General features: G+C 34.0%; 105 protein-coding genes and 3 tRNA genes (2 of these 108 only partly in view). 52 read left to right on the top strand and 56 right to left on the bottom strand.

From position 1 onward, the window contains the following. Together EG348_RS06115 and EG348_RS06120 are read right to left on the bottom strand one after the other, a co-directional pair. Positions 1–1,474 carry the 5' portion of a hypothetical protein gene (locus EG348_RS06115; RefSeq protein WP_123981600.1) on the bottom strand. 1,190 nt of this gene lie to the left of the window's left edge, so only the first 1,474 of its 2,664 coding nucleotides appear in the window; it begins with the start codon at positions 1,472–1,474; its stop codon lies beyond the left edge, outside the window. 36 nt (positions 1,475–1,510) lie between these two features. Then, positions 1,511–2,308, bottom strand: a complete 798-nt coding sequence (locus EG348_RS06120; RefSeq protein ID WP_123981602.1) for a DUF2797 domain-containing protein — start codon at positions 2,306–2,308, stop codon at positions 1,511–1,513. Positions 2,309–2,397: 89 nt separating this feature from the next. On the opposite strand from EG348_RS06120, the gene EG348_RS06125 reads away from it, so the two are divergent. The 9 genes from EG348_RS06125 (at position 2,398) to msrA (ending at position 16,035) form a co-directional block, all read left to right on the top strand. Next, entirely contained in the window at positions 2,398–3,420 is a 1,023-nt protein-coding gene (locus tag EG348_RS06125; RefSeq protein WP_123981604.1) for a GDP-mannose 4,6-dehydratase, read from the top strand. A 143-nt stretch (positions 3,421–3,563) separates the two neighbouring features. Beyond that, the gene (locus EG348_RS06130) at positions 3,564–3,785 is read left to right on the top strand and encodes a DUF2795 domain-containing protein (RefSeq protein WP_034756280.1); all 222 of its coding nucleotides are present in this window, start codon (positions 3,564–3,566) and stop codon (positions 3,783–3,785) included. A gap of 126 nt (positions 3,786–3,911) precedes the next feature. Beyond that, positions 3,912–6,983 (top strand): preprotein translocase subunit SecA, encoded by a 3,072-nt coding sequence (gene secA, locus EG348_RS06135; protein ID WP_123981606.1) that lies wholly within the window; start codon positions 3,912–3,914, stop codon positions 6,981–6,983. A gap of 148 nt (positions 6,984–7,131) precedes the next feature. After that, complete coding sequence (locus tag EG348_RS06140; protein WP_123981607.1) at positions 7,132–9,333, top strand: TonB-dependent siderophore receptor; 2,202 nt, start codon at positions 7,132–7,134, stop codon at positions 9,331–9,333. Positions 9,334–9,375: 42 nt separating this feature from the next. Then, positions 9,376–10,584, top strand: coding sequence for a PepSY-associated TM helix domain-containing protein (locus EG348_RS06145; RefSeq protein WP_123981609.1), 1,209 nt, complete (start codon positions 9,376–9,378; stop codon positions 10,582–10,584). Then, positions 10,581–12,692: a TonB-dependent receptor gene (locus tag EG348_RS06150; protein ID WP_123981611.1), complete on the top strand. Its 2,112-nt coding sequence runs from the start codon at positions 10,581–10,583 to the stop codon at positions 12,690–12,692. Before EG348_RS06145 ends, EG348_RS06150 begins: the two co-directional genes overlap by 4 nt. Before the next feature lie 277 nt (positions 12,693–12,969). Continuing rightward, entirely contained in the window at positions 12,970–14,178 is a 1,209-nt protein-coding gene (locus EG348_RS06155) for a PepSY-associated TM helix domain-containing protein (protein WP_123981613.1), read from the top strand. 87 nt (positions 14,179–14,265) lie between these two features. Next, positions 14,266–15,234 (top strand): ROK family protein, encoded by a 969-nt coding sequence (locus EG348_RS06160; protein ID WP_066754188.1) that lies wholly within the window; start codon positions 14,266–14,268, stop codon positions 15,232–15,234. Between the two features lie 246 nt (positions 15,235–15,480). After that, on the top strand, positions 15,481–16,035 hold the full coding sequence (gene msrA / locus EG348_RS06165; RefSeq protein ID WP_123981616.1) for a peptide-methionine (S)-S-oxide reductase MsrA: 555 nt from the start codon (positions 15,481–15,483) through the stop codon (positions 16,033–16,035). Between the two features lie 147 nt (positions 16,036–16,182). Here the strand turns inward: msrA and EG348_RS06170 are convergent, their stop codons facing one another. Continuing rightward, complete coding sequence (locus tag EG348_RS06170; protein ID WP_123981618.1) at positions 16,183–17,946, bottom strand: RagB/SusD family nutrient uptake outer membrane protein; 1,764 nt, start codon at positions 17,944–17,946, stop codon at positions 16,183–16,185. 18 nt (positions 17,947–17,964) lie between these two features. Beyond that, positions 17,965–21,009 (bottom strand): SusC/RagA family TonB-linked outer membrane protein, encoded by a 3,045-nt coding sequence (locus EG348_RS06175; protein WP_123981620.1) that lies wholly within the window; start codon positions 21,007–21,009, stop codon positions 17,965–17,967. 333 nt (positions 21,010–21,342) lie between these two features. On the opposite strand from EG348_RS06175, the gene EG348_RS06180 reads away from it, so the two are divergent. Continuing rightward, the gene (locus tag EG348_RS06180) at positions 21,343–22,410 is read left to right on the top strand and encodes a phosphatidylinositol-specific phospholipase C1-like protein (RefSeq protein ID WP_123981622.1); all 1,068 of its coding nucleotides are present in this window, start codon (positions 21,343–21,345) and stop codon (positions 22,408–22,410) included. A 312-nt stretch (positions 22,411–22,722) separates the two neighbouring features. Here EG348_RS06180 and EG348_RS06185 read toward each other — a convergent pair whose 3' ends face one another. Both EG348_RS06185 and EG348_RS06190 read right to left on the bottom strand, forming a co-directional pair. Further along, positions 22,723–24,516 (bottom strand): metallophosphoesterase family protein, encoded by a 1,794-nt coding sequence (locus EG348_RS06185; protein WP_123981624.1) that lies wholly within the window; start codon positions 24,514–24,516, stop codon positions 22,723–22,725. 77 nt (positions 24,517–24,593) lie between these two features. Beyond that, on the bottom strand, positions 24,594–25,427 hold the full coding sequence (locus EG348_RS06190; protein ID WP_123981626.1) for a hypothetical protein: 834 nt from the start codon (positions 25,425–25,427) through the stop codon (positions 24,594–24,596). 384 nt (positions 25,428–25,811) lie between these two features. Here EG348_RS06190 and EG348_RS06195 point away from each other — a divergent pair, with 384 nt between their 5' ends. The 6 genes from EG348_RS06195 (at position 25,812) to EG348_RS06220 (ending at position 29,617) form a co-directional block, all read left to right on the top strand. Further along, a complete protein-coding gene (locus EG348_RS06195) occupies positions 25,812–26,021 on the top strand; it encodes a hypothetical protein (RefSeq protein WP_123981628.1) in 210 nt (69 codons plus the stop codon). A 61-nt stretch (positions 26,022–26,082) separates the two neighbouring features. Beyond that, entirely contained in the window at positions 26,083–27,729 is a 1,647-nt protein-coding gene (locus tag EG348_RS06200) for a tetratricopeptide repeat-containing sensor histidine kinase (protein WP_123981630.1), read from the top strand. Between the two features lie 12 nt (positions 27,730–27,741). Next, a complete protein-coding gene (locus EG348_RS06205; protein WP_123981632.1) occupies positions 27,742–28,407 on the top strand; it encodes a response regulator in 666 nt (221 codons plus the stop codon). 123 nt (positions 28,408–28,530) lie between these two features. Continuing rightward, a complete protein-coding gene (locus EG348_RS06210) occupies positions 28,531–28,866 on the top strand; it encodes a YegP family protein (protein ID WP_123981634.1) in 336 nt (111 codons plus the stop codon). A gap of 18 nt (positions 28,867–28,884) precedes the next feature. Next, complete coding sequence (locus tag EG348_RS06215) at positions 28,885–29,265, top strand: DUF6232 family protein (RefSeq protein WP_123981636.1); 381 nt, start codon at positions 28,885–28,887, stop codon at positions 29,263–29,265. Positions 29,266–29,293: 28 nt separating this feature from the next. Continuing rightward, the gene (locus EG348_RS06220) at positions 29,294–29,617 is read left to right on the top strand and encodes a hypothetical protein (protein WP_123981638.1); all 324 of its coding nucleotides are present in this window, start codon (positions 29,294–29,296) and stop codon (positions 29,615–29,617) included. 76 nt (positions 29,618–29,693) lie between these two features. Here the strand turns inward: EG348_RS06220 and EG348_RS06225 are convergent, their stop codons facing one another. From EG348_RS06225 to EG348_RS06235, 3 genes are all read right to left on the bottom strand, one after another. Next, positions 29,694–30,146 carry a GNAT family N-acetyltransferase gene (locus tag EG348_RS06225; RefSeq protein WP_123981641.1) on the bottom strand — a complete coding sequence of 151 codons (453 nt, stop codon included), beginning with the start codon at positions 30,144–30,146 and terminating at the stop codon, positions 29,694–29,696. Next, positions 30,139–30,762, bottom strand: a complete 624-nt coding sequence (yihA, locus tag EG348_RS06230; protein WP_123981643.1) for a ribosome biogenesis GTP-binding protein YihA/YsxC — start codon at positions 30,760–30,762, stop codon at positions 30,139–30,141. Before yihA ends, EG348_RS06225 begins: the two co-directional genes overlap by 8 nt. 65 nt (positions 30,763–30,827) lie before the next feature. Beyond that, the gene (locus tag EG348_RS06235) at positions 30,828–31,589 is read right to left on the bottom strand and encodes an alpha/beta fold hydrolase (RefSeq protein ID WP_123981645.1); all 762 of its coding nucleotides are present in this window, start codon (positions 31,587–31,589) and stop codon (positions 30,828–30,830) included. 272 nt (positions 31,590–31,861) lie between these two features. Between EG348_RS06235 and mraZ the strand changes: the two genes are divergently transcribed. The 16 genes from mraZ (at position 31,862) to EG348_RS06315 (ending at position 51,082) form a co-directional block, all read left to right on the top strand. Continuing rightward, on the top strand, positions 31,862–32,320 hold the full coding sequence (gene mraZ, locus EG348_RS06240; RefSeq protein ID WP_123981647.1) for a division/cell wall cluster transcriptional repressor MraZ: 459 nt from the start codon (positions 31,862–31,864) through the stop codon (positions 32,318–32,320). 38 nt (positions 32,321–32,358) lie between these two features. Further along, entirely contained in the window at positions 32,359–33,252 is an 894-nt protein-coding gene (gene rsmH, locus EG348_RS06245; RefSeq protein ID WP_123981649.1) for a 16S rRNA (cytosine(1402)-N(4))-methyltransferase RsmH, read from the top strand. Between the two features lie 63 nt (positions 33,253–33,315). Then, complete coding sequence (locus EG348_RS06250; RefSeq protein WP_066754171.1) at positions 33,316–33,684, top strand: FtsL-like putative cell division protein; 369 nt, start codon at positions 33,316–33,318, stop codon at positions 33,682–33,684. Beyond that, positions 33,668–35,659 (top strand): penicillin-binding transpeptidase domain-containing protein, encoded by a 1,992-nt coding sequence (locus EG348_RS06255; protein ID WP_123981651.1) that lies wholly within the window; start codon positions 33,668–33,670, stop codon positions 35,657–35,659. The genes EG348_RS06250 and EG348_RS06255 overlap by 17 nt, the downstream gene beginning before the upstream one ends. Positions 35,660–35,677: 18 nt before the next feature. Then, entirely contained in the window at positions 35,678–37,138 is a 1,461-nt protein-coding gene (locus tag EG348_RS06260) for a UDP-N-acetylmuramoyl-L-alanyl-D-glutamate--2,6-diaminopimelate ligase (RefSeq protein WP_123981653.1), read from the top strand. Between the two features lie 79 nt (positions 37,139–37,217). Then, positions 37,218–38,459: a phospho-N-acetylmuramoyl-pentapeptide-transferase gene (gene mraY / locus EG348_RS06265; protein WP_123981655.1), complete on the top strand. Its 1,242-nt coding sequence runs from the start codon at positions 37,218–37,220 to the stop codon at positions 38,457–38,459. Between the two features lie 63 nt (positions 38,460–38,522). Beyond that, a complete protein-coding gene (gene murD, locus EG348_RS06270; RefSeq protein ID WP_123981657.1) occupies positions 38,523–39,857 on the top strand; it encodes a UDP-N-acetylmuramoyl-L-alanine--D-glutamate ligase in 1,335 nt (444 codons plus the stop codon). Between the two features lie 25 nt (positions 39,858–39,882). Next, positions 39,883–41,124, top strand: coding sequence for an FtsW/RodA/SpoVE family cell cycle protein (locus tag EG348_RS06275; protein WP_123981659.1), 1,242 nt, complete (start codon positions 39,883–39,885; stop codon positions 41,122–41,124). Positions 41,125–41,173: 49 nt separating this feature from the next. Continuing rightward, positions 41,174–42,301, top strand: coding sequence for an undecaprenyldiphospho-muramoylpentapeptide beta-N-acetylglucosaminyltransferase (gene murG / locus EG348_RS06280; protein WP_123981661.1), 1,128 nt, complete (start codon positions 41,174–41,176; stop codon positions 42,299–42,301). Positions 42,302–42,391: 90 nt separating this feature from the next. Next, entirely contained in the window at positions 42,392–43,750 is a 1,359-nt protein-coding gene (gene murC, locus EG348_RS06285) for a UDP-N-acetylmuramate--L-alanine ligase (RefSeq protein WP_123981663.1), read from the top strand. A gap of 12 nt (positions 43,751–43,762) precedes the next feature. Beyond that, on the top strand, positions 43,763–44,755 hold the full coding sequence (locus EG348_RS06290; protein ID WP_123981665.1) for a cell division protein FtsQ/DivIB: 993 nt from the start codon (positions 43,763–43,765) through the stop codon (positions 44,753–44,755). Positions 44,756–44,779: 24 nt separating this feature from the next. Continuing rightward, a complete protein-coding gene (ftsA, locus tag EG348_RS06295) occupies positions 44,780–46,162 on the top strand; it encodes a cell division protein FtsA (RefSeq protein WP_123981667.1) in 1,383 nt (460 codons plus the stop codon). A 14-nt stretch (positions 46,163–46,176) separates the two neighbouring features. Then, positions 46,177–48,087, top strand: coding sequence for a cell division protein FtsZ (ftsZ, locus tag EG348_RS06300; RefSeq protein ID WP_123981669.1), 1,911 nt, complete (start codon positions 46,177–46,179; stop codon positions 48,085–48,087). A gap of 91 nt (positions 48,088–48,178) precedes the next feature. Continuing rightward, positions 48,179–48,625: a GatB/YqeY domain-containing protein gene (locus EG348_RS06305; protein ID WP_123981671.1), complete on the top strand. Its 447-nt coding sequence runs from the start codon at positions 48,179–48,181 to the stop codon at positions 48,623–48,625. A 427-nt stretch (positions 48,626–49,052) separates the two neighbouring features. After that, positions 49,053–49,463: a BrxA/BrxB family bacilliredoxin gene (locus EG348_RS06310; protein ID WP_072409232.1), complete on the top strand. Its 411-nt coding sequence runs from the start codon at positions 49,053–49,055 to the stop codon at positions 49,461–49,463. A gap of 104 nt (positions 49,464–49,567) precedes the next feature. After that, entirely contained in the window at positions 49,568–51,082 is a 1,515-nt protein-coding gene (locus EG348_RS06315; protein WP_123981673.1) for a GH3 auxin-responsive promoter family protein, read from the top strand. Positions 51,083–51,115: 33 nt separating this feature from the next. Here EG348_RS06315 and EG348_RS06320 read toward each other — a convergent pair whose 3' ends face one another. The 10 genes from EG348_RS06320 to EG348_RS06365 form a co-directional block, all read right to left on the bottom strand. Then, a complete protein-coding gene (locus EG348_RS06320; RefSeq protein WP_123981675.1) occupies positions 51,116–51,529 on the bottom strand; it encodes a hypothetical protein in 414 nt (137 codons plus the stop codon). Between the two features lie 39 nt (positions 51,530–51,568). Continuing rightward, the gene (locus EG348_RS06325; RefSeq protein ID WP_123981677.1) at positions 51,569–51,928 is read right to left on the bottom strand and encodes a hypothetical protein; all 360 of its coding nucleotides are present in this window, start codon (positions 51,926–51,928) and stop codon (positions 51,569–51,571) included. A 4-nt stretch (positions 51,929–51,932) separates the two neighbouring features. Continuing rightward, positions 51,933–52,907 carry an endonuclease/exonuclease/phosphatase family protein gene (locus tag EG348_RS06330; RefSeq protein ID WP_123981685.1) on the bottom strand — a complete coding sequence of 325 codons (975 nt, stop codon included), beginning with the start codon at positions 52,905–52,907 and terminating at the stop codon, positions 51,933–51,935. 81 nt (positions 52,908–52,988) lie between these two features. Continuing rightward, positions 52,989–53,975 carry an endonuclease/exonuclease/phosphatase family protein gene (locus tag EG348_RS06335; protein WP_123981687.1) on the bottom strand — a complete coding sequence of 329 codons (987 nt, stop codon included), beginning with the start codon at positions 53,973–53,975 and terminating at the stop codon, positions 52,989–52,991. A gap of 9 nt (positions 53,976–53,984) precedes the next feature. After that, complete coding sequence (locus EG348_RS06340; protein ID WP_123981689.1) at positions 53,985–54,713, bottom strand: rhomboid family intramembrane serine protease; 729 nt, start codon at positions 54,711–54,713, stop codon at positions 53,985–53,987. A 5-nt stretch (positions 54,714–54,718) separates the two neighbouring features. Next, entirely contained in the window at positions 54,719–56,500 is a 1,782-nt protein-coding gene (mutL, locus tag EG348_RS06345) for a DNA mismatch repair endonuclease MutL (RefSeq protein WP_123981691.1), read from the bottom strand. 240 nt (positions 56,501–56,740) lie between these two features. Then, positions 56,741–57,580 (bottom strand): YoaK family protein, encoded by an 840-nt coding sequence (locus EG348_RS06350; protein ID WP_123981693.1) that lies wholly within the window; start codon positions 57,578–57,580, stop codon positions 56,741–56,743. A 33-nt stretch (positions 57,581–57,613) separates the two neighbouring features. Then, a complete protein-coding gene (locus EG348_RS06355; protein ID WP_123981695.1) occupies positions 57,614–58,108 on the bottom strand; it encodes a hypothetical protein in 495 nt (164 codons plus the stop codon). A 325-nt stretch (positions 58,109–58,433) separates the two neighbouring features. Beyond that, positions 58,434–59,837 (bottom strand): sensor histidine kinase, encoded by a 1,404-nt coding sequence (locus tag EG348_RS06360; protein ID WP_123981697.1) that lies wholly within the window; start codon positions 59,835–59,837, stop codon positions 58,434–58,436. Between the two features lie 3 nt (positions 59,838–59,840). Further along, a complete protein-coding gene (locus EG348_RS06365; RefSeq protein ID WP_123981699.1) occupies positions 59,841–60,548 on the bottom strand; it encodes a response regulator transcription factor in 708 nt (235 codons plus the stop codon). Between the two features lie 238 nt (positions 60,549–60,786). On the opposite strand from EG348_RS06365, the gene EG348_RS06370 reads away from it, so the two are divergent. From EG348_RS06370 to EG348_RS06395, 6 genes are all read left to right on the top strand, one after another. Next, on the top strand, positions 60,787–61,362 hold the full coding sequence (locus EG348_RS06370; protein WP_123981701.1) for a helix-turn-helix domain-containing protein: 576 nt from the start codon (positions 60,787–60,789) through the stop codon (positions 61,360–61,362). Between the two features lie 357 nt (positions 61,363–61,719). Beyond that, the gene (locus EG348_RS06375; protein WP_123981703.1) at positions 61,720–64,545 is read left to right on the top strand and encodes a TonB-dependent receptor; all 2,826 of its coding nucleotides are present in this window, start codon (positions 61,720–61,722) and stop codon (positions 64,543–64,545) included. Between the two features lie 10 nt (positions 64,546–64,555). Beyond that, positions 64,556–65,857 carry a DUF5690 family protein gene (locus EG348_RS06380; protein WP_123981705.1) on the top strand — a complete coding sequence of 434 codons (1,302 nt, stop codon included), beginning with the start codon at positions 64,556–64,558 and terminating at the stop codon, positions 65,855–65,857. A gap of 13 nt (positions 65,858–65,870) precedes the next feature. Continuing rightward, complete coding sequence (locus EG348_RS06385) at positions 65,871–67,025, top strand: TIGR03364 family FAD-dependent oxidoreductase (RefSeq protein ID WP_123981706.1); 1,155 nt, start codon at positions 65,871–65,873, stop codon at positions 67,023–67,025. 7 nt (positions 67,026–67,032) lie between these two features. Next, positions 67,033–67,704, top strand: coding sequence for an HAD-IA family hydrolase (locus tag EG348_RS06390; RefSeq protein WP_123981708.1), 672 nt, complete (start codon positions 67,033–67,035; stop codon positions 67,702–67,704). 267 nt (positions 67,705–67,971) lie between these two features. After that, a complete protein-coding gene (locus tag EG348_RS06395) occupies positions 67,972–69,825 on the top strand; it encodes an alkaline phosphatase family protein (protein WP_123981710.1) in 1,854 nt (617 codons plus the stop codon). A gap of 86 nt (positions 69,826–69,911) precedes the next feature. Here the strand turns inward: EG348_RS06395 and EG348_RS06400 are convergent, their stop codons facing one another. The 6 genes from EG348_RS06400 to EG348_RS06425 all read right to left on the bottom strand — a co-directional run bounded on the left by EG348_RS06400 (position 69,912) and on the right by EG348_RS06425 (position 74,696). Continuing rightward, positions 69,912–70,916 carry a hypothetical protein gene (locus EG348_RS06400; protein WP_123981712.1) on the bottom strand — a complete coding sequence of 335 codons (1,005 nt, stop codon included), beginning with the start codon at positions 70,914–70,916 and terminating at the stop codon, positions 69,912–69,914. A gap of 377 nt (positions 70,917–71,293) precedes the next feature. Continuing rightward, entirely contained in the window at positions 71,294–72,034 is a 741-nt protein-coding gene (locus tag EG348_RS06405) for an ABC transporter ATP-binding protein (protein WP_123981714.1), read from the bottom strand. Further along, positions 72,015–72,902 carry a hypothetical protein gene (locus EG348_RS06410; protein WP_123981716.1) on the bottom strand — a complete coding sequence of 296 codons (888 nt, stop codon included), beginning with the start codon at positions 72,900–72,902 and terminating at the stop codon, positions 72,015–72,017. The genes EG348_RS06405 and EG348_RS06410 overlap by 20 nt, the downstream gene beginning before the upstream one ends. A 1-nt stretch (position 72,903) precedes the next feature. Next, a complete protein-coding gene (locus EG348_RS06415) occupies positions 72,904–73,455 on the bottom strand; it encodes a hypothetical protein (protein ID WP_164463260.1) in 552 nt (183 codons plus the stop codon). Positions 73,456–73,518: 63 nt separating this feature from the next. Next, positions 73,519–73,731, bottom strand: a complete 213-nt coding sequence (locus EG348_RS06420) for a hypothetical protein (RefSeq protein WP_123981720.1) — start codon at positions 73,729–73,731, stop codon at positions 73,519–73,521. Positions 73,732–73,847: 116 nt separating this feature from the next. Further along, on the bottom strand, positions 73,848–74,696 hold the full coding sequence (locus EG348_RS06425; RefSeq protein ID WP_123981722.1) for a GLPGLI family protein: 849 nt from the start codon (positions 74,694–74,696) through the stop codon (positions 73,848–73,850). Positions 74,697–75,108: 412 nt separating this feature from the next. Between EG348_RS06425 and EG348_RS06430 the strand changes: the two genes are divergently transcribed. Genes EG348_RS06430 through EG348_RS06440 form a run of 3 tightly spaced genes read left to right on the top strand, consistent with a single transcriptional unit; the run spans position 75,109 to position 76,872 of the window. Further along, the gene (locus EG348_RS06430) at positions 75,109–75,414 is read left to right on the top strand and encodes a hypothetical protein (protein WP_123981724.1); all 306 of its coding nucleotides are present in this window, start codon (positions 75,109–75,111) and stop codon (positions 75,412–75,414) included. Positions 75,415–75,454: 40 nt separating this feature from the next. Further along, on the top strand, positions 75,455–76,018 hold the full coding sequence (locus EG348_RS06435; RefSeq protein WP_123981726.1) for a hypothetical protein: 564 nt from the start codon (positions 75,455–75,457) through the stop codon (positions 76,016–76,018). Beyond that, positions 76,015–76,872, top strand: a complete 858-nt coding sequence (locus EG348_RS06440; RefSeq protein WP_123981728.1) for a hypothetical protein — start codon at positions 76,015–76,017, stop codon at positions 76,870–76,872. Before EG348_RS06435 ends, EG348_RS06440 begins: the two co-directional genes overlap by 4 nt. Before the next feature lie 56 nt (positions 76,873–76,928). On the opposite strand, the gene EG348_RS06445 is transcribed toward EG348_RS06440, so the two are convergent. From EG348_RS06445 to EG348_RS06455, 3 genes are all read right to left on the bottom strand, one after another. After that, positions 76,929–77,010 (bottom strand) — tRNA-Leu (locus EG348_RS06445). Between the two features lie 6 nt (positions 77,011–77,016). Then, positions 77,017–77,092: transfer RNA gene (locus tag EG348_RS06450), tRNA-Gly, on the bottom strand. 9 nt (positions 77,093–77,101) lie between these two features. Then, positions 77,102–77,183 (bottom strand) — tRNA-Leu (locus EG348_RS06455). A 178-nt stretch (positions 77,184–77,361) separates the two neighbouring features. Here EG348_RS06455 and EG348_RS06460 point away from each other — a divergent pair. The 3 genes from EG348_RS06460 to EG348_RS06470 all read left to right on the top strand — a co-directional run bounded on the left by EG348_RS06460 (position 77,362) and on the right by EG348_RS06470 (position 79,325). Then, positions 77,362–77,739, top strand: a complete 378-nt coding sequence (locus tag EG348_RS06460) for a DUF3127 domain-containing protein (protein WP_123981730.1) — start codon at positions 77,362–77,364, stop codon at positions 77,737–77,739. A gap of 61 nt (positions 77,740–77,800) precedes the next feature. Further along, a complete protein-coding gene (gene aat, locus EG348_RS06465; protein ID WP_123981732.1) occupies positions 77,801–78,454 on the top strand; it encodes a leucyl/phenylalanyl-tRNA--protein transferase in 654 nt (217 codons plus the stop codon). Further along, the gene (locus EG348_RS06470) at positions 78,441–79,325 is read left to right on the top strand and encodes a DMT family transporter (protein WP_123981734.1); all 885 of its coding nucleotides are present in this window, start codon (positions 78,441–78,443) and stop codon (positions 79,323–79,325) included. Before aat ends, EG348_RS06470 begins: the two co-directional genes overlap by 14 nt. Positions 79,326–79,475: 150 nt before the next feature. Here the strand turns inward: EG348_RS06470 and EG348_RS06475 are convergent, their stop codons facing one another. The 6 genes from EG348_RS06475 to EG348_RS06500 all read right to left on the bottom strand — a co-directional run bounded on the left by EG348_RS06475 (position 79,476) and on the right by EG348_RS06500 (position 87,217). Then, positions 79,476–80,855 (bottom strand): tetratricopeptide repeat protein, encoded by a 1,380-nt coding sequence (locus EG348_RS06475; protein WP_123981736.1) that lies wholly within the window; start codon positions 80,853–80,855, stop codon positions 79,476–79,478. Positions 80,856–81,181: 326 nt separating this feature from the next. Next, positions 81,182–82,564 (bottom strand): phosphoglucosamine mutase, encoded by a 1,383-nt coding sequence (gene glmM, locus EG348_RS06480; RefSeq protein WP_123981738.1) that lies wholly within the window; start codon positions 82,562–82,564, stop codon positions 81,182–81,184. Positions 82,565–82,615: 51 nt separating this feature from the next. Next, positions 82,616–83,641: a DUF4421 family protein gene (locus EG348_RS06485; protein ID WP_123981740.1), complete on the bottom strand. Its 1,026-nt coding sequence runs from the start codon at positions 83,639–83,641 to the stop codon at positions 82,616–82,618. Positions 83,642–83,854: 213 nt separating this feature from the next. Further along, complete coding sequence (gene feoB / locus EG348_RS06490; RefSeq protein ID WP_123981742.1) at positions 83,855–85,888, bottom strand: ferrous iron transport protein B; 2,034 nt, start codon at positions 85,886–85,888, stop codon at positions 83,855–83,857. Then, positions 85,888–86,094: a ferrous iron transport protein A gene (locus EG348_RS06495; protein ID WP_262696709.1), complete on the bottom strand. Its 207-nt coding sequence runs from the start codon at positions 86,092–86,094 to the stop codon at positions 85,888–85,890. The genes feoB and EG348_RS06495 overlap by 1 nt, the downstream gene beginning before the upstream one ends. A gap of 178 nt (positions 86,095–86,272) precedes the next feature. Beyond that, positions 86,273–87,217: a GLPGLI family protein gene (locus EG348_RS06500; RefSeq protein ID WP_123981746.1), complete on the bottom strand. Its 945-nt coding sequence runs from the start codon at positions 87,215–87,217 to the stop codon at positions 86,273–86,275. Positions 87,218–87,409: 192 nt separating this feature from the next. On the opposite strand from EG348_RS06500, the gene EG348_RS06505 reads away from it, so the two are divergent. Next, positions 87,410–87,907 carry a DinB family protein gene (locus EG348_RS06505; RefSeq protein ID WP_123981748.1) on the top strand — a complete coding sequence of 166 codons (498 nt, stop codon included), beginning with the start codon at positions 87,410–87,412 and terminating at the stop codon, positions 87,905–87,907. Positions 87,908–87,970: 63 nt separating this feature from the next. Here the strand turns inward: EG348_RS06505 and EG348_RS06510 are convergent, their stop codons facing one another. Continuing rightward, a complete protein-coding gene (locus EG348_RS06510) occupies positions 87,971–90,673 on the bottom strand; it encodes a carboxypeptidase regulatory-like domain-containing protein (protein WP_123981750.1) in 2,703 nt (900 codons plus the stop codon). Positions 90,674–91,179: 506 nt separating this feature from the next. Here EG348_RS06510 and EG348_RS06515 point away from each other — a divergent pair. Further along, positions 91,180–92,061, top strand: a complete 882-nt coding sequence (locus EG348_RS06515; RefSeq protein ID WP_123981752.1) for a cupin-like domain-containing protein — start codon at positions 91,180–91,182, stop codon at positions 92,059–92,061. Between the two features lie 42 nt (positions 92,062–92,103). Here EG348_RS06515 and EG348_RS06520 read toward each other — a convergent pair whose 3' ends face one another. From EG348_RS06520 to EG348_RS06590, 15 genes are all read right to left on the bottom strand, one after another. Beyond that, entirely contained in the window at positions 92,104–93,828 is a 1,725-nt protein-coding gene (locus tag EG348_RS06520; protein ID WP_123981754.1) for a hypothetical protein, read from the bottom strand. Positions 93,829–94,003: 175 nt separating this feature from the next. Next, on the bottom strand, positions 94,004–94,735 hold the full coding sequence (locus EG348_RS06525) for a metallophosphoesterase family protein (protein WP_123981756.1): 732 nt from the start codon (positions 94,733–94,735) through the stop codon (positions 94,004–94,006). Then, a complete protein-coding gene (locus tag EG348_RS06530) occupies positions 94,736–95,281 on the bottom strand; it encodes an RNA 2'-phosphotransferase (RefSeq protein WP_123981758.1) in 546 nt (181 codons plus the stop codon). A 10-nt stretch (positions 95,282–95,291) separates the two neighbouring features. Further along, complete coding sequence (locus EG348_RS06535) at positions 95,292–96,233, bottom strand: ADP-ribosylglycohydrolase family protein (protein WP_123981761.1); 942 nt, start codon at positions 96,231–96,233, stop codon at positions 95,292–95,294. After that, on the bottom strand, positions 96,233–96,919 hold the full coding sequence (locus EG348_RS06540) for an SIR2 family NAD-dependent protein deacylase (protein WP_123981763.1): 687 nt from the start codon (positions 96,917–96,919) through the stop codon (positions 96,233–96,235). The genes EG348_RS06535 and EG348_RS06540 overlap by 1 nt, the downstream gene beginning before the upstream one ends. Beyond that, a complete protein-coding gene (locus EG348_RS06545) occupies positions 96,916–97,509 on the bottom strand; it encodes a hypothetical protein (protein WP_123981765.1) in 594 nt (197 codons plus the stop codon). The genes EG348_RS06540 and EG348_RS06545 overlap by 4 nt, the downstream gene beginning before the upstream one ends. Beyond that, the gene (locus EG348_RS06550) at positions 97,509–98,015 is read right to left on the bottom strand and encodes an O-acetyl-ADP-ribose deacetylase (RefSeq protein WP_123981767.1); all 507 of its coding nucleotides are present in this window, start codon (positions 98,013–98,015) and stop codon (positions 97,509–97,511) included. The genes EG348_RS06545 and EG348_RS06550 overlap by 1 nt, the downstream gene beginning before the upstream one ends. A gap of 5 nt (positions 98,016–98,020) precedes the next feature. Continuing rightward, on the bottom strand, positions 98,021–98,662 hold the full coding sequence (locus tag EG348_RS06555; protein WP_123981769.1) for a DUF4291 domain-containing protein: 642 nt from the start codon (positions 98,660–98,662) through the stop codon (positions 98,021–98,023). Beyond that, positions 98,659–99,072, bottom strand: coding sequence for an ADP-ribosylation/crystallin J1 (locus tag EG348_RS06560; protein WP_123981771.1), 414 nt, complete (start codon positions 99,070–99,072; stop codon positions 98,659–98,661). The genes EG348_RS06555 and EG348_RS06560 overlap by 4 nt, the downstream gene beginning before the upstream one ends. 10 nt (positions 99,073–99,082) lie before the next feature. After that, the gene (locus EG348_RS06565; RefSeq protein ID WP_123981773.1) at positions 99,083–99,556 is read right to left on the bottom strand and encodes a macro domain-containing protein; all 474 of its coding nucleotides are present in this window, start codon (positions 99,554–99,556) and stop codon (positions 99,083–99,085) included. Between the two features lie 158 nt (positions 99,557–99,714). Further along, complete coding sequence (locus EG348_RS06570) at positions 99,715–100,785, bottom strand: adenylosuccinate synthetase (RefSeq protein ID WP_123981775.1); 1,071 nt, start codon at positions 100,783–100,785, stop codon at positions 99,715–99,717. A 3-nt stretch (positions 100,786–100,788) separates the two neighbouring features. Further along, positions 100,789–101,643 (bottom strand): hypothetical protein, encoded by an 855-nt coding sequence (locus EG348_RS06575; protein WP_123981777.1) that lies wholly within the window; start codon positions 101,641–101,643, stop codon positions 100,789–100,791. A 2-nt stretch (positions 101,644–101,645) separates the two neighbouring features. Next, a complete protein-coding gene (locus EG348_RS06580; RefSeq protein WP_072409321.1) occupies positions 101,646–101,981 on the bottom strand; it encodes a hypothetical protein in 336 nt (111 codons plus the stop codon). 78 nt (positions 101,982–102,059) lie between these two features. Next, positions 102,060–102,602: an NADAR family protein gene (locus EG348_RS06585; protein WP_123981779.1), complete on the bottom strand. Its 543-nt coding sequence runs from the start codon at positions 102,600–102,602 to the stop codon at positions 102,060–102,062. Positions 102,603–102,941: 339 nt separating this feature from the next. After that, the gene (locus EG348_RS06590; RefSeq protein WP_123981781.1) at positions 102,942–103,637 is read right to left on the bottom strand and encodes an NUDIX hydrolase; all 696 of its coding nucleotides are present in this window, start codon (positions 103,635–103,637) and stop codon (positions 102,942–102,944) included. Between the two features lie 423 nt (positions 103,638–104,060). Here EG348_RS06590 and EG348_RS06595 point away from each other — a divergent pair, with 423 nt between their 5' ends. Further along, on the top strand, positions 104,061–104,270 hold the full coding sequence (locus EG348_RS06595; RefSeq protein ID WP_123981783.1) for a hypothetical protein: 210 nt from the start codon (positions 104,061–104,063) through the stop codon (positions 104,268–104,270). A gap of 43 nt (positions 104,271–104,313) precedes the next feature. On the opposite strand, the gene lepA is transcribed toward EG348_RS06595, so the two are convergent. Further along, positions 104,314–106,110, bottom strand: coding sequence for a translation elongation factor 4 (gene lepA / locus EG348_RS06600; protein ID WP_123981785.1), 1,797 nt, complete (start codon positions 106,108–106,110; stop codon positions 104,314–104,316). A gap of 318 nt (positions 106,111–106,428) precedes the next feature. On the opposite strand from lepA, the gene EG348_RS06605 reads away from it, so the two are divergent. Beyond that, positions 106,429–108,717: a GH92 family glycosyl hydrolase gene (locus EG348_RS06605; protein WP_123981787.1), complete on the top strand. Its 2,289-nt coding sequence runs from the start codon at positions 106,429–106,431 to the stop codon at positions 108,715–108,717. Positions 108,718–108,760: 43 nt separating this feature from the next. Here the strand turns inward: EG348_RS06605 and EG348_RS06610 are convergent, their stop codons facing one another. From EG348_RS06610 to EG348_RS06630, 5 genes are all read right to left on the bottom strand, one after another. After that, complete coding sequence (locus tag EG348_RS06610) at positions 108,761–109,789, bottom strand: hypothetical protein (RefSeq protein ID WP_123981789.1); 1,029 nt, start codon at positions 109,787–109,789, stop codon at positions 108,761–108,763. A 73-nt stretch (positions 109,790–109,862) separates the two neighbouring features. After that, a complete protein-coding gene (locus EG348_RS06615) occupies positions 109,863–110,906 on the bottom strand; it encodes a hypothetical protein (protein ID WP_123981791.1) in 1,044 nt (347 codons plus the stop codon). 101 nt (positions 110,907–111,007) lie between these two features. Next, positions 111,008–111,517 (bottom strand): hypothetical protein, encoded by a 510-nt coding sequence (locus EG348_RS06620; RefSeq protein ID WP_123981793.1) that lies wholly within the window; start codon positions 111,515–111,517, stop codon positions 111,008–111,010. A gap of 6 nt (positions 111,518–111,523) precedes the next feature. Next, a complete protein-coding gene (locus EG348_RS06625) occupies positions 111,524–112,057 on the bottom strand; it encodes a hypothetical protein (protein WP_123981795.1) in 534 nt (177 codons plus the stop codon). 19 nt (positions 112,058–112,076) lie between these two features. Next, the gene (locus EG348_RS06630) at positions 112,077–112,628 is read right to left on the bottom strand and encodes an RNA polymerase sigma factor (protein ID WP_123981797.1); all 552 of its coding nucleotides are present in this window, start codon (positions 112,626–112,628) and stop codon (positions 112,077–112,079) included. Positions 112,629–112,828: 200 nt separating this feature from the next. Between EG348_RS06630 and EG348_RS06635 the strand changes: the two genes are divergently transcribed. The 4 genes from EG348_RS06635 to EG348_RS06650 all read left to right on the top strand — a co-directional run. After that, complete coding sequence (locus tag EG348_RS06635; protein ID WP_123981799.1) at positions 112,829–113,578, top strand: Rossmann-like and DUF2520 domain-containing protein; 750 nt, start codon at positions 112,829–112,831, stop codon at positions 113,576–113,578. Then, positions 113,568–114,086, top strand: a complete 519-nt coding sequence (locus tag EG348_RS06640) for a KdsC family phosphatase (protein WP_123981801.1) — start codon at positions 113,568–113,570, stop codon at positions 114,084–114,086. The genes EG348_RS06635 and EG348_RS06640 overlap by 11 nt, the downstream gene beginning before the upstream one ends. A gap of 10 nt (positions 114,087–114,096) precedes the next feature. Beyond that, on the top strand, positions 114,097–114,651 hold the full coding sequence (locus EG348_RS06645) for a Maf family protein (RefSeq protein ID WP_123981803.1): 555 nt from the start codon (positions 114,097–114,099) through the stop codon (positions 114,649–114,651). An 85-nt stretch (positions 114,652–114,736) separates the two neighbouring features. After that, positions 114,737–115,343, top strand: partial view of a tetratricopeptide repeat protein gene (locus EG348_RS06650; protein ID WP_164463261.1) — the 5' portion only. It continues 2,033 nt past the right edge of the window; 607 of the gene's 2,640 nt are visible here — the first part of the coding sequence; the start codon lies at positions 114,737–114,739; its stop codon lies off the right edge, out of view.

Genomic DNA, 115,343 nt, shown 5'->3' on the forward strand with positions numbered 1-115,343 from the left:
CTAAATTATTAGGTTTAGACTTAATTTCAATCTCATTAATTGTTGCATTTAAATCATTAAAAACAAGCGGCTCATTTCCTTTATCGTAAGTGATATTAGAATTTTTAAAAGAAAATTTTCGGATAAGAATTGAGTTTACTTTATTTTCTTTCGGAACTTTCTTTGTTTTATTTTCTCCTGCGACGACGATTCCGTTTACATTATCAACCAAAACATCTTTTATGTCAAGATTTAATTTTTTATCTAAAAATTCTAATTTATTAATATTAAAAGCAGCAAGATTTGCCTTTAAAGTCATTGACCGCCTTCCAGGATCTGATGTATTTGGAGTGACAGTAATATTTCTTAACTCTCCGCTTTTAGGATTCAAAGCAATGCTTCCGATAACGTAATTTTGATGATTTGAGTATAAAACATCCTTTCCGGAGAACTGGAAACTCTTGTATCCTACAGGAATCACCTCTTCTCTAGTATCTTTATTAAACTTTAATTGATTGATGTCTAAATTAAGGTTTTTTGCAGATAAAAGATTACTTCCATCAGGCTTTACGACATTAATATTCGCATTATTTAATTTTATATCTTCAAGATTAAGTTCAAAATTAAGCGGTTTTTCTACTTTAACGGGAACAGCATTTGTGGTGTAAACTAAAAGCTTAGGATATTGAAAATCAGCATTAACAAGGGAAACAGTATTTTTTTTCAAAACAACATCCTTGAAATCCATTTTTAGAATATCAAACTGAAAAAGTTTCGTTTTTTTAGGATAAAATCTTTTAAACTGGTCAAAAGTCAACAATGGAATCAATCGAAATTTTTCGACTGACACTTGTCCATTCGTTGTAGTTATTTTACTGATTTTTAAAGCATAAACATTATCCGGACGAAAGAAAAAATTCTCTCCTTTGATGTGGTATTTATCAAAAACAACGGGTAATTTATTTTCTACAGATTCTTCTGTCATCTGTAAATTTTCAACAAACAGATCAAATTTCTGAACAGATAAAAATTTTTGTTTTGTATCCCTGAAAACATTAATGGTTCCGTTATTGATCCTGATATTTTCAAATAATACAGGGTTCTTTTTTTTTCCTGTTTTTTTATCAGTTGGCTTTGCTAGAATTATATTTAAATTCGGGCTTCCCAATAATAAATCAGAAGAACTTATTTGTTTATTAAAAATGGCATCGTAAATCCCGAAACGATCAATTTTTAAGGTATCAATCGTCCCTTGAAGACCTATAACATCCGTATTCTGAGGACTTTTACTGTTCACCGTAATTCCCGTCGAAAGAATATTTCCTGTTCCAAGATCTACATCTAGTGTTTTATAAGAAACCTTGTAGTCTGTATTATTTTTAATATAATTAGGAAGTTGGGTTTTAAGCCAAAAATTTAAGCCAAAGTTTCCCAGCAGGAAAATCACTGCCAAAACTCCAAGGCTAATCAGCAACCTTTTAACCCATTTTCTCATATTTTAGATTTAGTTTAATTATATCTAAATATAAGATTAATTTTTTACATTCAACTCAATTACATAGCCTTCATGTCCTCTTACATTAATAAAATCTCCACCTTCAAAACTTAAATACTGTCCTTTAATTCCAACTAGCCTTCCTGTGAACTCAGGTTTTTTATCTAAAGTGAACGAAGTTACTTTTTCAGGTTTTTCATACGGATAGTCGAATTTCCATAGGTTTTCGCCTTCACTGTAGAACTTTTGAAAGTCTTCAGGAAAATATTCCTTTATTTTTTGTTGAAAATCGGCAAGATCTATTTTTCCTTCAAAATCATCCTGAAGCATTTTTTTCCAATTTGTTTTATCCGGTAAATGATCTTTTAAGGCAACTTCTATCATTCCTGCTTCATAACGGTTCTCTGTTCTGGCAATCGGCAACGCAAAAGTTGCTCCCTGATCAATCCATCTCGTAGGAATTTGCGTATTTCTTGTAACTCCCACTTTTACATCTCCTGTGTACGCCAAATAAACCGTGTGCGGCTGCAGCTGGATTTGCTTTTCTACTTCCAAATCACGCTCTCCAACGCCAAGATGTGCCGTGGAAAGCTCCGGACGAATGATCGTATCACTTGCATAAGGACTCTCAAAAAAGCAGCTTTTGCAAAATCCCATTCTGTAAATAGGCTTATTTTTTTCACAATTCACACATTGGAATCCCTTGTGCTTTATACTCAATTCTCTACCAAACAATTCGTTCATGTGAATAAGATCACCCGAAAGGTTAAGATAATACTGAATTGGCTGAGCATCGAAACTCGTCATCTTTAAAATTTGCCCTTGAAACTGCATATTAATTTTATATTACTTTTTTAAGTAAATTTAATGATTATATTTTTCCCAAAGGAAATTTATATTTTTGTACTCATAAAAAAACATTGATGATATATCTTGTAACAGGAGGAAGCGGATTTATTGGTTCTCATTTGGTTGAAAAATTATTGAAAGAAGGACATTCTGTCATAAACATTGACAATTTTGATAATTTCTACGATTATCAGATAAAAATTAAAAATACTTTAGAATCAATTGCTAATTTTTCTGATTTTACCTTTACTGATAAGGAAACTGATATTGAAAATTTAATTTCCCTTTCAAAATCAAATAATTACACCTTATATTACCAAGATATCCGAGATAAAAATGGTCTTGAGGAAATATTTAAAAATCATAAGATTGATTTGATTATTCATCTGGCCGCACTTGCCGGAGTTCGCCCTTCCATCGAAAGACCTTTAGAATATGAAGAAGTGAATGTCCGCGGAACGATGAATCTTTGGGAATTGTGTAAAGAATTTAATCTTAAAAAATTCGTTTGCGCCTCTTCATCAAGCGTTTACGGAAATAATGAAAAAATTCCTTTTGCAGAAACAGACAATGTAGATAATCCTATTTCACCTTACGCCGCAACAAAAAAATGTGGCGAAATTTTAGGCCATGTTTATCATCAATTACATAATATCGACATGATCCAGTTAAGATTCTTTACAGTGTACGGACCGAGACAAAGACCTGATCTTGCGATACATAAATTCACAAAATTAATCTCCGAAGACCAAGAAATCCCTTTCTACGGTGATGGAAACACTGCAAGAGATTACACTTACGTTGATGATATCATTGATGGAATTACTAAATCTATCAACTATCTGGAAACTCATTCAAAAATATACGAGATCATTAATCTTGGAGAAAGCCAGGTAATTAATCTCAATGAAATGCTTTCCACCATTGAACAAGCTCTCGGAAAAACTGCCAATAAAAAAATTCTGCCAATGCAGCCCGGAGATGTCCAAAAAACCAATGCTGATATAGGAAAAGCCAAGACATTAATCGATTATAAACCAACTACAGACTTCCAAAATGGCATAAAAAAATTTGTGGAATGGTTTTTGAGAAAATGACATCGAACAAGTTGCTGGCATAGCTATAATACAGTCTGTGACGTGCAATGAGCGAAAAATTAATAAAAAGAATTGAAAATCAAGTATAAAAAAGCTTATAATATAACCTAATTTTATACTTTTGCAAAAAAAAATAGAATATTATGTACTGGACATTAGAATTAGCCTCATATCTAAGTGACGCACCTTGGCCGATGACAAAGGCTGAGCTTATTGATTATGCAATTAGAACTGGTGCACCCATGGAAGTAACGGAAAACCTTCAGGCTATTGAAGACGAAGGTGAAATGTATGAAGCCATCGACGAGATCTGGCCGGACTATCCTACGGACGAAGATTATCTTTGGAACGAAGACGAATATTAAATAAGGCATGAGCTTTAGGCAATAGGCTTAAAGCTTATTTCCCTTTTTATAATATCAATTTTTGCGCAGTAAGCGTATTTAGTAAAACGCTTAAAGCATATCGCTTTAGGCATAAAGTAAAAATTTATGAGTTTTTTAAACAAAGTTCTTAAAGGGTTTTTGGGAGACAAGAAAGCGCAGGACCTAAAGGAAGTAAAAAAAGTTGTAACAAAAATCAAAGCTGTTGAACCAAACATTCAGCAATTGTCTGATGATGGCTTAAGAGAGAAAACTGCTGAATTTAAAAATAAAATAAAATCAGCAACGAGTACCATCACAGCGCAGATAGAACAGATTAAAGAGCAGATAAAAAATTCGACCAATGTTGATGAAAAAGAAGCTCTTTTCTCACAAATTGAGTCTCTTAAGAAAGATTCATACGAAATCGAGGAGAAAGTTCTTAGCCAAGTTCTTCCTGAAGCTTTTGCATTAGTAAAAGAAACAGCAAGAAGATGGGCACAAAACGGAGAAATCCGCGTAACTGCCACTCAAATGGACAGAGAACTTGCTGCAACTAAAGATTTTGTTGAAATCCAAGGAGACCAAGCCGTTTGGAAAAGCTCATGGGACGCAGCCGGAACTCCTGTAGTTTGGGACATGGTTCACTATGATGTTCAGTTTATCGGAGGGGTTATTCTTCACAGCGGTAAAATTGCCGAAATGGCTACCGGTGAAGGTAAAACTTTGGTAGGAACATTACCTATTTACTTAAATGCGCTTCCTGAAAGAGGGGTTCACGTTGTAACAGTGAACGACTATCTTGCAAAAAGAGACTCCGCTTGGATGGGGCCATTGTATCAGTTCCACGGAATGAGCATCGATTGTATCGATAATCACCAGCCGAACTCAGACGGAAGAAGAAAAGCATACAATTCAGATATTACTTACGGAACAAATAACGAATTCGGTTTCGATTATTTGAGAGATAACATGGTAACTTCACCTTCAGAATTAGTACAAAGAGAATTAAACTTTGCTATCGTGGATGAGGTTGACTCTGTTTTGGTAGATGATGCAAGAACGCCTTTGATCATTTCTGGCCCGGTTCCTCAGGGAGACAGACAGGAATTTGATGTTCTTAAACCTTCTATCGACAGAATTGTTGAGGTTCAAAAGAAAACCGTTTCTGCAATTTTTAATGAAGCTAAAAAATTAATTGCTGCAGGAAATACTAAAGAGGGAGGATTTAAATTACTTCAGGCTTACAGAGGTTTGCCTAAAAACAGACAGTTAATCAAATTCTTATCAGAAAGCGGAAACAGAGCATTACTTCAAAAAGTTGAAGGTCAATACATGCAGGATAACAACCGTGATATGCCGATTGTAGATAAAGATCTTTATTTCGTTATCGAGGAGAAAAACAATCAGGTTGATCTTACAGACAAAGGTGTTGAATACATGTCTCAGGGAAATGAAGATAATAATTTCTTCGTTCTTCCTGATATCGGAACTGAAATCGCTGAAGTTGAAGCTAAAAATTTAACCAAAGAAGAAGAATTCGAGGCTAAAGAAAAACTATTCTCTGATTTTGCTGAAAAATCAGAGCGTGTACACACAATGAGTCAGTTATTGAAAGCATATACATTATTTGAGAAAGATGATGAGTATGTAGTAATTGATGGTGAAGTAAAAATCGTTGATGAGCAAACTGGTCGTATCATGGAAGGTCGTCGTTATTCAGACGGTCTACACCAAGCGATTGAAGCTAAAGAAAACGTGAAAATTGAAGCTGCAACGCAAACTTTTGCAACGGTAACGCTTCAAAACTACTTCCGTATGTACAACAAACTTACGGGGATGACGGGTACTGCTGAAACTGAAGCAGGCGAACTTTGGGAAATCTACAAATTAGATGTTGTGGTAATTCCTACCAACCGTCCTATTTTAAGAGACGACAAACAAGATTTAGTTTTCAAAACTAATAGAGAAAAATATAATGCAGTAATTGAAGAAATTGAAAAATTAACAGCAGCAAGAAGACCTGTATTGGTGGGTACAACATCTGTTGAAATTTCTCAGTTGCTTTCAAAAGCGCTACAATTAAGAAAAATCCCTCACCAGGTATTGAATGCTAAACTTCACAAGAAGGAAGCAGAAATCGTTGCCGGAGCAGGACAGCCGGGAGCTGTAACCATTGCAACCAACATGGCAGGTCGTGGTACGGATATCAAATTGGCTAAAGAAGTAAAAGAAGCCGGAGGTTTAGCAATTATTGGTACCGAAAGACACGATTCAAGACGTGTTGACAGACAGTTAAGAGGTAGAGCGGGACGTCAGGGAGATCCTGGAAGTTCTCAGTTCTATGTATCTCTTGAAGATAACTTAATGCGTTTATTCGGTTCTGAAAGAATTGCTAAGATGATGGACAGAATGGGTCATAAAGATGGTGAAGTTATTCAGCACTCTATGATCAGTAAATCTATCGAAAGAGCTCAGAAAAAAGTAGAGGAAAATAACTTCGGAACAAGAAAGAGACTTCTTGAGTATGATGACGTAATGAACAAACAACGTGACGTAATCTACAAAAGAAGAAAGAACGCTTTATTCGGAGATCACTTGAAATACGATATCACCAACATGATTTTTGATGTTGCTAATTCTATCGTAACGAAAGGAAAAGCAAACGGAAGTTATAAAGATTTTGAATTTGAAATCATCAAACATTTCACAATGGGTTCTCCTGTTTCTGAAAGTGATTTTGGTAACAAACAAATTCCGGAATTAACGAATATCTTATTCAAAGCTGCTCAGGAAGACTACAACATGAAACTGAACTTATTGAAAGAGAAATCATTCCCTATTATTGAGAATGTATTCCAAAATCAAGGTTCAATGTTTAAAATGATCCAGGTTCCTTTCACAGACGGACACAAAACAATGACTATCGTAGCTGATCTTAAGGAAGCTTATGACACTCAATGTGAAAGTTTGATCAACGATTTTGAAAAGAATATCACTTTATCAATCATCGATGAAAACTGGAAGCTTCACCTTCGTGAAATGGATGACCTGAGAAGATCTTCTCAAGGTGCTGTTTACGAGCAAAAAGATCCACTTGTGATTTACAAACAAGAATCTTTCCATTTATTCAGCGAAATGATCGATAAATTAAACAAAGAAATTATTTCATTCTTATATAAAGGAGAAATTCCTGCTTAAGAAATAATTAATTATAGAATAAAAACCGCTCCAGCACTGCTTGGAGCGGTTTTTTGTTATTCAACAGATACATTAATATGATAAATATCAACTTGATAATTTATTTAGAATAATTAAAAACAATATATTTGCAGAAAATTTGACTTTCATGAAAAATGTACTGATCTGTGCCTCACTGTTGGGGTCTATGTTGACTTTTGCGCAGGAAAAAGATTCTATCAAGTCTAATGATATTGAAGAAGTAGTTGTAAATGGGAAATATTACAAAAAATATGTAGAAAAAGAAGGTTCATCTTCGATGCGTTTAGATGAGGCTTTGATAAAAATCCCTCAAAACATTTCAATCATTACAAATAGAGCGCTAGAAGATCAGCAGGTAACAACTTTGAGCGATGGTGTTCTTCGTAACGTTGCCGGAGCCCAGAGATTAGAGCATTGGGGAGACATGTATACAAGAGTAAACATGAGAGGATCCAGAGCTGCAGCTTTCATGAACGGAGTAAATGTTACTTCAAACTGGGGACCTCTAAGTGAAGATATGTCATTTGTTGATCATATCGAGTTCATCAAAGGACCTTCAGGATTTCTAATGTCAAACGGAGAGCCAAGCGGTATTTATAATATCGTAACTAAAAAGCCAACCGGACAATCTTTAAACGGATCCGCAAGAGTAACTTTAGGAAGCTTTAATATGTACAGAGGCGAAGCTGATATCGATACTAAAATTACTGATAAAGTAGCTTTCAGATTGAATTTAATGGCTCAAAACAAAAATAGTTTCAGAGATTATGAATTCAATGACAGATATATTATCAATCCTTCATTGAAGGTTAAACTTTCTGACAAAACGACTTTAACTGCAGAATACATCTACCAAAAGGCAAAAATGTCTGAAGTAGGTTCTGCGTATGTATTCAGTTTTGAAGGTTATAGAGCAAAACCTGTTGGATATACTGTAACAGATCCAGGTATCGACCCTACAAAAGTGGATAACAATACAGTTAACATTAATTTACAGCATAAATTTAATGAAAACTGGAAATTAACTTCTCAATTAACATATGTGAATGAATACACAATGGGAAGCGATCTTTGGCCAAGCAACTTTGATGGAAACTATATGATCCGTCGTTTGAATTATTGGGAAGCTGATAATACAATGAAATTCGGACAGGTTTTCTTAAATGGTTTTGTTAAAACTGGTTCCGTTTCTCATAAAATCTTAGCTGGTCTAGATTTGGGAAGCAAAAAATATATGGCTGACTGGTCTCAGGGATATAATTTGGATAAATATAATGCTAATGATGATTATACTCAAGCTGCTGACCATAATTATTGGTATAATCTAAATACTAATAACTATGATACCAATACCAGTGCAAACTTTGCTTATTCTGGTCCAAACAATACAGACGCTTACAGATCTTTCGACAAAAGCAAACCTCTTTCTGTAAGAGCAGGAGCGGGAAGCACGATCGATCAAAACTATACTGGTTTATATTTACAGGATGAATTAGGATTCTTTAATGATGCATTAAGACTTACTTTAGCCGCTCGTTATACGAATGTAAAAGAAGTAAACTACGGAACAAAATCTGATGCAAGCAGAATTACACCTCGTATCGGATTAAGCTACTCTATCGATGAAAATATGTCTGCATATGCTTTGTATGATCAGTCTTTCGTGCCACAGGCAGGTCTATTCAGAGATGGAACAACAGCAACACCATTAACAGGAAATAATATCGAAGTAGGTGTTAAAAAAGACTGGTTTGCAGGAAAATGGAACACTACACTTTCATTATATAACATTAATAAAGATAATGAAATCACAGGAGATCCGGATCAAACAAATAATCCAAACGGAAAATATTCTATCCTTCTTGGAAAAACAAGAGTACAAGGAGTTGAATTTGATCTAAAAGGAGAAATTGTTAAAGGATTCAATGCGATTTTTAACTACGCATTTACAGAAAATAAATTTACCGAAACAACTGCAAAAGCTACAAAAGGTGATAAAGTTCCAGGATATGCAAAACATACTGCAAACGGATGGTTGAATTATACATTCACAAACGGATTGTTGGAAGGTTTCGGATTAAGCTTCGGGGGAACATACCTTGCAGGAAGAAGCAGCTGGGATTGGGGAAGTACAAATACTCTGCAGATGGGAGATTATGTAAAATTTGACGCAGGAGCATCTTGGGAAAACTCAAAATTCAGAGTTGGTTTAAATGTATTTAATGTGTTTAACAGATACTTATACTCTGGTTCGCCATATGGAAATTATTATTATTACCAAGCCGACGCACCTAGAAACTTCAGACTTTCAATAGGGTACAAATTTTAAATAAACAAAAAGTTAGCCCTTGGGAGGGTTAACTTTTTTGATATGAAGAAAAAACATCATCATAAGAAGAAAGTTTCTTCAACTAAAAAATGGTCTGCCAAACTGCATTTGTGGTTTGGTTTGTCCATTGGTATCATTGTGTTCATTGTTTCTTTGACAGGAACGATGTATATTTTTAAGGATGAAATTCAGAATCAGCTTAGAAAAAGGGTCATTTTTGTAAAAGCTGAAACGATTACTCAGCGACCATTATCTATTGAAATTCTTCGTGAAAAAGTTGCTTTGGAACTTAATGAAAAGTATCCGATCAGTTCCGTTGAAATTCCTTTAGATAAAAACAAATCTTACGAATTTTTGTATTACGAAAAGGATAAGAAAGCCTGGAACTATTTTGATGAAGTTAAAATCAACAAATTAATTTACGTTAATCAATATACAGGTCAGATTCTTGGGATTTATAATGAAAAATATGACCTCTTCCCTATTTTAAAAGCCATTCATTGGAGCTTGCTATTAAATTCAGATTGGGGGAAATATGTGATCGGAATTCCTATCGTTTTATTCATCATCATGCTGATCACAGGAATTATTCTTTGGTGGCCGAAAAATAAAAAAATGCGAAATGGACGTTTCTACTTTGACTGGAAAAACGTAAAAACTTGGAAACGCAAAAACTATGACCTTCATAATATCTTAGGATTTTACGCATCTTTTATTGCTTTAATAGTAAGTATATCAGGAATTTACTTTGCCTATCCTTGGGTAAAAAACACATTCAATTTTGCATTATCCGGCTACATTGAGCTTCCAAAAGAAAAAGAAATAAAATCTCCGGACTCTCTTTTAGCCAAAAGCAAAGCAGTTTTCGATCTTACAGCAGAGGAAACCAGAAAATTATACTCAACCTCATCAAGTTTCAGAATTCCATTAAACGGAAAAAATAAAAAAGGAAAAGAATTAAAGAACATTCCGATTTCCGTGTATGGTGAAGACGGAAAATTTGCCATCAGAAATCAAGTCGTTTTTGATAAATATTCAGGGAAATTATTGGCCAATAAACCTCATCAAAACTTAAACAACGCAGAAAAATATGCCAATGCCAATTATGATATTCATACAGGATCATACTTTGGCCTATTCGGCAAGATCATCTGGTTCATCACAGGACTTATCTGTACATCATTACCAGTCACAGGGTTTTTAGTATGGCTTGGAAAACAAAAGAAAAAAGGAATTAAGAAGGTACAATGAAAAAATTAACTCTATCCGTAGCTTGTTTAGCTACCATTTCAGCATTTGGACAAGTAAAAGACAGCATCAATACGAAAGATGTGGATGAGGTTGTTTTAACGGCATCCAGAAAAAGAGAAAATATTAAAGAAATACCAAGCTCAATAACCATTGTTGGCGAGAAACAGGTTCAGTCACAATTGACTGTTAATTCAGATATCACAAGCATTTTACAATATACCGTTCCGAGTTTGGCGACAAGTTCAGGACAGACTTCCAATACAGGACAAACACTTCGTGGGCGTCAGGTTTTGGTATTAATTGACGGTATTCCACAGTCTACTCCGCTTCGAAACGGAGCAAGAGATTTAAGGTCTATAGACCCTTCAGCTATAGAAAGAATTGAGGTGATCAAAGGAGCTTCATCCATCTACGGAAATGGTGCAGACGGAGGAATTATCAACTATATCACAAGAAGAAGCAAATCAGACAAGAAGATTTCGGGAATTTCACAGTTTGGAATTACCGGACAACAATATGGCGGAACATTAGGCTACAGGGCAAGTCAGCTTTTATCAGGAAAGATTAGTAAGTTTGATTATGTTGTTTCATTGGCTTATGAAAAAACAGGGTATATGAAAGACGCAGATGGCATAAATCTTAGTCCGACCTACAGCACAGCCAAAATGAACAACTACAACGGAATGTTGAAATTAGGCTATGAAATCAATGACAATCAAAGAGTTGAAGCCTCATACATCGGTTATGCATCAAAATCTGATTTAAATTTAGGCTTAAAAACAGGAAAATACGGCGTTACCCCAACCATAGGAGAAGGAGAAGGAAAAAATCTGGAAATAACTCCACAAGGAACTCCAAGAAACCATAACTTCAAATTAAGTTATGACAATAAAAACCTGTGGAAAGGAACTTCATTAAATGTAAACCTTTATTTACAGGATTTCAGAACCGTTTACGGATACAGCGATACTTTCCTGAATGGTGGACAATCCAATGTTATCTCCAAAAAGACAGGAGCCAGAGCCAATTTCGACACTCAATTATGGAATGGTAAAAATTCTCAGGGTGAACTGATCTACGGTTTAGATGTGTTGAATGATCAAACCGTTCAGAAGCTGGAAGACGGCCGTTACTGGACTCCGGACATGAACATGACCAACATCGCCCCTTTCCTTTTGGTTAAGGTTGATTTAATGAAAAAATTAACGATAAAAGGAGGTTTACGATATGAAAACATTGCCGTAAAAGTTGGAGATTTCAACACACTTTCTACTGTTAAAAGTGACGGAACTTTCACCAAAAGCATTTTCGTGACCGGTGGAGACTTAAAATACAACGCATTAGTGGGAAACATCGGGGTTCGTTACAATATCGAAAATTATATCAATTTATTCGGAAGCTTTTCTCAGGCCTATTCTATCAATGAATTAGGAAGAATTTTAAGAACCTCAACAGAAGGAACGATTCAAAATCTTGAAACAAAGCCAATTATTGTCAACAACTATGAATTTGGAGCGACAGGACAGATTGCAAAATGGGTTAATTATGAGATCACGTCTTATGTGAGTACTTCAAAACTGGGCGCTACATTTATTCAAAGTCCGGACAGAGCTTTGACGATCCAAAGATCACCGGAAGTAGTGTATGGTGTGGAAGGATTTTTACATTTCACGCCTACAAAATGGATTAATTTCGGAGGAAGCTACAGTTGGATGGAAGGAATTACCTCTGTACAAGATGACGGAGATTATTCTACGAAAATCAACAACAGCAGAATTTCTGCACCGAAAGTTTTAGCCTATGTTCAGGTAAGACCGATTCAAGCTTTATCTATTGGACTTGATATGCTGCATGCTTTCGGACAAAACAGATTCGAGCCTAATGCCAAAGGATTATATGTTTACGGAGAAGGAAAAGTTCCTGATTACACCGTTTTCAACCTAAAATCAAGCTATGAAGTGAACCAAAACTGGAAAGTTTCTTTAGGTATCGAAAACCTTTTCAACAAAATGTATCAGCCTGCAATTGCTTGGTGGGCAGCAAGAGACGCAGATTTTACCAACTCGTTAGGAATGAGAGGAATGTTCATGGTTGAATATAAATTTTAAATGAAGCTTTTTCCCGCTTTCCACTATATCTTTTTCGCCAGCGCTTTTTTTAAGCCATTTCAGAAAAAGGATGTCGTTGCAATCGGGGCTAGAATTTCAGGGATGGTGACTTCGGGAGCCTCAGCCACTGTGGAATTTTTGTAGTTCTTTTTAAATCAAGCATGAAATTTAGAATAAAAATTTGCATTTAAATAAAAATATTTTCCATTAAAAGCACGTTAATTATAAATATTCTAAATAAAAATTAAATCTTATCTTTGCCGAACTTAAAGAAACTATGAAGAAGAAACATCATAAAAAGAAGCCAAGCGTATTTAAAAAATGGACAGGAAAACTGCATTTGTGGTTTGGTTTAGGTATTGGATTTTTGATCTTCATCATCTCCATTACTGGTGCATTATATGTTTTTAAAGACGAAGTTGAGAATATTACCAGAAAAGATGTCATCTATCATAATGAACAAAATATTGATCAAAAACAGATTCTTCCAATTCGCGTGTTGGAAAAATCTGTAGATGCTCAGGTAAAAGAAAAATACCCTATTCACTGGGTAAATATTCCTATCGATAAAAAAATGTCCTATCAATTCTATTGGTACGAGCACAATACCGATGCATGGAATTATTTTGATGAATTCCCTATTTATAAAGTTGCTTACGTTAATCCTTACGACGGAAAAGTTTTAAGAACCTACGATGAGAAAAACGGGTTCTTCCAGATCGTAAAAATGATCCACTGGAGTTATTTGTTAAAGCAGGACTGGGGAACATATGTCGTGGGAATTCCTGTCATAATCTTTGTCATCATGCTGATATCAGGAATTATTTTATGGTGGCCTAAAAACAAAGCTGCCAGAAAGCAACGTTTTTCATTCAAATGGAAAAATATCAAAAGCTGGAAAAGAAAGAACTACGACCTTCATAATATCTTAGGGTTTTATGCATCAATTTTTGCTTTAATCTTTTCAATTACAGGGTTATTTTACGCATTTTTTGTCGTTCAGGCAGCCATCTATGTGATCTTCTCAGGAGGTGAAACAAAATATCCGGATTTCACTCACATCAAGACAAAAGCTCCGATAGAACTGAGAACTGAAGGTACATTAGACAAGATAAGCAATACCGTTAAAGCAAAATATCCTGATTCTTATGGTTTCGCACTCGATCTTGGACATCCGCACATGGATGATCACGAACATCCGAATTTCGAAGTTTATGTAAAACATTTGTCATACTCTTATCATAAAAGCAGCAGTCTTATTTTTGATGAAAATTCAGGAGAGCTGCTTCATACTCACGACATGAAAGACAAAAATTTTGGAGAAAAAACGGTTGGAGCCAATTATGACATTCATGTTGGATCAATTTTAGGTCTTCCTACCAAGATTATTGCCTTCGTTGTAAGTTTGATATGTGCCTCATTACCAGTTACTGGCTTCCTTGTTTGGTGGGGAAGGCGAAAAAAGAAAACAGTAAAAACTGCTTAAAAAAAAATTGCAATAAATGTTGAGTTAATAATCCATTAATACAATCTTTTTTATATTTTTAACCCTTTAGAATTTATAAGAATAGAAATGTCATTAATAGATTTATCAAAACACGTTGCCCTAGGAATTGATATTGGCGGTACAACTACCAAATTTGGTGTTGTAAACCACAGAGGTGAAGTTCTTGAAAAAGGCAATCTAAGCACTGATGCGTACGCAACGGTTGAAGAATTCATAGATGCTTTGTACGAAAAAGTGCATCCGCTGATCAATAGCTACGGAAAAGAGAAAAACTTTGACGGAATTGGCGTAGGCGCTCCCAACGGAAATTACTATACAGGAACAATAGAACAAGCTCCGAATTTACCTTGGAAAGGCGTGATCCCATTTGGTAAATTAATGACTGAAAAGTTCGGTTTACCTACTACAATAACTAATGATGCTAATGCAGCAGCTTTTGGTGAAATGCTTTTCGGAGCAGCTCGCGGAATGAAAGACTTCATCATGATCACATTGGGAACAGGCGTAGGAAGCGGAATTGTTTCAAGTGGTAAATTGATCTATGGACATGACGGCTTTGCAGGTGAACTAGGACATACTATTGTAAAACCAGGTGGAAGAAAACACTGGAGCACAGGATCTGAAGGAAGTTTAGAAGCCTACGCATCTGCAACAGGAATCGCAATCACAGCAAAAAAGATGAGAGCAGAATTCCCTGAATCTATGCTAAGTCAGTTTCCTGAAGAATCGATCAACTCTAAAACGGTACACGAATGTGCTTTGAAAGGTGACCCGATTTCTATTGAGGTTTTCAGATATACAGGTCAGAAATTAGGGGAAGCATTGGCAAATTTTGTCATGTTTTCTTCACCGGAAGCAATTCTTTTATTTGGAGGAGTCATTAAAGCCGGAGATTTCATTTTGAAACCTGCTAAACTTCATATGGAAAGAAACCTTCTTCCGATTTTTAGAAATAAAGTGAAATTGGTTTTCAGTGAACTGGACGAAGCGGATGCTGCTATTTTAGGAGCAAGTGCTTTGGTTTGGGAAAAGTAATTGAAAAACATTTAAATATAATTGAGCATCCTTTTTGGATGCTTTTTTTGTTTTTTTAATCTCCCACAGATTTGACTTCGTCGAACTTACGTTTCACGGATTTGCAAAGATGTTTACACTATCTTTTTCTTGTGATTATTTGTGAAATCTATTAGTGTAATTTGTGTTTAAATCCCCCTTTTCAACCTAAAATGAAAAACTTTTTCATACTTTTGATTAGTTTTTTAATACAATAATCAACCTAAAATGGATAACAATAATTTAGAGCAAATTACTTTCGGAGGCGGATGTTTTTGGTGCGTAGAAAGCTGCTTCAATATGCTGAAAGGTGTTGAATCTGCAATCTCAGGATATTCGGGAGGTCATAAAGATAATCCGACGTATGAAGAGGTTTGCACAGGAGAAACAGGACATGCAGAAGTTGTACAGATCACTTATGATCCGAAAATAATCTCTTATGAGCAATTAATGGATGTATTTTTCTTCCTTCACGATCCTACTCAATTAAACAGACAAGGAAATGACATCGGAACACAATACCGCTCTGTAATTTATTATAAAGATGATGCTGAAAAAGCAAAAGCTGAAGAAGCCATCAAAATTTCTGAAGCTTCAGGAAGATGGACTGGAACTTATGTTACTGAATTATCACAATTCGAGAAATTCTGGTCAGCAGAACAATATCATCAGGGATATTATAATGAAAATCCTACTCAGCCTTATTGTAGCGCAGTTGTAGGTCCTAAAATCCAAAAATTCAAAAAACATTTCGGAGAATTGGGAATGTTGAATGCAGAATAATTTTAAGTTTTGGCTAAAGCCGTATGATTTATTATTTTTCATTAAACGGGCTAAAGCCCGTTCCTATTGATAAAGATGAAGATAAAAAAAGCGAAGAGATTGATTCCCTTCGCTTTTTTGTACAAATTATTTTTATATTGAAGACTATTAATAACCTGGATTTTGTGAAAGGTCATTCGATGCGTCAAGCGTTGCCTGAGGAATCGGGAAAATCCTTCTGTAAGGTTGAGAAGCAGGTTTTGCAGTTCCGGGAAGATCAAATTTACCGAATCTGATCATCGCCTTTCTTCTGTACATTTCCCAATATAGTTCGTATCCTGATTCTTTAAACAGAGTATTAGCGTCTAATGAAGCAAGGGCAACTCCGGGAGCATTACCGTTTAAGGCATCACGGGTTCTGCTTGTTCTTAAAATATTAACATCAGCTAAAGCACCTGCAATATTTCCACTTCTGAAATAGGCCTCAGCTCTCATCATGTAGATTGTTCCTAATCTGTATAAAGGTACATCCATTCCGCTTGTTCCGTTATTTCCGTAGCCAGGATCAAATTCAAACTTGAAATTTCTTACCCCTCTGTTGATCTGAGACTGAGTAAAGACAGCTTCTGAAGGATTATCAAAATTGAGTTCAGGTGTAAAATCTGCTGCAAGTGTCGTATTTTTTTCTGTGAATAATTTATAGACTTTAATTCTTCCGTCTGCTGTCATATCAAAGCTTCCATTGGCAAGAAGTTTTGGACCATATTGCTGCCCCACCTGCAATCCTCTGTTGAAATGGAACCAAGGTTTTCCCGTTCCTTCTACTTTACTTGTTGAAGGTACGCTTACATCTGTTCCATCATTTCTGAACCAAGTTCCATCTTCATATTGGTAGCTTCTTTGAAAACGGGGATCATCATGATTTCCGTTCCAAGAATAATAGAATTCAGGAGTGATACATGATGCATTGGTTCCTCTATTATCAGGGGAAGGTTTCTGGATTCTTTCCATTGACATATAAGCCAGGTCATTATCTGCATTTCTGTTCGAGTTTTTCTTCTGAACAATCGTGAAGATCATTTCCTTACTTGTATCATTATTAATATCAAAATTGTGGAAATAATTAGATTCTAAACTGAACTGCCCTCCGTTGATCAATAAATTAGAATATTGAATAACTTTATCCATATCTGTTCCTCCGCCATTCACAGCCTGTTCTGTAAAATTAAAACTAGCTGCTGTTTTATTTTTAAGAACCGCTCTGTTCAGATACATATCTGCCAATAAAGCATAAGCCGCCTGTTTTGTGAATCTTCCGGCGTGCGTATTCTGAGTTTTAATATCAGCCAAATTAGGAATAAGACCTTCTACTTCTGTAATGAGAGCATCGATATACGTATCTGCTTTTCTGATCTCAATCGGCGCATTTAAATCGCTTGGATCTCTGTACGGAGCTTGCCCGAATAAATCTAAAGTGTTGTAAGTATAATAAGCCAACAATCCTTTTGCCTCTGCTAAAAATAAAGCTTTATTGCTTACGCTACTTTTATTAATACTTTTAATTGCCGTTAAAGATTTTGTAATTCCGGAAGTTAACTGATCCCAAGTCGTTTTTACGACATCATTGCTGGCATCCCATGTAAATTCGTGCATGGCTCTCCACTTTCCGCCGTCTCCCCAGTCGCTTCCTCTTGTTGCCAATAAGGCCTCATCGGTAGAATATTCCTGTAATGCAAAAACACTTCCGTGATCTACAAAAGTTCCGTCACCAAGCTGTCCATAAGCTGCAGCAATAGCACTTTCGGGATCTGCAAGGTTTTCAGAGCCCAATACCTCATCTACCACTTGCTCGTCAAGATTTGTACACCCCATTAAGGCCAGTACAAAAACAGATAGAACGATTTTATTTATATGTAAAAAATTAGATTTCATAATTCTTTTTAGCTTAAATTAAAATTTAACAGTTGCTCCGAAAATGAAAGTTTTCGCAGACGGATACGTAGTGTAGTCAATTCCCAGAGACTGGTTTCCTCCAACCTTTTTATTGGTATCAACAAGAGGATCGTAACCTGAATAATTGGTAATCGTTAATAAATTCTGCGCACTTACGTAAAGATTAATGCTCTTCAAAAACTTCAGCTGATGCATATCGAAAGTATATCCCAGTCTTACGTTATTCAAACGGATAAAGTCTGATTTTTCAAGATATAATGATGACAATTGCGGCTGGTTGGTAAAGCTAGCGCCTGAGTCATAAAATTCTTTCAAAACGTTTCTGTCTGATGCTAAGTTGTTGATATTTAAATCCAATGCTGTATTGTTCAATAAATAACCTCCTGTTTGGCCGATGAATGAAAATGCAAAATCAAATTTTTTATACCTCATGTAAGAATTGATCCCGAAAGTGAAATTCGGAATAGCACCTTCGAAAATTTTTCTGTCTTTCTGATCGATCCTCCCGTCTCCATTAATATCTTCATAGATGTATTTTCCGTTGGCATCCACTCCCTGATAGTTCAACATAAAGAAAGACCCTGCTTCATATCCGTTTTTATAGATATTTGCCGTAACTCCGGAAAGTCCGGGCCCTGAAACTTCACCTGAATAAATTGCTGTAACCGGAAGGTTTTTAACTTCATTATTTACCGTTGCTCCGTTTACATCAAGATTCCATGTGAAATTCTCATTTTTAATAATTTCTGAACCTAAAGTAAATTCAAAACCTTTATTAACGATCTGTGCATCCACATTTTTCCAAACTGTAATGGTAGGGCTCAATACTCTTGACGGAATATTCAGAATCGGATCTTTTGTCGTTTTCTTGTAATATTCCAATGATCCGTACAATCTGTTTTTCCATAAGCTGAAATCTGCACCGATATTGGCCTGCTCTACCACCTCCCATTTAAGATCAGGGTTTAGTGTTCTTGCGATCTTAACTCCATTGATCAGATTTAAATTATCATACAAATAATAACCTCCATCCTGAGCTAATGAATAGCTATCCTGAGTAATTTTGTTCGGAACTTCCTGATTACCTGTCTGTCCCCAGCTTCCTCTTAATTTTAATTCATTAACAATTTGAGAATCTTTCAGGAAATTTTCATTGGAGATCGTCCAACCAACTGCGGCTGAAGGGAAGTAACCGTATTTGTTGTTATTTCCGAAACGCGTAGAACCATCAGCTCTTAAGGAAACCGTTAATAAGTATTTTTTATCAAAATTATAATTTACCCTGCCAAAATAAGATTGTAATTCGTTTGACTGATTATATCCCGCCCCCGGAATGAATGTCTCTCCGGAATATCCGGGATTAATTTCCGGCGCAACTCCTGCTCCCTGATTAGCAATATTTCTAACTCCGAAATACGTTCCTGAAGACTTAAATTTCTGATAAGAAAAACCTCCTAATAAACTGAAATTATGTTTATTTAAGCTAAGATCATACGTTAAATAATGTTCCAAAAGCACATTATAAGAGTCAAGATTAGCCTGAACATACATTCCTTTTGGAGTTCTGTCGGTGATGTTTGGATACATTGTTGTATTTCTTTCCGACATTGTTTTGTCGATACCTAAATTGAATTTATAATTTAATCCCGGTAAGATTCTCAACGTTGCTTCCGTATTTCCTAATACTCTGAAAGTATTGGTTTTATCAGTATAAACACTCAATAAATACAATGGATTGTAGTGAGCATTCATGTTGAAATTGGTGTAATTTCCGTTTTGATCGTACACAGAACGTGTAGGATTCGCCATCAAAGCATGGATAATTACCTGACCATCAGAACCTGCATTGGCTCCGTTCGGAATTCCGGTTTCGTTGATGTCACTCGCCGTAAGATTTAGTTTAACTTTTAATCTTTTATTATCAAAAAAAGATTCTTCGGCATTCAAACGAGCGGTTGTTCTTTTAAAACCACTGTTCAGCACGATACCATCCTGGTCCATATGAGAAAGTGACGCAAAATAATTCCCTGTTTCCGAAGATTTTGAGAACGAAACCGAGTGATTCTGAGAAACTGCACTTCTGTAGATTTCATCCTGCCAATCTGTATTTCCACCGTGGTCATACAATTTATCAACTCCTGCAGCTCTGTATTGATCCGCCGTTAATAAGTCTAATTTTTTAATCACAGAAGAGAAACCTAAATACGTATCATACGTAAACATCGGCTCTCCTTTTTTGCCTCTTTTTGTCGTTACCAAAACAACACCATTTGATCCTCTTGCTCCATAAATAGCCGCTGCAGAAGCATCTTTCAATACCGTAATTGACTCAATATCTGAAGTATTCAGGAAGTTTAACGGGTTTTTTGCCTGAGCATTTCCTAAACCAACGTTCGGACTTTGTGCGCTTACCGCATCATTACTCAAAGGAACACCGTCTACAACGAATAAGGGCGTACTCCCACTTCTGATCGAGCCAATTCCTCTGATTGACACATTCACTCCTGCTCCCGGTTCACCGCTCGACTGAACGATACGAACTCCGGCAATTTTCCCCTGCATCAAATTATCAACAGAAATATTCATTCCTTCTTTGAAATTTTCTGCTTTCAATTGGCTTACAGCTCCCGTTAAATCTGACTTTTTCTGAGATCCGTAGCCTACCAAAGTGACCTCTTCAATAGAAGTCGCCGCTTTTTTAGATTGGAGCTTAATTGAAACTGATGAAGAAGTGATCTTCACTTTTTGTACTTCATATCCATCATAAGAGATAGATAACGTTTGCCCTACAGAAGCGGAAATAGAAAAATTTCCTGAAGCATCGGTAGTTGCTGTAGCTCCTGTTTCAACGACCGTGACTTTCGCCCCTTCCATCGCTGAACCATCCTGATCTGTGACATTTCCGGCAATTGTTTCATCCACCCGAAAGGAAACAGAATGAGTTTTCGTAAATCCTTCAGCATGAACTTGGTTTGCCACCAAAAAGATCAATGCGATCGGAATTAGCTTTTTAAATTTAAAAAAATTAATTTTGTGGTACATATCATTAAGTAAAGTAAATTGTAATAAACGATGCTTTGCTTAGTAAAAAAGCCGCTGTTGTTCCCGCAACAGTGGTTTTCTTTAACTTGATCTTCGTTTCATTTCCGGCATACAAAGTAAAATGATATACCACGAAATCATTTTAACATAATGTTATCTTAAAATCAACAAAACATAAATATCTCAAAAAGAGAAAATAAAAACACACTCATTATCAGCAATTTACAAAGCTGTATTTTTTATCATTCACACAATCGTAAAAAACACTTAACATAATATATAAATCGTCTAATAAGAAGAGTCATTAATTTCGCCATTACAAAAATTGACGAAATGAAAAAGGCAGCTTTTATAGCTTTATATTTATCTTCTTTAAACCTATTTTGGTCACAATTTCAAAATCTTAATGATTTAAAAATTAATGAAATTCAGGTAATTGGCTCTCACAATTCTTATAAAAAGGCGATTCTTCCGGAAGTTTACAGTTATTTATCTAAGAAAGATTCTATGAATTTTCTTCCAAGAATTCAATATGAACATATCCCAATACCTCAACAATTAGATTTAGGATTAAGAAATTTAGAAATTGATGTATATGCAGACAGCAAAGGCGGAAAATATGCGCATCCGAAGATTTTAGACCTTGTCAAAACAACACAACCATTCGATCCGGAAGGGAAAATGAAGAAGCCGGGATATAAAATGATTCACATAACGGATATTGATTATCAGACTTGGTATTACACGCTGGAAGATTGCTTAAAAGATCTGAAAAAATGGTCTGATGCACATCCTGATCACGATCCTGTTTTTATCACGCTTGAACCAAAAGATGGAAAAGCCAATAAATTTGGGACAGAACCGGAACATTATACTTCAAAACTGTTCGATGATCTGGATAATGAGTTGAAAAAATATTTAGGGAAAAATAAAATTATAACTCCGGACGACATTCGTGGTTCTTATAAAACGTTGAACGAAGCGGTTTTACATAAAAATTGGCCAACTGTAAAAGATGCTAAAAGAAAATTCCTTTTTGTACTCGATAACAACAGTGAAAACAGAGATATTTATATGGAAGGACATCCTTCTTTAAAAGGAAGAATGGTTTTCACGAATTCGGCTCCCGGAACGCCTGAGTCTGCAGTTTTATTTATGAATGATCCGAGTCCGAACATTAATGATCTCGTAAAACAAGGCTACATTATCCGAACCAGAGCTGACGCCGATACGATGGAGGCAAGAAAAGAGGATTATTCGAGATTTGAAAAAGCAAAAGAAAGCGGTGCGCAGGTGATCACAACAGATTATTATCAGCCGAGTAAGCTTTTTAAGTCAACTTATAAAATTAGTTTTGATAACAATACATATGAAAGGAAAAATCCTGTCACCGGAAAATAATTAAAATGATATTAAACGAGAGACTGTCTGATTTTTGGGCAGTCTTTTTTGATTTGGTTGTTTTTTAACGCAAAGATTTATTTTTAAGAATGTATTATTTAGGAAGCAAAGATGAATCAATAAATTGATTGGATTAAGTTTACGTTCAAGCTTCGCGCAGCAAATTTATTTGCCTTTGCTTTCTAAAATTAAAAGGTTAAATGATTAAATCTTTGCGTCTAAAACATTTTTAAACACAAATAACACGAATTTTTCACAAATAACACAAAGATGAAGCGTAAACATCTGTCTCGATCCGTGAGAAATAAAAAACTATAACCTCTTTATTTCTTGTTTTTTCAAATCTATCTCAAAATGATCTGCCGGATCTCCGTTTGACAGTAAAGAAAGAATCTTGAAGACCGATTTTAATTGTATGATGAAAGGATCTTGAGATTGATTGGTTTTAAAGAATTTTTCCAATGTTTGATATTGTTGTAATCTTTCTTCTGGAATATCTTTTTTTGCCAATTCATCTGCTGATTGGAACTTATACAGATCAAATAACAAATCTTCAAAACTCCATTGTTTGAATGATTTTGAATCAATTCCTGTTTGCTTTACTTCTGAGCCTGAATTTTGTGACATTAAAAGTAAATCTTCCCCATTTAAAGATTTTGCTTTCTCCATAAATTCTTTAGGCCAATCATCCGGAATCATTCTCAAACGAACCAATTCTTTTAAATGAAACAGCATGAAATCATGATAGGATTTTGTTTTCAAAATATCCTTATTCCAAAGTGTTGCATTTTTGTTTTGACTTAATGCTTCAAATTCTTTTTCATACAAAGGAAATAATTCGTCAAACCTATGAACATCATTTAAAACTTCCGTTTGCACCTCCATTTTTTCAGGAGAGTGGATTGTCAGAATTTTATAACTCGGTAAATAGGCCGCCAATGACGGAACCTGAACATTGACCAATATTTTCTCTCCCATTTTTCGAATTCCTGTATCATTGATGTGCATATGTCCGGCAAAATGTATTTGCAATCCTGTCTCAGCAAAAGCTTTTGCAACTTCTTCGTCCGGAACTCTTTCTAATTGCCATTTTTTTTCGCCTAACAAATTTTTAATTTCATGAGTTGCGCCATCATTAAAATCAATCATTGGATAATGGGTAAATGCAATGACCGTTTTTCCGTTAGTTTTTGCTTCTTGCGTAATTTTTTTAATCCACTGAATCAGATGCTTTTTATTGGTCAATACATTATTGTAACCTATACTTGCGCCACGATAGTTTGTAGGATCATTTGGATTTGAGTTGAGGTTTTTAGGAATATAAGTATTTCCGTCGATGGCGATCATCCAAACTCCTTTCATCGGTTCAACGACATAACTCAGATCAGGAACAGAAAAATCTTTCGCAACGTCATACATTCTTTTGGAATAATCCGCATTTTGTATGGCTTTTTCGAATGAATAATTTTTGTAAGAATCGTGATCAAAAGGTGTACTCCAGTATAGATTTTCTTTTTTGGGATAAAAACCGAAAGCTTTTAATTCATCCAAAATTTCTACATATCCCGATTCTGCAATGTCTTCTGTAATGATTTTATTCTTTGTTTTCCCAAGATTTTCTTTGCTGTAAATTCCTAGCGGATTCCCGTCCTCTCCTAAAAAATCATCTTTTCCGGCATCCTGCCGAAACGGGCCAACAGGATCGTGGTTTCCTGTGGTTAAGTAAAAATCAATTCCATACTTTTTATGATACTGATCTAATATTGTATGAAGACCGCGCAGATTGTAGGCTTGTCCATCATCCGAAAAATCTCCGGGCATGGCGACTATTTTAATACCCTTTGCTGCAATATCATCTAATGCTTTCAGAAAGGCAAAATAATTTTCATTAAAAATTCTCGTGGAATGCAATTGCGAATCCATCGTTCTCAGAATGGTGGGTTTTCCTGTTTTAGGATTGATAATTCCTTTAAAATTGTTATCCGAAAAGCTTCCATACAAATCCTGAAAATGCACATCGGAAAGAAATGCAATTTGTACAGGTTTTTGCTGTGCCGAAAATAGAGTAAACGTAAAAAGTAAAAGTGAAAATATTCCTCTGTTCATCTTAAAATAAGACGAAAGTAATAGATTCTTTTGTGAATTGTTTTAATTGAATTTTAAATAATTGTGAAGAAAATTGATCATTCTACTTCTATAGAGTCAGATTGCTGAAAAGCGTATTTTTCTAACATAAGATGAGTTGATTTTCTCAGTTCCCGCCCAGTGTCGGGATCTATTCCGTCTTTTGTAAAAAACTCTACTTCACCATTATACTTTGAATACCATGTCTTTCCAACTGCATTTTCGTAGGTCAATGTATCTTTTCGCAAAATTCTTTTAAAGAACTGTAAATTATCTTCATCCACAGGAATTTTCTTATCAAATTTAGGATTCTTATCATTACAATCTACCAGTTTATATTCGCTTCCATTCCAATACATACACTCCTTCGATGGTAAAAATCCGGCAAAACCATACGTTTTATTCTTTGGATGCGAAAAAACAACACTTCCGGTGACAAGACAAATCACCAAAGCCATTTCCATAATTCCCATTCCGTTTTTCTTCATGAACTCGGGCATTTTGAAATTTTGCTCGTTCGTTATATTGATAATTATATTAGAAAGTAGTTCAGAAATTGATTCTTCATCTTTATCAACGCTTATTTTAATGGTAGTTTTATTTGCGTCATCATCTTTCTTGATAAAGGTTCTTGAGAAATCTGCGAAGTTTTTATAACCTAAGTATTCACTTAACTTATCCAATCTGTCAGGCTCTATATTAATTTCTTTACTTCCATCTCCTTTTACATAAGTATCATAATACCTCGAAAAGGTTTTATCGTTTATTTCAAACCCCAAATCTTCTTTAAAATACAGCCATAAATAATTAGCTAAACCACTCTTAGTTGTTTTTCCGGTCTCTGCTTCCGCCTTTCTGAATACCTCATGAATTAGTAGTTTTTTCTTGGACATAGTTAGTTTTTAAGGAGTTACAAAATAGCTAATTTTTGACCATGTCGCATTACGGGTTTCCGTAATACAATTCCTGTCCATTCTGTGTCCATCGATGTCCATGTTTTGTCTAACACCTGCCTTACCCTTTGTCGCATCTTTGCTTCAGAAATCAGTGAGAAACAAAACATTACAAAAAAACAAATGTACAAAACTGATTTCAAAATCACCAGATAAAACGGAAGAAAACTCCGGGTTGGGAAGCAGATGTTTCTCTTCCGTTTTTGAAGGTTCACTTCCCAAAAAATTTAGAAGCGCTTCAATTTTTTTTAAACGTGTAAAACAATCTGCGATCTGTTTCGCAGGGAAGAACACGAATGCTTTAACAATAAATTTTTTGACAAAATGATCCAGTTTATATTAATGCTATTAGGTTTAGCATTCTCAAATAATAACGCAAATACGACAACGTGTTATGATAATAACGGAAACCCTGTAACAGTGCAAAACGGACCGAGTGATCCGGGGGGTGGCACAGGAACCGGAGAAGATGGCGGACCTGTAGGAGGAAATACAGGGCAAATACCTCCTCCATTTACCCCAACTAATCCTTAATATTAAAAAAGGCAGATTGTATAATCTGTCTTTTTTCTTATATTGTACCAAAACTAATCTCATGAAATACACGCTATTGATTATTTTATTGATAGTCTTATTTTCCTGTAAAAAAGACAATAAAACAAAAGAATCAGAACTTTCCACCAACTCCTTTTTTGAAAAAGCAAAAGAGTATAGTAAAAAAAATATTACTGATTCGGCTTTTTATAATTTCAATTTAGCAAAGAATTCTTTTTTAGACAATAAAGATTCAATTGGTGCCGCAAGAGCTTTAGCTAACATGGCACAAATTCAAACAAGTAAAGGTGATTTTTTTGGATCAATCAAGACTTCACTAGAGTCAAATAAATTCCTTAAAGACGAAAAAGATGTTATTGTTACAAAAACATTAACATCAAATTATAATAATATGGCTATTGCATCTAATAATCTTAAGGTTTTTGACAGTGCATATATCTATTATGAAAAAGCCTTAAGATATGTCGATAATAACGAAGATAAATATATATGCTATAATAATATTGGTGACGTTTTAATAAGTAAAGGAAATTTAAAACTTGCTAAAGAATATTTAAAAAAAGCCATTTTAACGGATAACAGTTCTAATTATTCAAGAGCAGTTAACAATTACGCGAAAGCTAAATATCTTTACGATAAAAACTACAACCCATTACCTGAATTTTTCCAAGCACTAGAAATTCGAGAAAAGACAAATGACGAGTGGGGAAAAAATTCCAGCTTTGAAACCTTATCTGAATATTATTTAAATAGAGATAAAAATCTATCCCTGAATTTTGCAAAAAAAATGCTTCAGTCTGCTATCAAAAATAAAAGTATTGATGACCAAATAATTGCTTTACAGAAAATTATAAAGTTAGATCCTAAAAATTATCTGGAAAACTTTCAAAGATTTGATTTTATTAGTGACAGTATTCAGACAGCAAGAAGTAGAGATAAAAATCAATTTGCTGTCGTAAGGTATGATTTGGAAGCAAAAAATGCTGATAATCAAAAATTAAAATCAAAAAGTTTTAAACAAGATATTGGTATTTCCACTTTAGTAATAATATTAATCGGTGGTTTATTCTGGTACAGAAAAAGAAAAAAACGCCTTCAACAAGAAAACGAATTAAAAATAAAAAACAACCAACTCAAGCTCTCCAAAAAAGTACACGATGTCGTTGCCAACGGCATTTATCAGGTAATAACCAAAATCGAAAATCAGGAAAATATTGATAAAAATGAAATGCTGGATGAGTTGGAATTCGTCTATGAAAAATCAAGAGATATTTCTTATGAAAAAATAGATGCACAAGAAAAGGACGAAGATTTCAGCAAGAAAATATCAAAGCTTATCGCCACCTTTAAAAATGAAACAGTAAATACCTACGTCGCCGGAAATGATGAGACAATTTGGAAAGAGGTAAAACCATCAGCTCAGGAAGAGGTTTATCAGATTATTAGAGAGCTTTTGGTCAATATGAAAAAGCACAGTCAGGCGGACAGAGTTGTATTAAAATTTGAAAGAATAAATAATTTTATCACAATTCATTACACAGACAATGGTGTAGGCATCTCTGGAGAATTAATTTATAAAAATGGGCTCACGAGTACGGTTTCCCGTATTGAGAATGTCCGCGGAGAAATTATTTTTGATACCGAAATCGAAAAAGGATTGAAGATCACCATTTCATTTCCTATTTAAAAAAAGAAAACAATGTTCAAAAAAATTTTAATATCCGAAGACCACGAAAGCATCAGTATTTCTGTACAAAAAACGCTTGAAGAATTGAATGTTCCAACTGTTGATTACGTCTCGTATTGTGATGATGCTTTAGCCAAAGTTCAAAAATCTATCCGCGAAAATGACACTTACGACCTCTTGATCACCGATCTTTATTACGAAGAAGATCATCGCCAACAAAACATTAAAGACGGAATAGAATTAGTGCGACAATTACGGGAAATTCAACCTTCATTAAATGTGATTGTTTTTTCCGCCGAGCACAGATCCGGAGTTATTGATTCTCTTTTCACAGAATCTAAAATTAACGGCTATGTTCGTAAGGCGAGAAATGACTCAAAAGAGTTAAAAAAAGCTATCGCATCCGTTTATGTTAATGAAAATTACTTGTCATTAGACCTTAAACAAGAGGTAAAAAAACTGAATAATTATGAATTTTCTGCTTATGACATTACTTTAGTCTCTCTCCTATCACAGGGAGTTTTGCAAAAAAACATTCCGGTATATCTTCAAAATAACGACATCAGACCTAACAGTTTAAGTAGTGTTGAAAAAAGATTAAACAGTTTAAAAGAAGCCTTAGAAGTCACCAGCAATGAGCAGTTGGTTGCTTTTTGTAAGGATTTGGGAATTATTTAACGAGATTTCTAAAACATATTTTATCAAACCTTTCAATTTTTTTGGAAGGTTTTTTCATTTTACGGATTCCCGTAAGGTTTGGTTTTTAAAGTGTTATATTTTTGGAGTATTAAAATAAAAAAAATGGGAAAATTTATTATTACAAAAAGAAGAAATGATGAATATCAATTCAATCTGAAAGCTGGAAATGACGAAACAATCTTAACAAGTGAAGGCTACAAAACCAAGGCAAATTGTAAAGCAGGAATTGATTCTGTAAAAATCAATGCTCCGTATGACCATCGTTACGACAGAAGAACTGCAACAAATGGACAATACTATTTCAATTTAAAAGCAGGAAACGGTGAGATTATAGGAACTAGTGAAATGTACAACTCAATCTTAGCCAGAGAAAACGGAATAGAATCCGTAAAAACAAATGCTCCAACTGCAGAAATTGTTGATCTAACCGGAGAATAAATCTAAAACACTATAACTATGGAAGCTCAAATTCAAAACGAAACCACATTCTATCAGGATAATTCTGTTACAGTTACACAATCCAGATATGTAACACATTCAAAAACTTATGCGATGAGAAACATTTCTTCAGTTCATATTTTTGAAATTATTAAGAGTAAAAACAAAGCATTTTTCACGGCTCTTTTCGGGGTAATTTTTCTTTTTTCAAAAGATGTTTTTTGGGTGGGATTAATAATTATTGCTTTGGGAATTTGGTGGTTTGTTTCCATAAAAAATGAATATGCTGTAAGAATAAGCACCAATTCCGGAGAGGCTAACAGTATTATTTCAAAGGATAGAAAATATATTCAAAAAATCGTAAATGCTCTGAATGACGCAATCGTTCATCGAGGATAAAATTATAAACTGTTTAAAACTAATAACCATGAAAAAAATCCTATTCACAAGCCTTTTAGGTTTAGGCTTATTATTACCTGCAAGCTTTACAGCATCAACAAATCGTACAACATCAACAACTGAATTTTCATCAAAAAAACCAAAGAAAAGCAAAAGTAGCAAGGTTAGAAAAAGCAGATCTAAAAGTTCAAGATCTTCTTATTCTAACAGCTCAAGATCATCTTACTCTCAAAGTAAAGGCTGTACTTATAACGGTAATTCATTAAATGTCGGATCAAGAGGAGGTTGCTATTATTATTCGGGAAGCAGTAAAGTGTATGTTGACAGATCATATTGCTCAGGGTGTAATTAATCTCAAAAAATAACCATAAAAACACTCCATATATTTAATTATCAAAAAAAGCGAAGATTAATTTCTTCGCTTTTCTTTATTTTCTGATCATTTCCGTGTGCGGAATGTCGTCTTCCAAATATTTTTTTCCGGTATCTTCAAAACCAAAATCTCCGTAGAATTTTAATAAATAATCCTGTGCAGAAATTCTGACCTCAGAAGTATGATAACGGTTTTCTATTGTTTCAACAGCATACTGTATAAGCTGCTTACCCAAGCTTCTTCCTCTTCCTTTTTGCGTGGTTATAACGCGACCTAATGAAGTTTCTTCATATTTAATCCCTTTATCAAAAACTCGGCAGTATGCTAAAATTTCACCTTCTTCATCTTCTGCCCATACATGGATCGCCTGCTGATCATAGCCGTCGGCATCTAGATAAACACAGTTTTGCTCTACTACAAATACTTCGCTGCGAGCTTTAAGAAGATTATATAATTCAGGAACTGTAAATTCCTCAAACGTTTTAATTTTCCAGATAATATTACTCATCGAAATTTACACTGTTATTTTTTAAAAATTCATTGGTGGTTTGTATGAAATCCAGAATTTCGTCGCATCCTTCTTTCTTTTCAGCAGAAGTCACATATATTTCCGGAAGATCTTCCCAAGTCTTATAAAGCTCATTCCTGTAATCTTCTACATTTTTTATGGCGATATTCGGTTTCAGTTTATCAACTTTAGTGAAAACAATCGAAAACGGAACTCCGCTTTCACCACACCATTCAATAAATTCAAGATCTATTTTCTGTGGACTGTGTCTTGAATCGATCAAGACAAAAAGATTCACAAGATTCTTTCTATTTAAAATATAATTATTAATCAGTTTCTCAAAATCCCTTCTCATCACTTTTGAAACCTTAGCATAACCATATCCCGGTAAATCAGTAAGATACCAGTCTTCATTTATGATAAAATGATTAATAAGCTGAGTTTTCCCTGGGGTTCCCGAAGTTTTCGCCAAATCTTTCCTGTTCAGCATTGCATTGATCAATGAAGATTTCCCAACATTTGATCTTCCTATAAAAGCATATTCTGGGATCGTCGGTTCCGGACATTCCTGCCATTTTCCGCTACTCTTTACAAACTCTGCTGTTTTAATAACCATTTCTCGAATATTTTTTAGAAAATTAAACCATTAAGAAAAGCTCTTAATGGTTTAATCTATTTTTTTTAAACTTTATCTTTTAACCAACTGTAGAGAATCTCATTGAACTCGTCTGGTTTTTCCATCATTGCTGCGTGTCCACATTTATCAATCCAGAACAGGTCTGAATTAGGGATAAATTTGTTCATATCAATCGCAACTTCCGGAGGTGTTACATTGTCCTGTTTTCCCCAGATCAAACAAGTCGGGGTTAAAATCTTAGGAAGATCATGCAACATATTGTGTTTGATGGCACTTCTTGCCAGCATTACGGTTTTTATTCCCTTCATTCTGTCATTCACCACCCCAAAAACCTCGTCTACAAGATCTTCAGTTGCCACAGCAGGGTCATAAAAAACCTCTTCAGTTTTCTTCCTTATATATGATTTGTCATTTTTTCTTGGAAAACTGTCTCCGAATGTTCTTTCGTATAATCCGGAACTCCCGGTTAAAACCAAATTATTGACCAGATCCGGTCTTGCCAAAGTTAGTATAAGCCCAATGTGACCTCCCATTGAGTTTCCAACAATGGTTACAGGTCCTTCGATATGACTCTCTATAAACTTTATAATATATTTTGCTAATGTGGTAAGATTAGTATTGAGCACCGGTAAATCGTAGATCGGCAGTTGAGGTACATAGACCTTAAATCCTCTCTCTGAAAAAAAATTCACCATCTTATCGAAATTGCTCAAACCACCCATTAAACCGTGCAATAACACTAATGGATGTCCTTCTCCCGCCTCTACAAAGGTATATTTCTTTTCTTTTTTTGTACTAAATATCATAAAACGCCTTAATAAAGCCTTGCAAAAATACAAATTAAACCTCAAAAATATTTTGATATGCCTAATTTAAAATAAAAATAATATAATAAAACTCTTTTTAACTCTTTTTTTGAAAATCTCTTTACTATGGCCTGAATAACACAATCCGCAAAACTCAATATATCAATAACTTAAACCTATATTATTAAATCTTTAATAAAACTTATTAACATTAAGTCAAAAAGTGGGAAAAAGTGGGAAATATTGGAAATTATTATATAAATTTGTCCCAAATGAAAAATTTCATTGGAACATATGAGTGTAAAATTGACGACAAAGGCCGTTTAAAAGTTCCTTCATCTCTGATCAAACAGATGGAAGACTTTGATGACAAGGCGTTTGTAGTCAAAAGATCTGTGTTCCAAACTTGTCTGGAAGTTTACCCTATGAATGCTTGGGATAAATTGATGGGCAAGATTAATAAATTAAACAGATTCATTAAAAAGAATGCTGATTTCATTAGAATGTTTACGGCAGGAGTAAAAACTGTAGAATTGGACAATGCCGGTAGATTACAGATTTCAAAAGACCTGACGCATTTTGCAAATCTTCATAAAGATATTGTGATTACCAGCGCCGGAGAATTATTTGAAATTTGGGACAAAGATGCTTACGAAAAAGTAATCTCTACCAACGAAGAAGATTTTGCAAGCCTTGCTGAAGACGTGATGGGCTCTTTAGATGAAGAATAACCGCTAAATAATAAAAGCGACAAAAAACACAATTAAACATGTATCATAACCCCGTTTTGTTGAAGCAAAGTGTTGATGATTTGGTGACGAATCCAGACGGAACATACGTGGACTGTACTTTTGGTGGCGGTGGTCACTCAAAAGAAATACTGAGCAGACTTTCCGATAAGGGAAAACTGTACGGTTTTGACCAAGATTTAGACGCACTTAAAAATACAATTGATGATCCGAGATTTACTCTGATCAATCAGAATTTCAGATTCTTAGAAAACTCCTTATTAATGTATGGAGTTTCTCAGGTTGATGGAGTTCTTGCCGACCTTGGAGTATCTTCTCATCAGTTCGATGAAGCTGAAAGAGGATTTTCCACAAGAAGCAATGCTCCTTTGGACATGAGAATGAATGTAATGCAGGGTCTTGACGCTAAAAGAGTCATCAACGATTACGAAGAAGAGCAGTTGGCTAATATTTTTTATTACTATGGCGAATTAAGAGAATCTAGAAAATTAGCTAGAGACATCGTTCACCACAGAAAAATTAAAACCATCAATACAACGGAAGATTTGAAAAAGCTTTTCAATTTTCTTCCGCCGCATAAGATCAATAAATTTTATGCACAGCTTTTCCAGGCGATAAGAATTGAGGTAAATCAGGAATTGGAAGTTTTGAAAGAAATGCTTGTTCAGGCATACAATGTTTTAAGACCCGATGGAAGACTGGTAGTAATTTCTTATCACTCTCTGGAAGATCGTTTGGTAAAAAGATTTTTGAAAAACGGAATGTTTGAAGGCGAACCCCAAAGAGACATTTACGGAAATTATAAAAAAGCATTCGAATTGGTTAAGAGCAAAGCAATCATCCCCGATGACAAGGAAATTGAAGAAAACTCAAGAGCCAGAAGTGCTAAAATGAGAACAGGAATAAAAGTATAAATGATAAATCATAAGTGATAAGCGATATCAAACATCAATTATCATTTATCAATTATAAGCAAATTGGCAAAAAGAACAACAACAAATCGCCCTCAGAAGAGATTAACTTTTATAGATATTATAAAAGGTAATTTCCTGAATCGTGATGAGATCAAAGTACATTACAAGTATTTTCTCTTGTTGTTTATCTTAATGATGGCCATGATTTACAGTAATCATCTCGTCAATAAGAAAATTAAAATTGTCAACGCCTTAAAAGAAGAAACAGAAGAATATAAATCTCGAAACGCTTACGCACAAAGTAAGCTGATTAAAGTAAAAATGGAATCTCAATTGGGAAAAGAAGTTGCCCGGGATTCCTTGATGACACTGGAAAACCATCCTCACAAATTATTAATAAAATTGGATAGTACAGATGCAAAAGCAAAATGAATACGACAACAAACGTAAAAGAACCTTAAGGTGGGGCTACCTCTTCGCAGTGGTGGCTTTGTGCGTATTTGTAATGTTCATTGCAAGGATCATCATTCTTCAAAACACCAATGTTCAGGAAATTAAAGACGACTACATTAACAAAAATTACCGCGAAGCAACTCTAAAAGCTGCCCGTGGAAATTTATTTGCTTCCGACGGTTCTATTCTTGCAACAACCGTGATGCGTTATGATATCTATCTGGATTTCAAAACGATGAAAGATACGATCTACAGCAACAACATCGGAGCTTTAACGGATTCTTTAAGCAAAATGTTTGGGAAATCGAGAGGTGATTTCAGACAAAAATTCGACGAACAGAAGAAAAAGAAAAATCAATATTACGCTTTAGTTAAAGGTCTCGATTTTGACGAATACGACAGAATCAGAAATTTCCCGATTTTCAAAAAAGGAAAAAATAAAGGAGGATTCATCGTTGACAGAAATTATAAAAGAGAATTAGCAACCTCAGAAATCGGTGCCGGAACTATCGGAATCGATAATGGTGAGCTTAAAGCAGGTCTGGAAGGTGCTTTTTCAAAATATCTGACAGGAAGCGACGGAAAAAGATTAGAACAAAGAATCAACTCTTCTCAATGGAAGCCAATTGATTTCTGGAAAGTTCAGGAACCTGTTGACGGAGAAGATGTTTATACGACTTTAGATCTTAGAATTCAAGACATTGCACATTCAGCTTTGGAGAAACAGCTTGTGAATTTCGAAGCAAAACACGGAACTGTAATTGTAATGGAAGTGCAGACTGGTAAAGTTCGCGCTTTGGTTAATTTAAGAAGAACCGAAGATGGTGATTACGAAGATTCTTACAATTATGCTCTAAAAGATAACATCGAACCAGGTTCTACATTTAAAACAATTTCTTTATTAGCAGCAATGGATGATGGTTTCATTGATGAAAATACAACTGTAAATGTAGGAAATGGAGTTTGGGTGTATGCAAAACAAAGAATTTCAGACGGGCACGGTGGCGGAACGTACGACATTAGTGATGTTTTAGCAAAATCAAGTAACGTTGGAACTGCAAAATTGATCACAAAATATTACGCTGAGAAACCTCAGATTTTTCTTGATCACTTAAGACGTTGGAAATTATTCGACAAAATGGACATCGAGCTTCCGGGAATCACAAAACCAAAGATCGTAACTCCTGAAAATAAAAGATGGAATGCTGCAACATTGGCTTCAATCGCTTACGGATATTCATCAAACATCAATCTATTACAATTAACAACCTTCTACAATGGAGTTGCTAACGGCGGTAAGATGCTAAAACCTCTTTTCATCGACAAGATCATGAAAGACGGAAAGGTAATGTACAATGCAAAACCTGAAGTTATCGTCAACAAAATGGCTTCAGAAAAAGCGATTAAAATGATGACCAGCGCATTAACTAAAGCCGTAGAAAAAGGAACAGGGAAAAGTATTTTCACTCCAAATTTAAAAATGGCAGGGAAAACAGGAACCGCAAGATTTGAATATTGGTTGCCTGGTCCAATGAAGTACCGCGCATCATTCGCAGGCTTCTATCCGGCTGACAATCCGAAATATACCTGTTATGTAATGATCAGTGAGCCTAATACGGCAAAAGGATTTTATGGTGGAACGGTTTCCGCACCGGTGTTTAAAGAAATTGCAGGGAAAACGTTCCTGAAAACACCTCAAAACGTTGAAAAAGAAATGCTTGTTGACAAAAAGGTTAACCTAAATAAAATGGTTGAGCCTAATGTGAAAATAGCAGTTAATAATAAACAAATGCCAAACGTAGTCGGATTGATTGGTAAAAACGTAATCCCGCAATTGGAAAATTTAGGATATAGAATTGACTATAAAGGAGTTGGAAGAATTAAAGAACAGTTCCCGTTAGAAGGCACAACAATTAGTAAAAACCAGAGGATTTATTTGTCTCTGCAGAATTAAAATATAAAGCATCAAAAAATGCAATTAATTGAATTATTAAATAGAATCCCAGTCCTAGAAATTCACGGTGAAAATACCCGTGAGGTTTCGGAATTGGTTTTCGACAGCAGAAAGGTTACGGAAAACTCTTTGTACATCGCAATGAGAGGTACGGTTGCGGATGGACATTCATTTATTGCATCTTCAATTGAAAAAGGGGCAAAATCAATCATTTGTGAAGAGTTTCCTGAAAATTTAGATGAAAATATTACTTACGTTAAAGTAAAAGATTCTTCTAAAGCTTTAGGACATCTGGCTTCCAATTTCTATGGAAACCCTTCTGAAAAATTAAAATTAATCGGCGTTACAGGAACAAACGGAAAAACTTCGGTTTCTACTCTGCTTTTTGATGTATTTAAAAATTTAGGCTACGATTCGGCTTTACTTTCAACGGTAGAAATCAGAATTGGAGATAAAATAATTCCGGCAACACATACAACTCCTGATGTTATTACCATTAATAAAATCTTAGCTCAGGCTGTTGAAGAAGGTTGCGAGTTTGCTTTCATGGAAGTAAGTTCTCACGGAATTTCTCAGAACAGAATTGAAGGTCTGCATTTTAAAGTAGCAGGATTTACAAACCTTACCCACGATCATTTAGATTATCATAAAACTTTTGATGAGTATTTAAAAACGAAGAAAAGATTTTTTGATGAACTTCAGGATACAGCCATTGCTATTACCAATGTTGATGATAAAAATGGAATGGTAATGCTTCAAAACACAAAGGCTGTGAAAAAGTCCTATGCATTGAAGACCATGGCAGATTTCCACGGAAAACCATTGGAAATTGATTTCAACGGAATGCTGTTGAATTTTAATGGAAAAGAATTTTGGACAACATTGACAGGAAGATTCAATGTTTACAACTTATTACTGGTTTTCGGAATTGCTTCTGAACTTGGTTTCGAACAAGACGAAATTCTTCAGGCTATCAGTAAATTAAAAAGAGTGTCAGGAAGATTTGAAACCTTCAAATCAGACGGAGGAATTTTCTTCATCGTAGATTATGCACACACTCCGGATGCGTTAGAAAACATTCTGGACAGCATTAATGATATCAGAACAAAAAACGAAAGACTGATCACAGTTTTCGGTTGCGGAGGCGACAGAGATCACTCCAAAAGACCTGAAATGGGAAATATTGCCAGCAAAAAATCAACGTTGGCGATCATCACTTCAGACAACCCGAGAACAGAAGATCCGACAGCAATTATAAAAGAAATTGAAGCAGGTGTTGAACCTCAATACTTCAGCAAGTACACTTCAATTCCGGATAGAAGAGAAGCCATAAAGATGGCAATAAAATTCTCAGAACCTAAAGATATTGTTTTAGTAGCCGGAAAAGGTCACGAAACATATCAGGAGATAAATGGTGTAAAACATCATTTTGATGACAAAGAAGTAATTATTGAGCTTTGGAAGTTAATGAGTAAGTAATTTATAATCGATAATTAATAAATGATAATTGATTTTATCATTCATCGATCATCATTTATCATTTATAAAAAATAGAAACATGTTATACTATCTATACGAATATCTTACCGACCATGGAATCCACGTTCCCGGACTAGGAATGTTAAAGTACATTTCTTTCCGTGCAGGAATGGCTGTTCTGTTGTCTTTAACCATCGCTCTTGTTTATGGTAAAAGAATCATTAACTATCTGAGAGCAAAACAGATGGGCGAATTGGTTCGTGATCTGGGATTAGACGGTCAAAAACAAAAAGAAGGAACTCCTACAATGGGAGGTCTTATCATTATTTTGGCAACATTGATTCCGGTTTTATTATTTACAAGGATTACCAATATTTACATTGTCCTTTTGATTGTTTCGGTTATTTGGATGGGTGCCATTGGTTTTGTGGATGATTATTTAAAAAAGGTTAAGAAAAACAAAGATGGTTTAAGTGGAAAATTCAAGATTGTAGGACAGGTCGGATTAGGGCTAATTGTCGGAGTTACAATGTACTTCCACCCTGACATTACTGTTAAAAGAAAATATGCAGATGCGAAAGTGGTGAACAGAAATAATGTAGAGCAAAACTTTATGCCTACAGAAAAAATTACTGTTTCTACGGTTCCTTTTGCTAAAAATAATGAGTTCGATTACAGTGGAATGTTATTTTGGATGAATGACAAAGACGCTCACGAATGGGCATGGATCGTTTTCATCCCAATTGTGATCTTCATCGTAACAGCCGTTTCAAACGGAGCCAATATCACCGATGGAATTGACGGCCTCGCAGCAGGTACAAGTACTGTTATATTGCTTGCATTAGCATTTTTCACCTACGTTTCTGGGAATATTATTTTTGCAGATTATCTCAATATTATGTTCCTCCCCAACATGGGTGAAACCACCATTTTTGTTGTGGCTATGGTCGGAGCTGTTATTGGTTTTTTCTGGTACAACACCTATCCTGCCCAGGTTTTTATGGGTGATACGGGAAGTTTAATGCTGGGAGGAGTAATTGCTGTTTTAGCGATCATTTTAAGAAAAGAATTAATGATTCCTGTGTTATGCGGGATCTTCCTAATAGAAAATATATCTGTGATGCTACAGGTAGTTGTTTTCAAATACAGAAAAAGAAAATACGGGTTGGAATATGCCCAAAACAATAGATTATTTAAGATGTCACCATTACATCACCATTATCAAAAAGAAGGATTTCACGAAAGTAAAATCGTTAATAGAATGGTAATCATCGGTGTTATGTTGGCAATTGTATGTCTTATCACATTGAAAATGAGATAAGTTAATTTAAAATTGAAAAGATTCAAGTATTGAAGTTTTTTCAAGCATTAAATCAAAATTAATATGAAAATAGTTGTTTTAGGAGGAGGAGAAAGCGGATGTGGAGCTGCTTATTTGGCTAAAAAGAAAGGTTTGGAAGTATTTCTTTCAGACAAAGGAGTCATTAAGGACAACTACAAGCAGTTTCTGACAGAGAATGAAATTGAATTTGAAGAAGGTGAACATGACGAAGAAAGGATTTTAGATGCAGACTGGATCGTAAAAAGCCCGGGAATTCCGAAAAAAGCAGAGATCATCAATAAAATTCATTTGAAAGGAATCAGACTTTCTTCTGAAATTGAATTTGCTTCAGAATTTACCAATGCAAAGATTATCGCGATCACAGGAAGCAACGGAAAAACAACAACAACTTCATTGATCTACTACATCCTGAAAAATGACGGATTGAATGTAGGTTTAGGAGGAAATATCGGTTACAGTTTTGCAAAGCAGGTTGCCGATGAAAATCATGAATATTATGTATTGGAGGTGAGCTCTTTCCAATTAGATGATATTCAGAATTTTAGACCATATATTTCTTTATTGTTGAATTTATCTAAAGATCATTTGGATCAATATAATTACAACTATGAAGAATATGCATTGGCAAAATTCAGAATAGCTGAAAACCAAGAGAATGATAATTTTTTCATCTACAATAAAGATGACGAAATGAGCAAAAATATTCTTGAAAAATTAGAGATAAAAGCGAAAATGATCCCTTTTTCAACAAAAGAAAACTTGTCTGAAGGAGGTTTTGTAGATAATGATCAAATCAAAGTAAAATTGAAAGATAATTTCTCAATGAAACTTGATGAATTGTCTTTGTTGGGAAACCATAATGTAGCCAATAGCTTAGCAGCTTCAATCGCTGGTAAAATACTGGAAATCAATAATGAAAGTATTAGAAACTCATTAATGACCTTCCAGGCAGTTGAACACAGATTGGAACTTGTTTCTGAAATTGATGGTGTAAAATTCATCAACGACAGCAAGGCAACCAACGTCAACGCAACATATTACGCTTTAGAGAGCATGAAAACACCAACCATTTGGATCGTTGGTGGACAGGATAAAGGAAACGATTACTCAGAAATTGAGGAATTGGTTAAAAGAAAAGTAAAAGCAATTGTCTGCTTAGGAATTGATAATCAAAAAATTATAGATTTCTTTAAAGACAAGAAAGAATATATTTATGACACTTCAAGTATGGAAGATGCCGTGAAAATATCAAAATCTTTAGCAAAAAATGGCGATACGGTTTTACTGTCTCCATGTTGCGCAAGTTTTGATCTATTCAAAAGCTATGAAGACAGAGGTCGTCAGTTTAAAGAGCAGGTTTTAAAAGCAAACAGCTAATAGCCAACAGCTAAAAGCAACCATTATGAACGAACAAGACACAGAAGATAGTAGATTTGAATTTCTAAAGGGCGATAAGGTACTTTGGATGGTCATTCTTGTGATCTCCATTTTCTCTATTTTCCCTGTATATTCTGCGAGTTCGAATCTGGAATATATTGTAAATAACGGGACTACAACAGGTCACATTATGAAGCATATGTTCTTTGTACTTCTGGGGTTGGTCATTATGAGGATTGTGGGAACAATAAAATACGAATACATCGGAAAGCTCAGCAGTATTCTGCTAGGTTTAATGATAATTCTATTGGTTATCACAATGTTTACGGGACAAACGATCGATGGAGCGAGTGCTTCCAGATGGTTAAAAATTCCGGGAACGCCAATCTCATTTCAGCCGTCTTCTTTTGCTTTTTTAATGTTGATTATTTATTTGTGTAGATATTTAACCAAGAAAATTACACGAGAAAGGCTTCCGATTGAGAACATTATGTACATTTTCGGACCAATTTTGCTTGTTTTTGTGTTGGTTGCGAAAGATAACGGTTCTACGGCATTAATGATTTTAATGGTTTCCGTAGTTGTTTTGGTTATAGGACAATTGCACTGGAAATACATTGCAGGATTTATCTCGGCATCATTTGTAGCCATCGTTTTCTTTTTATTGATTGCTTTAAATACAAACATGATCGGCGGAAACCGTGTTCATACATGGATGAGCCGTATCGAAACATTTACATCAAGCAAAGCAAAATCAGCTGATGTAGATGATGAAAGCCTAAAGGCAAAAAATTATCAGGTAATGCAGGCGAAAGCAGCCATCGTTCACGGTGGAATTACCGGAATGGGACCAGGAAAAAGTGCATTAAAGCAAATGCTTCCACAGTCTGCATCAGATTTTATTTTTGCTGTAATTGTTGAAGAATATGGCGTTATCGGAGCTGCTTTTCTGATTTGTTTATATTTAATTATGATGATCCGTATAGTAATGATAGCCAGTAAGATGCCGGCCTTTTTCGGCTCCTTACTCGTCCTCAGTCTCGGGGTCATGATTTTCATACAACTCTCTGTAAATATTGCAGTTGCAATTAATTTAATCCCGGTAACGGGACAACCTTTGCCATTAATAAGTTACGGGGGAACATCAATGTTGGTAACCTATTTGCAGTTAGGAATTATTTTAAATATAAGCTCAAGAATCCAGATTTACGATGAAGAAGGAATGGGCAAAAAACAAAGTATAGCAGAAATAAACGATATCGCTTAATGTCATTGTGAGGAGCGAAAGCGACGAAGCAATCTCAAAATTTATATAAATGAACAAAAAGTTAAAAATATTATTATCAGGCGGCGGAACAGGAGGACACATCTTCCCGGCCATCGCTATTGCAGATGAGATCAAGAAAAGATTTCCTGATGCAGAATTTTTGTTCATTGGCGCCAACGGAAAAATGGAAATGGAAAAAGTTCCGCAAGCTGGCTATAAAATAGAAGGAATTGATATCGCAGGAATTGACAGAGGAAATATGCTATCCAATTTAGGTCTGCCTTTCAAAATTTTGAAAAGCTTATCTAAATCGAAAAGAATAATTAAAAACTTCGCTCCTGATTTTGCAGTGGGAACGGGAGGTTTTGCAAGCGGACCGGCTTTATATGAGGCTAGTAAATTGGGAATTCCAATCTTCATCCAAGAGCAGAATGCACATGCAGGAGTAACGAATAAAATTTTAAGTAAAAAAGCAAGAGCAGTTTTTACAGCCTATCCAAAAGTTGAAGGTTTTCCAAGTGAGAAAATAAAATTCTTAGGGAATCCAATTCGTGAGAATATTATCTCGGGAATGCAGGAAACAGCTCAGGCAAAAGAAAAAATGGGATTGGATAAAGATAAACTGACCATACTTTCTGTTGGCGGTTCTTTAGGTTCAAGAACATTAAATAATGGCTGGAAAGAAAATCTTGAAAACCTTAAAGAAAAAGGATATCAATTGATCTGGCAAACAGGAAAGTTGGATTATAAAGAGATTGTTGATAGTTGTCGGTTGACAGTTGATGGAAATAACCAACAACCAGCAACAAACAACCAAATACAAATAAAAGAATTCATCAAAGACATGGAAACAGCTTATTCCGCTGCAGATGTCATTGTTTCAAGAGCAGGTGCAATTGCCATTTCAGAGTTGGCCGTAGCACAGAAACCTGTTTTGTTGGTTCCGTTCCCTTTTGCGGCAGAGGATCATCAAACAAAAAATGCCATGAATTTGGTTGAAAAAAACGCAGCCAAAATGGTAAAAGATTCTGAAATGCAGGAAAAATTCTGGAATACATTGTCAGAAATCTGCGAAAATGAAAATGTAAGAAAAGAAATGTCTGAAAACATGAAATATTTTGCCAAGCCAAATGCAGCAAAAGAGATTGTAGATGAGATTTTTAAAGAGATAAAATAGATAAGATTAAAAAATTTAGAAATTCAGAGATTAAGATATTGTGAATTTCTAAATGCCTTAATTTTTTAATCTTTTAATTTTTAATATAAAATGAAAAATTTAGAAACATATCAAAATTTTTACTTCGTTGGGATCGGAGGGATCGGAATGAGTGCTTTGGCGCGTTATTTCCATGCTTCGGGTAAAAAAGTTTTAGGCTATGATAAGACCAACACCAAACTCACTCAGAATTTGATGAATGAGGGAATTGATATTGTTTTTGAAGATCTTATTGACGAAAGAATAACGTCTCTTGAAAAAGAAAATACATTATTAATTTACACTCCTGCGATTAAAAAATTAGGGATTTTAGATTATTTTAATGAAAATCAATTTGAAGTTCTAAAACGAGCAAAAGTTTTAGGTTTAATTACAGAAAACACAGATTGTATCGCTGTTGCCGGAACTCACGGAAAAACAACGACTTCTACCCTCGTTGCTCATTTGTGCAAAGAAGCTAATTTTCCTTTTTCTTGCTTTTTAGGTGGAATTTCCGAGAATTTTAAGTCAAATTTTCTGTACAACGGTAATCAATATTCAGTAGTAGAAGCCGATGAATATGACAGAAGTTTCCTTAATCTTTCTCCGGATTGGGCGGTGATAACTTCCACAGATGCAGATCATTTGGATATTTACGGTGATAAAAATACGATCGAAGAAGGGTTCAAACAGTTTGCAGCTTTAGTTCCGAATGACAAACAGCTTTTTGTGAGAAAAGGAATTGAAATCGGAAGACCTCATATTACGTATGCCGTAAATGAAGTAGCTGATTATTACTCAGATAACCTTCGAATGGATCATGATAAAATCTATTTTGATTTTCATACACCAACAGAAACAGTAAAAGATCTTGTTTGGGAAATTCCGGGAATCCACAATGTAGAAAATGCGACGGTTGCATTAGCTATTTTAAATAATTTAGGCTTTGATTTCGAAATTTTAAAGAAAGCAATTGCTAATTTTAAAGGAATCAAAAGAAGATATACTAAACATATCTATAAAAACGGTAAAATTTACATCGACGATTATGCTCACCATCCAACAGAAATTAATGCTGTAGTGGGATCCATCAGAACTTTTTACCCTGAGAAAAAATTATTGGTGGTTTTCCAACCGCATTTATTCAGCAGAACGAGAGATTTTGCAGATGGTTTTGCAGAAAGTTTAAGTAATACTGAAGAATTGATCTTATTGGATATTTATCCTGCAAGAGAGCTTCAGGAAAATTTTGAAGGAATAACTTCAGACTGGTTATTGGAAAAAGTGACTTTAGACAAAAAAGAAGTGTCGAATTTATCAGATGCTTTCAATAAAATAAAAGAAAAAGATTTTGACATCCTTCTCACAGTAGGCGCAGGAAATATTGATACGCTGTACGATCCTATTTGTGAATGGATAAGCAAAAATTGATTTTAAAATAAAATGAAAAATAAATACAGAATATTAAAAATTGCTATCACAGTAATCCTTCTAGGTTTCCTGCTGAGTTTCTCGTTGAAGAAATTCGGTGGTCAGAAGATTACGGATAATAAAATTTCTGTAAAAATGAATGAAAAAACTCCGGTTTATTTCATTGACGAAAAAGATATTAGAGAAATTGTAAACAAGGAAAATCCATCAGGAAAAGTGGGAGATCTTAATATTCCCGCTTTGGAAAAAAAGATAAACTCACTTCCGGCTGTTGACAGTGCCAATGTCTACTTAAACCTCAACGGAAAACTTAATTTAGATATAAAACAAAGAGTTCCTATTTTCAGGTTAAATAAAGACGGAAAAGACTTTTATGTAGACGAAAGAGGAATTGAATTTCCTATTTCCAGAACCTATTCACATCCATGCATGTTGGTGACAGGAAATGTGAAAAAAGATGAATATGAAAAATTAGCCGAATTGGTTGGAAAAATAGATAAAGATGATTTCAGCAAAAAATATTTCATCGGAATCTCAAAAGACACCAATGGAGACTACAATCTTTTGACAAGCGAAGGAAATTATAAAGTAGAAATAGGAGATTTAGATAATATAGACTTAAAAGTAAAAGGTTTTAAAGCTTTTGTAGAGAAATACCTCGTTTATCAGGATCCTCTAAAGTACAATATGATCTCTATTAAGTATCAGAATCAGATTGTTACGACCTTGAATCCTAATTTTAAAGGAAACGACAGTATTTTAAAAGTAGGAAATATGGAATTGGCGAAAGTCCCTGTTTCGACTGCCATGAAAAAAACAGAGGCTAAACTAAAAATAGCTGAAGTTAAAAAAGAAACTAAAAAAACCGGCTCCGCTTCAACAAAACCGAAGGAAAGCACAAAACCAAAGGCGACAACTAAGCCCAAGGCAAAAGAAACAAAAAAAACAGAGAAGAAAAGTACGGCGACAAAGCCGAAAGCAAAGGCAAAGGTTAAAATAGAATAAAAAAAATCAAATCGATATAAAACAATGGAAAATCAAGAGTATTCAGTAGGTCTGGACATCGGGACAACAAAGATAGTCGCGATTGTCGGAAGGAGGAATGCACACGGGAAAATTGAAGTTCTCGGTGTTGGTAAGGCCAAAAGTCTTGGGGTTCATAAAGGTATTGTGAATAATATTTCGCAAACCATCAACTCAATCAAGGCTGCTGTGTCAGAAGCACAATCCAGCGCAGGAGTTCCTATCCGTAAAGTGACGGTAGGTATTGCAGGAAAGCACATACGCTCTCTTCAGCACTCCGATTACATTATGCGTGAGCATCCCGACAAATTTATTACAGATGACGACATAGAAGCGTTAAAAGATCAGGTCAAGAAACTGGTTATGCTTCCTGGAGAAGAAATTATCCATGTTCTTCCCCAAGAATATAAAGTGGATTCAGAAGGTGAAATCCAAGAACCTGTCGGGATGCACGGAAAGCGTCTTGAAGCCAATTTCCACGTTGTTGTGGGGCAAATGGGCAGTATCCGAAACATCGCAAGATGTGTAAGAGAAGCAGGTCTGGAAATGGAAGCTCTTACTTTAGAGCCTTTGGCATCTTCAGAAGCGGTACTTACAAAAGAAGAGAAAGAAGCAGGTGTTGCCATCGTTGATATTGGTGGCGGTACTACAGATATAGCAATATTTAAAGATAATATCATCCGTCATACATGCGTAATTCCTTACGGTGGCGGGATCATTACGGAAGATATTAAAGAAGGCTGTTCAATCATCGAGAAACACGCAGAACAACTGAAGGTAAAATTCGGTTCTGCAGTTCCTGAGTTGGAGAAAGACAGTACATTTGTTACTATTCCGGGACTTCACGGAAGACCCGATAAAGAAATTTCACTGAAAACTTTAGCTCAGATTATCAATGCGAGAGTTGAAGAAATTCTTGAAATGGTAAATACAGAATTAAAGGCTTACGGAGCATTTGAACAGAAGAAAAAACTGATTGCCGGGATAGTTCTTACAGGTGGTGGATCAAATCTGAAACATCTTCGTCAATTAGCTAATTATACAACAGGTTTTGATAGTAGAATTGGTTTTGCAAATGAGTATATTGCCAATGATAAAAATCAGTATCTTAAAGGACCGGAATTTGCGACTTCTATTGGATTATTAATGGAAAGTTTAAAAATTAGGGATAAAAAACCTGTCATAATAGAAGAAGAACTCGTTCAGGAAAAACCGCAGCAGGAAACTGCAGCAACAGTAGCTGAAAATAATGCAGTTACTCAGCAGACAGCTCCGGTTCAGGAACAGGAAGTTATGACTCAACAGCAAGAAAATAAAAGAGCGGCAAGATTAACTTTCGGGCAGTCGCTTATGGAAAAAGTAAAAAAATTCTTTGAAGAAGTAGAATAGTAAATACAGATATTATGGAAAATATAGGTACACAAGGATTTTCATTTGATTTGCCAAAAGGAAATTCATCGATCATAAAAGTAATTGGTGTTGGTGGCGGTGGAAACAACGCGTTGAAACACATGTACGAAAAAGGAATTCACGGGGTAGATTTCGTGATTTGTAATACAGATGCTCAGACTTTAGATAATAACCCGGTTTCAAACAAAGTACAGTTGGGAACTACCATCACTGAAGGGCTTGGTGCAGGTGCCGATCCTGAAGTTGGTGAAAAATCAGCGATTGAAAGTATCGAGGAGATCAAGGCTGCCATGGGACAAAACACCAAAATGGTTTTCATCACTGCAGGAATGGGCGGTGGAACCGGAACCGGTGCGGCTCCTGTTATTGCTAAGGTTGCTAAAGATATGGGAATCTTAACAGTTGGTATCGTTACCGTTCCTTTCAGCTTTGAAGGGAAAAGAAGACTTGAGCAGGCAGAATTAGGTCTTGATAAATTAAGAAATAACGTTGATTCATTAATTGTAATCAATAACGATAAACTAAGACAGCAGTTTGGTAACCTTGGATTCAAACAAGGATTCTCAAAAGCCGATGAAGTTTTAACCAATGCAGCAAAAGGTATGGCAGAGGTTATTACTGGTTACTTTGATGTAAACATTGACTTTAGAGATGCTAAATCTGTGCTTCAAAACTCTGGAACTGCCTTAATGTCTACAGGTACGGCTTCAGGTGAAAATAAAGCCGAAGAAGCAGTAAGAAAAGCGCTTGATTCCCCATTGTTGAATGACAATAAGATCACAGGAGCTAAAAACGTATTGTTGTTGATCAGAAGCGGCGCAGAAGAAGTAACAATGGACGAAATCGGTATCATTATGGATCATATCCAGAAAGAAGCAGGACATACTGCTGATATCATTTTCGGGGTTGGTGCTGATGACGAATTAGGAGATGCAGTAAGCGTTCTTGTGATTGCTACTGGTTTTTCAAACGACGATAAAAAATTCGCAGGTCCTACAGAAAAGATCAGAATTGGTCTTAATGACAGACTGGAATCTCAAAAATCTTCTCCTTTCAAAACAAGAGAAGAAAGAGAGGTTGCCCCTGAGCACGGATATGACTTTGGAGGAAAAAATCTTTTCAGATTAGACGATGAGGATCAGGACACTCCACAGTTCAAGTCTGTATCTACTGAAAAAAAAATGATTATCGCGGATGAAGATATTAAGACAGAAATAAAATTCTCTGATAGAGAGCAAGATACATTAGACAGCCCAATTCAGACATGGAGAAATGATGATGAAGAGGAGAATGGCTACAGTCTGTTCGCTTTTGATGATGATAACGATCCTAATGACTTGGAGATTCAATCTTTTTCATTTGAAACAGAAGAAAAGAAAGAAGAGCCGAAAACTCCTTTCACAAACTCTTATTCTGAAGAAAAGCCCGTTGAATTCAGTTTCTTTGTAAACGAGCCTATAAATGAGCCTAAAACTGATTTTGGACAGCCAAAAGCAGAGTTTAGCACTCCAACGAATACGGTAAGTCAAATCATAGAGGAAGCTCCAAAAGTGGAAAGTTTCTACCAGCCAAAGGAAGAAATAAAAACTGAAGAAAGACCTTCATATGAAAATAGAACAGAGATCGAAACTCCACAAACTTCTGACAGCGAATTCACATTTGTGAACAAAACTGCAGATCAGGAAAGAGTAATAGAAAGAAGAAATAAATTAAAAGAATTCAATTCCCGTTACCAAAGCTTTGATAGCGCAAGCGAATTCGAATCTGTTCCTGCTTTCAAGAGAAAAAATATTTCTATTGACGGAACTAATGCTTCAGATCAAAATATCAACACCTATTTGTCTGAAAACAACGGTTCTATGCAAGTAAGAGAAAACAGATTTTTAAATAAAGATGTAGATTAAATTGCAATTGGCAATTGGCTGCTAGCAAATGGCTTTTAAAGCCACATTAAAGCTAATAGCCAACTGCCAAAAGCCAAAAGCAAGAAAAACCATGAGTTTAGAAATTATAATTAGCGAAGCTATAAAAACAGCAATGAGAGAGAAAGACAGAGTAGCTCTGGATTCTCTTCGTGCCGTGAAATCTCAGATTTTACTTCTAAAAACCGAAGCTAGAGGTGCAGAAGTTTCAGAAGAGCAGGAAATTGCTATTTTACAGAGAATGATTAAGCAACGTAAGGATTCTTACGAACAGTTTTCTGCACAGGGCAGAAATGACTTAGCTGAAGTAGAAGATGCGCAGATGAAAGTTATTGAGAAATTTTTACCTCAACAGCTTTCTGCAGAAGAATTAGAAGCTGAAATGAAGAAAATTATTTCAGAAGCCGGAGCAGAATCTATAAAAGATCTAGGAAAGGTAATGGGAGTTGCCTCAAAAGCATTTGCCGGAAAATCTGACGGAAAGAGTATTTCCGAGATGGCTAAAAAACTCCTTTCATAGTTGGAGGTTGGTTGCTGCTAGTTGTTGGTTTTTCACTATCGACAAGCAACTAAAAACCACCAACATATTTTACAAGGATATTCAACCTTTGCATATCGATTTGATTAAGAAGCCCGAAACATTTCCAGTTTCGGGCTTCATTTTTTATCTTGAGATATTCAATATTTTTACGATTCTAAAAAGAGAATTGAATATTTCTTTAAAGTGAGGGAAAAATGTAAATGTTTTTTTTCATGGTTATCGCTTTCAGAATCATTTCAAATTTAATACTTATTTTTGATTATTCATAGTTTTATTTCATTAATTTAGTAATATTATTAAATTATTAATATTTCGTTAATTTTCTTTTACTAACAGCTTGATAGTTATTATATATTGAAGAAAAGTAAAGAATTGTTTAACTTTGCATAGATTAAAAAACAAAAATATGTATCCAACAGATTTAGTAATGCCTATGAAGGCAGAACTTACAGATAAAGGTTTCCAAGACTTAGCAACACCAACACAGGTTGAAGAAGCATTAAAACAATCAGGAACTACTCTATTGGTGATCAATTCTGTTTGCGGATGTGCAGCAGGAGCAGCAAGACCGGGAGTTGTATATTCTTTGACAGGAGAGAAAAAACCTGATCATTTAACAACTGTTTTTGCAGGTTTTGATACGGAAGCTGTAGCAGAAGCTAGAAAGCATTTGGCACCATTCCCTCCAAGTTCACCATGTGTGGCTCTTTTCAAGGACGGAGAATTGGTTCACATGCTGGAAAGACACCACATTGAAGGAAACCCTGCAGGAGCAATTGCAGCGAATCTTCAGGCTGCTTATGACGAATATTGCTAAGAGACAATAAATCTAAATACTAAACCGTTACACAATTTGTAGCGGTTTTTTTATTTATCGCAATAAAATATTCTTAGAAAAGTCAAATATCATTATATTTGGGAATGGCAACGAAAGCACTATTCAATACTGTGGTCAACTGGTTCATCCGCCAAAGGATAGATCAGATACAGAATTTTATGGATCATCCTATTGAAACACAGAAAGGGATTTTATTCTCTCAATTGTTTCATTCTGAGGACACTGAGTACGGTAGAAAGTATGGTTTTAACTCCATTTCAAGTTATCAGGACTTTAAAAATAAGGTTCCTATCGTTACGTATGAAGATTTTGAACCTTATATTGAAAGAGCAAGGCAAGGTCATAAAGACGTAAGTTGGCCCGGCTACATCAAGCATTTCGCGAAATCTTCGGGGACAACGAATGCGAAAAGTAAATTCATTCCCATTTCTGCCGAAAGTTTGGAATACTGCCACATGAAAGCAGGAAAAGACATGGTTTCAATTTACGCCAACAATCATCCTGAAAATCAACTTTTTACCAATAAAAATTTACGTTTAGGCGGAAGTTCAGAGCTATATGCCGATTTTAATACAAAATTTGGCGACTTATCTGCTATTTTAATTGATAATCTCCCTTTTTGGGTAGAAATTACAACGACTCCAAGTAAAAAGGTCTCGTTGATGAGCGAATGGGAAAGTAAGCTTAAAGCCATTACTTCTGAGGTTAAAAATGAAGATGTAGGAAGTATTTTAGGCGTTCCAAGTTGGATGATGGTTCTTTTGCAAAGAGTCATCAATGAAACTGATGTTAAGAATATTTCAGAATTATGGCCAAATCTGGAAGTGTTTTTTCACGGCGGAATTAGCTTTAAACCTTACAAAGAGCAGTTCCAACAGATCATTGGAAAGAAAATCAATTACTACGAAATTTACAACGCTTCTGAAGGGTTCTTCGGAATTCAAGACAGACCGGACAGTGACGAAATGCTGTTAATGCTGGATTACGGTATTTTTTATGAGTTTATCCCGATGGATGAGTTTCATTTTTCAAATCCAAAAGTGGTAAGCTTAGAAGATGTTGAAGTTGGCAAAAACTACGCAATGGTGATTACGACCAACGGCGGTTTATGGAGATATTTGATTGGGGATACGGTTGTTTTCACTTCAATTAACCCTTTCAGAATTAAAATTACGGGAAGAACGAAACATTATATTAATGCTTTCGGGGAAGAATTGATGATTACGAATGTAGAATCCGCTCTTACCAAAGCCTGCGAAACAACAGGAGCCAGCATAACCGACTTCACAGGAGCCCCTGTTTTCATGAAAGAAAATGAAGGCGGTGCTCATGAGTGGATCTTTGAGTTTAGTGAAAAACCGAGTGATTTAAACCATTTTATAGACTGTTTTGATCAACATCTGAAAACTGTTAATTCAGATTACGAAGCTAAGAGGTATAATAACATAACACTGAAAAGGCCTATCGTACATATTGCCAAACCTAATCTATTTTATTGCTGGCTGGAGTCCAAAGGAAAGCTTGGCGGACAAAATAAGGTCCCAAGGCTAAGCAACGACAGAGAATATATCGATCCTTTATTGGAATTGAATAAATAAAAAAACCGCAGAACGTTCTGCGGTTTTAGTTTATTACTTATTTAAGTCTTCTTTTAATTTCTTAGCGGCATCTTCTACTTTTGAAGCACCTTTTGCAGCGGCTTCTTTTGCATCCTTGCCTACTTTATTTGCCTCAGTTTTGATATCCTGACCTGCTTTATGAAGATCATTTTTAGCCTTATCTGCAGTAGCATCAATTTTATCTTTTGCTTTCTGAGCTGCATCATCTATTTTATTTCCAGCTTCATCTACTTTTGCTTTCGCGTTATCTTTAGCCTCAGCGATTTTTGCAGTATCAATCACATCAACACCATTTTGACTTACTGTAGTTGTAGTCGTTGTTACAGAACCATCAGGATTTTCAGTTGTTTCTGATTTTGTAGTTGATTTTGTGCATGATACAACAAGAGTCGAGATCATTAATGCTGCTAAAATTTGTTTTTTCATTTTTTTATATTTTTTTAATGGGTTTAAAATTAAATATTTTTACTCGGTTTTTGGAGTTGTTGAAGAGTTTTCTGCAGCATTTTTCTTCTTCTCATCATCAGCTTTTTTGTTTTCCTCGTCCTGCTTCTTTTTATTTTCTTTTTCCAGCTCGTCTTTAATTCTTTTCTCCTCAGCCTGAAGCTTTATCGCTTCTTTTACCGAGTCCTGGTACTTTTGAGAAGACATTTTAATCTGACGTACAATATCCACAGAAGTCGCTCCCGCAGAAAAAGAATCTACTGCAATAGTATCGTAATGCACCTTAACCTCCTGATTAGAATCAATATCCACAGGTTCCTGCTTGGAACATGCAACAAATAAAACAAGAAAGGTAAGAATTACAAAAACTAAATTTTTCATGGAACTAATTTAGCAGAAATTCTGCAATTACAGGATAATGATCTGATAATTTCACAGTATTATCTACCTTATAGCTTAAAGGAATAATTGATTTTGAACTGAAAATATAATCAATTCTCAAAGGCACTTTATAATCATAAAAACTTGAAGAACTTCCGCTTCCGGCTGTTAAAAAAGCATCCTGAAGGTCTTTTCCCAAATTATAATATTCATAAGAATTTGGGACCGAGTTAAAATCCCCTGCTAAAATCACAGGATATGGCGATAAATCTACCGCTTTTCTGATTCTTTTTATTTGATCTTCATGCGCCTTAAATGTAGGAATCATGTGAGAAAGAAGTGTACTTATGTTTTCTGCTCCCTTACCAAATCCGTTAAATGAAAGCATTGATTTATGCAGTCTGAAAGGTTCTAAATAAACATTTACAACACGTATAATCTTCCCGTTGATGTCTATATCTGCGTAGAATGAATTGCCACGGTCTTTCTCTTCAACAAGGTTTTCCTGTCTTACGATTTTATGTTTGGTTTTTAAAATTACAGAAGGATATTTTATCAGATCATCTCTCAAATCTGTTTTCGTATCTCTTTCCTGAACCAAAATAATATCAGCATCCTGATCTGAAATATATTTTTTTACTTTATCCCAACCGAAATCACCATATTTCACATTGAAAGTCAACACCTTAATATCTCTTATTGATCTTGCATTCTCATTTTTTGGAGTAAAATTAACCCATCTTCTGATCGGATTATAAAAAATGAAAGTACTTAAAAAAAAAGCAATTGCGATTTTTTTTCTTTTAACAACCCAAACCAGCGTTAATAAAATATGTAGAAATATTAGGTAAGGAAAACCTAAAGAAAGAAGATTAAGATTACCAAATATATTAGGCGGAATCCATGCATTGCCTAATGTGGAAAGCAGTAAAACAATGATTACAATATGGAAAAATAACAATATCTGGCTCGGCTTCATGAATAACGGTGTTACGGTATACTTTTTTTAAGCAAAAACCCTACCACGTTAACTTTTTTAACTAATTTTATGAAACTACTATTACAATTTAAACGTAGCTACTACCGGATAATGATCTGAAATTTTTACCGAGCGATCAACTTTATAAGTAATTGGTTGTATTGATTTTGAGGTGAAAATATAGTCTATCCTTAATGGAAATTTATAATCATGAAAACTTGTTCCACTTCCTTTTCCAACCTCTAGAAAAGCATCCTGCAGACCTTCTGAAAGATGATAATACTCGTAAGAATTGGGAACAGAATTTAGATCTCCCAAAAGAATTACAGGATAGGGTGAATTCTCAATTCCTTTTTTAATATCAGAAACCTGATCTTGGTGCATTTTAAAAGTTGGAATTAATCTTTTAACCACATTTTTCAGCTTTTCTTCATCTTCATCGCTGTTTCCATTGAGCTTTACCATCGCTTTTTCAAACTTAAATGGTTGAAGATAAACATTGATAAAACGGTATACTTTTCCTTTTATTTCAATATCGGTCTGTGTTGCGTAGGCGTTGTTGGTAAAATAATCGCTATTGATCAGCTCTTTTTGATCAATAACTTTATATTTGGTAAACACGGAAACAATGTAATTTCCACTTATATTCTTTAATCCGTTAAAATGATATTCTTTACCCCCTTTTTCCTGTAGAAAAACCAAATCTGCGTTAGAAGAATTTACATAATCATCAATATTTTTAATCCCTTTCAAACCTCCTTTTGCATTGAAAGTGAGTATTTTGAGATTGGCAATTTCTTTTTTATCTGAAGAAAAATTCACCCATCTTTTGACCGGATTTGTGAAAATCAATCCTAATAACATAAAAACGAAAGCTCTTTTTTTCCAGCTAAAGATCCAGAAAAATATTAATAGAACATAAGCAATCATTAAAATCGGAAAGCCTAATGACAGCAAATTAAACCAAGGAAATATCTTTGGCGGAACGTAAGCATTCAGCAACATTCCCAATAAAAGAAGGAATATCCCGACATGCAGTATTAAAAATATGAGACGAAGAATTTTCACAAAAGAAATTTAGTTGAATCTGTATAAATGTTTTTTCCAGATCCATGCTAACAAAAATCCGACCAAAGCTCCTCCGACGTGTGCAAAGTGAGCAATGCCTCCTACGTTTCCGGAAATACCTAAAAAGACTGAAACGACAAGAATTATTGGTAAAATATACTTTACTTTAACCGGAACAGGAATAAACATGATCATAATTTTTGAATCCGGATATAGTGTTGCAAAAGCAGCTATCACTCCGAAAATTGCTCCAGATGCTCCAACCATAGGTGTTCCCATAATATTATTAAGATCTCCAACCAATTCTCTTTGTCTAAGAACAGAATCTGCGCCACCACTAAAAACTCCTTGAGCTCCAGATAAATACGCACTTACATTAAATCCTAATTGCTCTAATTGATTAGATATCTGCTGAACCTCAACAAAATTCCATAAATTATAAAGAAAGAAAGCTCCTAATCCGCTTACAAAATAAAGGATCAAATATTTTTTCCCGCCTAAGCTCTGTTCTAATATAGGTCCGAAACTATACAACGTCAACATATTAAACAAAATATGCATAAAACTTCCATGCATAAACATGTGGGTAATAACCTGCCAAGAATGGAAAAACGGTGAAAACGGATAAAAAGCAGCAAGATAAAGCGTTAGCTGATCTTTTAATAAAAATGTCGCAACAAATACGATCACATTTATAATGATAATATTTTTTGTAATCGGTGGTATATTATTAAACATGTTCTTTAAAATTTATTCTTAAAATCATTGAACGGAATCTCATAAAAACATCGTTTCCCGTTGGGTAAAAACTCGGGAAAACCTAATGCTGTGAAGTCTTTTATCAATTGTTCCGCATCTTTTTTATATATAAAATCAAATCTTGATTTAGACTGCATTTTACTCCATTGATTATTATAGAAATGTAAAAACTCATCTTCTGTTTTATATTCTAAAACATCAAACAGATCTTCAAGAAATTTCATGACCTGTGTTTCTTTCAATCCTTCAGGAACCGCATCAATTCTCAGCACATTTTCGTGAGCAACCTTCGTATCAAAACCAAGTTCTGGAAGGAATTTTTTAATTGATTTATACTTATTCTTCTCAATCTCATTCATATGATACTCAAGAGAGAAAAGAAGAGCATGGCTGTTTGTTATGCCTTTTTTTGTGGGTTTATTACCTTCTGAGACCATTAATCTGTGCATTCTTCCCAGATCCAGCATCAACGTTCTGTCACCTTTGTTGAATAGCCAATATCCGTTGGGCAACCTCATCAGATCTTCATCAAAATCTTCGTCTTCAAACAAATTAATTTTTGAAGGTTCTGCAGCAATATTCTGGTGATACATATCGGCCAGATTCTGGATCTCTGCCTGTTTTATTACCACTCTTTCCTCCAAAAACGGATTGTAATCTTTATCTACAATAATCTCCGGCATTTTAACATGCATACTGTTTGCCTTGCTGGGAAATGCATTATTCATCATTTGATCCAATTGCGGATCTTTTTCAAAATCCAGACTTGGAGCAACATTATAAATACCTAACGATCTTTTGATCGTTGATCGAAGTAAAGCAAAAATAAGATGCTCATCCTCGAATTTAACCTCTGTTTTCTGCGGATGAATATTAACGTCAATTTTTTCAGGATCAAGATCTAAGAAAAGAAAAAACGTAGGAATATATCCCGGCAAAAGCAATCCTTCAAATGCTTCCTGAACCGCTTTATTGAAATATGGACTCTTAAAATACCTTCCATTAACAAAAAGAAACTGCTCACCTCTTGTTTTTTTGGCACCTTCGGGTTTTGCAACAAATCCGTGAAGTTTACACCAGGTAATATCTTCCTTGATCGGAATAAGCTGTGGTTGTAATTTTCGGCCAAAAATATCAACGATACGCTGCATCTGGCTTCCTTTCCTTAATCTAAAAACAGGATCATCATCATGAAACAGAGAAAACTCTAAATTTTCATGAGCTAAAGCCACACGCTGGAATTCATCAATTACATGACGAAATTCTATATTATTATTTTTAAGAAATTTTCTTCTTGCGGGAACGTTGTAGAACAAGTTTTTAACTAAAAAATTGGAACCTTCTGCAGTTTGTGCAGGATCCTGAAATTGGAAAACTCCGCCTTCAATGTAAATATTAGTTCCAATCCCGGCATCTCTCTGTTTGGTTTTTAATTCAACCTGCGAAACTGCTGCAATAGAGGCCAATGCCTCACCACGGAAACCTTTTGTAGCAATTTTAAATATATCTTCGGTTCCTTTGATCTTGGAGGTAGCATGTCTTTCGAAAGCCATTCTTGCATCTGTCTCAGACATTCCTTTTCCATCGTCTACAACCTGTATCAGATTTTTTCCGGCATCTCTGATGATAAGCTCAATTTTGCTCGCATCTGCATCTATAGCATTCTCCAAAAGTTCTTTCACTATGGACGCAGGTCTCTGCACCACTTCCCCTGCCGCAATTTGGTTGGCTACATGATCCGGTAAAAGCTGAATAATATCTGACATAAACGTTAAATCGACTTACAAAAATAGTCAATGAAAACGGTAATAAAAACAATAAAACCGTGAATTACAATTTAATTATCAACAAATCAACAATCTTGCCGTAAATCCTCCAGAGCAACATCCGCGATTAATAAAGGTTTTTATAAAATACAATCCTCTAATTGCATTATACAAATAGAGGATTGATTCACAGCTAGTTTACACAAAATTAATACTGATATACTTGATATTATCAATAATTTAATCTTCAAATACCAATTTTCTTTTTTCCTGTCTTTTTTCTTTTATTTCCGGAATTCCGTGGATCTTGTCATATAAATACGCCACAAGGTTCGGTTTTCTATAGATTTTACTGTATCGATACTGCGTTTTAAAGTGTCTGATATGAATTTTATACATATCATATCCAATGACCACCAAAAGACACAAACTGATCACATAAAACACCCTGAATTCCAAATAGTAATATGTTAACCCCGAGAAAACAGCTCCCAAAACATAAGCAAACATAATACTTGTTAATAATTTTGCCCTTGCGATCAATTCCCCGTTTTTTCTAAACTTTTTCTGAGTAAACATTGAGGCAAGTATGCCCAAATCGGTAGTTGTTCCGGTAAGGTGGGTTGTTTTTACGGAAAAGTTTGATATACTTGCCGTTAAACCATTCTGCAAACCCGTTGCGAAAAGCATTAACGATACCAAAAACTCCGTTTCCTCCAATGTTCTTCGATAGAAAAACTGCCCGTAAATTCCCACAAACAATAAACACAGTATTTCTAATACGATCGGCATTGAGTGTGCAAAATATTTACTTTTTTTATTGAAATTAATGACAATAAAATTGGATACAAAACCTCCTAAGAAGAACAGGAAGATCCAGCCTCCCACGACTGCCACCTGCGACCAGTTTCCTTTGCTTATTTCTGCCGCCAAAATGGCGTAATGTCCTGTTACGTTTGAGGTAAAAGAGAGAAATATTAATAGAGATGCTATATTTATAGTCCCTGCCGTGAAGGCAGTCAGCGTCCCCAACCTGATGTTGTCTCCCAACGTCCTGCTGTTACTATAATTTCTTAACATTTTTAAATTTTTAGAGTGTTGTATTGTTGTTTTTTAGACCTCAACAAAGATCTCGGCAAGCCTTCCTCTTTCCGGAAGCCTTTCAGCAGTCTCAATTCTTATCTCTTGAGCTTGCAGGTCTTTGCATTTTTTGATGTAAGGAGCGATGTCGAACTTCCCTTTTCCTTTGCTTTTTATCGCTGGAGAATAATACGCCTCCTCAATATTTTCTGCATTCACATAATTATTAAAAGTCCTTTGAAAGCTTCCCGTAAAAATGTCGCAGACGATTTTATTAATGAGATGAGGATATTTATTTTTGATTATTCCGTAGGCGTCAACAAATTCCTGAGACCTTATTTTATTGAAGATCGTACTTTTTGTGGTGAACAAAAGATCTCTGATAGAATCTCCCATCTCATAACCTGACACCAACAAAATATCGTATTGAATCTTCTCTTCTCTTGCATCTTTCTCTTTCATTACTTTTTTCAATATATTCAAAGACTCAAGAGAATAATCTGTGGCAATTAAAATTGTTTTGGTCATATCTTTAAGATTTAGTTTCGTGTTTATCTTTTTTGATACTACAAAACTATACTCACCAAATTAGAAGTTCTTTGGAATGGAATTAAAATGTGATTAAAGAGATTAAAATGAGATTAGAAAATTGTTAAGGAGAGTTAACATAAGCGAAATTGCTTAAACGCAAAGGCGCAAAATGAATTCATAAAACTGCTTTTAAGGCGCAAAGATTTTATCTCCGATAAAATTGACAACGCAAACATTGCTGAAAATATTCGATTTTCTTGCGCCTTAATAAACATTAGTTTTATAAACTTTGAGTCTTTGCGCTTAGCCAACGTTTGGAATATTAAACAATATCCTGTTGAGCACTATAGAAATTTGGAAAACGAAGCTGAACGGTCGTCCCCTGGTTTTCGTGAGAACTGACAATTAATTCACCGTTATGCATTCTGACAATGTTTCGGGCTAAAGGAAGTCCAATACCGTAACCTTCGTAGTTTTTTGTATTCGAAGCCCTGAAAAATGGATCGTAGATCTTGTTCATTTCCTCCTGAGGAATACCAATCCCGTTGTCTTTTATGATGATATAAACATCTGTATCTGTAGCTCCTAATGACACTTTTACCTGTTGAAAATTAGAATATTTACAACCATTCTGTATAATATTGGTAACCGCAAGATGCAATAACTGCTCGTTCCCCTGAACTTTCAATTTTTTCGGATTATCCGGCAACATGCTTATATCCAGATAGATATTATTTCGAACATCAATTTTTCTCAATGTCTCGATAACATCCCAAAGCAATTGATCGATTCTTACCTTGTCCATTTTCTGGATCTTCCCGTCAAATCCGGTTTGGGCAATCATCAACAAAGCCTTGATCTTTTTGTCTAATTTTTCGGCTTCATCTAAAATAATTTCTAAAGTTTCCTTGTATTCATCACCGGTTCTGCTGATCGAAAGTGCCACATCTGCTTCTCCCATAATCGAAGTCAAGGGCGTTCTCAACTCGTGAGAAACATTTCCAATTAAATGATTTTGAGTTTCAAATGAGGTTTCGATACGATTCAACATATCGTTAAAGGTTTCCACCAACTCATTCAATTCTTTATTATCAGGCTGAGATTCCAATCTTAAGTGTAGATTTTCGGAACTTATATCCTTTACTTTTCCTGTAATTTTTAAAATAGGCTTAAATAAAGTTTTAGATAAATAAAAAGAGAAAATCATACTAAAGAACAACGAAAGAACGATACAAGTTATTAAAGTTCGTTTCAAAAAGCCCAAATAATAAACCACATAATGGTTTTTGGCGGAAGCTATCGCAATATATTCTTTATCATCAGACTTAAAAGACTGCCCGATATAATAAAACTCTTTATCATTATAATTTGCCTCTCCTTTTTTGACAATATTCTTGAAAAAATAGTCAGGAATATGCACTTCCTGAGAGATTTTCTTAAAATTAGAATCCTCTGGAACAGCAAAAACATAATCTCTTTCCATAGGAAGTTCTTCATCATTAGAACTATTCAGGACATAGTTTTCAGGCAAGTCAAGATGATCTTTACTTTTCTCGATCTGAACGATGGTCGTTGTACGGATCTTTAGCAGTTCATAAAACCTCTGATGCGAAAAGTTGACAATCGAAAAATACACCAATCCACTAAACAGCAATATAATGGCGGTAAAAACCAACATTAAAAGCACCATCGTTTTGGTCTGATTTGTAACAACTTTATTAAACATTCATTAAGGCTTTTTCAACACATACCCCATTCCTATCACGGTATGTATCAACTTATTATCTTCTTTATGATCCAGTTTTTTTCTTAAATAATTCACATAAACATCTACTACATTGGTTCCCAATTCATAATTCACGCCCCAAACCGCATCCAGAATTTCTGCTCTGGAAATCACTTTTTCAGGGTTATTAAGGAAATACAGCAACAATTTATATTCTGTGGAAGTCAATGAAATATCCTCGCCTGCTCGGGTTACCTTTTTAGTATAATCATTAACGATCAGATCTGAAAATTGAAAAACATGTTCGTTATCAACCTCAGGCTCAGCAATTTCCTGAGCCGGACTGTTATTACTTCTTCTTAATAAAGATTTTACACGCGCAACCAATTCAATAAACTTGAAAGGCTTTACCAGATAATCATCTCCTCCGCTTTCCAGGCCAAGAACGATATTTTCGGAAGTTCCCAATGCCGTTAAAAACAGAATCGGGACATGCTTATTCGTTTTTCTGATCTCTTTACAGACATCCAAACCATTCATTTCCGGTAACATAATATCTAAAATTACCAGATCAAAATCGTTAGACTGCACCAATTGCACTCCGGTACGCCCGTCAAAAGCCACAGAAATTTCATAGCCATTCTCCTGAAGTCCCTTTTTTATAAAAGATACTACGCTGGTTTCGTCTTCGATCAGAACAATTTTTTTCATAAGTAACGAATTTCACAAAAATAGAAAATTTATTTCGGTTGAAGGTGTCATGTTGGAAGATTGGAACTAATATCATATCGCAAAAAACCTATTTGCTATTTAATCCGTCTACTTCTTCCCTATTTTTAATAACAATTTTCAATTAACTATTTATCGTTTCTGAAAATTATATATAATTAATGCTAAATTTGTTCTCATTAATAATGATGAAAACAATTCGGGTTAAATTTTAAGCAATATGAATGATTTTTTAATAGGTATCGGGAAAAGATTGAAAGATATTAGAAAAAAAAACAATTTAACCATTAATGAATTGGCTTTCAAGGCAAATGTAAGCAACGGACTTGTTTCCAGAATTGAAAACGGCCGAACTATTCCTTCCCTTCCTGTACTTTTAGACCTTATTCAATCTTTGGAAATCGATGCAAGTTATTTCTTCGAAGGCGTAGAGAAAAAATCGCATGCAAAATTCATCCATTTACCTAAAGAAAATCAACAGCTTATCGAAAAAGAAGTTGAAGCTGAAGGTTTTAAATACATGCATATTTTCAGTAAAAGCCTTCATTCATTAGGTTTTGAAGCCGCTTTACTAACTCTTGAACCTAATTCTAAGCGAGAAAAAGTAATTACAGACGCCTGGGAATTTAAATATATTCTAAAAGGAGAAGTAAAATATTTAATCGATAACGAAGAAATAATTCTAAAAGAAGGCGATTCTTTATATTTCAACGGAAAATTTCCACACGTTCCGGTAAGCATCAGCGACGAAAGCTGTATCATGCTTGTTCTTTATTTTTATTCTGATAACCATTAATTTTTTTTGTTTATCAGACATTTTAAATCTCATTTTTAAGCCAAATTTAAACCCAAAAGTTTACAAATACTCAACTTTTGATTTTTTGACACATTCTAAAATTAACCTAGAATTAACTAAAAACCGTTCAAATCACTGAATTATTTTATTAATGATGCGTTTGATTAAATCTTTGAAAACAGCTACACACATCTATTTCACTCACCTTTTTACGCCTTATATTCTATTTTCATTAAAATCTTAAAGTAAAATACACGTAATATTTCTATGAATTTCTTAATTATTACTTAACATACAATTATTACATATATTAAAATTATTAGCTTGATTTGCATAAAAAATTTAATATATGTAAAAATGGGAACAAAATTAGAGAAATTACTTATCCTCGTTTTTGTCTGTTTCATCACATTTGCTTCAGCACAAAAACAATCCATCATAGGAATCGTTCTTGATGAGAGCCAGCCTCTTCCGGGAGCTTCCATAAAAATAAAAGGTTCATCTAAAAGTGCTGTAACCGATGTTGACGGAAAATTTACCATTAATGATGTAAAAACAGGTCAACAGAATTTACAAATAAGCTACATAGGTTATGAAACTAAAAGTTTAGATATAGACGCAAAATCTGGAGAAGTTACAGATCTTGGAATTCTAAAACTTACTCAAAAACAGAAAAATATAGATGAAGTTGTCATCACTTCTACCTTAAAAAATAGTGAAGCAAGAGCTTTAAACCTTCAAAAAAACGCCATCAATATCTCCAACGTAATTGCTTCTGACGGAATCGGGAAATTACCGGACAGAAATGCTGCCGAAACTGTTCAGAGAGTTCAAGGGGTTTCAATTGAAAGAGATCAGGGAGAAGGAAGATTCGTTTCTCTGAGAGGATTACCCCCATTTTGGGCATCAACAACCATCAACGGAAACAGACTTCCGACCGCGGAAGAAGAAACAACTTCCAGAGCGACAGCTTTCGATTTTTTCCCTACAGAGCTGATCTCTTATGTTCATGTCAATAAATCTTTCACACCCGACATGGAATCCGACGGAATCGGCGGCGGCGTGAATTTTATCACGAAAACTCCACCCATGAAAACCGAGTTTAAAGCAACTTTAGGAAGTGGGTATAATGCCAAAGCTGATAAAGGAGTTTACAATTTGGGCTTGCTTTACGGAGGCAGAACGAAAGATAAAAAATTTGGTTATCTATTTAATTTTGCGCACTTCATCAGAAACTGGTCAACAGATAATTTTGAAGCCAGAAGAAGTGGTGATGAAGGGGTTTTCAGATTAGAACTTCGTGATTATAATGGCGTTAGAAAAACGACAGGAATCAATACCGCTTTTGAATATGTTTTGTCTCCAAAAACTACATTTTATCTAAAAGGAATGTACGGAACATTGTCTGACGATGAAACGCATTACAAACACAGAATCAGGTTTGATAAATTCAGTTCGACAAATAATACGGCAAGAGTTGAATTGCAAAACATTCATAATCTATTGATTACAGAATTGACTTCAGTTTCTTTAGGCGCGGTTCATAATTTAAACAAAGGAAAAATTGATTGGGATTTATCTTATTATGACAACAAATTTAAGTACGGAAATATTCCAGATAAACAAAATAACTCCTATTACGTTATAAAATATACACAATCTGGCGTTGGGATTAATCCAAATTACATTGCAGACCACGGAAACGGTCCGAGAGCTTACTGGAAAGCAGATGGCGGAAAATTAGATTATAAAGATCCCGATGCATTATTTGGATTTTACAGCGATCCGAATTTCAAAATGGATGCTTCACAAATGAAATTTACCGATCTGGAATTCTACAAAGTTTTCGTTGAGGAAAAAGATAAAATCGTAGCAGCGTTCAACCATGAAATTTACGCTTCTGATAAATTAACCTTAAAATATGGTTTCAAATACAGGGACAAAGAACGTAACGCAAAATTCTCTGACATTTTCTACAATTGGAGCAACGGAACAGCACCGCTTTTATCTGATTCCGGACAGTATATCAAAACCCAGCTCAACGGTCCAAAATATTTAAGCGAAATGAATGCCCACATCGGGAATACTTTCGGACCTGTTTTATCGACATCAGGAATGGATCAGTTCTGGTTTCAAAACAATGGAAATTTAAAGATAAACACTACAGATTCAGAGTCGCTTGAATACAATAAAGCACTTGGAAGAAACTTCGATGTTTTCGAAAAACATGCCGATGCATATGGAATGGGAACGTATAAAGTAAATGATCAGATTACGATTTTAGGAGGGATCAGATTATCAAATACGGATACAAAAGTGAAAGGTTACAATGTGATCGACAATACATTAGTTCCAGTTGAAAACACTAAAAAATACCTTGCCGTTTTGCCGATGTTGCACATTAAATATGCTTTAAACGACAAAACCAATTTACGTTTCGCCGCAACGAGAACTTTCTCAAGACCGAATTTTGGAGACTTAACTCCGGGAGGAACGTACAGCGAAGCCGACAACGAATTTAAAGGAGGAAACCCGAATTTGAATCCGACCTATTCTTTAAACTTCGATTTAATGGGAGAATATTATTTTTCAAACGTCGGGATTTTGAGTGGTGGCGTTTTCTATAAATCAATCACAGATCCGATTTTTCAGGATTCTTTTATCGGAAATTATAATGGAAATAACGGAGTGCAATTCACCGCGCCAAACAACGGAAAAGCAGCCTGGTTAGGCGGAATTGAGTTAGGAATCAACAGAAGATTCGATTTCCTGCCTGGTTTCCTACAATATTTCGGAACTCAATTGAACGCCACTTTCATGGATTCTCAAATGGAAAAACCAAGCGGAAGAGAGGTAAAACTTCCTTATCAGGCAAAAGAATTATACAACATTCAGTTATTTTTCGAGAAAAAAGGATTCAACGCAAGACTAGCTTACAACTACAAAGGAAAATATGCTGTTGAATATGCTGAAGAAGACTTAAATGATTCATATTACGGAAAATACAGCAGTTTAGACTTCGGAGGTTCTTATCAATTTACCAAACATCTTATGTTGTATGTTGACGTAAATAACATTCTGAACAAACCTTTGATCTACCATTTCGGAAAAGAAGAAACCCGCCCGGAACAGGTTGAATATTACGGAGTAAGATGCAATTTAGGAGTAAAACTTAATTTCTAATCCATTAAAAATGGCAGAAACTATCAATAAAAAAACATTAGTAACACTGAGAGCGGCTTTCGCTGCTTTTGGTGTCTACTTTTGCATGTATGGTTTTAGAAAACCCTTTACAGTAGCATCTTTCGAAGGACTTGCTTATTTCGGAGTTGACTATAAAGTGTTGATCATCATTGCGCAGGTCATGGGATATTTTATCTCAAAATTTATTGGAATTAAATTTATTTCAGAATTAAAACCGGAAAAAAGAATCTTTTATTTATTCACCTTTATCGCGGTTGCAGAACTTGCTTTGCTTGGTTTTGCGGTCGTTCCCGCGCCTTACAATATTCTTTTCATGTTCATTAACGGAATTCCGTTGGGAATGATTTGGGGAATTGTCTTTTCTTACATTGAAGGACGAAAAACTACGGAAATCATTGGATTATTTTTGTGTTCAAGCTTTGTAGTTTCTTCAGGATTTACAAAATCTGTCGGGAAATTTTTAATGGATACTTTCAATATTTCAGAATTCTGGATGCCTTTTTCGGCAGGTTTAGTTTTCATTATCCCGTTGTTGGTATTCGGGTTTATGTTGGAGAAACTTCCAAAACCGACCGAAGAAGATATTTTATTAAAAAATAAAAGACAGCCACTTAATAAATTGGAAAGGAAAAAAATCATTCAACAGTTTTTTGTTCCGATGATCTGCATTACATTTTTATATGTGAGTTTAACGATTTTAAGAGATTTCAGGGATAATTTTAACCGTGAGATCTGGGATAATTTACACATCAAATTTGATAGTTCGATCTTCACCTTAACGGAAATTCCGATTGCGATCATGGTGCTTTTGATTTTAAGTTTCATGGTTAAAGTGAAAAATAACAAAAGAGCTTTTGCCTATTATCATTACATCCTTTTTGGCGGAATTTTGACGGTCGGTTTTTCAACTTATTTATTTGAAAATAGCCTAATGTCACCTTTTGTTTGGATGGTTCTTTCAGGTTTTGGAATGTATTTATGCTACATTCCGTTCAACGGAATTTATTTTGACAGAATGATTGCCGCCTTTGATATTAAAGGAAATGTAGGATTTTTGATCTATCTGGTAGATTCTTTTGGGTATTTGGGAAGTGTTTTGATTCTGCTTTATAAAAATTTCGGCTCACCGCAGACTTCCTGGCTGAATTTTTACATTAAATTAAACTATATCATCGTAGTTGTAGCATTGGTTTCTTCTCTCATCGCTTTTATCATGTTCAGAAGAAAATCAAGAAAAAATAAAATTAACAATAAACCATACATCAATTTCGATCCGTCGAACAGTATATAAATTATAGTAAAAAATGACAACAAAATTCGATTTAATCGTTGTAGGAGGTGGCATTTTAGGGACATTTCATGCATATCATGCGTTGAAAAAAGGTCTGAAAGTAGCTTTATTGGAAAAAAATTCCATTCCTCAAGGGGCAACGGTAAGAAATTTCGGGCAGGTCGTTCCTTCCGGAATGGATCTCAAATGGCAAAATTTCGGAAGAGAAAGTTTGGCAATTTATAACGAACTTCAAGCGCAGACCAATTTAACGATAAGAAAAAACGGTTCTGTTTATATCGCTTCAAACGATGAAGAACTTCAGTTAATCAACGAGTTGCATGAGATTAATAAGAATAATGATTATGAATCTGTTCTTTTATCAAAAAGCGAATGTATCAGTAGATTTGACGGTCTTCGTTCAGATTACTGCAAAGGCGGATTGTTTTTCCCGCAGGAATTATCGGTGGATTCTGCTGAAATGATCGTGAAACTTCATGCACTTTTGCAGGAAAAATTAGACTTAAAAATTTTCTACAATACAACCGTTGTTGAAACCCATGAAAATGACGGTAAATGTATCGCAATCACCGCAGACGGAACAGAATTGAATGCTTCAAAAATCATTATCTGTGGCGGGCATGAGTTTAAAACCTTATATCCAAACGTCTTTAATGAAAGTGATCTTGAAGTCAGCAAATTACAAATGCTTCAGACAAAACCACAGGGAATTTATTCTCTTCAGGGAAATATTTTGACGGGACTTTCCATCAGAAGATATGAGTCTTTTGAAGAATGTCCTTCTTTCGAAAAGATCAAATCTCTGGAAGATCCAAACTCTTTTGAGAAAAAATTTGGAGTTCATATTTTATTCAAACAAGCTCTTGATGGCTCGATTATTTTAGGAGATTCCCATGAATATGCAGATGCAAAGGATTCTGATAATTTAGGATTTGATTTAAATATGGAAATCGACGAATTCATGATCAACGAAGCGAAGAAAATTATAGATCTTCCAACTTACGAGATTCAGAGAAGATGGTTTGGAGTGTATTCTCAATGCAAAACGAAAGATATTTTCGAACATAATCCATCACCAAATATTCACATCATAACAGGAATTGGAGGGAAAGGAATGACCGGAAGTGGAGGATTTTCAAAATTTAATATAGATAAAATTTATTCATAAAAAACAAATGAAGAATATAGAATTATTGGTTCTGGATATGGCCGGAACTACGATCAATGAAGACAATGTAGTGTACAAAACTTTAATGACAGCAGTTAATGATTACGGTTACGAAGTTTCTTTAGAAAAAGTCTTATCAACCTGCGCCGGAATGGAAAAACTGGAGGCGATCAGCAGTTTATTAAAAGAAATTGGAGGAAATGAAGCAGATGCACTTGCCATTTTTGAAAACTTTTCAGATCAATTAAAGGAAGCGTATCAAAACTTAGAGGTAAAACCTATCAATGGCGTTGAAAATTTCTTGTTAAAAATGAGATCTCAAGACAAAAAAGTCGTTTTAAATACAGGTTACAATTCCCAAATTGCACAACAACTTTTGGATAAATTAGGCTGGAAAGAAAATGTACATTTTGATGCTTTAATAACAGCAGATGACGTTTCAGAAAGCCGTCCAAGCCCTGAAATGATCATTCTTGCGATGAAAAAATTCAATATTAATGAACCTGAAAGGGTTTTAAAAGCCGGTGATTCTGTGATTGATATTAAAGAAGGAAAAAATGCAGGCTGCGGGCTGACAATTGCCGTTCTTTCAGGAGCTCAAAGCAGATCTGAACTGGAAAAATCTAATCCCGATTATATTTTCAACACTATTTCTGAGGCTGAACAATTCTTTAAATAATTCTTTCAAATTAAGCTTATTTATTCAGCCTCTTTTTTTGATTTAAATACAGATTGCACCCATATTTTTCACGAATATTTACAAATAATCTTAATTGTATTATTTGTTGAAGAATTAGTGCCGTTTGTGTTTCAAAAACATAACTTTTTAATTATCAATTAATTAATTTTAAGTTCATACAAGTTTACAAATAGTAAATTAATTTTACAATTATTAAATATAAAATTACTATTTGTAAACTTTATCATTCAAAAACTATTTATTAATATGAAAACAAAACTATTTTCAATGGCAGTCGTAATGAGCTGTTTTCTTGGAGCTCAGACGAAAAAAGTTCTTTTTATCGGCATCGATGGTTGTCGCGCTGATGTGATGATGTCTTCCAACACGCCAAACATTCACAGCTTGGTCAACCAATCCATTTATTCTCTGGATGGACTCTGCTCAGCCACCACCTGGAGCGGAAACGGCTGGAGCACGATGCTTACAGGCGTTTGGCATACAAAACACAATGTTCAGGACAATAATTTTACAAGTCCAAACTATGTTAACTACCCTGATTTTTTAACAAGAGCAGAAACTTACAATTCAAATCTAAGAACAATTTCTTTGGCTCACTGGGCTCCGATCAACGATAAAATTATTCAGAATGCAGATGTTCAGACTAATTTAGGAACAGATTTAGCGGTAAAAAATGCTGCTGTAAGTGCTTTACAAAGTGATAATCCGGATATTTTATTCGTTGATTTCGATGATGTGGATCATGCAGGGCATTCGTATGGTTTTTCTTCGAATGTGCCGCAATATGTGGCTTCCATGCAGACAACTGACGCTTATATCGGAGAAATTGTCAATGCGATGAAAAATAGATCAACATATAACAATGAAGATTGGTTAGTAGTTTTAACAACAGATCATGGAGCTGTAGACAACGGTCATGGAGGAGGAAATCTTTCAGAAAGAGATATTTTTACGATCTATTCTAATCCGAACTTTACACCTCAACAGATAAGTAAGACAATTATTGATACTGATAAAACATTCAATCAGCTTAATTTTCCTGCAGGAACATTTGCAAAACCAGCTAATCAAACACCTTTTAATTTTGGTGCAAATCAGGATTTTACAATTGAATTTTGGGTAAAACCTAATGTGAGTTTCTCCAGCGATCCGGTGATGATCAGTAATAAAAACTGGGCAAATGGAAAAAATAAAGGATTTGTATTTTCAGGATATTCCGGACAGACTTTTAAAATGAATATTGGTGACGGAACCAACAGAATCGACCTTGTAGGCGGAAAAATGGAAACCAATCAATGGAAGCATATCGCAGCAACCTTCGACAGAGACGGGCTTGTAACGTTATACGAAGATGGCGCTCCCGTAACTTTTGCAAAAATGAATACCATTGGAAATATTGATTCCGGACTTCCTTTTACCATAAATCAGGACGGAACGGGTGTTTATAATCTTAATATGGCAGCTTCATACAAAGATATCAGAGTTTGGAAATCTGCCCTTCCGAATGATGTTCTGGTGAATTGGGCGAATCAGAATATTACCCCTTCTCATCCTTATTATAATCAATTACTGGCAAATTATACATGTGATGAAACATCGGGAAATACTTTGGTAGATGCTAGTCCGAATAGCAATAATTCAGCAATTACAGGCTCTCCCGCTCGTTATCTTGGTACAACTACTAATTTTAAAATATACAATTATCTATCTACGACCAGAGAAACGGATCACTTACCCACTGTTTTAAACTGGATGTGTATTCCTGTTCAACCTTCTTGGGGAATAGATGGAGTGAATAGAATCCCTGTTTGCACAAACGGAAATTTAGCAACTAAAGACATACAAACTCCAACGAATGATTTTGTTATTTATCCGAATCCTGCTAGTCAGAGTATTAATGTAAAATTCAAATCTGATGACAAAGAAGTAAAAGTTGAGATCATTGATACAAAAGGGTCGATTGTTTCATCCAAAAAAATCAATTCCTCCAATGGAAATTTCGATGAAAAACTGAATTTAGAAAGCCTTTCTAATGGAGTTTATTTCATTAAAATTAACGGAACTAAAAAATCACTTTCAAAAACATTTATCAAAAAATAAAAACTTTTCAATTCATATCATTAGTAGATTTAATTTTGATCTTAGAACGAGGAGAGCATTTTCCAAGTTCTAAGATCTTTTATTTTTTAAAATATTTGATATACAGGTACTCCCGAAAAATAACTTGAAAAGATAATTATCATGATAATTTCAACTAAAAGATAATCTTTCACATAAGTTACATAAGCCAATTGAAACAAAAACAGGAATAAAAGTTTAAATATGATAAATAAGCTTATTTCTAAAGATGTATAATCCAATACAGGAATTACTACTACAACATACACTAAAAACAGTAAAAACTTCGACAAAATAAACATGAATGACGAATATCCTGAAATTTTTTCGGCATAAAATGTATTATTGGTGTATTTTCCGGCAAGATAGTTCTGATTAAGAGGAAGCAATGTTATAAATACTGCCGCAATGATCAAAGTTTTTAATTCTCCATGTGTGAAAAAAGCCAAAATCCATAAAACCAATGCTATTAATTTCAAATTTTTACTGATAGAATTACTCAAAAGGAAAAACTCTGCCTTTAATAAAGATATTAAATTAAATGATGAAACAGAAGCTATCGGGTGATACGCTCTTTCTTTTACTGAAGATATATTTTCTTCTTTTTTTGCCGTTATTGGGGCTTGCTCTGTTTTGCGTACTACAGCATATCTTTTAAACAAAAAAGAACCCAACAGCACAATTATAAGCGAAATTGGAAATAAGTAAAATTTACTCAACCAGCTTTTAGGATTAATAAAATTTTCAAAATTCACATATTGCACGTCTTTATATTTTATCTTTCCTAAGATGAACGAATCTTTATGTTTAACTTCAACATGAGAAAAATTATTCATCAATTCCTGAATTCCGGTGATATCTAAAATATGCCTAATGTTATTGTTATAAATGAAAATCATAAATACAAAGTAAAGGATATATTTAAAAAATTTTACATCAACCAAGTAATCGATCAACACACAAACAGACGCCAAAAAAAATAGATAAGGAACCGTAAAATACAAGAACGGTATCAGGTATAAAACTAAATTATAACTCTGATAATTGATAACAAGAATTATAATTTCAAGCATAAAAGCCAATATTGTAAGGTAAAAAAATAATGAAACAACCTTATACATCAACAATTGAAAGTTCGATTGTATTGACAATCGAAAATTAGCATAAGTATTATTACTAAATTCTCTTTTTTTAATGTTTTGACTAATAAAAATTGTCAATAAGGAGAATATCGCATTAATATATACTGGAGTCAGATTACTTATCCAAACTAAATTTAATACACCTGTATAGTCTCCAACGGTGAATGTAACATAGTCTGATTTAGGATTTGGAATAATAAAAAATCCCAAAATCATGATAATGACTAAAATATATTTAAAATAAGTATGTTTAAAAAATAATTTAAGGTTATATAGAGATATCAATGGTAATGCTTTCATAAAAAATCTTATTTCGCGAAATATTCAAATGCTTTTTCCAGATTCAAAGAGTTTTGCGACACCGAATTTCCAAGCCCGGAAACAGCTTCAGGAATTAATTGATCAACGGTATCAGAAAAACTTATTTGTCCGTTTCGGAGAACGATAATATTGTCAACATATTTTTCAATCTCATAAATATTGTGAGATGAAACAATGACAATTGAATTATCTGATATTTTTTTGATAAGCTCATAGAAATTTATTCTTTCGATAGGATCCAGGGCACTTGTAGGCTCATCAAGAATCAAAACTTTTGGATCATTTACTAAAGCCAATGACAAGGCAACTCTCTGCTGAGTTCCTCCTGAAAGATTTTTCACATTCGTATCTTTCGTATGTTGAATATTGAAAAATTCGAGAACATTCGGTATATTTTCCTTTAAAGTTTTTGAACTTACTCCTTTCAGCATTCCGAAATACATTAGATTTTGTGTGACCGTCAGATCCGGAATTAATCCAAAATTCTGAGGCATATAACTCAAATCTTTTCTAAGAATTAACGGATTTTTCACAACATCTATATTATTATAACTTAAGCTTCCCTTTTGAGGTTTTGTAAGAGTGGATATCACATTCAATAAAGTTGTTTTTCCTGCACCATTTAGACCCAGAATACCATACACTCCTTGTTTCAGCGATAAATTGATGTTTTGCAGTATGGTTTTATTGTTAATTTTATAATTAACATTATTCAGCGATATACTCATTTCTTTTAAAATATTTTAATTCTAATATTAGTTTTGGTTGAAAGGCTATTACATTAAGAATAATCATCACGATCCCAAAAGTATAAAGATTAATAACTAGGATAATTATTATGTGTGTTATAATAATGTAAAGCAAGGCTACATTTTTTGTTATTTTATTATAGATAAGAACAGGATAAAACAGCTCAAAAATGACGATACTGAGCGAAATTATTTGAAATAAGAAAGGAATCGTTGTTGCAATAAATGCTGTAAGAATATTTACGTTTGTGTATGTTGAGACCAAATACCAGATCGCGTCTCCCGTATACCAATTGTTTCCCATCGCTTTTCCAAGTCCCGAAAAGAAGTAGATAACACAAAGTTGTAATTGTAAAAGCCTTATTGCAAAAGAATAGATGATCTTATTATACTTTGAATCAATACATAATAATACATTGATGAAAAGCGAAAAGCTGATCATATAATCTGCTCCGTAAGAAAACGAGTAACTGCTCGCCACCAAAGCACTATGTATAATTAGAACCACTATAGCAAATATAAGTCTGTAATAATTCATCAAAATAAATAAAAACGAACAAATATATAGCGCAATTACTATTGCTAACGAGTATTCATACTGCAAACCGATTTTCTCAAATGCATCAGTTATAAATGTTAATCTGAACTTATCATCTCTGATTAAAAAGTCATTAATGCCATGATTAATTACTCCATTCTTACCATATATATTATAAATATCTGGTAAAATCGACAAGATATTTAATAACCCAAAGATAGAGATGGCGATGATGAATATGTTTTTCTTTTCTAGATTTTTATGATATCCGAAAAAAAATGTATTAATTTTATTTAGAACTGCATCCATATCAATTTTTATTAATGTTGTAAACAGTGCTTTCTTCTATTCTAATAGGTTTTCCCTTTTGTATTTCATCTAAAGAAGGAAATTCTTTTTTAACAATGGAAACATCCATATGATTAATATTGGGATTAAGAGTGAATAACCTCACGGACATAGACTGAATGACTCTATTTCTAAATCCTTCATTTTCCAGCTGTCCTCCTAATATTGTAAATACACTATTTATTTTAAATTTTGATTCGAATGTTTTTCCGGGTAAATCAACAGGAATATTGTTATTCCTAAAGATTATTTTAGTTTGTTTATTAGATGCATTTGGTGAATAATATTCATATCCTCTTTCTATACCTGTATAGTATGCGTAATTTCTCATACCGGTTTGTATAAAATCAGGAGTATTTAAGTATTCCAAACAATCTATAAATTTTTTCCCGTACGTATTCAGAGTTGAATAAGTAGAGATTTTCCATGTTTTAATAATCTGAATATTTATTATAAATGATGAGAAAACATGAAAAAGCAGCACCGATATTAAAAAGATTTTTAATGTTTTCATAAAGCTATAAAAAAAAGAGGCTAATAAATTATTAGCCTCATAGATTGAATAATTTTGAAACAATTACTTTGTTACAGTAGTTGTTGTTCCTGTATAAACATATTCTGATGTCCAGAATGTCCATTCTTTACCTTTTGCTACCGCAGCTGTAGATGAACTTGCTGCTTGAACTGAAACTTTTTCAGAAGAAATGTTCTGAGGATTAGCACTTGCTAATGTAAATGTACCTGCTGAGAATGCAACGATTAATGCTGCTGCTACTAAATGCTTTTTCATTTTAATAAATTTTTAATGGTTATTTTTCTAGTTTGTTTTTTCGGGTAGCCCCTTATGTTTTGTTTTTAGAGTCACAAAATATCAAAATCTCTCATAAAAGCGCTTTTATATTTTTCTTATGGCACCAATTCTATGGATTCATTATTGGCACCAATCATTTTTTTTATTATTTCTTCCTGATCTCTTAATTTCTGTCCTAAAGTTTTACCTCCCTCACCCACTTCATTTAACTCCTCTGATGTGTATTTAGTTCTAACTTGAGCTAACGGACTTGTCTTAAAATCTGTAAACATTTCATTAAACTTCTGCTTGTTTACAACGAGATCTTTTTTGTTCTTTAGCCTTTCGTTCAGGCTTAATTCATTGTATTTTTCTATGTTTTTGATACCTGCCAACTCCCATAAAAAGTTTTTATTTTCATCTTCAATTTTAACTATTAAACCTGGTAATCCGTAAAACTTATAGGGTCCGTCCTGAATTGGAATATCCGGAGTAAACCAAGCTACCCACTTTCTTCCCCAAGCTGTTGCTGTTGCCTTCTGAATCTTATATTTTTCGAATGTGCTTACTCCTTTTTCATTTAAAATTTTCCAGTTTATTTTGTCTGTTTCAGGGTAAGTAATGTAGTCACTCAATATTAAGTCTGTATATTTTATTTCATAAGTTGGATAAATCTTTTGAACCTTATACATGAACTTCGGATTCTTAAAAAACTTAGACAAATCAATTTGTACACCCGTTTTTTTCATTTTTTCAATATTACTTTCAATAATTGAATCTTGAGACACAGAAAAATAATCTCTATAAATAGATTTCTGTTTTGTAATATCTAAGATTGTTAATTCTTTTTCTACTCTTGAAGAGTCTTTATTTGGTTTATAAGAAAACTCATAAAAGAATCTGCGAGCCTGCGCATTAGTAAATACGTAAAGAATTATTAAAAGTATTGAAAGGTTCTTCTTCATTTTCAGGTTGTAATTAGTTTTTCTTTGATTCAGCCAAATTATATGATAATATTCACATATGCAAGAGATAAAACGATTTTTTTTAATAAATTTCTCTAATTTGTGATTTTAATTCATATTTTATATCACATAAAAATGAATTAAATAAAAATAAATAATAATAAAAATCCCTATTTAAAAGCATTAAACAGGCATTCTAGAATTAAAAACATTATTTAAATATCAAATAATTGTGATAAATATTAACTTTTAAATAAATTTTCATTTACTTTATGAACTATTTTATCAAACAATAGTGATTTTAAATTCAAAAAAAAACAACTTAATTAAGTATCATTTAAAATAAAAGTCGGAAATGCCGAAACAGCGACTCAAAAAACTGAAAGTAGGCAGAATCAAAAATTTTAATACCATGAAAAAAATTGCAATCTTATCTTCAGTCGCCTTAGCGATGCTTATTGGCTACTCATTCACCAACGGAAATTCAAACAAACTTCAAAAATTAGACATCAGCTCTACAAGTAAAGCAACATCTGTAAAAGAAAAAGAGCTGATCGGCTCGGTCGTTATTATTTTTGTAGTAGATGGAAGTTCTGCAACGGCTTGGCCAGGTACAACATTTCCGGGAGGCACATATCCGGGAACTGTTTTTGCACCCCAAACCGGAACAGAAACATCTCAAGAGACAAAGCTTCAAAACTTAGTAAAAAACTACTAAAATCTAATAGCCCATACTCACCATATGGGCTAATTTTACCATGAAAAAACAATTATACTTTACAAAAAGTTTAGTAGTAATTTTTATTGTGTTACTATCATCAATAAAAACAACACTAGACAGCTATCACAGCTATTACAAAGACACAAAAAAAGGCCAGCTCTCCGCTGCATGCGATAACATTTACAGCTTTAAGCCCTTACGGGTTTTTACCTCTTACACCGGTCTTGAAACGGGTTACGGGTTTTTCGGAACCAACGTATCAAGCGATTTTGCCCTTTCCTACGAACTATACGACTCTTCTAAAAAGAAAGTTGCCCGTCATAATTTTAAACTTGATTCTAATGAAGGTAGTCTCAGATTCATGTCTATGAACAGATTATTTTTAGAAAGATTGACAGAAAGCAGCGATAATGAATTATTCAAAAAATACATCGAAATCGTAATGACCGAAATATCAAAATATATTTATAAAAAATACAACGGAAAATATTCCGTAAATCTTAAGGTATATCTATACAATTTCCCAAGTTTAAAGGATTACGCAAACGGAAAAGTACAGACAGAGCTATTTTTATTAGACGAAATGAATTACAAAAGATGAATAAACTATACAATTTTTTCAACACGGAACAAAACAATCTTTTTTGGCTAAAATTTTTCCGTATCTCTATATCAATATTTATTATTATCCATTTTATTGCCGTTTTACCGGATTTCAACAACCTGTATTCCGTTAACGATGGGGTGCTTTCATATAACGTTGTTGATGTATATATACCACAATATATAATCAATTTACCCAAGATTATACTCTATTTAAACTCTTTTGGGATTGATTCAGCCATTACTATTTTAGGATTTAAAATTATCTTCGTTTTGCTTGCCTTCATCCTGATGTCCGGATATTATCAAAATCTTGCTGCACTTTTATTATTATTGATGCAGATTATTCTATCAAAAAGTAATATTTATTTCTCTTACGGAGCTGATTTTTTCACAAGCATGTCTCTGTTTTATCTAACCTTGATACCTTCAAATATAAATTCTGTTGGAGTATCTCCATTAAAAAAATTATTCCAGGTTCATGTCTGTATCGCCTATTTTTTCGCAGGCTTCGATAAATTATTAGGAATTAATTGGTGGAATGGTGAAAGCATCTGGAAAGCTATTAATCTTCCTTTTGCCACCAGTACTTATGACATCACTTTTTTAGGAAACTACCCTATTTTATTAACCTCGATAGGTCTAGGCTCTGCTCTATTAGAATTATTATATCCTTTTTTTGTCTGGAATAAAAAGACTTCTAACTTTTGGATTTACTCAATAATATTAATGCATATTGGTATTGCTTTTATTCTAAATCTGTACTTTTTTAGTGCAATAATGATTATCTGGAATCTAACATTCAAATTTTCACTTAATAACGAAAAGTCTTATAGTTTAGCAAGTGCATAGAAGCATAAGTACTAAAAATAAAAAACCCTCCGTAATAAAATTACAGAGGGTTTTAGTACCCCGGGCGGGACTTGAACCCGCACGTCCTAAGACACAGGATTTTAAGTCCTGCGTGTCTACCAGTTCCACCACCAGGGCATGGAGTGGAGCGAAAAACGGGATTCGAACCCGCGACCCCAACCTTGGCAAGGTTGTGCTCTACCAGCTGAGCTATTTTCGCAAAACTATGTGCGGATGAAGGGACTCGAACCCCCACGCCTCACGGCACCAGATCCTAAGTCTGGCGTGGCTACCAATTACACCACATCCGCATTGTTTTGTTAAGTTATATTTTAAAGATCTTGTTTCGTTTTTGTGAGTGCAAATATAGGACATTTTCCTTTACTTCCAAACTTTTCAGAAAAAAAAATTAAATTTTTTACATTTTTTTTCTCTCGTAGCCTTTATTACGATTGATTTTATTACTTTTACATCGTTAATATTTACGATATGGAATTACAAGGAACGGTAAAGAAACTTTTTGATGCTCAGACATTTGCGAGCGGGTTTCAGAAAAGAGAAATGGTTATTTTGACGCAGGAGCAGTATCCACAGCCGATAAACATAGAATTTTTATCAGATAAGATAAATTTACTAGACAATCTTAGAGAAGGAGAAAATGTAAAGGTGGGAATAAACATCAGAGGAAGAGAATGGACTTCTCCTCAAGGTGAAACTAAATATTTCAACTCTATCACAGGTTGGAAAATTGAGAAAGTTATGGATAACGGTTCAGAACCTACTCAGGCTTCGCCATCTCAATCTGCAACACCGGTTTCTAATGAGAATCCATTTGCTGGAGATGAAGACGATGATTTACCTTTTTAATTAAAAGATAACGATCAAATATAAATCCTGCTTTATCAAGTGGGATTTTTTTTCACAAAAAATGGTTCGATTAGACGAAAACGAGATTTCATTCCCCGATCCTGAGCTGTATCATGGCCATGACGGAATTATTGCTTTTGGTGGTGATCTATCTATCGAGCGTATATGGTTTGCCTATCAATTGGGAATTTTCCCTTGGTATAATCCCGATGAAGAAATCCTTTGGTGGTGCCCGGATCCAAGATTTGTTTTATTTACTGAAGAGTTGAAAATCTCAAAATCCATGAAAAAAATACTGGATCGCCATGTTTTTACCTTTACGGAAAACCAAAATTTTAGGGAAGTAATTAAAAGCTGTCAGGAAATAAGCCGAAAAGGACAATCCGGGACGTGGCTTTCGGATGAACTTATGGAATCTTTTATTCAACTTCACGAATACGGGTTAGCAAAAAGCATCGAAGTCTGGCAGGACGGAGAATTGGTTGGAGGATTTTATGGGCTACAAATTGGCAACGTTTTTTGCGGAGAAAGCATGTTTGCAAAAGTGAGCAATGCTTCAAAAGCAGGATTTATCCATTTTGTTGAAAGCAACAAAAACAACCTTGAACTTATTGATTGCCAATCTCATACAGACCACTTAGAAAGTTTAGGCGCCAGAATGATTCCTAAAAAAGAATTTTTAAAAATTTTACACGAAAACAATGAACGCAGATAAAGAAAAATGGATTCTTTTGGTCATACTCAGTCTTATTTGGGGCTCATCTTTTATTTTAATTAAAAAATCTTTAGAACATTTTAATCCTTTTGAAGTGGGAGCATTAAGGGTTCTTATTGCCGGAATTATTTTAATGCCGATCGCCATTTCTAAATATAAATTATTTCCTAAAAAACATCTGAAATGGTTAATTTTAGCGGCATTCACAGGTAACTTTATCCCAATGTTTTTATTTCCCATCGCGGAAACTGAAGTCAGCAGCAGTATTGCTGGAATTATCAATTCAATGATGCCTATTTTTGTCATTATTGTAGGTGCCTTGGTCTGGAAGTTCGAAACCACAAAACAACAGATAATCGGTGTGTTTATAAGCTTTACAGGAGTTTGTTTACTCGCTTTTGGAGGTGGTGACGGTACAACTTTTAAGCTTATTCCTATCCTACTTCTATTATTGGCAACATTATGCTACGCACTAAGTACAACAACGGTAAAATCTAAGCTGATGGAAGTCTCTTCCACTGTATTATCCGCTTTTGTATTTTCTTTTGTATTATTTTTTCCTTCATTAATTGCTTTAAGCTTCACAGGATTCTTTTCAGACTTCAGTTTTTCGAAGGATAATCTGACGGGATTAATGTTTGTGAGCTTATTGTCGATCTTCGGAACAGGATTAGCAATGATGATGAATTACAGATTACTGAAAGTCTCGACTCCCCTTTTTGCTTCAACAGTAACTCTGTTAATGCCTATTGTTGCTATAATTTGGGGCACTTTAGATGGCGAAAAATTAACTGTCTTGCAATTTATAGGCGCAAGTGTAATTATTGCCGGATTGATCTTTTTAAGAGCCAAACCTGCTATAAAAAAATAAATCCCGCATTGCTGCAGGATTTTTATTTTAATCTTAATATTTTAAACCATTAAGATGTATTTTAAGAATAAAAGTTTAGCTAAGAATAACCTTGTTGATTTTTAATGAAAGTTCAGAACTTCCCTCTGCGATCATCAAACTTCTTCTTTTCTAATTTTTCTTTCTCACTTTAGCTTTAGCCTTTTTCACCTCATCTTTGATGTAAGGATATTTTTTCTGCATATCCGGCGCAAGAGTAGGATCCAGGTTTAATGCCAGTTGGAGAGATTCAATTCCTTTTTCCTGATTTTTCAGGTTAAAATAACAGTTGCTTAACTGATAATATAATTCTGCTCTGTTATGTGAAACTACCGCTGCATTTAAAAGCGTAACAGTTTCATCATATTCTCCCAAAAGCATTAATACTTCGGAATAAGCATACCAATTATAGAATCTTGAAGGCTCTGCTTCAACAAGCTTTTTCAAGCAAGCAAGACTTTCTTCAAATTTCCCGGAATCAATAAATAAAAATGCTAATCTTTTTTGATAATCAAGATTATTTTCATTCAGATGAGTAGCTTCTTTTGCAAAATGCAAAGCTTCCGACATTCCACCCATTTCTTCGTATAAATACGACTGCTCCATCATAGAAAGATAAAACTGAGGGTCTTCTCTCAGTGATCTCTGGAACGAGTTCAAAGCCATAATCGGCTGTTTTAAAGCTTTATAACATAAACCAATTTTATAAAATGTAAACGCTTTTGTATATTCCAACTCGAGCATTTCTTCATAAATCTCAATTGATTTTTTGTATTGACCTAAAGCCTCATAACAAGCTGCTTTATTGGCATAAACTCCAACGGCAGATGAATTGATTGCCAATAAGTAATCAAATCCTTTTATCGCTTCCTCGTAATTCTTTCTGTTGAAATAAAACTGTCCATATTCAAACCAAGCGGTTTCAGAATAAGCAAAATCATCTAAATATTCATTCAGAAAGGCAATTGCCTCCTCACTCTTGTTCAGTTCACTAAAGCAGATCATGGCATTTTCCAGCGGATATTCGTCTGTTGGATCTTCTTTTAATGCTTTTTTGTAATGTTTAAGAGCGTTAAAAGGATCTCCTAAGTTCACATATTCATCTGCAATAAAATTGTGAAGAAAATTCTCTTCTTCTTTTAATTCTAATGCCTTTTTACAGATTTCAATGGATCTTTTAGGGTTTCCTAAATTCGAATAATACTTTGCATAGCAAACCAAAAAGTCTGTATTCTCCATAGATGAAGCCTTCAACTCGTCAATAAGCTCTTTCGCCGCATTATACTCTTCCCATTCTAAAAGAACTTCAAGTTTTTTAATCTTGATGTCCAAAGAATTAGGATGAAGCTTAAGACCATAATTTACTGCATTATCAGCATAATTAAAGTCGCCCAACTCCAGATAATAAACAATAATATCCTCCAACTCTTCTGTATCAAAGTAGAATTCATCATTATTTTCCATCATTTCTTCGAACTTTTTCACAAGTTCATTTCCAAAATATTCTTCCAATAGCGTGTCTTATCGTCGGCCCAACGTCTGAATTTACTTGCAGACATCGACAAACTTCTTAAATTAATATTACTTCTGAAATTTACTGTTTCAAAATGTATGCAAAGTTGCGAATTTTTTTCGACATACATTTTCGTTAATTTCTATACTAAAGATAGTGAAAAGAATAAGAAGATGAAAGGATTGTGGATAAATAAATAGGAGTTATTACAAAATTAACATTCCCAACCTATTTCTGCTATTGGCTTTGTTTCATTTAATAATTAAACATTAATCTGTTAATATAAAAAAAGAACGGAACCACAAGCCCCGTTCTTATTATTATTTTAAATCAAACTTTTAATTTTAGCGATGATATCATCTCCTAGTTTGTCAGCTTCTTCCTGAGATTTAGCTTCTGTATAAATTCTGATAATCGGCTCTGTATTCGATTTACGAAGGTGAACCCAGTTGTTTTCAAAGTCTATTTTTACTCCGTCAATCGTAGAAACGTTTTCGTTTTGATATTCTTTTTCCATTTTAAATAAAATATCATCTACGTTGATCTCCGGTGTTAATTCGATTTTCTTTTTACCCATGAAATAGCTTGGATATCCAGCTCTTAGCTCAGAAACAGTTTTGTTTTCTTTAGCTAAATGAGTTAAAAATAAAGCAACACCCACCAAAGAATCTCTTCCGTAATGTAGTTCAGGATAAATAATTCCTCCGTTTCCTTCGCCTCCGATCACTGCATTTTTCTCCTTCATTAAAGTAACAACGTTTACTTCTCCTACAGCACTAGCAAAATATTCTGAATTGTGGCTCTGCGCAACATCTCTTAAAGCACGGCTTGAAGAAAGATTTGAAATTGCCACGCCATTTTTATTTTTCAATAAATAATCTGCAACGGCAACTAACGTGTATTCTTCACCAAACATTTCGCCATTTTCATCGATCAGGGCTAATCTGTCAACATCGGGATCTACAACAACCCCAACATCGGCACCTTCTTTTTTAATTAATTCACAAATGTCTCCCAAATGCTCTTTCAGCGGTTCAGGATTGTGTGGAAACTGTCCGTTTGGTTCGCAATATAATTTTACGGTCTCACAACCTAATTTATCTAAAAGCATCGGAATCGCAATACCTCCCGTAGAATTTACTGCATCTAAAACCACTTTGAATTTTTTAGCCTTAATTGCTTCTACATCTACCATCGGTAAATCCAAAATCTGCTGAATATGAATATCAAAAGCATCATCTCTTGTTTCATACTTGCCTAAATCATCAACTTCGGCATAATTGAAATCTTCACTTTCGGCCAAAGCTAGCACTTCTGCTCCGTTTTCTCCGGTGATGAATTCTCCTTTTTCATTTAATAATTTAAGCGCATTCCATTGTTTTGGGTTGTGAGAAGCGGTAAGGATAATTCCTCCGTCTGCTTTCAACTCAGGAACCATAATCTCAACCGTTGGCGTAGTAGAAAGTCCAAGATCAACCACATTGATCCCCAGTCCTTGTAACGTTGCTGTAACCAGTGAGTTAACCATTGAACCGGAAATTCTTGCATCACGACCAATGATTAAAGTTAAATCTTTTTTATTTTTATTATTCTGAAGCCATGTTCCGAAAGCAGACGCAAATTTTACCACATCAAGCGGCGTCAAATTATCATTTACTTTCCCTCCAATTGTACCTCTAATCCCTGAAATAGACTTGATTAACGACATCTTATCTGTATATTTTTTAATTAATTTATTTAAATTTCCAAGCAAAGATACTTATAAAATCGGAACCCTTTTTTGGATTTTATTGTAACTGTTTTTCACAACTTTTGGGGGTGCAAAACGATACCCGACATAGATTAACCCGTACGTATTATTGTTTTGAACTCGAGACTCAGCATCCTGTTTGTAATTATATGACATAAAATTCAACTTCCCTCCAAACAAAAACCTTTCTGAGTTGTAACCTACATGAATTCCACCACCGAATTTTTTTGTGAAATATTTATTTTTTTCTTTCTCGGATTTCGAACCATTTTCTAAATCTTCCTGATAACTAGACCATTTACCTCCAATGCCTGCAAATGCAAAAGGTGAAATATTAACATTTTTCGTCACCACCCAATTGTAATAATACGCAAGATTGGCTCCAAGATTAAACTGTGTTTCTACGCTTTTTAGATCGTCGGTATCTTTATTTTTAAAAAAAGTAAGATCATATTCCAAAGCCGGAACAAAACTTCCGTTGCTTTCTTTCTGCCATTCTCTCTGATAATAAATACTTTTTAAAGAAAAATCTTTATTGAAAGAATAAGCAGTAATTCCTCCAAAACTTTGAATTCTTAAATCAGGAAGCTGTAAGTAAGGATCTTTTCCTTTTTGCCAATCAGGATCGAAATCCTTCGTGTTTTTCAAATAAAACCCCTTCATGTTTCTATAATAAACAGTCTGAATAAAGCTTTTAGGAAAAAATCTGAATCTAATATCGGAATAAGAACTTTTACCCTTCAAATTATTGTCATTATTTCCGGGAATAAAATTTGGAGCAAATGAGAAAGAGGCACTTATGATCTTATAATCAAGTGATAAAGAGGTACTGATGTTATTATTAATAGAAAATTTGGTTCTGGAAAATTCTTCGTCCTTATAAGTAGCAATGTAGTCCTCAATATTCGTGTCAAAATTCAATCTGACCATCACCTGATCTTCATAGGAAATGATTTTGGTGCTGTCTGTCTGTTTTTGAGCATTTACAAAAAATCCTAAAAGACAACATAGCAGGAAGTGTGTTGTTTTTTTCAAGTCAGAAATGTTTTATTCTGGAAAATTACAACAATTTTTCTAATAACTATTTAAAACGAATCTAAGAACAGCCACAATCTTTATCGCAACCCGTTCTTTTTGAACTGAATTTCTTTGGTGCAAAATTCTTCCTCAAAATCTTAAATAAAGAATAGCACGCAAATGCAACTACAAGAAAAATAATTATATATTGAAAAATTAATGAAGAATCCATTACTTTAATATTTGATATGCTATCATCGACACAAAGTATGCCAAACCTGTCATCATTACCACCTGAAAGCCAGTCCATTTCCAGCTTTTGGTTTCTCTGTAAACTACTGCAAGTGTAGAAACACACTGCATTGCAAATGCGTAAAATAAAAGCACGGAAACCCCGGTCGCAAAATTGAATACTTTTTCGCCATTCGGTTTTACATCGTGTCTCATTTTATCGATCACTTTTCCTTCCGGAGCATCGTTATCCAAGCTGTAAAGAGTAGACATTGTCCCAACGAAAACTTCTCTTGCTACGAAACTTGTGATAATTCCAACTCCCATTTTCCAGTCATAACCTAATGGCGCAATAGCGGGCTCGATTGCTTTTCCCATTTTTGCCAAGTAAGAATGATCAAGCTCAACATTCGCTGCCACAACTTCATTAGGCTTCTGTTTTGGTCCGAAATAACTTAAAAACCAGATGATGATACTTACAATGAAGATGATCTTTCCGGCGCCGGTTATAAACTCCCAAACTTTACCTAAAACCATTTTAAAATCATATCCGAAAAGCGGTTTTTTATACGTTGGCAAATCCATTACCAAGTATGTTTTACCTTTATTTTTAATAAAACCTTTAAGAATAGCAGCAGAAAGTAATGCTACCATGAACCCTAAAAGGTACATCCCGAGTAAAACCAATGCTTTATATTGAATTCCGAAGAAAGTTCCGTCTGAAATAATTAAACCAATAATGATACTGTAAACCGGAAGTCTCGCAGAACACGTCATGAAAGGTGTTACCAAAATAGTTAATAATCTTTCTTTTACGTTCTCAATATTCCTTGTTGAGATTACTGCAGGAATTGCACAAGCCGTTCCGGAAACTAACGGGACTATACTTTTCCCATTTAGCCCAAAAGGCCGTAAGAATCTATCCATCAGGAAAATAACTCTCGCCATGTATCCTGAATCTTCCAGTAAATACAAGAAATATAATAAAATCCCAATTTGTGGAGCGAAAACCATGATTCCGCCTAATCCAGGAATAATTCCGTTTGAGATTAATGAATTTAAAGGTCCTTCTGGAAGGTGTTCTCCCGTGAAAGCTGATAGCCAGGCGAAGAAATCATCGATCCAGTTCATCGGATATTCTGCCAAAAAGAAAACACTTTGGAAAATGATTAATAGAATTAATAAGAAAACAACATATCCCCAGAATTTATGTACTAAAACTTTATCTAATTTTTCAGTAAGTAATTCTTTGAATTGTGGCTTTTTAGAAATTACATTAGCTAAAACCTTATCAATATTCTGATATCTTCTGATGGTTTCCTTAACTTGTAATCTTTTAGGAACTAAGCTTTTAACATCAGAATCATTCAAAACATCTTTCATTGATTCGATCTTACTTAAATCAACTCCCGAAGAGACTGATATCCAAGCTTTATATTCGCTGTCAAAACTTTTATGTGAAACTAATTTTTGTATAAAATTTGTATGTTCGCTGGGTGTTTCAAAAGAAGCTTTATCTGTCTTTAAAAACTCATTATTTAAAACAGCTTCTTTTATTTCCTCAATTCCAATTTGCTCTTTAGCGTTGGTTTGGATGATTTTAATTCCTAATGCCTCAGAAAATTTTTGAATATCAATATTCACTCCTCTTCTCTCCGCCTGATCGATCTGGTTAACTACCAAGATCATTGGAACTCCTAAATCCTGAATCTGTTGAAAAAGCAAAAGTCCTCTTTTTAAACTTAAAGCTTCAAGAATATAGATAACTCCTGCATAATTTTCCTGTTCATCGATAAGAAATTTAGAAAAAATAGCCTCATCTTCTGAACTTGGATAGATACTGTATGAACCCGGTAAATCGACTACTTCAACCTCTTCATTCTTATAGACATAATTTCCAGAATGACTAGCTACGGTAACACCAGCATAATTCCCGGTTTTCTGTTTTTTGTTGCAAAGCGTATTGAAAACCGTTGACTTTCCTACATTAGGATTTCCTACTAAAAGTACCTGTTTTTTTTGAGTATCCTGCATTAATTCAATTCTTCAACAATGATAAAACTACCTTCTTCTTCACGAAGGGCAATTCGGCTTTTCTCTTCTCCAAATTCTACATACATTGGCCCATTGAACGGCGCCTGATACAATATTCTGAATGCAGTATCCGGTAAAAGACCCATTTCTATGATCTTACTCGGCATCTTCATTTGACCATCATCATACCCCAGAATCTTTCCCATTTTGTTTTTAGGAAATCCGCTCAATTTATGTAAACCCTTCTCTTTCAAAGCCTGATTTTTTGTAGATGCAAATATAAGTTATTTAAATTTAATCTAAATAACGACGTTTTGTTAAAAAAATAAACCCAAACGTATTGCTACACTTGGGTTTATCAGATATAATTTAGTTGATATGAAGCTATTTTGAATCTTTCTCTTTTCCTACTTTTTCTAAATTTCCAACATTTAATTTCCCATAATCTGGCTCAATAGGATTGTCGTTTGCATTATAGAAGTCTTTATACTGCTTTTCCTGTTTCTTCATCATGTCTCCAATTGTTCCGTCCATTCCCGGGATAGATTTCGACATCATTTCCTGTGTCATCATTGGTCTTACGGTTGCAAAAGGATCTTTCTTAAAATCATTAAATGTTTTTTCAAACTTTTCTCTTGACAGAACGTTTACTTTACCACCTTTCGCCTGCATCAGGTTTTCAATGTAAGAATATTCAGTATAATCTTTTACCTTTTTGTTGCCTTGTAAAACCCAAGAATAATTTTTTCCTGCATCTTCAATTTTTACAATCAAACCAGGGAGTCCGTAAAATTTATATGGTCCGTCCTGAAAAGGTAAGTCTGCACTAAACCAAGCCGTCCATTGTTTTCCACCGAATTCAGTAGTCGCTTTTTGCGTATTATATGCTCCTATTTTTTGTTTTTCGTTTTCAATTTTCCAATTAAGTTTCAAGTTTTCGTCATAACCGATATTGGCAGGCGTAAATCCGTTCGCGATTTTGTCTACATACTGAATTTTCATACTTGGATAAATTTTATAAATCCTTGCAGAAATTTTCGGAGTTTTAAGTGTTTTAGATAAATCTTTCATGATCCCGGCTTTTTGCATGGCTTCAATTTCTATTTTCATGATAGAATCCTGAGCAATCACCGTATAGTCCTGATAAATAGATCTGTTTTTATCTGTAATATCCAAAATGGTAATTACCTTATCTGTTTTCGTTGAATCTTTTTTAGGTTTAAATGTTAATTCATAAAAGAAACGGTTGGCTGTTTCCTTAGAATCTTTTTCCTGAGCACTCACAAAAGTAACAAGAGCGATAAAAAATACTGAAAAGAACTTTTTCATTTTTAAAATGTTTATTAATTAGTTAGCACTTGTACATTTTTGTTACAGTTTTTATTTGATTTTATTTTCTCAATGCATTTATACAACTGATTTAAAACAAATTAGAAACTGAATTTTTAAAATTTATGACTTCATTACAATATTAAAGTCACTAAAAATCTTAACTTTAAATTACCTAAAAAACAAAATAGTATGGACACATTAGCACAATTTAAAGATGAGCTCGGAGCCGAGTATCAGACAACTAAAAAGTTTTTCGAAGTTTATCCTGAAGACAAAAATGATTACAAACCTCACGAAAAAAGCATGAGTATGACCCATCTCGTAACACATATTGTGGAAGTTTTCGGTTGGGCAGATACAATGCTAAAAACCTCAGATCTGGATTTTGCAAATACAGATTATCAGCCTAAAAAACTTTCTACAAAAGAGGATCTGCTTCAAAAACTTGATGAAAATTACAAATCCAGTATTACTGCAATTGACAATGCAAAAGAAGATGACTTGACCTCAACGTGGGCTTTAAAAAACAATGGAGAAGAATTGGCAAAATGGACAAAATATGGCTCAATCCGTCATTCTTTAAATCAAATTACGCATCACCGGGCGCAATTGGGCGTTTATTACAGACTGAATGACATTCCGCTTCCAGGAAGTTATGGTCCTTCTGCGGATCATCAGCAATTTTAAAGTTTTGGACTTTAAATTAGATATTATAAAAAAACCAACCTCAGTGAGATTGGTTTTTCTTTTTTATTTAAAGTTGAATTTTACGGTGAACATGACTTGGCTTGGTCGAAGCTGATATCTTGTGTAAGTAATATTCGTGGTATTAATATCATATGTTTCGAATACTTTTTTGTTGGCGATGTTCATCCATTTCAGTTCAAAATCAATTTTCTTTTTAGCCCAAGTAAATTGGTATGACACATCATAGAATCCGTTATGGTATTTTTGATCGGCTGCATTGGTGTTCACCTGATCCCAATTAAATCCAACCGTATGGTTTTCGATAGGATAGAAGAAAAGGCCAAGATTATGGGTAAATCCTGTTCTGGTAGCATTAGAGTTTAATTCTCCAACACTGGTTTGTTTTGTCTTAGAAAGACTTGCATTATAATCAATACTCATCCAGCTGAAATACGTGTTATTAAACTTAATACCAAATGATTGACCATTGTTTTTATTCGTAAAAGCATCATTATTTAAGAATGCATCAGACTTCGTTGTATTGTTGCTATAGCTAAGGGAAGCATTTGTTTTAAACTTTGGAAAATATTTTCCTACTTCTACACTATACCCATTATTTAATACATGATTGTCCTGCACTTTGTAATTCATTATAGTATATCCAGCTCCATTAATTACCGGATTTGAAATTAAGTTTCTTTTTGCGTCAGAAAATCTATAATTAATATTGAAGAATAAATTATTCAATGGGTTTCTATATTCTATTCTTGTTCCGGCAGATTTATTATTATTCTGAGGAATTGGATTGTCTTTATCCATAGTATTGATACCACTTGGTGATGTCATTAAGAATCCTGAATAAGCAGTGTTTATTTCTCCAAAATTGTTGTTAATATTAGCATTTACCGAAGCTTTCCAGAAAGAGGCAAAAGTATATTGAGCAAAAATACTCGGCTCAAAAGTGACTTTATTTACTTCTTTTGAAACTTTTCTTAACGGGTCTTCAGCTTTAATATTATTAGAATTTACCGGAAAATTAGCATATAGCATCCAAGAATCATTCTTATAATTTACTCCTACGCTTCCGTAAGGTGTAGCTGTTGTGTATTTTAAATCATTAAAATATGCTTCAGGCGTAGGGTCCAAAATATTAGGATCAGTAGATGGAATTGCTTTAATATTTGACAAATCTGAAACCATATCTGTACTTTTAAAATTAAATCCAACCTCCGGAGTAAACGTCCATCCTTTTACAGAAAACCCAATATTGGCAGAATGATTGGCTTCAAAAGTTTTAAGTCTTAAGTTTTGTCTGGCAAAATCTGTATTGGCTACAGGATTAAATCCAGGAATATCCAAATAAGATGATGGAGAAACTTCCAAAGTCTGTCTATCCGTTTGGTAACTTACATAAGATAAAAGATTTACCATTTTCTCTTTCCAGGGAATAATTGTACTTAATGAGTTCTGAAATGATGTTGTAGGAGATTCAATTGCTTCATTTGCATGTGTGAGTTTACCTGTTTTGGGATCTGTCCTATCAACCATTCCTCTATCCGCATTCCAGTATTGAGAGAAACTTGTAGTATTTTTAAAGAATCCTTTTTTGGCATTCTTTGTAAATATCAATTCTCCTTTTGCTTTATCTGTATAAAAATTATTAAAAATATTTGTAATATTAGAACTTCCTCCAAAATAATCTCTCTGACTGTAAGCTTCTCTTTCTACTGCATTATTGGTATAATTAGCATTTGCTTTAAGTTCCCATTCTTTTTTCTTATCAATATTGGTAAGATAATTGGCTGATAAATAATGAACATTATTCATCAAATATCTTTTTACAGGAAGGTCTGGAGTGTCAGCATTTTCTACATTCAGCCAGTCATTTTGGGATGCGTTGATTCTTTTTCCTTCAAATCTGCTTCCGAAGGCCAAAATATTCCCTTCATTTTCCACTTGTTCTCCCATATTATTGGTTTTGTAATTAACCACCCATTGGCTCTTTTGTCCGAAAAACATTGGAGTTAATTTCACATTCCAAAGCCAGGGATCTCCAAAACCTGTTCCTACTTCACCTCTACCGGTCATGGTAACCGAATTTTTCAGTTTGATATTAATGGCTGCTGCATCGGAAGGTACTTTGTCCTGAAGAATTTTTACAGGCTGGTGATTTTCCAGAACCTCAACCTTCTGTACGGCATCTTTTGGAAGCGAATTGTTGATTGTTCCGTAACCGCCTTCCATTAAGTCTTTTCCGTTGACATAGAATTTATTGATCGCATTTCCCTGATATAGAATTGTTCCGTCTGTATTCACTTCAATTCCGGGGATCTTTCTCATTACATCGGCAAGAGTTCTGTCACTTTTACTGTCGAATGCTTTAAGATCATAAGCGATGGTATCGCCTCTTGATGTGATCATTTTTGTTTTAAGCTGTACTTCCTTGATTTCTGTGGCTTCAGACTGCATTTTAAAAGTTAACGTCTGGTCACTGTTTGTTATCTGTTTTGTTAATGGTTTTTGATTAAAAGCCTTCACTTTAAGATCTACATTAGCCTCAGCAGAAGTGAATGTTACCTTATATTCTCCTTTAGAATTGGTGATTCCGTATGCTAAAATGGCATCTTTTCCGGGTTCCTCAACCGTTACACTTGCACTTGGTATTGCAATCCCGTCTTCATCCGTTATTTTCCCCGAAACAGTTTTCTGGGCAAACGTAAGCACCGAGAAAAAAAGCATCAGAAATAAGGAAACATTCTTTTTCATAATTTATTATTTGATTAATTAGTTAATGGTTACCGTTTTTTGTTACACTTCTATAAAGATGTATTTTTATAGAAAAGGTTAAAACCATAATATCACTACAAACATAGTGATAATTTTTTTTGATTATTTTAAAAATAAAAAAAATTTCAAGAATATTCTTTTATGACATTTATATTTAAATTAATAGTAATTTTTTGCAATAATAATTGAATCATAACCCCAGATAACAGTGACTAATATTAACTTTTACCTCATTTTGCATATAAAAAAGATGTTATATATTCGTACCGAATGAATTTTTATTCAATCAATTTGTGTTTTTGCCCTGTAATTCTTTTTACAGGGTATTTCTTTTTAATATACCCATGAATAAAGCTTTTTTGAACAATCTTTTTTTTATTTATTCTAAGTATTTAAAAAAATGATTTGAATCATAGATTAAAAAAAACTTAAACTCAGCTTGATACGGTTTAATTTAATAATTTTGTAACATAAAATTTATAGAAATGGGAATTATTTTAAAGCCTATAGATGTTGTAGATGACATTTCTAAAGAAGAATTCTACGAAAAATATCTAAAACCAAGAAGGCCCGTTGTCATAAAAAATATGGCGAAAAAATGGCCCGCCTATCAAAAATGGACGATGGATTATGTAAAGGAAGTGGTTGGAGATGTTGAAGTACCTCTTTATGACTCTAAAAAGGCCGATCCTGCAGCTCCCATCAATACACCTACTACTAAAATGAAATTTGCAGATTATATAGACCTCATCCAAAGAGAGCCTACAGATCTTAGAATTTTCTTTTTCGATCCTATAAAACACGCTCCCAAATTGCTTGAAGAATATATTTCTCCAAAAGAATTGATGGGTGGTTTCTTAGATAAATATCCAAGTATGTTTTTCGGAGGCCAGAGTTCTGTGACTTTCCTGCATTTTGACATCGATTTAGCGCATATTTTCCACACCCATTTCAATGGAAGAAAGCATGTTATGCTATTCGAAAACAAATGGAAAGAAAGACTGTATCAACTGCCATATGCAACTTATGCGCTGGAAGATTATGACATTGAACATCCTGATTTTGAGAAATTCCCTGCTTTGGATGGTGTAGAAGGTATCGACTGTTATCTTGAGCATGGTGATACATTGTTTATGCCGACAGGCTGGTGGCACTGGATGAAATATTTGGATGGCAGTTTCTCCCTTTCTTTAAGAGCCTGGGACAAATCTTGGGCAGTAAAAGCAAATTCTTTATGGAATCTTACGGTTCAGCGTAAGTTTGATGATATCATGAAATCAAATTTCAAAAAGAAATACATGGATTGGAAAGAAAAAGTAGCCATCAAACGAGCTGAATTAGCATTAAAAAGAGGCTTACCCAGATAAAATAAAAAGACGTTTCAAGTTGAAACGTCTTTTTTATTACCATTATAAAATCCTGTAAATCGGATATTGTCTGAAAGTTTTTTCTTCAAAATAAGGAGAGTTTTTGTAAACCGAGTCCAATTGAGCTTCTCCGTCATCTGCAAATTTTTTATCGGAAGCTTTTTTGGCTTCAAATTTTTGTTTTAAATTTTTATCTTTTTTCAATAGTTCTGCCGCAGTATCTTCAAAAATATAGGCTGAATAATATTCTTTTTGCGCTAAAATACCATCAAAGAAATTCCAGTTGAAGAAAGAATCTAATGCTTCCGGTTCTAATGTTTCGATAATATATTTTACACCATCCTGATTGGTTGGAACGATATAATCTCCGGCTGAAAAATTTAATTTTTTATTGGATTTATCAACTGTTGTTTCAAAATGAAGATAATGACCTTCGTAAGGGTTTTTAACCGTTTTAAAATCATTAATTTTATAAGATTCAACTGCGATTATACTATCCTTTTGAAGCGGTTTCATCTGAATCTGGTTTCTTTTAAATTCTTCAATCACTTTATATTGCGATTGCGGAATTACATAATATTTTGGAATTGTAATATAACCTGTCGGAACCGCCGTTGTAAACAGTTTTATATTCTTTGTAAAAGGTTTATTTCTGTCATAAAATAATCTTGGCTTCCCGGAAATATCACTTGGCTTGTATTTTCCTTCATATCCTTTAAAATCCATCGTAGAATATTTCGTGGAATCTATTTTCCAACGGATTCCGTACTGCTTTCCGGCTTGATATTGTTTTAAATTTTCGATTCGGAGCTGTTTTATTTTTTTATACTCTTTATCTAAATTCTGAAGATTGACGAGCATATATTTGTACGTCGCATCCACCCTTTTGTCGTAAGGCTTCAACATATGCGTTTCTGGAACGGTTCCTAAAGAATTAAACAAGGTCGTATAACCTGTAGAATATCTCGGAGAATCTTCAAAAGAAGCAAAGCCAACCTCTGGAACATCCCCATGAATATTGACGTAAGGCGTGCTTTCGTAGCCTAATTTCTTTAGATCTTCAAGATTTTTAGCCTGATAATTATTGTAAAAATATTCTCCCAATACATTTCCCAAGCGTTCTTTGAAAGTTGAGATATAGGTAAAAGTATATTGATAATCAGCTCCGTTGCTCACATGATTATCAATAAAAACATCAGGTTTCAGCCATTGATAAATTTCCTGAAAACTTCTGGCATTTTTAGAGTCTGCTTTGATGAAATCTCTGTTTAAATCATAATTTCGGGCATTTCCTCGAAAACCATATTGTTCAGGTCCATTTTGATTGGCTCTAGAAAAAGATCCTCTGTTTAACATTCCGCTCACATTGTACGCTGAAATGGCTACAATGACAAAATTTTGGGGAGTTTTGATTTTCTTTGTAGCTAAATCTCGCATCAACATCATCGTTGCATCAATTCCGTCCGGTTCACCAGGATGAATTCCATTATTGACGAAGAGAATTGCTTTTTCTTTTCTTAATTTATCTAAATCTTTTTCGGGAAAAGGGTTGTAAACGACAACATAAATTGGTTTTCCGTTATCGTCTTCTCCTTTTTTAAGATATTGAATTTCATTAAAGTTTTTAGCTAAATTTTGATAATAGGAATTCATTTCGTCATAAGTAACGGTTTGATTTCCATTTCCTTTTTCAAAAGGGGTCTGAAAAGTATTTTGTGCTAAAAATAAGGATGAACTTAGGAAAAATAAGAGATATTTCAGTTTCATGGAAGTGATATTTCGAGTTTCAAAATTACTGAAAATAAATCTTCGAAATTTAATATTGGGTTAAGCGCAAGGGCGCAATTTTTTACAATTCAATATATTTTAAGGCGCAAAGACTTTATCTTTAATAAAATTTATGTCTGAAAACTTTCTAAAAATCTTTGCGTTTATCCAACTTTTAATTATTCCTCCCTTTTTCATTTGGATATAACGATGGAAGCGGATCGCTTTGCCAGAATTCTTTGGTATCAACATCCATAATGGATAAATTTCCAGTGAAAGCTGCGCCTGTATCGAGATTCCAGATATTAGCTTTGTGGATGGGAGTTTTCATGCCTAAATGTAAAGTTGGGGTATGTCCGATGAATATTTCATTGTAGAGAAGAAATCTTTTAGGATATAAATTGGAGTTTTTTGACAGCTTTTTATCCATTGCAACGGCGGTCTCCCACAAGGTTCTGTCCCAACGGTAATTGCTGGAATAGACTTCCTTTTCAGGGCCGTGCATAGAAGAATAACCGGCATGAATAAACAAGCGGTTTTCTTCGTCAACGTAATAATTTTTCATCCTCTGGAAAAATTCTAAATGCCTGTCCAGCTCTTCCAAAGCGTAATCAGCATAACTTTCAACCGTGCTTTTTCCTCCATTGGAGAGCCAGACATCAGGATCTCCACCTAAAGAAAGCCAATCTTCAGTCCACGCATCGTGATTTCCTTTGATGAAAATACATTCCTGTTTTTCGGAAAGTTCTATTAAAAATTGGATGATCTGGGAAGATTCGCTCCAACCGTCGACATAATCTCCGAGGAAAATTAATTTATCATTTTCGGTAACATTGGCTCTTTCAAAAACCTGTTGTAAAGCTTTCAAACCTCCGTGAATGTCGCCAATTACTAATGTTCTTTTCATTTAATTTGAAATATATTTTGCATCTACAAAATCCGTCAGCCAAACTTCATTATCTGAAAGGTAAAATTCGATTCCATCTTCAAACATTTTTTGTGTCTTAATCGTCAAAATAATAGGTTTTCCGTGGCGCATTCCTACTTTGGTAGCCGTTTCTTTATCCTGACTTAAATGAACATGTTGTCGACTTCTTTTCTCAATTCCTTTTTCTAAAATGGATTCGATATTACTTTGAGCCGTTCCGTGATACAGAAATTCAGGTGGTCGTTGCGGAATTAGAGCTAAATTTATCTCAATCGAATGCCCCTGACTGGCTCTGATTCTTGTTTTATCTTCATTAAAAGCAAAGCGCTTTTTTTCGTTAGTTTGTACGATTTCATCTAATTCTTCAAAGGTAAAGCCTTCATAAGAATCTCTTTTTGATTTTGTGATTAATTCATCAACATTTGCCCATCCATTTTCATCCAAATTCAAATTGATGAGTTCGGGATGATGCCTGAGAACGTAGCTCAGGAATTTGCTTGTTTTTTTCTTTTGTTGCTCGTTCATGGTTGTGTTTTTATTTCATTAATTTGTTTTCTAATTTTTCACACAAATTTTCAATATCCTCTTTTCTCACCAACTCTGCAATCCATTCTTCAGGAATATTTTCAAAACCATAATAAATTCCCGCGATTCCGCCTGTGATGGCTCCGGTTGTGTCGGTGTCTTCTCCTAGATTTACTGCTTTCAACACTGCTTCAGAATAACTTTCTGAGTTTAGAAAGCACCATAATGAAGCTTCTAAACTGTGAAGAACGTATCCGCTTGAACCTATTTTTTCTTCTTCATATTCAAAGATATTATTGTTTAAAATTCTTTCAAATTTATCCATTTCACTCTGAGAACAAATTGGATTATTATCTAGAAAATATTTTATTGTTGATTTCATTTTGTGATAAGCTTCAAATTTTTCTGCCCCATTCAAAATTTCTAATAAAAATTCCAAATAAATAAAACAAGATATTACAGAACGAATATGTGCATGCGTGATTGAAGAGATTTCTTTAACTTTATCAAATCGTTGTTCGATCGGAAGCTCTTTAATGTAAAATAATAATGGTAAAATTCTCATTAAAGAGCCGTTACCATTATCAAACTCACTTGTTCCTCCGCATAATTGAGGAGTGTAGCCTTTACTTATTTTGTAAATAGCTTGTCTTGTTGCAATACCAATATCAAAAACTCTCCCGTGAGGAGTCCATATTTCTGCATTGTACCATTGTAAAAACTTCAAAGATATATCTTCTAAATCATAACCTTCACAAAGACTTTCAGCAAGACATAAAGCCAAGGAACTATCATCACTCCACGTTCCCGCAGGTTGATGATGAGTTCCTAAAGCTCTCATTTTTGTGACAGGAGAACGTTTCAATTGCTCTCTGCTTCTAAATTCAACCGGAACGCCCAAAGCATCGCCAATACAAACTCCGAAAATTCCGGCTTTTACACTGTTTTCCATTAGGCTAAATTTACAAGCTTATCAAATAATAGTTTCATCCCCTTTGTTGCGGTTTCTTTCATTACGACAGCTCTTTGTCCGTATCCGAAGCCTGTTTCGTTGGGATTGATGACAATCAACAGACAATCATCTTTAATGTCATGAAGCAATCCAGCCGCCGGATAAACCTGCAAAGAAGTTCCTATTACTAAGAAAATATCGGCTTCTTTTGCTTTTTTCGTTGCTTCTTTCATCAAGGGAACATCTTCCCCGAACCAAACGATGAAAGGTCTTAATTGAGCTCCGTCTTCTGCTTTGTCTCCAACCTTGATATCATCTTTTTGTTCGTAAATCAAACCTTTATTGTTGCATGAACAAGATTTTAACAACTCTCCGTGGAGGTGAAGAATATTTGTTGATCCCGCTCTTTCGTGAAGATCGTCGATATTTTGAGTGATAATTTCTACCTCAAAATGTTTTTCTAATTCTGCAACGAGTTTGTGTGCGTCATTCGGTTCAACTTCATGGATTTGGCGACGTCTCTGGTTGTAGAATTCCAGAACCAATTCTCTGTCTTTTCTCCATCCTTCCGGACTTGCTACATCCGTTATACTATGATTTTCCCAAAGACCATCTCCGTCTCTGAATGTTTTTATTCCGCTTTCGGCGCTGATTCCGGCACCGCTTAATATGGTTAGTTTTTTCATTTGTTTAAAATTTTATCTTTCAAAATTTGAAAGGCAAGTATTATCAGCAAAATAATAGTTATTGGTATCGAAATTATATATAACGGAATATTTTTTAAATGTTTTTTTATTCTTATTCCATATTTTTTATCTGTTTCTTCATTGATGAATTTAATGAAATTGTTTTCCTTAGCTTTTGTTATTCTCTTTTCAAAAGCATTCCATAGATCATTTATACAAACTTCTTCAAAAATATAAAGTGTTGGATTCCATTTATTTTCAGAAAGATTAAAAAAATAATAGGTTTCAAAATTTGATTTAAAATATTCATCATACCCTTCATACTTTTTTATACATAAAATATTTTCACTAGGTAATAAATTAAGTTTATCTAGTTCTAATCTTAGTTCATTTTGAATTTTTTGTAATTTGTTTGCATTTGTTTCAACCTGAAAAACATTTGAGCTTTTTCCAGCATTTTGAAGGTAAAAAATATAAATTTTCGGAAATCTCAGATTTGTTTCCTTTTGAAGAAGATTTATTTCTTCAATTGTCAGTCCTAGATTTTGATTTTTAGGATCATCTACAAATCTGAAATTATATATTTCCATTACTCTAAAAGCTTTTTATAGATTTCTTCATTTTCATCTCCAAAACAGACGAAAATTATTTTTTCAATGTTGTCTGACTGAAATTTTTTCACCTCATCAACAGCAATTTTCGCTGCCAATTCTTTTGGAAAGCCATAAACTCCTGTGCTGATCCCTGGAAAAGAAATTGTTTTCACATCTAAACTTTCTGCTAATTTCAAAGAGTTTTTATAGCAATTCGCCAATAACTCTGAGCTTTCTTTTTCATTATCATTCCAAACCGGTCCAACGGTGTGAATGACATATTTTGCAGGAAGATTTCCGGCTGTCGTTACAACCGCTTCTCCAGTTTTACATTTTCCTTGTCTGTTTCTGATCTTTCTACATTCTTCCAAAATCGCATCTCCACCTGCACGGTGAATAGCCCCGTCAACTCCACCTCCACCCAATAACGAAGAGTTGGCTGCGTTGACGATTGCATCTACTTTGATTCTTGTGATGTCACCTAATGTTACTTCAATTTTCATGGTATTTAGTTTTGGTTTAATCTTAATTTTTTATTTAAATTTTCATCATTAAAAACTAATGGTTTTTCTTCAGGAATTATTAAATTTTCCAAACTATTATTCAGAACAAAATGATGTTGTTCTTGTACAAAGTCTGAAATATCTTCAATCAGAATAATATCTTCTTTAGCAAAAGAACGGGTAAATTCATTTCTTAAACCAATTTGAATTGCTCTTCTTTCCAATTTATTTCCGAAAGGATCATGATCCGGATCCCATTGCAATCTCACAGAAGATTCTTTTATCTGATCTTGCCATTCTTCTCTGGAAATTTCCAAATTATGATCATAAGAAGAATAAACAGCATTTTCTAAATATCTTTTAAAAGCAGACATTTTTAAATGTAACGCCAAAACATATTCTTGTCCTTCTTTTGTTCCCCACCCGTTTCGATACATCATCCAAAGGAAGTTTGGTTTTATCCAAGTCATTCTTTCCAAACTGAATTCACCTCCAAAATATTGATTTTTAACTGTAAATTCACCTATTTTTCTTTTATAAGACTGATACACTATAATTTTCTCATCATCATATTGTGCCATGATGTGATGCCCTTTTTGAGGCCAATCCTGTAGTTGTTCTTTATATTTTTTTAGTTTGATTTTCATTGTTTTAAGTTTAAAATCAAGCTTCCGATCTCAGTATTTGCAGGATTTTTAAAATTATCTCCAATAAATACTTTTATCACTTCAATATTTCCAATAATCGCCTGATTGAAAGTCTCTAATTTTTCTGCCGGAATCCACAATTCATTATGATTTCTGGCTCCGACATTTTGTGCGGGATATTTAATTACCTCCTCTTCCAGTACTTCAAATTTGGTTACAAAACCGAGATAATTTCCTGCTTCGTCTCTGGTATTCCATTTTTCTGCAATTTCTGATGCATAATCTTCATCTAAAACAGGATAGAAAATCGGTTGCCATTCTAATCTTGGTGGAAATTTTTTGAAACTGCTTTCTAAAATTAAAACCATTTCCTTTTCTCCGACTGGTCTGTAAAGTGTTGTTGTTTTCATTATTTTAATTTTATTCAAAATCGTAAACATATACTTCCACATTATTCTTCAACAATGTTCTTTCAATAATTGGCTCAATTTCTTCCCAATTTCCTCCTGCTAAACCGCAACCGATTCTTGGCATATGTACACTTGCATTTAATTTTAAAGCTTCATCAGTTAATTTCTCTAAACATTTTTCTACAGCTTCATATCTAATTGGAGCTATTCCTTTGGAATTTGAGATCGTTTTATGTTGACCAATCATATTGCAAACCAAAATATCTTTTTCAACTTGAACTATTTGAATTTCTCCAAGATTAAAATTTTCTCCACTTTGAAACCATTTTCTATATTCAGTTTCTGGGTTCTCCCATTTTCTGGATATTGCCATTACAAAACCTTTTCCCCAACCTCCGATGTCGTTGCAGATATGAATGATGATTTTATTTCCTTTTGTTTGAGGATTTGTTGCATCTCCTTTTAAATAATTTATAGTTTTCATGGTTAAATAATGTGTTTTTTATTTTAATAATCTTGTTCTTTAAGTTTTGGCTAAAGCCTTTAAATTTTATTCATTATAAAAATGGGCTAAAGCCCATTCCTATTGATTTGTGTTTTTGCATTTAATTTATTTCTTTTAAAATTAATCAATATTTTTCATCAATTAATTCTTTTAAAATCCTTTGAATACGGAGAATAAGATCCAAAAATGGCATCAAATTTCACCTTAAGATTTTCTATTTTAAATTCCTCATCCATTTGATCCAGACAAGTCACCACCAGGTTTTTCTTATTAGCAAAAACATAAGCTTCGTCTAATTTCAGAGCATAATTTAATAAGTCATAATCCAAATTTCCAAAACGAAGATTCTTTTGATATTCATTAAAAACACAGGTTTCCTCCTCATTATTTTTTAATGCTAAATCCTTTTCATTGCTCATCCATCCGCTTCCGTGACGGGTTGAATACGATCTTGTGACATAAAACATTTCTACATTTTCAATCTTCAACAATTTACAAACTTCATACGCATTTTTTGAAGTGGTATTGGCAAATGTTACGTTCGGAAAAACGCCATGATCCATATCTAATAAAATTCCCTGACTTCCTTCAAAAATAAGATTGTTAAATAAATTTAGATATGAGTAACCTTCTATTTTCCAATCAATTTTATCAATGGCTTCTAAAAAATCCTGTAAAGCATTTTGGATTTCCTCTCCTTCTTCAAAACCGTAATAATTGGCAATTCCTTTTAATTTTTCAATCAGCATCGATCTTGAAGCAATCAAATCAACCGCAAATAATTTAAATGGACTTTCATTTCTCTTCATCGTAGCTCCAACTCCTTTTCCGCAAGTTCCGTGTTCTAGATTTTTGATATTTTTTCGATTGCTTAAAACATCAAAAGGTGTTGTTACTTTTGCTAACGGATGAATATGCAACTCAATATTTCCGTTTTTCTTGATTAATTCTTCTCTTTCATTAAATAAGAAAGTCGGATGAATTGTGCAATGTTCCGTAAAATAAGACGGCAACCCCCGCAACGCTCCACTTGCAAAACTTGAATGAATGTGCTTTTTATCATCAATCATCACCGTATGCGCCGCCTGTTGTCCGCCAGAAAACCGAATAACTACAGACTCAGGATTGTGCTGAGCCAGAAAATCTGTAGTGATTCCTTTTCCTTCATCACCAAAACCTAAGCCTATAATTATTTGTGCTGTTTTCATTTTTTAAAACATTTGAATATTATTAAAATCACCTAAATCTTTAGTTTTGAAATAATCTCCACTAAATCTACTGCAAACTACATCTTTAATTACTTTCGGAACATCTCTGTAATCATCAATTGACAAACAGTTTTGTCCTAAAAGATCTTTCCATCCTTTATCCGCTCTCATCGCACCATCTGAATGCAAAACGCTGATGTGAAAAACTTCATATTTTTTTTGAGCTTCTTTCAGCAATTCGTTATGAGTAAAGGTTTGTTGACCGGTTCCCATAATTTCTCTGATCGCTGAAGCAGGAAGTGTTTTCAAGCAAGGTTCATCGCCTACCGTGAACAACAATCCTTTTTGATTTCTCTTTTCAAAAGCATCCGTTCTGGTGTGAAAAGCAGCAAAATACCAAGCCAATAAATAACTTTCACCTGCATTTCCTCCACCGCCTGATTCAATATAAGTTCTTGTCAGCCACATATCCAATTCTTCATCTCCAGATTCAAACTGACCGACCTGTAAAGGATAACCGTCACATTCATGATCTCCAATTCCTAAGAATAAAAGTGCGGGATCGGGAACGCCTCCCTGAATGATTCCACCCATTAATTTGGGCAGACCTTCTTTAATCAATTCATGAGGAATATGTCCCATACTTCCCGTTACGTCCAGTCCTAAAATAATCGGAACAGAATTCGGATGAACCGCAGAATCCCTTGATTCTCTGAAAGAAATACCTTTAGGATTCATTGATTCGTGCGCCATTCTTTTTGCATTCTGAGTGAAAATTTCACTTGCAGATTTTGATGCATACCCTTCTTTTCTTGCTCTGTCATAACGAGCGTCCATGTCGTATCTTGTACTTCCCATAACTAAAATTTTTTACCAAATAAATATTCAAACCTTTTTGTTGAAACTTCTAGTTGAATATTTAAATTTCTGATTGTTAATGATAATTCTATGTCTTTCTGAACGAATGCTTCCGGCTGAAAATCGGCAAATGTTAAACTGTTTTTGTCTAACGGACTGATGTCAATAAGACCCTCCTGTTCGCGTTCCAGTCTTTTGATTTTCAATTCAATATCTTCAACTCGGCGTCTGTATATCAACTCTGAATCTTCCCCGATGGTTCGGGCTCGATCTTCTCTTATCTGGTCATTATTTCTTTGTAATGATTCGATAAATCTGGGTTTTAAGTCTTCTTCCATGTTTTTAAATCTTTATTTGTGTTAATTTTACACTAATTAAAAACTGCATAGTTTTCCCTTAATTCTTTACGAATTATTCTATTCTTTTAATAAATCTCTTACTTCCATTAAAGCAAATCCCAATAAATTTTCACCGTCCCATTGTGATGGATTTTCTGCTTTTGGATCTGTTTCCAACATTCCGATTCCCCAAATTGTATCGTACGGACTTGCTTCTACCAAGATTTTATCATTTGTTGAAAGCAAAAAATCTTTAAATTTTTCATTTTGAGAAAACTTCAAAAAATTTCCCTGTTTTACAATCTCATATTTATGTTCATTCCAAAGTTGAGGATCAAAATTTTTCACTTTCCTTCCTAAATTTTTTGCCTGATTTGGAGAATCTGATTTTAAAATTTCTTCTAACGTTTCATTATCATTGAATAATGTAGCTTTCCCGGCCATCATATAATGTTCTGCTGTTTTATATTCAATTCCGTTTTCTTCAAATTGAAAAGGAAACCATTGACTGAAACACGCTTTTGTAATTTCCTCTTTTACTGTATGTCCCCAGAAAAACAAAAATTCTATCTTTTCTTTTTTCTGAAATTTCTCTATTGTATTTTGTAATGTGTATTTCATGATTGCGTTATTGTTACACAAATGTAAAACAATATGATTTTATTAACCAAATTTATTTGTGTTTATTTTACGCTAATTAATTTAAGTAATTGATTTTCAATAATAAAAATTTATTTAAAATACGGATCACATAAATATTTTTCACGAATGACACAATTGATTATTGTTCATTTAAGTTTTAGCTAAAGCCAATGGAATGTTTGTTCATTAAAAAACGGGTTTTAGCCCGTTTCTATTGATGTATATAATTTGTATTTTTATAAAAATATTTCTGCCAGCTTACATTAAAATATTTGTGAAAATTAGTGTAAAAACATTTGTGACATTTGTGTTCAGACATTATTTAATTTCGAAATAAAATCCCTGTTCTTCAAGTTCTTTATATTTCTCCTGATTAAAAGTAAATAATTTTCCCGGCCGGCCGCTTCCTTCTTTTTTAAAGTTATTCGTTTCCTTAAGAAGTTCGTAACTCATTATTTTCTTTCGGAAATTTCGGCGGTCTATTTCCTGTCCGATAATGGTTTTGTAAAGATTTTCAAGGTCTGAAAAAGGGAATTCTTCATTCAGAAGATTAAAGCCAATAGGCTGGTATTGAATTTTTGTGCGAAGTCTTTTTAGCGCGATATCTATAATTTTATCATGATCAAAAGCAAGCTTCGGAAGTTTATTGACGCTGAACCATTGTGCATCTTCGGCATCAGAATCGGCAAACAATTCATGATAAGAAGGGTTTACAAGCCCCAAATAAGCAATAGAAACCACTCTATTTCTAGGATCGCGACCAACATTACCAAAAGTATAGAGTTGTTCCAAAAAATCGGGTTTTATGCCTGCTTCTTCGTGCAATTCTCTTTTTACTGCGTCATCTAAATTTTCATCATCCAAAACGAGCCCTCCCGGAAGCGCCCAACCTCCTTTGAAAGGTTCAATATTTCTTTTAATTAAAAGAAGTTGAAGATCCTTTTTGTCGAAATATCCGAAAATGACGGCATCAACGGCAACTTTTATATCCTGTAGTTTTTTTGGAGCGTCCATAAATTAATTTGCGTTACGAATACACAAAGTTACGATTTAGAATCATCAATTTCAACATAAAAATAATAATTCTTTACACAAAAATTTTAATTAAATTCATAAACAGCTTTAAATTAAACGATTATGGAAAATTAATCATTCACAATTAGCACGGCTTTCTTTTTTATATTTTGAGATAAAGTAAAAGTGAATATAAAAATTTTGACAATACCTATTCTACCATAAAGAATGGAGATAAAATTCACCCGCAAATAATAAAACCGATTCATTTGAAATGGTTTTTATTAAAATATGGTAAAATCACTGTAACGAAATAGTGATTTTACTCATTGATTTATTGACAGTTAAGATGAAATTTGGTATACATAAAAGGAAGAAGCCGAAAACCTTAAAAAGTAGGCAAAAAAACTAATTTATACCATTATGAAAACATTATTAAAAGCCATTATAGTAATCATCATTATTATTGGCGGAGTTTTGATCATCGTCGTAGGGAAAAAACCTATCCCAGAACCAGAATGTATCGTTTGCGGACCAAATCTCATTAGAATTCTAGGAATTGCTGAAATTATCCTCGGACTTGGAGCATTGGTCATTCAGGGAAATCTGATCGAGAAGCAAAGAAATCTTTGAGAAATAAAAAGACCGATAAAAATTTTATCGGTCTTTTTTATATTTAATCGTTTAGTTTTAAAACAGCCATGAATGCTGACTGCGGTACTTCTACTCTACCAATCTGCTTCATTTTCTTTTTACCTTCTTTCTGTTTCTCAAGAAGTTTTCTCTTTCTGGAAATATCTCCTCCGTAACATTTTGCGGTAACATCTTTTCTTAATGCTTTGATGGTTTCTCTCGCAATAACTTTCGCTCCCAATGCTGCCTGAACTGCAATATCAAACTGCTGTCTAGGAATCAGTTCACGAAGTTTTTCACACATTCTTTTACCAATGTAATACGCATTACTGTCGTGAATCAATGATGATAAAGCATCAACCATATCTCCATTGATCAGGATGTCCATTTTCACCAATTTAGAAGCACGCATTCCGATTGGTGAATAATCGAATGATGCATATCCTTTAGAAATAGATTTTAAACGGTCATAAAAGTCAAAAACAACCTCAGCCAAAGGCATATTGAATGTTAATTCTACTCTATCAGCGGTAAGGTAACTTTGATTTACAATTTCACCTCTTTTTTCAATACAAAGTGTCATTACAGAACCTACAAAATCAGATTTAGTAATGATAGAAGCTTTGATATAAGGCTCTTCAACTCTGTCTAAAAGATTGGGGTCAATCATTTCAGACGGGTTATTAATTAATATTGCTGTATCAGGATCTTTTTTCGAATATCCGTGGTAAGATACGTTGGGAACAGTCGTAATAACATCCATGTTAAACTCTCTGTCTAAACGTTCCTGAACGATTTCCATGTGTAGCATTCCTAAGAATCCGCAACGGAAACCAAAACCAAGAGCAGCTGAACTTTCCGGTTCGAAAACCAAAGAAGCGTCATTTAATCTTAATTTTTCCAGTGAAAATCTTAATTCCTCAAAATCTTCAGATTCGATAGGATAAATACCCGCAAAAACCATTGGTTTTACTTCCTCAAATCCATCAATGGCTGCTGCTGCAGGGTTTACAAAAGAGGTAATCGTATCACCTACTTTTACTTCCCTAGCATCTTTAATTCCTGAAATTATATAGCCTACATCTCCACAATGAATTGTTTTCTTAGGAAGCTGCTTTAACTTTAAGGTACCTACTTCATCTGCACCATATTCTTTTCCGGTTGCGAAAAATTTAATCTTTTCGTTTTTAGAAATACTTCCGTTTACCACTTTGAAATAAGCTTCAATTCCTCTAAATGGATTGTAAACAGAGTCAAAAATTAATGCCTGAAGCGGCGCATCCGGATCTCCAACCGGGGCTGGAATTCTGTTCACAATGTGCTCCAGCAAATCATGAACACCCTCTCCTGTTTTCCCAGAAACCCTAAGAACGTCTTCATATTTACAACCCAAAAGACCCATGATCTCATCGGTAACTTCTTCCGGATTTGCAGATGGAAGATCTATTTTATTAAGAATCGGAATGATTTCAAGATCATTTTCTAACGCCAAATAAAGATTACTAATCGTTTGTGCCTGAATACTTTGCGCAGCATCCACAATAAGAAGCGCACCTTCACAAGCGGCAATGGAACGGGAAACTTCGTAAGAGAAATCTACATGTCCCGGTGTATCAATTAGATTTAAAATATATTTTTCTCCTTTATATTCATAATCCATTTGGATAGCGTGAGACTTAATCGTGATCCCACGTTCTTTCTCCAAATCCATATCATCAAGCGTCTGAGACTGTAATTCTCTCTGAGTGACCGTATTGGTATACTCTAAAAGACGGTCTGCCAAAGTACTTTTACCGTGGTCAATATGAGCGATTATGCAAAAATTTCGTATGTTTTTCATTTAAGAACTATGTAATTTGCAAAGATAAAAAAAAGGAAGACAATTCCTCATTCTAATTTTGCTGGTTGAATTTAATTTAAAAATGTATAAAATGATTTAAATTTTTAGAAGCTTGTTCCCGCTATTCAATTTTTTGTCATTGCGAGAAACGGAGTGACGAAGCAATCTCAATTAAACAAAGTAAATAGTTACAAAGCTCGTCATTCTGACGAATCGAACATCTAACCACGAAAATTAAAAAAATCACCACTATTCCTTATAAATTTTTTAACTTTTCAACTCAAAACCTTTACAGAAAGCTCAAACTTATTTTTACTCATGAAAAAAATTCTTTTATTCCTTTTAATTATCCCATTAGCTCATTTAAAATCACAATGGGTTGAAAAAGCACCCGAAAATCCTGAAGAATTTGTCAATCCATTAATCGGAACACTCTCAAAACCTTCCCTTTCAAACGGAAATACATATCCAGCCGTTGCTGTTCCTCACGGAATGAATCTCTGGACCCCGCAAACCGGGAAAAACGGAAACGGATGGCAATATACTTACGATGCAGATAAAATCCGTGGAATTAAGCAAACGCATCAACCTTCTCCTTGGATGAACGATTACGGAATGTTTTCTATCATGCCTGTGACTGGAAAAATGCGTTTTAACGAAGATGAAAGAGCAAGCTGGTTCTCCCATAAATCAGAAGTTTCAAAACCTTATTATTATAGTGTTTATCTTGCTGATCATAACGTAACAGCAGAAATTACTCCAACTGAAAGAGCTGCACAAATGCGCTTAACTTATCCTGATTCGAACGATTCTTGGTTTGTAGTGGATGCTTTTGATAAAGGTTCGAGCATTACGATTATTCCATCCCAAAATAAAATTGTAGGCTATTCAACAAAATATTCGCGTGGAAAATTGGTTGGTTTTAAAAATTATTTTGTGATTTATGCTGATAAACCATTCACTAAATATTCAACTTGGAAAGACAAATATTTTGTAAAAGATACATTACAAATTACAGGAGATCATTGTGGCGCTGTCGTTGGTTTTGCCACTAAAAAAGGTGAAAAAGTGAATTTAAAAGTCGCTTCTTCTTTCATCAGTTTAGAGCAGGCAGAATTAAATTTACAAAGAGAATTAAGTAAAGATTCATTTGATGATACTTTCAAAAAAGCAAAATTAGCCTGGAATGAAAAATTAAAACGAGTTGAAGTAGCCGGCGGAACAGTCGACCAAATACGAACTTTCTACTCTTCTCTTTACAGAATGCTTTGTTTCCCACATAAAATGTATGAGATCAATAAAGCCGGAGAAGTTGTTCATTACAGTCCATATTCAGGGAAGACAGAACCCGGATATCGATTTGCAGGAACAGGTTTTTGGGATACTTTTAGAGCGCTTTATCCTTTCTTAAATTTGGTTTATCCAAGCATCAATGTTGAAATGCAGAAAGGATTAATTAGCGATTACAAAGAAGGCGGCTGGTTGCCGGAATGGTCGAGTCCATCCTATTCTGATATTATGATTGGAAATAATTCTGCCTCTGTGGTTGCGGATGCATACATGAAAGGTCTTCGAGGTTATGATATTGAAACATTGTATCAGGCTTTGCTTCACGGTGCAAATAATGAAGGTCCACAAGCAACCGGAAGATTGGGAATTGAATATTATAAAAAATTAGGCTACGTTCCTTATGATGTTAAAATCAATGAAAATGCAGCGAGAACTTTAGAATACGCTTACGATGATTTTGCCATCGCACAATTAGGAAAAGCTTTAGGAAAACCTGAATCCGAATGGGGAGAATATTACAGACGTTCACAAAATTTCCAAAAAGTGATTGATCCGGAAACAAAATTAGCTCGCGGAAGAAATCAGGATGGAAGTTTCCAGAAACCTTTCAATCCTTTCAAATGGGGCGATGCTTTTACAGAAGGAAATTCTTGGCATTATACCTGGTCGGTTTTTCAGGATATTGACGGATTGGCAAAATTAATGGGCGGGAAAAAAGAGTTTTCGAAAAATTTAGACAAAATTTTTGAGATGCCTCCGGTTTTTGATGACAGTTATTATGGTTCAACCATTCACGAAATTCAGGAAATGGTGAATGCCAATATGGGTCAATATGCTCACGGAAATCAGCCTGCTCAGCATATTATTTATTTGTATAATTATTCCGGAGAGCCTTGGAAAACACAATATTGGGTTCGAGAAACAATGAATAGGTTATATCAACCAACTCCAGATGGATATTGTGGTGATGAAGATAATGGACAAACTTCAGCTTGGTATATTTTCTCAACGCTTGGTTTTTATCCTGTAACTCCGGCGACAGATCAATATGTTTTAGGAGCTCCTTTGTTTAAAAAAGCAACCATTCATTTAGAAAACGGGAAAAATATTGAAATCAAAGCAGATAATAACAGTAACGAAAATCGATACGTGAAATCATTAAATATGAATGGTAAAACTTACTCTAAAAATTGGCTGAGTCATGAAGAATTAATGAAAGGTACTACTCTACAGTTCAACATGGATAATAAGCCCAATAAGAATAGAGGAACAGAGGAAAAAGATTTTCCTTATTCTTATTCCACCGATAAAAAATAAAGCAAAAAAGAGAGATAAATTGTCTCTCTCTTTTTTATTGTAACTATTTAGTTTTATCGAAGCCTTCAGGTAAAATATAATTTCCTGTAAGCTTATCAATTCCTACTCTATAATACTGAGCATTCTGTCTTCTAATTTTTGTGGCTGCAACATTTATTACACCTACTACCAGACCTCCAATAGCACCAGCAGCTCCTGCTCCTACGATAATCGGGGTACTGCTATACTGCGGGAAAATTTCTTCCTGAGATGCCATTATAAAAATTCCTTCATTATCTTTTTCAATTTCAATGATACTTATAGGTGTCTTTTTATAAGCAATTCCGTTATCGATGATTGCAAAAACATCTTTACTTAGATTATCATAACCATCAACTCTTTTCACCCCTTTAATCGCACCATCTTTATTCTTCCTTACTGTAAGTTCTTTATCCGGATTTTGTTCTGCAAATGATTTATAATCTCTATAGACTCCATCCGTAAAAGACTGAGAGGTATAAATCGGTAGCTGTTCTGATATTAACTTTTCGTAATTTCCAAGATCAGTCTCAGAAACAGGTATATTCAATCCTGCTTCAGTATATGAATCCTTTATAGTATTAGCTAATTCTGATGATATTTTGGCTGCTATAGCTCTCGTGATATAAGCATGATCTTTCTGCGGATAATCCTTTGAAATTTTAATTTTTTTTAAAAAATAATATTTATCATTTCTTTTTAAAAAGGTAGAAATCTGCATTTCCAAATGTCCCATAACTGATCTTTCGGTAGGTATATCCTTAACCTTTAGATCTTCTAGCATAAGGAAATATTTAGTATTTCCCTGCACCTTATTATCTTCTAAAAACCAATCTGAAAATAATTTTTCCAAGTCCTCTTTTTCAAATTTTACCTCGTAAGGATCTTTTCTGTGCGAAACTATCCCTATGGTTTTATCTTCTCTTCTATCGATTAAAGTAAGAGAGTTTGCAAGTTTATTTTTATCTTTTATATTTTGTCTAAGCTGTATAAACTGAGTTTTCTGGGCAAACAATGAGCCCGAAAATAAAAAGAATAATAAAATGTGTTTCATCACTTATATTTTCCGCAAAAGTAAGAATTAGTTTAAAATAAAAAAGACTCTCACAAATGTAAGAGTCATTATTTTATTCATTTGAAAAATCATATTCTCCGGTTAAAGGATCAATATAAATTTCAGTTTTTTCATCTTTTTTCATTTTATTCTGCCTGAAACCTCTTTCAAAAACACTAACAAGCCCGACAGCAATACCACCATACATTCCTCCTGAAGAACCACCAACACTTAGAAAAACCGCTGAATTCCGCACAGGCAAGATAAATCCTCTATTACTTATGAGATAGAATCCTTTTTCATTTTTATTTAAATCTAAAAATCCTGAATATGTTTTCTTATAAGCCTTACCATTTTCTACATAAATAAACATTTCATTAGCAGAGATCTTATCTTTCTTTCCGTTTTCGTCCTTTATAGCTCTTACAACTTCTCCTCTACTATTTTTCTCGAGAATATAATTTCCTTGTTCAGGAGTTTGATTAAAAAATGAAGTATGATTTAAATAAATACCATCTTTCAATTGTTCATTCTTATATGCTTCAGAATTATTTTTAACATAAGAATCATAATCTGTAAGAGCATCTAAATTTACTGAGTTTTCTACTGGTTTCATTGTGTATGTTTTCTTCATAAACATCGCAATGATAACCGGAATATTCTTTACAACTACATCTGAAATATTTTTACTCTTAAAACTATAAACCGTATCTTTTTTATATAAAAATCTATAATTATCAGCTTCTTTCAGAAAGGTTTGAGCCGAAAAATCAACGTCTGCTTCCGTTTCTTTGCCTACCGTTTCTCCAAGCGTAGTTTTTAAACTTTTTAAAACTAAAACCATCTCATGTTTTCCTCCTTTATGGTTGCTGTCTGTATACCATTGACTTAAGAAATTATTAATCGTTGTAGGAAAAACAATTTCTTTCATTTCTTTATTATCTCCGAAAGGCATCTCACCTATCTTTTTATCTTCTCTCTGATCAATAACTTCAAGAGATTTGTAAATATTACCTTTTGGATTTGATAAATTTCCTCTTTCTTTAATAATTTCCTGTCCCTGCGAAAAACTGAGAATAGAAATGAAAATTAATGTGAACTGTAAGATTTTTTTCATGTGATAAAAGATTTACTCAAAGCTATGAATTAGTTTAAAAATTAAACGACTCTCACAAAAAAACATTTGTAAGAGTCGTCCAACATTAAAAAAATAAACTATTATGGTGATTGCCTTTGGCCTCCAGCATTATTGTTTCCGTGAGGTTTTCTTTCATTCATTTTATCTCTCATCATACCCTCAGATTGAAACAGCTTCAAGACTTTCTGGCAAGGAATAACTTCCTGCATTTTATCTGCATATTTTTTTCTATTATCTAATAATTTTTGTCCTACTTCAAAACTTTGCTGCAACTTTGCTTTTGCTTCTTCATCAGATAAAGTTTCCGGGTTGAAATTGGAATTGAACTGGCTTTTTATCTGTTTCTGGTTGTCAAGATATTCATTGTAGAGTTGTGTAAACTCTGCTTTATCATTTGCTTCAATATCAAGATTATCCATCACCATATTATTCCTAAACTTGGCAAGAAGAGCTTTTCTTTCTTCCGGAGAAAGATTATTTATTACCTCTTTTCTTTGTTTAGGATCCATCTTTTTCCAGTCATACTCCGTTTTTTGGGCATTTAAGCCAAAACCATAAATAATAAAAAGTGTAAATAATATCTTTTTCATCTCTCTTTAATTATATAAATCCAAATAAACATCCTGAGTCGAATTGCTTGCTAATTCTGATATTTCAGAGTTAGAAAACGAATCTAAATATTCATTCATTTGAGTTTCAGTTTTCTTCGAAACCGGCTTCACTGTTTTTGGCGTAGGCACTTCTTTTGTTTCTATATCTTGTGAAACGAAGCTTCTACTATTTTGATTTACAACTGTTTGATTGTTTTTTTCAACAGAAGTTAAATCAGATTTTAAAGTTTCATAAGCAATCTCGCTTTCTGACTTTGGTGCCTGAGTATCCGCTACATACTTTGCTCCGGAATTTCCAGCATCTTTTGCTGAATCATCATTTTGATTAAAAACAAAAGTAGCTCCAAATATCAATGCTAACGATGCAGCTGCTGCATAAGCCCAATTCAGTTTAAAAATAGGTGCTTTTTTCGTAGCTTTTACATCATTCATTACTTTTTCCTGAATATTTTCAAACAAATTATCAGGAACCTTGTAAATGTTTTTACGTTCTAATTTTTCTATATCGAACTCTTTCATGTCTTTTGCGTCTCAAAAATTATTTTTCGTAATTTTCCTTTATATATTCTTCTATTTTCTGCTTGGCATAATGATAATTTGTTTTCAAAGTCCCTACCGACATATCTACAATTTTAGATATTTCTTCGTAAGGCAAATCGTCATAATACCGCATCATAAATACCAGTTTCTGCTTTTCGGGCAGGCTTTGTATAGCACTCTGTAACAATATTTGTATCTCTTCTGCATCACTTGATACATTGTCTGCAATAAGATTCTGCATATAATATTCCGGATCTTCATCAGTCTTCTGCATTTTCTTTAGCTTATTTACCTGCTGTAATGCTTCGTTGGTTGCGATTCTGTACAGCCAGGTATACAACTGACTATCATTTTTGAACTGATGAAAATTCTGATATGCTTTAATGAATGTTTCCTGCAATGTATCCTGTGCAAGGTCACCATCCACAATGATCCTTCTTATATGCCAATACAATCTACTTTGATAAGCATCCATCAACACGCGAACTCCTTTCTCCTGAGTTCGTGGGTTTTCCATCAGCGTAATAATTTCCGCGTCCTTAATCTTCATAAGATGCTTTCATTGTTTTGGATTACAAAAATAATAGAAAGTTAAATTACTTATTCAATTTTTGATCCAAATATTGAAATAATATCAGATAGTTACGTTTTAAGCTTGAAGCAACAGGCAGTAGACGGATTTACAAAAACTTCCATCTTCTAGTATCTGTCTCCCTTTTTAAACTCATCTTAAAATATTATCTTTGTTTTATGCAAATTGTAATTATCGGTTCCGGAAATGTTGCCTATCATCTGGCAAAAGCTTTTGTTCTGAATAACATTCCATTAACTCAGATTTTTGGAAGGAACGAAAAGGATTTAAATAAAATTTCCGAAGAATTAAAAATTCCTTTCTCAACAGAAAAATTGGAAGATGCAGATCTGTATATTATTTGTGTAAGTGATAGTTCTGTAGAAAATGTTTCTAAATTAATCACTAAAAAAGATTGTTTGGTTGTACATACTTCAGGTTCATTGCCCAAGGAAATTCTATTAGGAGCGTACAGAAAATCAAGCTTTTATCCTTTACAGACTTTTTCTAAATCTAAAGAACTGAATTATGAAAAAATTCCTTTTTTCATAGAAACAGAAAATGAAGAAGATAAAAAAATTCTTTTTGAAATTGCTTCTAAAATTTCCAAGAATGTAATGGAAAGTACACATGAGAAAAGAAAATACATTCATCTCACGGCTGTTTTTGCTTGTAATTTTGTGAATCATCTTTTTTCAAGAGCGAAAGAAATTTCAGATTCTCAGGAGATTCCATTTGATTATTTTTTACCGTTAATTGACGAAACTGTTCAGAAAATTCATGAAATTGAACCTAAATCAGCCCAAACCGGTCCGGCAGTAAGAAATGATGCACGTATTTTGCAATTGCATGAACAATTATTGAAAGATGAAAGTCTGGAGATCTATAAAACAATGAATCATTCTATTAAAAAAATGTATGAGTTATAAAGAGAAATTAAAAGATATAAAAGCATTTGTATTTGATGTAGACGGCGTTTTCACAGATGGAAGCGTTTATCTGATGCCCGGAGGAAATATGTCGAGAGTTATGAATGTCTTAGATGGTTATGCAGTCGTTAAAGCCTTAAAAAACAATTATTTAATAGGAGTAATTACCGGCGGAAACGATGAAATGGTAAAACACAGAATTAATTATCTTGGAATTCAGGATTATTACCCAAAATCACACGACAAAATGGTTGACTTTGAAGATTTTAAATCAAAATACAATCTTAAAAACGAAGAAATTTTAACGATGGGAGACGATCTTCCGGATATTCATATGATGGAAGCTTCTGCTATTGCCACCTGTCCGGAAAATGCCGTTCCTGAAGTAAAGGGAATTTCTGATTATATTTCGCCAAAACAAGGTGGAAGCGGAGCCGTACGCGATGTCATTGAGCAGGTAATGAAAGTTCAGGGAAATTGGCATGAAGATAACACCCAATCTATTTAATTAATTGAAAATGAAATTACTATTAGCATCACAATCTCCAAGGAGAAAAGAACTTTTATCAAGTTTAGGATTCGATTTTGAGGTTGTAAAAATAGATTGTGAAGAAATCTTACCCGAAAATATTGAGATAGGAGAGGCCGCTGCTTATTTATCTGAATTAAAAGCAAATGCGTTCAGAAATCTTGTGGACGATGAAGTTTTACTGACATCAGATACAGTTGTTGCTATTGATAATCAAATCCTTGGGAAGCCGAAAAATGAAGCTGATGCAAAAAAAATGTTGCAACAATTATCTGGAACGACGCATCAAGTTTATACAGGAATTACCATTAAAACTTTATCTAAAACTATCACAGAAACAGATGTTGCCGATGTAGAGCTTGATGAAATTTCGGATGAAGAAATAGATTTTTACATTAAAAATTACAAACCTTTTGACAAAGCAGGAAGCTACGGCATCCAGGAATGGCTTGGAATGGCGAAAATTAAAAAACTATCAGGCAGCTATTATGCCATCATGGGACTTCCTACTCATTTGGTTTACAAAATTTTGAAAGAAATATAAATATTTTCAATATAAAATTTTATTATTTTTACAAAATCATCAATCTTTTGATAATAAAAAGTAAATTGGCTAGTTATATTGAATAATGAAAAAGAACATTTTATTCCTTTTAGTGGCTTGCATCGTTCTCTCTTGCGGATCAAAACCCAAGAGACCCGAGCAACGATCGAAGTTCATGAAAGGGTTTTCCACATATTATAATACACTATTTAATGCTAAAGATGCTTTAAACAGTGAATTTACGAGTAGAGATAAGGCTCATAAAGATAATTTTTATGCACCTTATATCCCAATTCTTACATACGAAGATCAACCTTTGGGAAGCGATCTTGGGCAATCTTCTGCGTTCGCTGAGAACACTATGAAAATAGCAGAAGTAAATAATCCTCCCAGCAGAAATGCTGCAGGAAGAGCGCCGGGAGCTCCTCCAGGTGCACCTCCGGGTATGCCAGGCGGGCTTAATGGTGGTAACCCAAACGGTCAATCAGAACAAAGCGATCAGCCCGAAAATAAAGGAGCCACAGTTCTAGAAATTGCAGAAGCAAAAGCTTTAAAAGCAATCAATAAATATTCGGTGATCAAAAACGGGGAAGAAAAAAATAAGAAAATCTTCGATGCTTACATCATTCTGGCACAATCAAGAATTTATCAGAACAAATCTGTGGAAGCTCTGGATGCTCTGAACTATGTTT

This window comes from Chryseobacterium sp. G0201 (assembly GCF_003815655.1).
Lineage (GTDB): Bacteria > Bacteroidota > Bacteroidia > Flavobacteriales > Weeksellaceae > Chryseobacterium.

Coding starts and splice junctions, on each gene's coding strand:
- EG348_RS06120 (WP_123981602.1), bottom strand. CDS start 2,308: ATGCAGTTTCAAGGGCAAATTTTAAAGATGACGAGTTTCGATGCTCAG.
- EG348_RS06125 (WP_123981604.1), top strand. CDS start 2,398: ATGATATATCTTGTAACAGGAGGAAGCGGATTTATTGGTTCTCATTTG.
- EG348_RS06130 (WP_034756280.1), top strand. CDS start 3,564: ATGTACTGGACATTAGAATTAGCCTCATATCTAAGTGACGCACCTTGG.
- secA (WP_123981606.1), top strand. CDS start 3,912: ATGAGTTTTTTAAACAAAGTTCTTAAAGGGTTTTTGGGAGACAAGAAA.
- EG348_RS06140 (WP_123981607.1), top strand. CDS start 7,132: ATGAAAAATGTACTGATCTGTGCCTCACTGTTGGGGTCTATGTTGACT.
- EG348_RS06145 (WP_123981609.1), top strand. CDS start 9,376: ATGAAGAAAAAACATCATCATAAGAAGAAAGTTTCTTCAACTAAAAAA.
- EG348_RS06150 (WP_123981611.1), top strand. CDS start 10,581: ATGAAAAAATTAACTCTATCCGTAGCTTGTTTAGCTACCATTTCAGCA.
- EG348_RS06155 (WP_123981613.1), top strand. CDS start 12,970: ATGAAGAAGAAACATCATAAAAAGAAGCCAAGCGTATTTAAAAAATGG.
- EG348_RS06160 (WP_066754188.1), top strand. CDS start 14,266: ATGTCATTAATAGATTTATCAAAACACGTTGCCCTAGGAATTGATATT.
- msrA (WP_123981616.1), top strand. CDS start 15,481: ATGGATAACAATAATTTAGAGCAAATTACTTTCGGAGGCGGATGTTTT.
- EG348_RS06170 (WP_123981618.1), bottom strand. CDS start 17,946: ATGAAATCTAATTTTTTACATATAAATAAAATCGTTCTATCTGTTTTT.
- EG348_RS06175 (WP_123981620.1), bottom strand. CDS start 21,009: ATGTACCACAAAATTAATTTTTTTAAATTTAAAAAGCTAATTCCGATC.
- EG348_RS06180 (WP_123981622.1), top strand. CDS start 21,343: ATGAAAAAGGCAGCTTTTATAGCTTTATATTTATCTTCTTTAAACCTA.
- EG348_RS06185 (WP_123981624.1), bottom strand. CDS start 24,516: ATGAACAGAGGAATATTTTCACTTTTACTTTTTACGTTTACTCTATTT.
- EG348_RS06190 (WP_123981626.1), bottom strand. CDS start 25,427: ATGTCCAAGAAAAAACTACTAATTCATGAGGTATTCAGAAAGGCGGAA.
- EG348_RS06195 (WP_123981628.1), top strand. CDS start 25,812: ATGATCCAGTTTATATTAATGCTATTAGGTTTAGCATTCTCAAATAAT.
- EG348_RS06200 (WP_123981630.1), top strand. CDS start 26,083: ATGAAATACACGCTATTGATTATTTTATTGATAGTCTTATTTTCCTGT.
- EG348_RS06205 (WP_123981632.1), top strand. CDS start 27,742: ATGTTCAAAAAAATTTTAATATCCGAAGACCACGAAAGCATCAGTATT.
- EG348_RS06210 (WP_123981634.1), top strand. CDS start 28,531: ATGGGAAAATTTATTATTACAAAAAGAAGAAATGATGAATATCAATTC.
- EG348_RS06215 (WP_123981636.1), top strand. CDS start 28,885: ATGGAAGCTCAAATTCAAAACGAAACCACATTCTATCAGGATAATTCT.
- EG348_RS06220 (WP_123981638.1), top strand. CDS start 29,294: ATGAAAAAAATCCTATTCACAAGCCTTTTAGGTTTAGGCTTATTATTA.
- EG348_RS06225 (WP_123981641.1), bottom strand. CDS start 30,146: ATGAGTAATATTATCTGGAAAATTAAAACGTTTGAGGAATTTACAGTT.
- yihA (WP_123981643.1), bottom strand. CDS start 30,762: ATGGTTATTAAAACAGCAGAGTTTGTAAAGAGTAGCGGAAAATGGCAG.
- EG348_RS06235 (WP_123981645.1), bottom strand. CDS start 31,589: ATGATATTTAGTACAAAAAAAGAAAAGAAATATACCTTTGTAGAGGCG.
- mraZ (WP_123981647.1), top strand. CDS start 31,862: ATGAAAAATTTCATTGGAACATATGAGTGTAAAATTGACGACAAAGGC.
- rsmH (WP_123981649.1), top strand. CDS start 32,359: ATGTATCATAACCCCGTTTTGTTGAAGCAAAGTGTTGATGATTTGGTG.
- EG348_RS06255 (WP_123981651.1), top strand. CDS start 33,668: ATGCAAAAGCAAAATGAATACGACAACAAACGTAAAAGAACCTTAAGG.
- EG348_RS06260 (WP_123981653.1), top strand. CDS start 35,678: ATGCAATTAATTGAATTATTAAATAGAATCCCAGTCCTAGAAATTCAC.
- mraY (WP_123981655.1), top strand. CDS start 37,218: ATGTTATACTATCTATACGAATATCTTACCGACCATGGAATCCACGTT.
- murD (WP_123981657.1), top strand. CDS start 38,523: ATGAAAATAGTTGTTTTAGGAGGAGGAGAAAGCGGATGTGGAGCTGCT.
- EG348_RS06275 (WP_123981659.1), top strand. CDS start 39,883: ATGAACGAACAAGACACAGAAGATAGTAGATTTGAATTTCTAAAGGGC.
- murG (WP_123981661.1), top strand. CDS start 41,174: ATGAACAAAAAGTTAAAAATATTATTATCAGGCGGCGGAACAGGAGGA.
- murC (WP_123981663.1), top strand. CDS start 42,392: ATGAAAAATTTAGAAACATATCAAAATTTTTACTTCGTTGGGATCGGA.
- EG348_RS06290 (WP_123981665.1), top strand. CDS start 43,763: ATGAAAAATAAATACAGAATATTAAAAATTGCTATCACAGTAATCCTT.
- ftsA (WP_123981667.1), top strand. CDS start 44,780: ATGGAAAATCAAGAGTATTCAGTAGGTCTGGACATCGGGACAACAAAG.
- ftsZ (WP_123981669.1), top strand. CDS start 46,177: ATGGAAAATATAGGTACACAAGGATTTTCATTTGATTTGCCAAAAGGA.
- EG348_RS06305 (WP_123981671.1), top strand. CDS start 48,179: ATGAGTTTAGAAATTATAATTAGCGAAGCTATAAAAACAGCAATGAGA.
- EG348_RS06310 (WP_072409232.1), top strand. CDS start 49,053: ATGTATCCAACAGATTTAGTAATGCCTATGAAGGCAGAACTTACAGAT.
- EG348_RS06315 (WP_123981673.1), top strand. CDS start 49,568: ATGGCAACGAAAGCACTATTCAATACTGTGGTCAACTGGTTCATCCGC.
- EG348_RS06320 (WP_123981675.1), bottom strand. CDS start 51,529: ATGAAAAAACAAATTTTAGCAGCATTAATGATCTCGACTCTTGTTGTA.
- EG348_RS06325 (WP_123981677.1), bottom strand. CDS start 51,928: ATGAAAAATTTAGTTTTTGTAATTCTTACCTTTCTTGTTTTATTTGTT.
- EG348_RS06330 (WP_123981685.1), bottom strand. CDS start 52,907: ATGAAGCCGAGCCAGATATTGTTATTTTTCCATATTGTAATCATTGTT.
- EG348_RS06340 (WP_123981689.1), bottom strand. CDS start 54,713: ATGTTTAATAATATACCACCGATTACAAAAAATATTATCATTATAAAT.
- mutL (WP_123981691.1), bottom strand. CDS start 56,500: ATGTCAGATATTATTCAGCTTTTACCGGATCATGTAGCCAACCAAATT.
- EG348_RS06350 (WP_123981693.1), bottom strand. CDS start 57,580: ATGTTAAGAAATTATAGTAACAGCAGGACGTTGGGAGACAACATCAGG.
- EG348_RS06355 (WP_123981695.1), bottom strand. CDS start 58,108: ATGACCAAAACAATTTTAATTGCCACAGATTATTCTCTTGAGTCTTTG.
- EG348_RS06360 (WP_123981697.1), bottom strand. CDS start 59,837: ATGTTTAATAAAGTTGTTACAAATCAGACCAAAACGATGGTGCTTTTA.
- EG348_RS06365 (WP_123981699.1), bottom strand. CDS start 60,548: ATGAAAAAAATTGTTCTGATCGAAGACGAAACCAGCGTAGTATCTTTT.
- EG348_RS06370 (WP_123981701.1), top strand. CDS start 60,787: ATGAATGATTTTTTAATAGGTATCGGGAAAAGATTGAAAGATATTAGA.
- EG348_RS06375 (WP_123981703.1), top strand. CDS start 61,720: ATGGGAACAAAATTAGAGAAATTACTTATCCTCGTTTTTGTCTGTTTC.
- EG348_RS06380 (WP_123981705.1), top strand. CDS start 64,556: ATGGCAGAAACTATCAATAAAAAAACATTAGTAACACTGAGAGCGGCT.
- EG348_RS06385 (WP_123981706.1), top strand. CDS start 65,871: ATGACAACAAAATTCGATTTAATCGTTGTAGGAGGTGGCATTTTAGGG.
- EG348_RS06390 (WP_123981708.1), top strand. CDS start 67,033: ATGAAGAATATAGAATTATTGGTTCTGGATATGGCCGGAACTACGATC.
- EG348_RS06395 (WP_123981710.1), top strand. CDS start 67,972: ATGAAAACAAAACTATTTTCAATGGCAGTCGTAATGAGCTGTTTTCTT.
- EG348_RS06400 (WP_123981712.1), bottom strand. CDS start 70,916: ATGCTTGAAATTATAATTCTTGTTATCAATTATCAGAGTTATAATTTA.
- EG348_RS06405 (WP_123981714.1), bottom strand. CDS start 72,034: ATGAGTATATCGCTGAATAATGTTAATTATAAAATTAACAATAAAACC.
- EG348_RS06410 (WP_123981716.1), bottom strand. CDS start 72,902: ATGGATGCAGTTCTAAATAAAATTAATACATTTTTTTTCGGATATCAT.
- EG348_RS06415 (WP_164463260.1), bottom strand. CDS start 73,455: ATGAAAACATTAAAAATCTTTTTAATATCGGTGCTGCTTTTTCATGTT.
- EG348_RS06420 (WP_123981720.1), bottom strand. CDS start 73,731: ATGAAAAAGCATTTAGTAGCAGCAGCATTAATCGTTGCATTCTCAGCA.
- EG348_RS06425 (WP_123981722.1), bottom strand. CDS start 74,696: ATGAAGAAGAACCTTTCAATACTTTTAATAATTCTTTACGTATTTACT.
- EG348_RS06430 (WP_123981724.1), top strand. CDS start 75,109: ATGAAAAAAATTGCAATCTTATCTTCAGTCGCCTTAGCGATGCTTATT.
- EG348_RS06435 (WP_123981726.1), top strand. CDS start 75,455: ATGAAAAAACAATTATACTTTACAAAAAGTTTAGTAGTAATTTTTATT.
- EG348_RS06440 (WP_123981728.1), top strand. CDS start 76,015: ATGAATAAACTATACAATTTTTTCAACACGGAACAAAACAATCTTTTT.
- EG348_RS06460 (WP_123981730.1), top strand. CDS start 77,362: ATGGAATTACAAGGAACGGTAAAGAAACTTTTTGATGCTCAGACATTT.
- aat (WP_123981732.1), top strand. CDS start 77,801: ATGGTTCGATTAGACGAAAACGAGATTTCATTCCCCGATCCTGAGCTG.
- EG348_RS06470 (WP_123981734.1), top strand. CDS start 78,441: ATGAACGCAGATAAAGAAAAATGGATTCTTTTGGTCATACTCAGTCTT.
- glmM (WP_123981738.1), bottom strand. CDS start 82,564: ATGTCGTTAATCAAGTCTATTTCAGGGATTAGAGGTACAATTGGAGGG.
- feoB (WP_123981742.1), bottom strand. CDS start 85,888: ATGCAGGATACTCAAAAAAAACAGGTACTTTTAGTAGGAAATCCTAAT.
- EG348_RS06495 (WP_262696709.1), bottom strand. CDS start 86,094: ATGGGAAAGATTCTGGGGTATGATGATGGTCAAATGAAGATGCCGAGT.
- EG348_RS06500 (WP_123981746.1), bottom strand. CDS start 87,217: ATGAAAAAGTTCTTTTCAGTATTTTTTATCGCTCTTGTTACTTTTGTG.
- EG348_RS06505 (WP_123981748.1), top strand. CDS start 87,410: ATGGACACATTAGCACAATTTAAAGATGAGCTCGGAGCCGAGTATCAG.
- EG348_RS06510 (WP_123981750.1), bottom strand. CDS start 90,673: ATGAAAAAGAATGTTTCCTTATTTCTGATGCTTTTTTTCTCGGTGCTT.
- EG348_RS06515 (WP_123981752.1), top strand. CDS start 91,180: ATGGGAATTATTTTAAAGCCTATAGATGTTGTAGATGACATTTCTAAA.
- EG348_RS06520 (WP_123981754.1), bottom strand. CDS start 93,828: ATGAAACTGAAATATCTCTTATTTTTCCTAAGTTCATCCTTATTTTTA.
- EG348_RS06525 (WP_123981756.1), bottom strand. CDS start 94,735: ATGAAAAGAACATTAGTAATTGGCGACATTCACGGAGGTTTGAAAGCT.
- EG348_RS06530 (WP_123981758.1), bottom strand. CDS start 95,281: ATGAACGAGCAACAAAAGAAAAAAACAAGCAAATTCCTGAGCTACGTT.
- EG348_RS06535 (WP_123981761.1), bottom strand. CDS start 96,233: ATGGAAAACAGTGTAAAAGCCGGAATTTTCGGAGTTTGTATTGGCGAT.
- EG348_RS06540 (WP_123981763.1), bottom strand. CDS start 96,919: ATGAAAAAACTAACCATATTAAGCGGTGCCGGAATCAGCGCCGAAAGC.
- EG348_RS06545 (WP_123981765.1), bottom strand. CDS start 97,509: ATGGAAATATATAATTTCAGATTTGTAGATGATCCTAAAAATCAAAAT.
- EG348_RS06550 (WP_123981767.1), bottom strand. CDS start 98,015: ATGAAAATTGAAGTAACATTAGGTGACATCACAAGAATCAAAGTAGAT.
- EG348_RS06555 (WP_123981769.1), bottom strand. CDS start 98,662: ATGAAAATCAAACTAAAAAAATATAAAGAACAACTACAGGATTGGCCT.
- EG348_RS06560 (WP_123981771.1), bottom strand. CDS start 99,072: ATGAAAACAACAACACTTTACAGACCAGTCGGAGAAAAGGAAATGGTT.
- EG348_RS06565 (WP_123981773.1), bottom strand. CDS start 99,556: ATGAAAACTATAAATTATTTAAAAGGAGATGCAACAAATCCTCAAACA.
- EG348_RS06570 (WP_123981775.1), bottom strand. CDS start 100,785: ATGAAAACAGCACAAATAATTATAGGCTTAGGTTTTGGTGATGAAGGA.
- EG348_RS06575 (WP_123981777.1), bottom strand. CDS start 101,643: ATGGGAAGTACAAGATACGACATGGACGCTCGTTATGACAGAGCAAGA.
- EG348_RS06580 (WP_072409321.1), bottom strand. CDS start 101,981: ATGGAAGAAGACTTAAAACCCAGATTTATCGAATCATTACAAAGAAAT.
- EG348_RS06585 (WP_123981779.1), bottom strand. CDS start 102,602: ATGAAATACACATTACAAAATACAATAGAGAAATTTCAGAAAAAAGAA.
- EG348_RS06590 (WP_123981781.1), bottom strand. CDS start 103,637: ATGGACGCTCCAAAAAAACTACAGGATATAAAAGTTGCCGTTGATGCC.
- EG348_RS06595 (WP_123981783.1), top strand. CDS start 104,061: ATGAAAACATTATTAAAAGCCATTATAGTAATCATCATTATTATTGGC.
- lepA (WP_123981785.1), bottom strand. CDS start 106,110: ATGAAAAACATACGAAATTTTTGCATAATCGCTCATATTGACCACGGT.
- EG348_RS06605 (WP_123981787.1), top strand. CDS start 106,429: ATGAAAAAAATTCTTTTATTCCTTTTAATTATCCCATTAGCTCATTTA.
- EG348_RS06610 (WP_123981789.1), bottom strand. CDS start 109,789: ATGAAACACATTTTATTATTCTTTTTATTTTCGGGCTCATTGTTTGCC.
- EG348_RS06615 (WP_123981791.1), bottom strand. CDS start 110,906: ATGAAAAAAATCTTACAGTTCACATTAATTTTCATTTCTATTCTCAGT.
- EG348_RS06620 (WP_123981793.1), bottom strand. CDS start 111,517: ATGAAAAAGATATTATTTACACTTTTTATTATTTATGGTTTTGGCTTA.
- EG348_RS06625 (WP_123981795.1), bottom strand. CDS start 112,057: ATGAAAGAGTTCGATATAGAAAAATTAGAACGTAAAAACATTTACAAG.
- EG348_RS06630 (WP_123981797.1), bottom strand. CDS start 112,628: ATGAAGATTAAGGACGCGGAAATTATTACGCTGATGGAAAACCCACGA.
- EG348_RS06635 (WP_123981799.1), top strand. CDS start 112,829: ATGCAAATTGTAATTATCGGTTCCGGAAATGTTGCCTATCATCTGGCA.
- EG348_RS06640 (WP_123981801.1), top strand. CDS start 113,568: ATGAGTTATAAAGAGAAATTAAAAGATATAAAAGCATTTGTATTTGAT.
- EG348_RS06645 (WP_123981803.1), top strand. CDS start 114,097: ATGAAATTACTATTAGCATCACAATCTCCAAGGAGAAAAGAACTTTTA.